The 91,607-nt window shown below is 68.1% G+C and carries 83 protein-coding genes and 1 pseudogene; 60 read left to right on the top strand and 24 right to left on the bottom strand.

Going from position 1 to position 91,607, the window contains the following annotated elements:
* The coding region (locus ABJK40_RS21230) for a biotin carboxylase N-terminal domain-containing protein (RefSeq protein ID WP_348478271.1) at positions 1-1,770 on the bottom strand (1,770 nt) is incomplete at its 3' end.
* 19 nt (positions 1,771-1,789) lie between these two features.
* Between ABJK40_RS21230 and ABJK40_RS21225 the strand changes: the two genes are divergently transcribed.
* The 3 genes from ABJK40_RS21225 to ABJK40_RS21215 are packed head-to-tail and all read left to right on the top strand — an operon-like array spanning position 1,790 to position 4,388.
* Positions 1,790-2,611 carry a biotin--[acetyl-CoA-carboxylase] ligase gene (locus ABJK40_RS21225; RefSeq protein ID WP_348478270.1) on the top strand — a complete coding sequence of 274 codons (822 nt, stop codon included), beginning with the start codon at positions 1,790-1,792 and terminating at the stop codon, positions 2,609-2,611.
* 30 nt (positions 2,612-2,641) lie between these two features.
* On the top strand, positions 2,642-3,682 hold the full coding sequence (locus ABJK40_RS21220; protein WP_348478269.1) for an LCP family protein: 1,041 nt from the start codon (positions 2,642-2,644) through the stop codon (positions 3,680-3,682).
* Positions 3,683-3,731: 49 nt separating this feature from the next.
* Positions 3,732-4,388: a hypothetical protein gene (locus tag ABJK40_RS21215; RefSeq protein WP_348478268.1), complete on the top strand. Its 657-nt coding sequence runs from the start codon at positions 3,732-3,734 to the stop codon at positions 4,386-4,388.
* Here the strand turns inward: ABJK40_RS21215 and rfbC are convergent.
* The 3 genes from rfbC to rfbA are packed head-to-tail and all read right to left on the bottom strand — an operon-like array spanning position 4,370 to position 6,877.
* On the bottom strand, positions 4,370-4,939 hold the full coding sequence (rfbC, locus tag ABJK40_RS21210) for a dTDP-4-dehydrorhamnose 3,5-epimerase (protein ID WP_348478267.1): 570 nt from the start codon (positions 4,937-4,939) through the stop codon (positions 4,370-4,372). The two genes, ABJK40_RS21215 and rfbC, sit on opposite strands and share 19 nt — an antisense overlap.
* A gap of 4 nt (positions 4,940-4,943) precedes the next feature.
* Complete coding sequence (rfbB, locus tag ABJK40_RS21205; RefSeq protein WP_348478266.1) at positions 4,944-6,005, bottom strand: dTDP-glucose 4,6-dehydratase; 1,062 nt, start codon at positions 6,003-6,005, stop codon at positions 4,944-4,946.
* Entirely contained in the window at positions 6,002-6,877 is an 876-nt protein-coding gene (gene rfbA, locus ABJK40_RS21200) for a glucose-1-phosphate thymidylyltransferase RfbA (protein WP_348478264.1), read from the bottom strand. Before rfbA ends, rfbB begins: the two co-directional genes overlap by 4 nt.
* A 289-nt stretch (positions 6,878-7,166) precedes the next feature.
* Here rfbA and rfbD point away from each other — a divergent pair, with 289 nt between their 5' ends.
* Entirely contained in the window at positions 7,167-8,030 is an 864-nt protein-coding gene (gene rfbD / locus ABJK40_RS21195) for a dTDP-4-dehydrorhamnose reductase (RefSeq protein WP_348478263.1), read from the top strand.
* Between the two features lie 4 nt (positions 8,031-8,034).
* On the opposite strand, the gene ABJK40_RS21190 is transcribed toward rfbD, so the two are convergent.
* Positions 8,035-8,691, bottom strand: a complete 657-nt coding sequence (locus tag ABJK40_RS21190; protein WP_348478262.1) for a GNAT family protein — start codon at positions 8,689-8,691, stop codon at positions 8,035-8,037.
* A gap of 105 nt (positions 8,692-8,796) precedes the next feature.
* Here ABJK40_RS21190 and ABJK40_RS21185 point away from each other — a divergent pair, with 105 nt between their 5' ends.
* The 7 genes from ABJK40_RS21185 (at position 8,797) to ABJK40_RS21155 (ending at position 16,007) form a co-directional block, all read left to right on the top strand.
* The gene (locus ABJK40_RS21185; RefSeq protein ID WP_348478260.1) at positions 8,797-9,360 is read left to right on the top strand and encodes a mismatch-specific DNA-glycosylase; all 564 of its coding nucleotides are present in this window, start codon (positions 8,797-8,799) and stop codon (positions 9,358-9,360) included.
* Between the two features lie 60 nt (positions 9,361-9,420).
* Positions 9,421-10,554 carry a glycosyltransferase family 1 protein gene (locus ABJK40_RS21180; protein WP_348478259.1) on the top strand — a complete coding sequence of 378 codons (1,134 nt, stop codon included), beginning with the start codon at positions 9,421-9,423 and terminating at the stop codon, positions 10,552-10,554.
* A complete protein-coding gene (locus ABJK40_RS21175; RefSeq protein WP_348478258.1) occupies positions 10,551-11,708 on the top strand; it encodes a glycosyltransferase family 1 protein in 1,158 nt (385 codons plus the stop codon). Before ABJK40_RS21180 ends, ABJK40_RS21175 begins: the two co-directional genes overlap by 4 nt.
* An 80-nt stretch (positions 11,709-11,788) precedes the next feature.
* Entirely contained in the window at positions 11,789-12,991 is a 1,203-nt protein-coding gene (locus ABJK40_RS21170) for a glycosyltransferase family 4 protein (RefSeq protein WP_348478256.1), read from the top strand.
* Between the two features lie 38 nt (positions 12,992-13,029).
* The gene (locus ABJK40_RS21165; protein ID WP_348478255.1) at positions 13,030-14,025 is read left to right on the top strand and encodes a hypothetical protein; all 996 of its coding nucleotides are present in this window, start codon (positions 13,030-13,032) and stop codon (positions 14,023-14,025) included.
* The gene (locus ABJK40_RS21160; protein WP_348478254.1) at positions 14,025-15,038 is read left to right on the top strand and encodes an NDP-sugar synthase; all 1,014 of its coding nucleotides are present in this window, start codon (positions 14,025-14,027) and stop codon (positions 15,036-15,038) included. Before ABJK40_RS21165 ends, ABJK40_RS21160 begins: the two co-directional genes overlap by 1 nt.
* Positions 15,039-15,098: 60 nt before the next feature.
* On the top strand, positions 15,099-16,007 hold the full coding sequence (locus tag ABJK40_RS21155) for an NAD-dependent epimerase/dehydratase family protein (RefSeq protein ID WP_348478253.1): 909 nt from the start codon (positions 15,099-15,101) through the stop codon (positions 16,005-16,007).
* A gap of 48 nt (positions 16,008-16,055) precedes the next feature.
* Here ABJK40_RS21155 and cofD read toward each other — a convergent pair whose 3' ends face one another.
* Together cofD and ABJK40_RS21145 are read right to left on the bottom strand one after the other, a co-directional pair.
* Positions 16,056-17,093 carry a 2-phospho-L-lactate transferase gene (gene cofD / locus ABJK40_RS21150; RefSeq protein WP_348478252.1) on the bottom strand — a complete coding sequence of 346 codons (1,038 nt, stop codon included), beginning with the start codon at positions 17,091-17,093 and terminating at the stop codon, positions 16,056-16,058.
* 1 nt (position 17,094) lies between these two features.
* Positions 17,095-18,216 (bottom strand): glycosyltransferase family 1 protein, encoded by a 1,122-nt coding sequence (locus ABJK40_RS21145; protein ID WP_348478251.1) that lies wholly within the window; start codon positions 18,214-18,216, stop codon positions 17,095-17,097.
* A gap of 97 nt (positions 18,217-18,313) precedes the next feature.
* Between ABJK40_RS21145 and ABJK40_RS21140 the strand changes: the two genes are divergently transcribed.
* Positions 18,314-19,297 (top strand): GDP-mannose 4,6-dehydratase, encoded by a 984-nt coding sequence (locus ABJK40_RS21140; protein ID WP_348478250.1) that lies wholly within the window; start codon positions 18,314-18,316, stop codon positions 19,295-19,297.
* A 27-nt stretch (positions 19,298-19,324) separates the two neighbouring features.
* Here ABJK40_RS21140 and ABJK40_RS21135 read toward each other — a convergent pair whose 3' ends face one another.
* Both ABJK40_RS21135 and ABJK40_RS21130 read right to left on the bottom strand, forming a co-directional pair.
* Positions 19,325-20,731 carry a hypothetical protein gene (locus ABJK40_RS21135; RefSeq protein ID WP_348478248.1) on the bottom strand — a complete coding sequence of 469 codons (1,407 nt, stop codon included), beginning with the start codon at positions 20,729-20,731 and terminating at the stop codon, positions 19,325-19,327.
* 22 nt (positions 20,732-20,753) lie between these two features.
* A complete protein-coding gene (locus ABJK40_RS21130) occupies positions 20,754-20,957 on the bottom strand; it encodes a hypothetical protein (RefSeq protein ID WP_348478246.1) in 204 nt (67 codons plus the stop codon).
* Positions 20,958-21,139: 182 nt separating this feature from the next.
* Between ABJK40_RS21130 and ABJK40_RS21125 the strand changes: the two genes are divergently transcribed.
* The 3 genes from ABJK40_RS21125 (at position 21,140) to ABJK40_RS21115 (ending at position 26,844) form a co-directional block, all read left to right on the top strand.
* The gene (locus ABJK40_RS21125; protein ID WP_348478245.1) at positions 21,140-24,664 is read left to right on the top strand and encodes a glycosyltransferase; all 3,525 of its coding nucleotides are present in this window, start codon (positions 21,140-21,142) and stop codon (positions 24,662-24,664) included.
* A complete protein-coding gene (locus ABJK40_RS21120) occupies positions 24,661-26,220 on the top strand; it encodes a DUF5719 family protein (RefSeq protein ID WP_348478244.1) in 1,560 nt (519 codons plus the stop codon). The genes ABJK40_RS21125 and ABJK40_RS21120 overlap by 4 nt, the downstream gene beginning before the upstream one ends.
* Before the next feature lie 171 nt (positions 26,221-26,391).
* A complete protein-coding gene (locus ABJK40_RS21115; protein WP_348478243.1) occupies positions 26,392-26,844 on the top strand; it encodes a thioredoxin domain-containing protein in 453 nt (150 codons plus the stop codon).
* A 148-nt stretch (positions 26,845-26,992) separates the two neighbouring features.
* Here ABJK40_RS21115 and ftsH read toward each other — a convergent pair whose 3' ends face one another.
* Positions 26,993-28,987: an ATP-dependent zinc metalloprotease FtsH gene (gene ftsH, locus ABJK40_RS21110; RefSeq protein WP_348478241.1), complete on the bottom strand. Its 1,995-nt coding sequence runs from the start codon at positions 28,985-28,987 to the stop codon at positions 26,993-26,995.
* Positions 28,988-29,246: 259 nt separating this feature from the next.
* On the opposite strand from ftsH, the gene ABJK40_RS21105 reads away from it, so the two are divergent.
* From ABJK40_RS21105 to ahcY, 7 genes are all read left to right on the top strand, one after another.
* Positions 29,247-29,711, top strand: coding sequence for a DUF3499 family protein (locus tag ABJK40_RS21105; RefSeq protein WP_348478240.1), 465 nt, complete (start codon positions 29,247-29,249; stop codon positions 29,709-29,711).
* Positions 29,712-29,771: 60 nt separating this feature from the next.
* Positions 29,772-30,491 (top strand): CPBP family intramembrane glutamic endopeptidase, encoded by a 720-nt coding sequence (locus tag ABJK40_RS21100; RefSeq protein WP_348478239.1) that lies wholly within the window; start codon positions 29,772-29,774, stop codon positions 30,489-30,491.
* Positions 30,492-30,583: 92 nt separating this feature from the next.
* Positions 30,584-33,568 (top strand): 6-pyruvoyl-tetrahydropterin synthase-related protein, encoded by a 2,985-nt coding sequence (locus tag ABJK40_RS21095; protein ID WP_348478238.1) that lies wholly within the window; start codon positions 30,584-30,586, stop codon positions 33,566-33,568.
* Between the two features lie 67 nt (positions 33,569-33,635).
* Positions 33,636-34,997, top strand: coding sequence for a phosphomannomutase/phosphoglucomutase (manB, locus tag ABJK40_RS21090; protein WP_348478237.1), 1,362 nt, complete (start codon positions 33,636-33,638; stop codon positions 34,995-34,997).
* An 82-nt stretch (positions 34,998-35,079) separates the two neighbouring features.
* A complete protein-coding gene (locus ABJK40_RS21085) occupies positions 35,080-35,322 on the top strand; it encodes a Trm112 family protein (RefSeq protein ID WP_348478236.1) in 243 nt (80 codons plus the stop codon).
* 131 nt (positions 35,323-35,453) lie between these two features.
* Positions 35,454-36,845: a hypothetical protein gene (locus ABJK40_RS21080; RefSeq protein WP_348478235.1), complete on the top strand. Its 1,392-nt coding sequence runs from the start codon at positions 35,454-35,456 to the stop codon at positions 36,843-36,845.
* A gap of 210 nt (positions 36,846-37,055) precedes the next feature.
* Positions 37,056-38,528, top strand: coding sequence for an adenosylhomocysteinase (gene ahcY, locus ABJK40_RS21075; RefSeq protein ID WP_348510392.1), 1,473 nt, complete (start codon positions 37,056-37,058; stop codon positions 38,526-38,528).
* Positions 38,529-38,808: 280 nt separating this feature from the next.
* On the opposite strand, the gene ABJK40_RS21070 is transcribed toward ahcY, so the two are convergent.
* The 3 genes from ABJK40_RS21070 to ABJK40_RS21060 all read right to left on the bottom strand — a co-directional run bounded on the left by ABJK40_RS21070 (position 38,809) and on the right by ABJK40_RS21060 (position 41,253).
* Positions 38,809-39,741 (bottom strand): hypothetical protein, encoded by a 933-nt coding sequence (locus ABJK40_RS21070; RefSeq protein ID WP_348481015.1) that lies wholly within the window; start codon positions 39,739-39,741, stop codon positions 38,809-38,811.
* Between the two features lie 156 nt (positions 39,742-39,897).
* Positions 39,898-40,530, bottom strand: coding sequence for a lysoplasmalogenase (locus ABJK40_RS21065; protein ID WP_348481016.1), 633 nt, complete (start codon positions 40,528-40,530; stop codon positions 39,898-39,900).
* Between the two features lie 57 nt (positions 40,531-40,587).
* Positions 40,588-41,253, bottom strand: coding sequence for a hypothetical protein (locus ABJK40_RS21060; protein ID WP_348481017.1), 666 nt, complete (start codon positions 41,251-41,253; stop codon positions 40,588-40,590).
* A 167-nt stretch (positions 41,254-41,420) separates the two neighbouring features.
* On the opposite strand from ABJK40_RS21060, the gene ABJK40_RS21055 reads away from it, so the two are divergent.
* The 11 genes and pseudogenes from ABJK40_RS21055 (at position 41,421) to ABJK40_RS21005 (ending at position 51,528) form a co-directional block, all read left to right on the top strand.
* Positions 41,421-42,059, top strand: coding sequence for a phosphoribosyltransferase family protein (locus ABJK40_RS21055; RefSeq protein ID WP_348481018.1), 639 nt, complete (start codon positions 41,421-41,423; stop codon positions 42,057-42,059).
* Between the two features lie 86 nt (positions 42,060-42,145).
* Positions 42,146-44,992 carry a preprotein translocase subunit SecA gene (secA, locus tag ABJK40_RS21050; protein WP_348481019.1) on the top strand — a complete coding sequence of 949 codons (2,847 nt, stop codon included), beginning with the start codon at positions 42,146-42,148 and terminating at the stop codon, positions 44,990-44,992.
* Between the two features lie 9 nt (positions 44,993-45,001).
* Entirely contained in the window at positions 45,002-46,108 is a 1,107-nt protein-coding gene (gene prfB, locus ABJK40_RS21045) for a peptide chain release factor 2 (RefSeq protein ID WP_348481020.1), read from the top strand.
* Positions 46,109-46,320: 212 nt separating this feature from the next.
* On the top strand, positions 46,321-46,998 hold the full coding sequence (ftsE, locus tag ABJK40_RS21040; RefSeq protein WP_348481021.1) for a cell division ATP-binding protein FtsE: 678 nt from the start codon (positions 46,321-46,323) through the stop codon (positions 46,996-46,998).
* Positions 46,999-47,041: 43 nt separating this feature from the next.
* On the top strand, positions 47,042-47,944 hold the full coding sequence (locus ABJK40_RS21035; protein WP_348481022.1) for an FtsX-like permease family protein: 903 nt from the start codon (positions 47,042-47,044) through the stop codon (positions 47,942-47,944).
* A 70-nt stretch (positions 47,945-48,014) separates the two neighbouring features.
* Complete coding sequence (locus tag ABJK40_RS21030) at positions 48,015-48,875, top strand: crotonase/enoyl-CoA hydratase family protein (RefSeq protein ID WP_348481023.1); 861 nt, start codon at positions 48,015-48,017, stop codon at positions 48,873-48,875.
* 142 nt (positions 48,876-49,017) lie between these two features.
* Positions 49,018-49,224: a hypothetical protein gene (locus ABJK40_RS21025; protein WP_348481024.1), complete on the top strand. Its 207-nt coding sequence runs from the start codon at positions 49,018-49,020 to the stop codon at positions 49,222-49,224.
* Positions 49,225-49,359: 135 nt separating this feature from the next.
* Positions 49,360-49,755 (top strand): globin, encoded by a 396-nt coding sequence (locus ABJK40_RS21020; protein ID WP_348481025.1) that lies wholly within the window; start codon positions 49,360-49,362, stop codon positions 49,753-49,755.
* 24 nt (positions 49,756-49,779) lie between these two features.
* Positions 49,780-50,193: pseudogene (locus tag ABJK40_RS21015) on the top strand (ABC transporter ATP-binding protein); the annotation flags it as partial.
* A gap of 118 nt (positions 50,194-50,311) precedes the next feature.
* The gene (locus ABJK40_RS21010; RefSeq protein ID WP_348481065.1) at positions 50,312-50,704 is read left to right on the top strand and encodes a hypothetical protein; all 393 of its coding nucleotides are present in this window, start codon (positions 50,312-50,314) and stop codon (positions 50,702-50,704) included.
* Entirely contained in the window at positions 50,701-51,528 is an 828-nt protein-coding gene (locus ABJK40_RS21005) for an ABC transporter permease (RefSeq protein WP_348481063.1), read from the top strand. Before ABJK40_RS21010 ends, ABJK40_RS21005 begins: the two co-directional genes overlap by 4 nt.
* Positions 51,529-51,599: 71 nt before the next feature.
* Here the strand turns inward: ABJK40_RS21005 and purU are convergent, their stop codons facing one another.
* The 3 genes from purU to ABJK40_RS20990 all read right to left on the bottom strand — a co-directional run bounded on the left by purU (position 51,600) and on the right by ABJK40_RS20990 (position 54,352).
* The gene (gene purU / locus ABJK40_RS21000; RefSeq protein WP_348481064.1) at positions 51,600-52,463 is read right to left on the bottom strand and encodes a formyltetrahydrofolate deformylase; all 864 of its coding nucleotides are present in this window, start codon (positions 52,461-52,463) and stop codon (positions 51,600-51,602) included.
* 77 nt (positions 52,464-52,540) lie between these two features.
* Entirely contained in the window at positions 52,541-53,332 is a 792-nt protein-coding gene (locus tag ABJK40_RS20995) for an RNA methyltransferase (RefSeq protein ID WP_348481026.1), read from the bottom strand.
* Positions 53,333-53,401: 69 nt separating this feature from the next.
* Positions 53,402-54,352, bottom strand: a complete 951-nt coding sequence (locus ABJK40_RS20990; RefSeq protein ID WP_348481027.1) for a 1,4-dihydroxy-2-naphthoyl-CoA synthase — start codon at positions 54,350-54,352, stop codon at positions 53,402-53,404.
* Positions 54,353-54,409: 57 nt separating this feature from the next.
* Here ABJK40_RS20990 and ABJK40_RS20985 point away from each other — a divergent pair, with 57 nt between their 5' ends.
* Genes ABJK40_RS20985 through ABJK40_RS20970 form a run of 4 tightly spaced genes read left to right on the top strand, consistent with a single transcriptional unit; the run spans position 54,410 to position 57,841 of the window.
* Positions 54,410-55,018 (top strand): hypothetical protein, encoded by a 609-nt coding sequence (locus tag ABJK40_RS20985; RefSeq protein WP_348481028.1) that lies wholly within the window; start codon positions 54,410-54,412, stop codon positions 55,016-55,018.
* Between the two features lie 59 nt (positions 55,019-55,077).
* Complete coding sequence (locus tag ABJK40_RS20980) at positions 55,078-55,875, top strand: alpha/beta hydrolase (protein WP_348481029.1); 798 nt, start codon at positions 55,078-55,080, stop codon at positions 55,873-55,875.
* A gap of 3 nt (positions 55,876-55,878) precedes the next feature.
* On the top strand, positions 55,879-56,631 hold the full coding sequence (gene cofE, locus ABJK40_RS20975; RefSeq protein ID WP_348481030.1) for a coenzyme F420-0:L-glutamate ligase: 753 nt from the start codon (positions 55,879-55,881) through the stop codon (positions 56,629-56,631).
* A gap of 16 nt (positions 56,632-56,647) precedes the next feature.
* Positions 56,648-57,841 (top strand): Fic family protein, encoded by a 1,194-nt coding sequence (locus tag ABJK40_RS20970; protein WP_348481031.1) that lies wholly within the window; start codon positions 56,648-56,650, stop codon positions 57,839-57,841.
* Positions 57,842-57,917: 76 nt separating this feature from the next.
* Here ABJK40_RS20970 and ABJK40_RS20965 read toward each other — a convergent pair whose 3' ends face one another.
* From ABJK40_RS20965 to ABJK40_RS20955, 3 genes are all read right to left on the bottom strand, one after another.
* A complete protein-coding gene (locus tag ABJK40_RS20965; protein WP_348481032.1) occupies positions 57,918-59,282 on the bottom strand; it encodes a M20/M25/M40 family metallo-hydrolase in 1,365 nt (454 codons plus the stop codon).
* A 59-nt stretch (positions 59,283-59,341) separates the two neighbouring features.
* Complete coding sequence (locus ABJK40_RS20960) at positions 59,342-59,926, bottom strand: hypothetical protein (RefSeq protein WP_348481033.1); 585 nt, start codon at positions 59,924-59,926, stop codon at positions 59,342-59,344.
* A 103-nt stretch (positions 59,927-60,029) separates the two neighbouring features.
* Positions 60,030-62,696 (bottom strand): GNAT family N-acetyltransferase, encoded by a 2,667-nt coding sequence (locus ABJK40_RS20955; RefSeq protein ID WP_348481034.1) that lies wholly within the window; start codon positions 62,694-62,696, stop codon positions 60,030-60,032.
* A gap of 44 nt (positions 62,697-62,740) precedes the next feature.
* On the opposite strand from ABJK40_RS20955, the gene ABJK40_RS20950 reads away from it, so the two are divergent.
* A complete protein-coding gene (locus ABJK40_RS20950) occupies positions 62,741-63,748 on the top strand; it encodes a histone deacetylase (protein WP_348481035.1) in 1,008 nt (335 codons plus the stop codon).
* Between the two features lie 76 nt (positions 63,749-63,824).
* Here ABJK40_RS20950 and ABJK40_RS20945 read toward each other — a convergent pair whose 3' ends face one another.
* The gene (locus ABJK40_RS20945; protein ID WP_348481036.1) at positions 63,825-65,234 is read right to left on the bottom strand and encodes a serine hydrolase; all 1,410 of its coding nucleotides are present in this window, start codon (positions 65,232-65,234) and stop codon (positions 63,825-63,827) included.
* A gap of 41 nt (positions 65,235-65,275) precedes the next feature.
* On the opposite strand from ABJK40_RS20945, the gene ABJK40_RS20940 reads away from it, so the two are divergent.
* From ABJK40_RS20940 to ABJK40_RS20930, 3 genes are all read left to right on the top strand, one after another.
* Positions 65,276-66,157 (top strand): alpha/beta fold hydrolase, encoded by an 882-nt coding sequence (locus tag ABJK40_RS20940; RefSeq protein ID WP_348481037.1) that lies wholly within the window; start codon positions 65,276-65,278, stop codon positions 66,155-66,157.
* A 207-nt stretch (positions 66,158-66,364) separates the two neighbouring features.
* Positions 66,365-67,210 (top strand): fasciclin domain-containing protein, encoded by an 846-nt coding sequence (locus tag ABJK40_RS20935; RefSeq protein ID WP_348510391.1) that lies wholly within the window; start codon positions 66,365-66,367, stop codon positions 67,208-67,210.
* 185 nt (positions 67,211-67,395) lie between these two features.
* Complete coding sequence (locus ABJK40_RS20930; RefSeq protein WP_348481039.1) at positions 67,396-69,144, top strand: molybdopterin-dependent oxidoreductase; 1,749 nt, start codon at positions 67,396-67,398, stop codon at positions 69,142-69,144.
* 31 nt (positions 69,145-69,175) lie between these two features.
* On the opposite strand, the gene ABJK40_RS20925 is transcribed toward ABJK40_RS20930, so the two are convergent.
* Positions 69,176-69,433 (bottom strand): hypothetical protein, encoded by a 258-nt coding sequence (locus tag ABJK40_RS20925; RefSeq protein WP_348481040.1) that lies wholly within the window; start codon positions 69,431-69,433, stop codon positions 69,176-69,178.
* Positions 69,434-69,448: 15 nt separating this feature from the next.
* Between ABJK40_RS20925 and ABJK40_RS20920 the strand changes: the two genes are divergently transcribed.
* The 9 genes from ABJK40_RS20920 (at position 69,449) to ABJK40_RS20880 (ending at position 79,292) form a co-directional block, all read left to right on the top strand.
* A complete protein-coding gene (locus ABJK40_RS20920; protein ID WP_348481041.1) occupies positions 69,449-69,781 on the top strand; it encodes a hypothetical protein in 333 nt (110 codons plus the stop codon).
* Between the two features lie 89 nt (positions 69,782-69,870).
* Positions 69,871-70,449, top strand: coding sequence for a sigma-70 family RNA polymerase sigma factor (locus tag ABJK40_RS20915; RefSeq protein WP_348481042.1), 579 nt, complete (start codon positions 69,871-69,873; stop codon positions 70,447-70,449).
* A complete protein-coding gene (locus ABJK40_RS20910; RefSeq protein WP_348481043.1) occupies positions 70,433-71,239 on the top strand; it encodes an anti-sigma factor in 807 nt (268 codons plus the stop codon). Before ABJK40_RS20915 ends, ABJK40_RS20910 begins: the two co-directional genes overlap by 17 nt.
* A gap of 77 nt (positions 71,240-71,316) precedes the next feature.
* A complete protein-coding gene (locus ABJK40_RS20905) occupies positions 71,317-72,402 on the top strand; it encodes a cupin (RefSeq protein ID WP_348481044.1) in 1,086 nt (361 codons plus the stop codon).
* Between the two features lie 106 nt (positions 72,403-72,508).
* Positions 72,509-74,275: an ABC transporter substrate-binding protein gene (locus tag ABJK40_RS20900; RefSeq protein ID WP_348481045.1), complete on the top strand. Its 1,767-nt coding sequence runs from the start codon at positions 72,509-72,511 to the stop codon at positions 74,273-74,275.
* Positions 74,276-74,325: 50 nt separating this feature from the next.
* Positions 74,326-75,279 (top strand): ABC transporter permease, encoded by a 954-nt coding sequence (locus ABJK40_RS20895; RefSeq protein WP_348481046.1) that lies wholly within the window; start codon positions 74,326-74,328, stop codon positions 75,277-75,279.
* Positions 75,266-77,224, top strand: coding sequence for a dipeptide/oligopeptide/nickel ABC transporter permease/ATP-binding protein (locus ABJK40_RS20890; RefSeq protein ID WP_348481047.1), 1,959 nt, complete (start codon positions 75,266-75,268; stop codon positions 77,222-77,224). The genes ABJK40_RS20895 and ABJK40_RS20890 overlap by 14 nt, the downstream gene beginning before the upstream one ends.
* Complete coding sequence (locus ABJK40_RS20885) at positions 77,224-78,201, top strand: ABC transporter ATP-binding protein (protein ID WP_348481048.1); 978 nt, start codon at positions 77,224-77,226, stop codon at positions 78,199-78,201. The genes ABJK40_RS20890 and ABJK40_RS20885 overlap by 1 nt, the downstream gene beginning before the upstream one ends.
* A gap of 125 nt (positions 78,202-78,326) precedes the next feature.
* A complete protein-coding gene (locus ABJK40_RS20880) occupies positions 78,327-79,292 on the top strand; it encodes a hypothetical protein (protein ID WP_348481049.1) in 966 nt (321 codons plus the stop codon).
* A gap of 15 nt (positions 79,293-79,307) precedes the next feature.
* Here the strand turns inward: ABJK40_RS20880 and ABJK40_RS20875 are convergent, their stop codons facing one another.
* Positions 79,308-80,603 (bottom strand): alkyl sulfatase dimerization domain-containing protein, encoded by a 1,296-nt coding sequence (locus ABJK40_RS20875; protein ID WP_348481050.1) that lies wholly within the window; start codon positions 80,601-80,603, stop codon positions 79,308-79,310.
* A gap of 87 nt (positions 80,604-80,690) precedes the next feature.
* Between ABJK40_RS20875 and ABJK40_RS20870 the strand changes: the two genes are divergently transcribed.
* The 9 genes from ABJK40_RS20870 (at position 80,691) to ABJK40_RS20830 (ending at position 89,266) form a co-directional block, all read left to right on the top strand.
* Complete coding sequence (locus ABJK40_RS20870) at positions 80,691-81,167, top strand: heavy metal-responsive transcriptional regulator (protein ID WP_348481051.1); 477 nt, start codon at positions 80,691-80,693, stop codon at positions 81,165-81,167.
* Between the two features lie 54 nt (positions 81,168-81,221).
* Complete coding sequence (locus ABJK40_RS20865; protein ID WP_348481052.1) at positions 81,222-83,696, top strand: heavy metal translocating P-type ATPase; 2,475 nt, start codon at positions 81,222-81,224, stop codon at positions 83,694-83,696.
* 49 nt (positions 83,697-83,745) lie between these two features.
* Positions 83,746-83,952, top strand: coding sequence for a heavy-metal-associated domain-containing protein (locus ABJK40_RS20860; protein ID WP_348481053.1), 207 nt, complete (start codon positions 83,746-83,748; stop codon positions 83,950-83,952).
* A 134-nt stretch (positions 83,953-84,086) separates the two neighbouring features.
* Positions 84,087-85,019, top strand: a complete 933-nt coding sequence (locus ABJK40_RS20855) for an alpha/beta hydrolase (RefSeq protein WP_348481054.1) — start codon at positions 84,087-84,089, stop codon at positions 85,017-85,019.
* A 140-nt stretch (positions 85,020-85,159) separates the two neighbouring features.
* Complete coding sequence (locus tag ABJK40_RS20850) at positions 85,160-86,116, top strand: ABC transporter ATP-binding protein (protein WP_348481055.1); 957 nt, start codon at positions 85,160-85,162, stop codon at positions 86,114-86,116.
* Positions 86,113-86,988, top strand: coding sequence for an ABC transporter permease subunit (locus ABJK40_RS20845; protein ID WP_348481056.1), 876 nt, complete (start codon positions 86,113-86,115; stop codon positions 86,986-86,988). Before ABJK40_RS20850 ends, ABJK40_RS20845 begins: the two co-directional genes overlap by 4 nt.
* Complete coding sequence (locus ABJK40_RS20840; protein WP_348481057.1) at positions 86,985-87,974, top strand: ABC transporter ATP-binding protein; 990 nt, start codon at positions 86,985-86,987, stop codon at positions 87,972-87,974. Before ABJK40_RS20845 ends, ABJK40_RS20840 begins: the two co-directional genes overlap by 4 nt.
* Positions 87,971-88,738, top strand: coding sequence for a hypothetical protein (locus tag ABJK40_RS20835; protein WP_348481058.1), 768 nt, complete (start codon positions 87,971-87,973; stop codon positions 88,736-88,738). Before ABJK40_RS20840 ends, ABJK40_RS20835 begins: the two co-directional genes overlap by 4 nt.
* 99 nt (positions 88,739-88,837) lie before the next feature.
* Positions 88,838-89,266 carry a hypothetical protein gene (locus tag ABJK40_RS20830; protein WP_348481059.1) on the top strand — a complete coding sequence of 143 codons (429 nt, stop codon included), beginning with the start codon at positions 88,838-88,840 and terminating at the stop codon, positions 89,264-89,266.
* 112 nt (positions 89,267-89,378) lie between these two features.
* On the opposite strand, the gene ABJK40_RS20825 is transcribed toward ABJK40_RS20830, so the two are convergent.
* Entirely contained in the window at positions 89,379-89,774 is a 396-nt protein-coding gene (locus tag ABJK40_RS20825) for a hypothetical protein (RefSeq protein WP_348481060.1), read from the bottom strand.
* A gap of 610 nt (positions 89,775-90,384) precedes the next feature.
* Positions 90,385-90,900 (bottom strand): hypothetical protein, encoded by a 516-nt coding sequence (locus ABJK40_RS20820; RefSeq protein ID WP_348481061.1) that lies wholly within the window; start codon positions 90,898-90,900, stop codon positions 90,385-90,387.
* A 218-nt stretch (positions 90,901-91,118) separates the two neighbouring features.
* Here ABJK40_RS20820 and ABJK40_RS20815 point away from each other — a divergent pair, with 218 nt between their 5' ends.
* Positions 91,119-91,490 (top strand): hypothetical protein, encoded by a 372-nt coding sequence (locus ABJK40_RS20815; RefSeq protein WP_348481062.1) that lies wholly within the window; start codon positions 91,119-91,121, stop codon positions 91,488-91,490.
* The last annotated feature ends 117 nt before the right edge of the window (positions 91,491-91,607 follow it).

The following is a 91,607-nucleotide window of genomic DNA, read 5'->3' as shown; positions in this document are numbered from 1 at the left end:
CTCGATGACGGCGAGGACGTCGCCACCGCCGACCGTGTCACCGGCGGCGACCCGGATCTCCTTGACCGTGCCCGAGGTCTCGGCGTTGATCTGGTTCTCCATCTTCATCGCCTCCAGTACGAGCAGCCCCGTCCCGGCTTCGACGGCCTGGCCGACCTCCACGAGGACCTTCACGATGGTGCCCTGCATCGGCGCCTCGATCGAGCCGGATGCGGCGCCGCCACCGCCGGCCGATGCCGCACGCTTCTCGCGCTTCTTCACCGGCGCTGCGCCTGCGGCGACGACGGGCTGATCCGGCACCCACATCGACACGTCGAAGCGTTTGCCGTTGACCTCGACGGTCGTGTTGCGACGGACCAGGTCGGGTGCGTCGTCGTCGGTCTGCTCGGGAGCGGTGGATTCGGCCTTGCCGGTGACGCCGGTGAGGTCGAGCGTCTCCTCGACCCACTTGGTCGAGTGGGTCATCGCCGCGAAGTCGGGGTGCTTCAGGATCGCCATGTCGGCGGGGATCGTGGTGGCGACTCCTTCGACGACCAGTTCGTCGAGGGCCCGGATCGTGCGCGCGATGGCGACCTCGCGGGTGCGTCCCCACACGACGAGCTTGCCGACCAGGTTGTCGTAGAACTGGCTGACCTCGTCGCCGGACATGTATCCGGTGTCGAAACGGACACCGAAGCCGTCCGGCGGGACCAACTTGGTGATCGGCCCGGGGGAGGGGAGGAACTTGCCACCGGCAGGATCCTCGGCGTTGATGCGGATCTCGATCGAATGGCCTCGGCGTGCCGCGTCGACCTCGGCCTGCGTCATCGGGAGTTCCTCGCCTGCGGCGACACGGATCTGCCATTCGACGAGGTCGATGTCGGTGATCATCTCGCTCACCGGGTGCTCCACCTGCAGACGTGTGTTCATCTCCAGGAAGAAGAACTCGCCGTCCTGGTAGATGAACTCGACCGTGCCGGCGCCGTAGTAGCCGACCGCCTGCGCGGCCTTGACCGCCGCTTCGCCCATCGCGGCTTCCAGTCCGTCGGGCAGATCGGGTGCGGGGGCCTCCTCGATCAGCTTCTGGTGGCGGCGCTGTGCGGAGCAGTCACGACTCGAGATCCACACACAGTTGCCCTGCTTGTCGCCCACGAGCTGGATCTCCACGTGGCGCGGCCAGGTGAGGTAGCGCTCGACGTACACCTCGTCACGCCCGAAGAAGCTCTTCGCCTCGCGCTGCGCCGACGCGTACGCGTCGTCGACCTCGGCGGCGGACTGCACGATCTTCATCCCGCGACCGCCGCCACCGAAGGCGGCCTTGATGACCGCCGGCCAACCGAACTCGTCGCCGAAGGACCGCACGTCGTCGGGTCCGGTGGCGAACTCGGTCATCCCGGGAACGATCGGGGCGCCGCCGCGCACCGCGGCTTGGCGGCTCGACACCTTGTCGGACATCTCGTCCATCGCCTCGGGCGGCGGTCCGATGAACTCGACACCGAGCGCAGCGACGGCGCGAGCGAAGTCGGGGTTCTCGCTGAAGAATCCGTATCCCGGGTGCACCGCGTCGGCCCCGCTGGTGCGGATCGCGTCGAGCAGCTTGTCCTGGTCGATGTAGCTCTCGGCGGCGGTGGTGCCACCGAGTGCGTAGGCCTCGTCGGCGAGTCGGACGTGGAGCGATTCGCGGTCGAGTTCGGAATAGACGGCGACCGTCTGGATTCCCATCTCGCGCGCGGCGCGGATGACTCGGACGGCGATTTCGCCTCGGTTGGCGATCAGGATCTTCTTCAGCACGGCTGCAAATGTAGAGGCCATGACCGACCGAGCAGGCATTCGCCGTCCGACCGCGCCCGAGCGTCACGGTTGGACGGTGAGAACGGTCGCCGAGACGGGGAGCACGAACGCCGATGTCCTGGCGGGCCTCGAACGCGGCGAGACCCTGGCGCGCACGGTCCTGCGAGCCGATCACCAGACCGCCGGACGCGGTCGTCTGGACCGTCGTTGGGACGCGCCGCCAGGGGCGAATCTGCTCGCCTCGCTGTGTTTTGCCTCGGAGGCCTCGACACCGGGCGGCGTATCGGCGGTGGTCCGACCCGTCGAGCTCACCCAGGCGGTCGGGCTCGCAGCGGTTCTCGCGGTCGACCGCCTCGCTCCCGGAGGTGAACGCTCCGAGGAATCGTCGCGAGCCGGGCTGAAGTGGCCCAACGACGTGCTGCTCGGCGACGCGAAGCTCGCCGGTGTGTTGGCGCAGCGGTCGTCGGGTGGCGAGATCGTCGTCGGGATCGGCATCAACATCGGGTGGGCCCCCGACGCCGCGGCCTGCCTCTCACGCGATCTCGGCGTCGACGTCGAGCCGGCGGAGTTCCTCGACGTGATGCTGACGGAACTCGATGCACACCTCCTCCGTTGCCGAGACGAGCGGCAGAGGCGGTACGTGGAACGCCTGCACACGCTCGGGCGGACGGTGCGGATCCAACTGCCGGCCGGCGACGACGTGGTCGGCGTCGCCGAGGGAATCGACGATTCGGGTCGACTCCTCGTGCGGGAGGCCACCGATACAGGCTCGCCGGGGCAGGTTCGTGCGATCGACGTGGGTGACATCGTGCACCTGCGAACTCCCACGATTGACCAGTGACCCACCCGAGCTGGGTCTAGCGTCGTCCTGATGTACGAAACGAATGCCGGTTCGCACGACTCGACGCGGGACCGTCCCCGTCGACGCACCTCTGCGCCGCTCGGCATCCTGTTCGCCGTCGTCGTCGCGGCGAGCGGCTCGGTGGGCGCGATCTCCGCATTCGAGCGGTCGACCGGTGACATCGCCCAGTTCGAGGACTTCGACGTCGAGGAACTGGCGCCCGTCGACGGGCCGGCGGTCAACTACCTGCTGATCGGTTCGGACAGCCGTGAGGGCGTGGACCCGAATGCCCCCGACGCTGCGGTCGTCGGCGACGTCTCGGGCCGCCGCAGCGACACGATCATGATCCTGCGCCAGGAGGAGGACGGCAACGGAGCGGCGATCCTGAGTCTCAACCGCGACCTCTGGGTCACGCACGCGGACACCGGCCGCCAGCAGCGCATCAACGCCGCCTACAACCGTGGTGCCGACGTGCTCGCCGCCACGATCACCGCCGAGTACGGCATCCCGATCAACCACGTCGTCGACATCAACTTCGTCGGTTTCGAGTCCCTGGTCGAGGCGATCGGCGGGGTCACGATCTGCTTCGAGTTCGAGACGCGTGACACGGGGAGCGGCCTGGCGCAACCACCGGGATGCAACCGACTCGACGGTGCCCAGGCGTTGGCGTACGCCCGAGGACGAAACTACGAGGAGCTGCGCGACGGTGACTGGCGCAAGGAGCCGACGGCCGACCTCGGTCGGGTGCTGCGCCAGCAGAACTTCCTGAGGATCGCCGTCGACGAAGCGCTCAACAAGTTGGCCGGGGACCCGTCGGTCGTGCGCGGCCTCCTCGACGCGGCGGGCCAGTCGTTGGTCCTCGACCCGAACCTCGACCCGATCTCCGCAGCTGGCACGTTGAAGAAGGCGTTCGCCACCGGGCTGAACACCTTCACGCTGCAGGCCGAGGGGGCGAACATCGACGGCAACTCGGTGCTGCTCGCACTCGACACGCCGGAGAACACCGCCGTGCTCGACTACTTCCGCGGATTCGGCGCCCTGCCCGTCCCGCCCACGACGATCCCGGGCTGAGCGCCGGATTCGGGGACGGGGCGACGTCGTGGCACCCACGATTCCGACGATGTTGCCCGACCGCCGCACCTGGCGAGTGGCCGCCGGAGTGGTGGCCGGAGTCGCGATCGCGGCGATCGCGCTGGCGATCGTGATCTACGTGTCGGCGTCCCGTGACATCGCCTTCGGGATCTTCACGGGCGAGTCGAGCCGAGCCGTCGTCGACGACTGGTATGCGGGTCTGCTCTCCGACCTCGGCTTGGCGATCTGGGCGTTCGGGGCGGTCGGATCGTTGCTCGCCGCACTGCTCCACCTGCGTCGAGGCCGACCGGGTGCTGGGTTCTTCGCTGCGATGGGCGTGATCACCGCGTGGCTCGCCGCCGACGACGCGTTCCTGTGGCACGAGGAACTGATTCCCGACACGGTGGGAGTCGACGAGAAGGTCGTGTTCGTCGTGTACGGCGTGGTCACGGTCGCTGCGATGGTCGCCGGACGCTCAACGATCGTCCGGAACCTGTGGTGGGTGCTGGGAACCGCCTGCGTGCTGCTCGCCGGTTCGATCGTGGCCGAGCGGGTCGGCTTCTCGTTGTGGACGACCGACGACGTGGTGAGCGTGTTCAAGTTCATGGGGATCGTCACGTGGACGGCCTTCCTCGTCGAGGCCGCCGTGCACCAGGGCATCGGATCCGCAACGGGCTCGTCCGTCGTTCAGAACATGTCGGGCTGATCGGCGAACCTCGGCGCCACGGCGTCCTTGTCCGACAGGGTCGGCGCGTCGGTTCCGTCCACGCCGTCGACGACGTTCGGCCAGGCGATCGCGAGGTCGGCGTCGTCCCAGCGGATCGACCGCTCGGTGTCGGCGGCGTACGGAGCGGTCACCTTGTACGTCACGTGCACGTCGGCCGTCAGCGTCGCGAACCCGTGGGCGAACCCTGCCGGAACCAGCAGCTGGTTGCCGGCGTCGGCGCTGAGCGTGCGCGTGACGTGTCGGCCGAAGGTCGGCGAGTCGCGACGGATGTCGACGGCCACGTCGAAGATCGAGCCGCGGAGTACGCGCACGAGCTTGTCCTGCGCGAAGGGCGGGAGTTGGTAGTGCAAACCGCGGATCGTGCCCGGCGTCGCCGAGAAGGACTCGTTGTCCTGGACGAAGTCGAGTGCGAGGCCGGCGTCGGCGAACAGGTCGCGGCGATAGGCCTCGGTGAACCATCCCCGGGCGTCACCGCGACGGACGGGGACGACTTCGACGACGTCGGGGATCTCGGTCGGGATGAACTCCATGTCGTCAGCCTCCGAGCCCGCGTCGGTCGTTGGCGCCGCCGGCACGCAGCGGCCCCCACCAGTCCTCGTTGTCGAGGTACCACTGCACCGTGGCGCGCAGACCCGTGTCGAACGTGTGGGTCGGTTCCCACCCGAGGTCGCGCTGGATCTTGCGCTGATCGATCGCGTACCGTCGATCGTGACCCGGCCGGTCCGCGACGAAGGTGATCAGGGAGCGTCGTGGCTCGCCGGACGCGAGCGGCGGCGCCAACTCGTCGACGAGGTCGCAGATCGATTGCACCACCGTGAGATTCGTCTGCTCCGACTTGCCGCCGATGTTGTACGTCTCGCCGGGCACACCGCGCTCGACGACCGTGACCAGCGCTGCGGCGTGGTCCTCCACGTGGAGCCAGTCGCGGATCTGCTGACCGTCGCCGTACACCGGCAACGGCTCACCGAACAGGGCCCGGATGATGACCAGCGGGATCAGCTTCTCGGGGAAGTGGAAAGGGCCGTAGTTGTTGGAGCAGTTCGTCACCAGCACGGGAAGTCCGTACGTCTCGCCCCAGGCGCGCACCAGGTGGTCCGACCCGGCCTTGCTGGCCGAGTAGGGCGATCGCGGGTCGTACGGTGTGGTCTCGGTGAAGCCCGGGTCGTCCGGGCCGAGCGACCCGAACACCTCGTCGGTGGAGATGTGGTGGAACCGCTGCACTCCGGCGACCCGGGAGGCTTCGAGCATCGTGTAGGTGCCGATGAGGTTGGTCTGGACGAACGCGCCGGGTCCGTCGATCGAGCGGTCCACGTGCGATTCGGCCGCGAGGTGCATCACGACGTCGGGTGCGTGTTCGACGAACACCGACGTGATCCGGTCCACGTCGCAGATGTCGGCCTGCTCGAACGTGTGACGCGGGCTGTCGGATGCGGCCTGCGTGCTGCCATGCGTTGCCGCGTACGTCATCTTGTCGACGTTGACGACCTCGTGGTCGGTGTGCCCGATCAGGTGCCGGACCACCGCCGACCCGATGAAGCCCTTGCCGCCGGTGACCAGGATCTTGAGCGGGTCGCCCGCGACGGGGTCGGCGGTCATCGCGATGCTCCATCGAGGCGTTCGAGCAGGTACTGCCCGTAGGTGTTCTTCTCCATCGCCACGCCGGCGGATCGCATCGCGTCGTCGTCGATCCAGCCGTGCTCCCAGGCGATCTCCTCGAGGCAGGCGATCTGGCGGTTCTGGCGATGTTGGATCACCCGGACGAACTCCGACGCCTCGACCATCGAGTCGAAGGTGCCCGTGTCGAGCCATGCGTAGCCACGGTCGAGTTGGGTGACCCGCAGTTCGCCGCGCTGCAGGTACCAGTCGATCACCGAGGTGATCTCCAGTTCGCCGCGAGGCGATGGGCGGACCTCGGCTGCGGCCTCGACGACGTGCTCGTCGAAGTAGTACAGCCCGGTCACGGCCCAGTGCGAGCGTGGGTTCTCGGGCTTCTCCTCGATCGACAGCGCCACGCCGTCGTCGTCGAGCTCCACGATGCCGTACCGCTCGGGATCCTTCACGTGGTAGCCGAAGACGGTGGCACCCACCGGTCGGGTCGCCGCCGATCGGACGGCGTCGGACAGCCCTGCGCCGTAGAACAGATTGTCGCCGAGCACCAGCGAGGCGCCGTGCCCGTCGAGGAAGTCGGCTCCGATCACGAACGCCTGGGCGAGGCCCTCGGGTCGGGGTTGGACGGCGTAGCCGAGCTGCAGACCCCACTGGCTGCCGTCGCCGAGCAGTCGTTCGAAGGCGGGCCGGTCCTCCGGCGTGGTGATGATCAGCACCTCACGCAGCCCGGCGAGCATGTGCACGGACAGGGGGTAGTAGATCATCGGCTTGTCGTAGACGGGGAGGAGTTGCTTCGAGGTCCCCAGGGTGACCGGGTGGAGACGCGAGCCGGTGCCGCCGGCGAGAACGATGCCCTTCATGGCCGGACAGGGTAGGTGGCCCGGTGGGTCGCGCGGTTCCGGTCGACGATCACGCCGCGCGTCGGAAGCGCTCGGTTCCCCGGACCCGTGTACCAGAATGTCAGCCTGGCCTGACGTGATGCGCTGCGGTGTCAGGCTGGCCTGACGTTCAGTCCGTTCGGCTCCCGGAGGACCAACTCTCGGGTGCGGCTCCCGGAGTCGTGCGTGGTCGATGGTGGGCGGACTGATGGGACGGCCCGACCGCCTCATGCGACGGAGTGGTGACGGTTGCGAGGTACTGTCGGCCGCCGTGTCCGACTCGTCGAGGATCCTGGTGACCGGTGCGCGAGGGCAACTCGGCCGCGACGTCGTGCTGGCTCTGGAGGGGGCGGGACGCTCCGTGGTGGGGCTCGATCGGGCGGGCCTCGACATCGGCGAAGTTACGGTTGTCCACGAGGTGATGTCCGAGCTGCGCCCGGCCGCAGTGGTCAACTGCGCTGCGTACACCGCCGTCGACGCGTGCGAGACGAACGTCGAACACGCACACCAGGTGAACGAACACGCCGTTCGCACACTCGCCGAGGCGTGTTCCACCGCCGGGGCCCACCTCGTCCACATCAGCACCGACTACGTGTTCGACGGCATGCTCGACCGCGCCTACCGGGAGGACGACGCCACGAATCCGCAGTCCGTCTACGGGCGATCCAAGCTCGCGGGGGAAGCGGCGGTCACCGACGTCCTCGGTGACGGCGGCACGATCGTGCGCACGTCCTGGGTGTGTGGCGAACACGGCAGCAACATGGTCAAGCTGGTGCGTCGCCTGGCGTCGACCGGGGCGCCGATGTCCTTCGTCGACGATCAGCGCGGCTGCCCCACGTTCACGGCCGACCTGGCACCGGCACTGGTTCGGCTCGCGGACGAACGGATCGGCGGCGTGTTCCACCTGACCAACGCAGGGGCCGTCAGCTGGTACGAGTTCGTCGGCGACATCCTCGATGCGTCGGGCCACGACCGTTCGATGGTCAGCCCGATCTCGACGGATGAACTCGACCCGCCCCGACCGGCGCCTCGTCCGGCGAACAGCGAACTCGCGAACGACCGTTGGGCCGCGACGGGTCACTCGCCGCTGCGCCACTACCGCGAGCCCCTCGTCGAACTCGCCGCTCGCCTCTGACGGATCAGCGCACGAGATCGAGCAGGCCGAGGAGATCGAGCGCCGGTTCGACTCCGTGCAGGGTGATGTCGTCCCGGCGCAGAGTCGCGAAGTGTGTGCTGTCCATCTCGTAGCCGACCAGGTCCGTCGCCACACCCTCGCGGACGGCTCTGCGGGTACCTTGGTATCGGTAGCCGAGCGAACGCGTCACGCCCTGCGACGGGCCGTTGTCGTGCCAGAACCCGGTGGTCGCGACCTCGGCTCCGAAGCCGTCGAATCCGAGTGTCAGCGTGGCCAGACGCATCTCCTTGCCGAGTCCGCGCCCCTGGAACGGACGCCCGAGCCACGACCCGGTGGTCACCTGACGCAACACGGGGAACTCGTCGGCCATGAGGTCCGATGCGCCGACCACCTCTCCGTCGACGATCACCGCCAGGGGCAGGCGGAACGAGTCGCGTCGGGCCTCGGCTCGACTTCGCCAGTGGAATCGGAGCGCCTCGGAGTGCAGTTGTGGCGCCTCGAGCCTGGTCCACGGAACGGAGAACGGCATGAAGTCGTCGTCGTGGATGCCGGCGGCGGCGACGTCGAGCATCTCGACGAGGAGGTCGTCGTCCGGGTAGCGCAGCGTGAGCAGCGGCGTGCGGACCTCGAGGTCGAACAGCGGCCAGTGCGACGATGCCATGCAACATCATCGCAGTCGTCCCGCCTCGTGATCGGCACGAGTTTCGTCGGCCGATACCGTCCGGTCGGAGATGCGAGCCGAACGACGATGGTGATCTGACGGACCATGGGCTTCACACGCTCGGAACTCGAGTCGTTCGTCGGCGCCACCGTCGACGATCTCATCGGGCCGGGCTGTCGTCTGCTTTTCGTCGGGATCAACCCCGGCCTCTGGACCGCCGCCACGAAGACCCACTTCGCCTATCCGGGCAATCGCTTCTACCCGGCGCTGTTGCAGGCCGGGATCATCGAGCGCGAGATCGACCGGGGTGTCGGGATGTCGGCGGAGGACCGAGCGCATCTGATCGATCGCGGCATCGGCATCACGAACGTCGCACATCGGGCGACCGCCAAGGCGTCCGAGTTGACGAAGCAGGAACTCGTCGACGGCGGTGAGGTCCTGCGAGCCTTCGTGCGATGCCATCGACCCGACGTCGTGGCCGTCGCCGGGATCACGGCGTACCGCACGGCCTTCGGTGAGCCGAAGGCGGTCATGGGTGAGCATCCCGACGGATTCGAGGGCTCACGACTGTGGATCGTGCCGAACCCGAGTGGGCTCAACGCACACGAGACCGTCGACTCGCTCGCGGTTGCCTATCGCGATGCCGCCCGCGCCGCCTCGATCGTCTGATCGTCTGATCGTCCGGACGGGTCACCCGCGAGCGGAGCACGTGGTGCGACACTGGGGCAGGTGGACACCGTCGACACGAAGGCAGCGCTCCGGGTCGCGTACACCGTCGAGCAGTCGTGGCACCGGGTCCCCGGGGGAACCGCGGTCGCCGCGCTGCGGGTCGCCCGTGAGTTCCTGTCGAACCCCGAGTTCGCCGACGAGGTCGACCTGCGACTCGTGGCGGGAAAGCACCCGGCTGCCCCGAGCGACCTCTACGTACCGCCTGCCCCGGTCGCGATGCTGCCGCTGGGGCGTCGGATGCTCTACGCCGGATGGACCCGCCTCAACTGGCCCAGGGTCGAATCGGTCACTGGCCACGTCGACGTCGTCCACGCCACCGGGCTGATCCCGGCGGGCACTGCGGCGCCACTCGTGGTCACCGTGCACGACCTCGCCTTCCTGCACACGCCCGAGAAGTTCTCGCGACGTGGAGCGATGCTGATGAAGCGCAGCATCGAGACCACCCGGCGACGTGCCCGACTCGTCATCTGTTCCAGCCGGTCCACGTTCGACGACTGCGTCGCACACGGCTTCGACCCGGGCCGGCTCCGACTCGTGCCGCTCGGAGTCGATGCCACACCGGCGACCGCCGACGAGATCGACACGGCGAGAGCGAACCACGGACTGCCCGACGAGTTCGTCCTGTTCGTCGGCACGTTGGAGCCCCGCAAGAACCTGAGCCGTCTGGTCGAAGCGATGTCGGCGGCGCGCTCGGACGGCCTCGATCTCCCGCTGATCGTGGTCGGTGCCGACGGGTGGGGCGACGTGCGGTCCGGCGTCGACGACCCCCGTGTCCGTTTCCTCGGGTCGGTGTCCGACACCGACCTCCGCGGGATCTTCGCAGCGGCGTCGGTCATGGCGTACCCCAGTGAGCACGAGGGATTCGGCCTCCCGGTGATCGAAGCGATGGCGCAGGGCACCGCCGTCGTCACCAGTCGCGGCACGTCCACCGAGGAGGTGGCGGGTGGTGCCGCCGTCCTCGTCGACCCCTTCGACGTCGGCGACATCGCCCGCGGTCTCGCCGAGGCCCTTCGGCGCCGCGACGAACTCGCCGGTCCGGGCAGGGCGCGGGCGAGCGAGCTCACCTGGGAGCAAGCGGCACGGACCACCCTCGCCGTCTACCGCGAGGCTGCGTACAGTGAGACGGATTCATGAGCAACCTCCCCGTCGCCAGCGTGTTCGACACGTCGAGCCTGTCCGCCACCGACGTCGCGGTCAACCTGCTGTGGTGCGTGCCTGGTGACGTCGGCGGATCCGAGCAGTACCTCGTCCGACAACTGGTCGGCCTCGCCGCGCAGCCGGCCGGTTTCGTCCCGACGATCTACTGCGTGCCGTCGTTCGTCGACGCCCACCCCGAACTTGCGCATCTCTACCCGATGGTCACGGCGAGCATCACCGGCCACGACCGCAAACGGCGGGTGCTGGCGGAACACACGTGGCTCGCTCGTCGGACCCGATCGGCCGACCTGGTGCACCACGGCGGCGGAACCGTCCCGAAGGTGGGTGGGGGGCCGATCGTGCTGACCATCCACGACCTGCAGTACGAGACGTATCCGGAGTACGTGAGCGCGGCGAAGCTGCGGTACCTGCGAGCCGTCATGCCACGGTCGGTGGCGCGCGCGTCGGTCATCGCGGTCCCGACCGAGTACGTCCGGTCCACCGTGGTCGACCGGTTCGACGTCGACCCGGAACGGGTCGTGGTGGTGTGTCACGGCGTCGAGCCCGACATCGGCAGCGGCGCCCGCACCGAGTTCGAGCTCCGGCGGGACTACGGGCTGGGCAGCGGTCGCGTGCTCGTCCTGCCGGCCATCACCCACCCGCACAAGGGCCACGAGTTCCTCCTCGACGTGATGGCCGAGCACTGGAAGGACCCCGAACTCCGGCTCGTGCTGCTCGGGGGACGTGGGCTCGCCGACGCGGCCGTCGGGCGCGCCATCGTGAAACGGAAGTTGGGGGACCGGGTGATCCGCCCCGGGCGGGTCAGCGACGACGACCGTGACGGCTTGATCCGCCTGGCTCACGCCCTCGTCTTCCCCAGCCAGTACGAGGGGTTCGGTGCCCCGGTGGTCGAGGCGATGGCGCTCGGCACGCCGGTCGTGTGCTCCGATCAGGCGGCGCTCGTGGAGGTCGTCGGTGACGCCGGCCTCGTGCTGCCGCTCGACGGCGAGGCCTGGGCGGACGCACTGGACCGGGTCGATGCCGACGGCGACGCCATGCGCCGAGCGGGTCAACGGCGGGCGGCCACGTTCACGGCCGTGAAGTCGGGGGAGGGACTCGCCCACGCCTACCGACTGGCGGCCGGGCACTGATGGGTCGCCGACGCCCCGACGTCGGGGTGGTCGTGATCTGTCCGCACTTCGCACCGGACAACGCGCCGACGGGCACCGTCATGACCCGCATCGTCGGCGAGCTCGTCGCGCTCGGCCATCGCGTCCACGTCGTGACGGCCCTGCCCTGGTACCGCACGCACTCGATCGAGGAGGGGTGGACGGGGTCGTGGATCCGCCGGGAGGACACCCCGTGGGGTTCGATCACGCGCGTCCATCCGTTCCCGGGCGACGACAAGTCGAACCTCGTGCGGCGAGCGGTCGGCTTCATCGGCTACTCGGTGCTCGCCGGCATCCAGGGTCTGCGTGCCGGAGGATGGTTCCGGCGCGCGGAAGCGGTGATCGCCATGTCGCCGCCGTTGACCCTCGGCCTGACCGGTCGGGTCGTGGCGACGATGCGCCGGGCGCCGCTCGTGTTCAACATCCAGGACGTGTTCCCCGATGCCGCGATCGAGACCGGCGCGATCACCAACCGCTACGTCATCGGCGCTGCCCGATGGCTCGAACGGGTGAGCTACCGGTCGGCCGACGCGGTGACGGTGCTGTCGAGCGACCTCGGCGACAACGTGCGGGCCAAACTCCCGGCGCGTCGGGCGGATCGTGTCCACGAGATCCCCAACTTCGTCGACACCGAGGCGATCGCCCCCCTGGACCGCCTCACGTCGTACCGCTCCGAGTTGGCATTGGGGGAAGGACCGGTGGTCCTCTACGGAGGCAACGTCGGTTTCTCGCAGTCGCTCGAGCTGGTCCTCGGTGCCGCCCGGGCGTTGCCCGACGTGCAGTTCCTCGTGAACGGCGACGGCGCCGCCCGGACCTCGCTCGAAGCCTCGGCGACCGACCTGCCCAACGTCACGTTCCGCGGCTACATCGCCCCCGACCTCCTCGGCGAGCTGCTGGCGACGGGCGACATCCACGTCGTCCCGCTCAAAGCCGGACTCGGTCGTGTGTCGGTGCCGTCGAAGACGTACTCGATCATGGCGGCCGGTCGGCCCGTCCTCGCCGCCATCGATCCCGACACGGCGGTCCCGAGGATCCTCCAGGAGTCGGGTGGTGGCGTCGCCGTGGTCCCCGACGACCTCGACGCCTTCGTCGCAGCGCTCGTCGAGATGTTGGCCGATCCCGACGGAACGGCGGCGATGGGGCGACGCGGACGGGCATGGGCGGTGGCCAACGCATCTCCCGCGGCCGTGGGTCGGGCCTACAGCGAACTGGTCGCCGACCTCGTGTCACCACGTGCGGTTCCGCGCGCACAGCAGCGGGGCTGAACTCTGAACCCGGCCGCTCACCGCTAGCCTCGCTGCCTGTGGCAACCTCCTCGTCATCCACCAAGAAGGCCGCGCGCCTCGCCCAGAAGGGCAAGGGTCAGAAGGTCCGGTTCCAGGGCGGAACCCTCTTCCCGGTCGTCGTGGCACTGGTCATCGTGCTCGGTTTCGGTCTCATCGCGTACGCCCGCCAGTCCCGTCCGGCCGCCGACGCCTCGGCGCCCACGATCAACGACCACTGGCACCACGTCTACGGTTTCTACATCTGCGGCGAGTGGGTGCAGCTGAACGGTGACGGCGAAGGCCGTGACGCCAGTGGCCGCCCGACGAACGTGGACTACGCCCGATCGGGGATCCACAGCCACGACGACGGGCTCATCCACTGGCACCCCTTCTCCTCGGCATCCGTGGGCCGCCGGGCCGATCTGGGTGTCTTCCTGCGGACGTTCGGAGTCGAGCTGTCGAACGACGTGCTTCAGTTCCCGGAGGATCAGCGAGCTCAACTCCCGGCCGGCTTCCAGGAGGACGGCCGCTTCGAGTCCGACGAGACCCAGTGCCCCGCCACCGACGGCGGTGACGCCGAGACCGGCCGCCTCCAGGTGGTCCGCTGGGACAACATCGACTCGACCGGCGACGGCACCACCTTCATCGCCGGTTTCGACGGGGTCGCGCTCGACCGGGACGCCATGGCCGTCGTCATCGCGTTCGTCCCCGACGGCACCGACATCGAGAAGCCGCCGTGGACGATCGACTTCGCCCAGAACGTCCTCAACGACGCGAACCAGCAGACCCCTGACGAACTGTTCCCCGGTGCCGACGTGAGCCCCGATGGTGACGTCACGGTCGGCTCGGCACCTCTCGAACAGGACGACGTCGGCCCGGAGGTCGACGACGTCGCGAGCACCGATCCCGACGTCGCGAGCACCGATCCCGAGGTCGCGAGCACCGATCCCGACGTCGTCAGTGACACCCTCGTCCAAGGCGAGCCGGCCGACAGCGAACCCTCAGCGACCGAGCCGCCCACCAGCGACGGCTGATGCACGCCGTCGTCCTCGTCGGAGGCTTCGGGACGCGGCTGCGCCCGCTCACCAACGACGTACCCAAGCCGATGCTGCCGATCGGTCACGTGCCCATGATCGAGCGTCTCGTGAACCGCCTCGCACGAGGCGGGGTCACCGACGTCGTGCTCGCGCTGGGCTTCAAGCCCGAACCGTTCATGGCGGCGTTCCCCGACGGCCGATGTGGCGACGTGCAACTCACCTATGCGGTCGAACCCGAACCGCTCGACACCGGTGGTGCCATCCGCTTCGCTGCCGACGTCGCCGGGATCGACTCGACCTTCGTCGTCGCGAACGGCGACGTCCTCACCGATCTCGACGTCGCCGAGCTGATCGACGCGCACCGCACGTCGAACGCCGTGGCCACGCTGCACCTGATCGGCGTGGACGACCCGTCCGCTTTCGGCGTGGTCGAGCTGGACGACCCGGAGTGCACCGGGCGGGGTCCGATCCGCCAGTTCGTCGAGAAACCGGCACGCGGCACCGAGCCGAGCAACCTGATCAACGCAGGGACCTACGTCTTCGAACCGTCGGTGCTCGACCTCATCCCGTCCGGCGAGCGGTGGTCGATCGAACGCGACACGTTCCCGGAACTGGTCGCCGCGGGCTCCATCCACGGCGTCGCCACGACCGACTACTGGATCGATGCCGGCGTGCCGGACCTCTACCGTGCCGCCAATCTCGATCTGCTCGGCCACGGCCGCGTCCACGACTCCTGTGAGGCGATCGCCGCCGGTGCCACGGTCGATCCCGGTGCCACGGTGATGAACTGCATCGTCGGCGACGGCGCGGTCATCGAGGGCGGAACGACCACCGTCGTCGATTCGGTGATCCTCCCGGGCGCCTTCGTCGGGCGTGGAGCCCAGGTCGAGTCCTCGATCGTGATGGGTCGGATCGAGGCGGACGCCACCGTGATCGAGGCGATCATCGGTGCCGACGGGGTCGTCGAAGCCGGTGACCACGTCGCGTTCGACACCGTCCCCCCGGTCTGAACGCCGACGACGGTCCGTGCCGTCACCGACTCGACGGGCTCACTCCCGTAGCCTGACCCGGTGCGGATCGCGGTCATCGGGGGAGCGGGGTTCATCGGTTCCCACCTCGTCGACCGACTGTTGGCCGAGGGCCACGAGGTCGATGTCGTCGACGACCTGTCGAGCGGGACGCTCGCCAACCTGGCCGAGGCCCGCCAGGCCGGAGGGTCGGTTGCCGCCGGGTCGCTCAAGATCCACCACATCGACGCGTTGTCCTCGTCCGCAGCCTCGCTCTTCGGGATGCGTCGACCGGAACTCGTGTACCAACTCGCTCTCTTCCCGCGTCACGACTCGTCGGCGCGAGCCCAGGGACGGGGTTTCGAGTCGGCGCTGGCGGTGATGGAGGCGGCTCGCGAACACTCGGTCACGAAGGTCATCGCGACGGTGCCGGCCTCGTCGCTCTACGGGCATCCGGCGACCTCGGCGCTTCCGGCCAAGGAGGGCGAACTGACGCCCCGCGGTGTGCGGGGCGTGGTCGCACGCGCCGTGATCGACCTGATGTCGACCTATCGCGAACGGAACATGATCGAGTTCACGGCGTTGGCGCTCGCCTCGGTCTACGGGCCGCGGCAAGCCGCCCGGGGCGGGGTGGTGGCGGCGTTCGCCGCCGCTCACCGTGAGGGCACTCCGCCTCGCTTCGACGGTGACGGCCGCCAGACCCGCGACTTCCTCTACATCGACGACGCCGTCGACGCGCTGGTGCGAGCGGGCGAACGTGGCAGCGGCCTCGTGATCAACATCGGCACGGGAACCCAGACGACGGTGCGCGAGCTCTGGTCGGCGATCAGCGGTGGAGCTGGCCCCGAGCCGCACGTCGCACTGGCGCGCTCCGACGAACTCCTGCGCTTCGCCGTGTCGCCGGTACGAGCGAGGATCCACCTCGGCTGGTCCCCCTGGACCGACCTCCGCGACGGCCTCGCCCACCTCTGAGCGGTCGATCTGTCATCCGGTGTCAGACACCGTTTGACAGGCGGTCTGTCATTCGATGTCCGACACCGTTCGACCGGCGGCGAGGGTGATGCGGGCGAGGTCGGCAGCGAGGGAGGGGGTGGACATGATCGACGGGGCGACGACGCAGCGCATCCCGGCTCGTTCGACCTCGTCGGCCAGGTGTTCGTCGACGGTGTCGACCACCAGCACCGACGCGATGTCGGCGTACAGCCGAGCGACCCCCACGACGCTCGCCTCGAAGCCCAGTTCGACCAGCATCCGGTCCGCCGGACCCTTGAGCGCGGCACCGCCGACGATGGGCGAGACCGCCACGGTGTCGGTGCGCCGTGAGGCGAGGAGTTCGTCGACTCCGGGCAGCGAACGCATCGGCCCGATGGACACGATGGGGTTCGACGGTGCGATGACGATCGTGCGGGCGTCGGTGAACGCACGGCGTGCGGTGTCGGAGAGCCGGGCGTCACCGTCGAAACGCACGGCCTGGACCGCGACGGAGTGCCGCAGTCGCACGAAGTAGTCCTGGAACGACACGTCGGTGGGAGCCTCGCCGTCGACCGCGGCGAGCGTGACGACCGTCGAGCAGCGATCGTCGGTCATCGGCACGATGTTCAGTCGCAGACCCCATGCCCTGGCGATCTCGGCGGTGATCTCGGTGAGTGATGCGCCCTCGCGCCGTCGGGCTGTCCGGTAGAAGTGCGTGGCGAGGTCCTGGTCGCCGAGGTTGAACCACCGGGGTGCGGCCGCCGACCCCTCCGGTCGCACGGTGGCGTACCGCTCGAGCGACTCCATCGCACGCCACGACTCGTCGACGAGCCCCCATCCGCGCTCGGGGTCGATCGCCCCGGCGAGGGTGTAGGTCACCGTGTCGAGATCGGGCGAGATGTCCAGACCGTGCAGCACGGTGTCGTCACCGGTGTTCACCACGGCGGTGATCCGTTCGTGGTCGACGACGTCCATGAGGCCCCGCAGGAAGCGGGCGGCACCGACACCCCCCGACACGACGGCGACGGATCCGGCGGCGGATCCGGAATCGGATTGGGGATCGAAGGAGGGGGTCGCGTCGTTCACGTCAGGCCTCCTCGGCGAGTCGGTGGTAGAGCGTGCGCAGGTCGCGTGCGGTGGAGTCCCACGAGAATCTCTCGACGTTGCGCCTGCCGAGCCGGATCAGTCGGTCGCGCTGGGACTCGCTGGTGAGCACCCAGTACAGGTTGGCGGCCAGCGCATCGACGTCGGACGGCAGGCTGAGCAGCACTGCCGAACCGCCGATCTCGGGGATCGATCCGGCGGAACTCGCCACGACCGGCGTGCCTGCGAGTTGGGCTTCGAGGATCGGGAAGCCGAAGCCTTCGTCGAGCGACGGGTACGCCAGAGCGGTCGCATGGTGCAGGAGCCAATGCTTGGCGGCGTCGTCGACCGTGGTCATGCGGTGCACCCGGTGTCGGATCGCGGGATCCAGACGGGCGAGTGCTCGGGCAACGGCTCCCGCATCGTCGCCGTCGCGTCCGGCGAGCACGAGCCTGACCGATTCGTGCTCGGTGCCGAGCCGTGCGAACGCGTCGATCAGGCGCGGAAGGTTCTTGCGTCGTTCGGCAGTGCCGATGGACAGCACGAACGGTGTGGTCTCCAGAACGGATTCGACCGATGGCGGCCGGTCGGTGACGGTCGTCGCCGGCGTCAGCGGTGGGCCGAGACGGATCGTGACCGGCTCGACCGCCAGGATCTCGCGCACCCGATCCGACGTGGCCGTCGAACTGGTCACGACGGTCGCGCCCTGCTCGACCGCACGCCGCAGCACCCTGCCCGCCCGATCGACATCGGGGTGCGCCTCGTCGGGGTGATCGAGGAACCAGCAGTCGTACACGCTGACCACCTGTGGTGCCGTCGACGGTGGGACGACGTAGTTCGTCCCGTGGACGACATCGGGCTGCCCGAGGAATCGGTCCATCCTCCACCTCGTCGTCCTGCCCCACAGCCGGTGCGCGAGAGCAGCAGGAATCGGGAGGCGCCGTTCACCCGGAGAGGTCCTGGCGCGCAGCGACGTGACGTAGGGGACGAGATCGATGCCGGGACCGGTGTCCGCGTCGGAGTCGGATCGGGGGGCACGCAGCGCGCTGATCGTCCAGTCGACGGCGTTGCCGATCCCGCTGCGCGGGCCGTGCAGCGGGCCCGAATCGATCGCAACGGTGAGCACCCGTGCAGCGTACCGAGCCCGCCGCGTCCGCTCGCCGGTGCCACGACCCGCGGGTGTCCATCCCGGTCGACCGGCTTCCCTCATAGACTCGCCCGCCATGCCACGTGCCTTCATCACCGGGATCACCGGCCAAGACGGATTCCATCTCGCCGAGTTCCTGCACGACAAGGGCTACGACGTCTACGGGATGGTCAAGGGTCAGAACAATCCGCGCGCGGCCAAGCTGCAGGAGGAGCTGCCGTTCCTCGAACTCGTGCCCGGCGACCTCGCCGATCTGCCGTCACTCGTGGCCGCACTCCAGATCGCGCAGCCCGACGAGGTCTACAACCTCGGCGCGATCAGCTTCGTCGCCCTGTCGTTCTCCCAGGCCGAGCTCACCGCGAACATCACCGGTCTCGGGGTGCTGCGGATGCTCGAAGCGATCCGGATGGTCGGCGGAACCCAGAACAACCCGATCCGCTTCTACCAGGCGTCGTCGTCGGAGATGTTCGGCAAGGTGCGCGAGACCCCGCAGACCGAGCTCACACCGTTCCACCCGCGCAGCCCGTACGGGTGCGCCAAGGTGTTCGGTCACGACATCGTCGTGAACTACCGCGAGTCCTACGACCTGTTCGCCTGCTCCGGCATCCTGTTCAACCACGAGGGACCGCGACGCGGTCTCGAGTTCGTCACCCGCAAGGTCACCAACGCCGCAGCACGCATCAAGCTCGGCCTCCAGCACGAACTGGTCATGGGCACGCTCGATGCGAAGCGCGACTGGGGCTACGCAGGCGACTACGTCAAGGGCATGTGGATGATGCTGCAACAGGACCAGCCCGACGACTTCGTGCTGGCCACGGGTGAGACGCAGTCGGTGCAGGATCTGGTGGAGTTGTCGTTCGCGGCCGTCGGGATCGACGACTGGCAGCAGTACGTCCGCCAGGACCCGAAGTTCTACCGGCCCGCCGAGGTCGATCTGCTCATCGGCGACCCGGCGAAGGCGAAGGCGCAGCTCGGTTGGGAACCCGAGGTCGACTTCTCGACGTTGATCCACATGATGGTCGAGAACGACCTCGCCATCGAAGCCGCCAAGGGTCGCTGATCGACCGATCCGTCGCCGCCCGATCGATCAGTTGCTCAGGGTCGCTGCTTCGACGAGTGAGTCGGGATCGGGGTCGGCCCCCGAGTCGAGCTTCCACTTGAGGGCGATCCCGAACGAACACATCGCCACGAGTGACGACGCCAGGAGCCCGTACTCGACGCGCCGGAACAGCTCGTCGTGCGAGAGCCAGGTGACGATCACGAACGTGGCGACGCCGAGTCCCCAACCGAGCGCCACCAGTGCATGCCCGCGGAGCGCGATCACGGCCTGGCCCAGGGCCAGGGCCATCATGTAGATGCCGCTCGCGAGTGCCAGGGCTGCCAGCGTGCGCCCGCCCAACTCCGCCTGGTAGACGAGATCGATCGCGAACGGTCCGAGGAGGAAGGCGCCGCCGGTCCCGACTGCCCCGACCCCGACGACCACGAGCGCGAGGCGCTTCATGCCCGAGCGGAACTCGACGAGTTCACCACGTGCCGCCAGTCCACTCAGACCCGGCAGGAGCGCAGCCTGCACCGCCTGGAACAGGAACAGCGGAACCCGTGCGAGCAGCACGCCGTAGGAGAACGTCGTGACGAATCCGTCCTCGTTGTCGCTCGCGAGCAGGGTCACGGTGATCGGACCCGCGTTGAGGAGCGTGGCCGCGAACACCGAACCGAGCAGGAGCCAGCCGAGATTCGGGGTGACTTCGCTCCACGTCGCCTCGCTGCCGACGTCGTCGGGTTCGGCCGCGCTCGAAGTAGCCGCATCGAGGGGGGTGTATCCGGCGGGAGTGTCGGTGCCGACCACGCGACGGTCGCGCATGATCGGGCGGAGCGCGCCACGACGCCAGACCCACGCGACGGCGAACAGGGGCGACAGGGCGACGGCGAACCCGTAGGCGCCCGCGGCCTTGATCCCGACGAGGGCGAGGGCGAGGCAGAGCAGGATGCGAACGACCCCGTCCGAGCCCATGATGACGGCGTAGTCCTTGAATCGCCCGCTCCCGGAACAGATACCGCGAGCGAGGTGGGCGGGCGCGTAGGCGACGAAGGTCCCGACCAGTGCTGCGACCATCCACCAGTCGCCGTCGAAGTAGTCACTTGCGATGAGCGGGGAGGCGGCGAGGATGGCGATCACCACGACCGCCGTGAGTCCGGCCCCGAGGCGTGCGACCTTCTGGATGACCGGCCCGGTGCCGTCGCCGGTGGCTCGACGGTGGGCGAGTGCACGCCCGAGTTCCTGCTCGAGCGGGAGGAAGAAGCCGGGTGCCAGTGCGAAGGTGGCGAACCAGAGCGACACGATCGGGGCGAACTCGTCCTCGCCGCCGACGGCGAGCGTGCCGATCCGGAGGAAGGCGTAGGTGGCGACACCGGCGATGAGCAGCGCGATCCCGACCGGAACGGTCCCGTCGGGGACGGGCATGCGGCGGACGGGCGCGGAAGTGGTGGTCGTCACGTCGTGGTGCCTGTCGTCCAGCTCAGCGCTGGAGCGATTTTTCGATCTCTCGGCGACGCACCTGGACCCGTTGGTACGCCAGGATTCCGAGTCCGACGGCGGTGTACACGGCTTCCTTGCTGATCTCCACCGCCGCTGATGTCACTGCGTCGCTCACGCCGCGGGCCTGGCGGACGGCGGGCTCGAGGGCGGAGCCGGTGAGATCCACCGACGGGAACGCATCCATCGACACAATCTACCAAGACGCGTCCCCGCCTGCCCGCGGCCTGCCGACCGCGCATGGGTCGACGTCGCGCCGTGGTGGGCGCCGATCGCGCGGGCACCGTCCACGACGAGGGCCGGTGACGCCTGCCACGGCCGTGGCAGTGACCCGTTCGGCGGAGATCGCAGCGCTAGCCTCGCCAGGTCGTGGAACCGGAGACTCAGAACGCACCGCCCGTCGTGGCCGTCGTCGTCGTCCACGAACCGGGTGACTGGTTCGAGGAGACGCTCGACGCGCTCGCGGACCAGGACTACCCCAATCTGCGGTTCCTGTTCCTCCTCACCGGGCCCTCACGGTCCACCCCGTCGGGGGTTCTCGGTGGCTCGGGTGCGGGCGCTGCAAGCGACGGCGTCGATGCCGTCGAGACGGTCATCGAGCGGCGCCTCCCGAACGCCTTCGTCCGTGATCTGGGAGCGAACGTCGGTTTCGGTGGAGCTGCCAACGAGGTCCTGCGTCTCGTGGAAGGACAGAACGGCTTCTTCCTTTTCTGTCACGACGACATCGCGCCCGACCGCGATGCCGTGCGACTCCTCGTCGAGGAGTTGTACCGCTCGAACGCCGGGGTGGTCGGACCCAAACTCGTCCAGTGGGACGACCCCGGCGTGCTCGAGAGCGTCGGGCTGAGTCTCGACCGCTTCGGCGAGGTCGACCAGGCGATCGAACCGGGGGAGGTCGACCAGGAGCAGCACGACGGAGTCCGCGACGTGTTCGTCATCCCGTCGGCGATGATGCTCGTGCGAGCCGACCTCTTCCGCGAGCTCGACGGGTTCGACGCCGCGATCGAGCTGCACGGCGAGGACATCGAGTTCTGCTGGCGGGTGCACCACAGTGGCGCACGGGTCGTCGTCGCACCCAGCGCTCGCGCCAGGCACCGATCCGACCTGGTCGCCCGTCGACCCGATCTGAACCACACCCGGATCGCCGCTCGCCACCGTCTGCGCACGGTCGCGACGATGACCGGACTCGCACGTCTGCCCGGCCGAGTCCTGGAACTCGTCGTGCTCACGGTGGCGAGCCTCGTGGTCGGGCTGTTCACGGGTCGCTTCCGCCAGGGCGTCGCAGCGCTCCGCTCGCTGCTCGGGCTGATCCCCAGGCTCCCGTCGATCGTGGCTCGTCGCCGGGCGGTCTCGTCCATCCGGCAGGTGCCCGAACGCGAGGTGCTCGGTCTCCAGCAACGCGGCAGCGCACAGCTCAACTCGTTCCTGCGTTCTCGCGAGACCACCACCTACGTGGGCAGCACCACCAGCGTGCGGCGGTGGCGAGAGAGCACCACGGCGCCCGTGATCGCATGGATCGTCGTGCTGTCGCTGCTCCTGCTCGGCAGCCGGAGCGCTCTGGCCGGCGGTGTGCCGCCGGTCGGGGAGTTCCTGCGGTTCCCCGACAGTCCGCGCGATCTGCTCGCCGCGTACACGTCGGGGTGGAACCCGCACGGGCTGGGAGCGACCGAGGCGAATCCGACCGGCCTCGCCATCCTCTCCGTGTTGTCGTTCACCACGCTCTTCCGGATGGGATTGCTCCAGACCGTGTTCCTGATCGGGATCGTGGTGGTCGGCCTGATCGGCCTGTGGAAGCTGGCGACCGTGTTCCCCTCCACGCGGGCGCGCATCGCGGCACTGGTGGTGTACGCAGCGTCTCCGCTGGTCGGCGCGGCCTACGCGATCGGTTCCCTCGACGTGTTGGTGGCGTTCGCGGCCGTGCCGTGGATCCTGCACACGCTCCGGCGTGCCGTGGGTGTCGAGATGGCCGATCCGCAGGCGGCGCGCTCGGACATGGCCGACGGTCTGGTCGAACTGTCCTGGCCCGAGCGACTGCGTCGCACGATGCAGTTCGCCATCGTCGTCGCGCTGGGAGCGGCCTTCGTGCCGGTCGTCGTCGCGCTCGCCGTCGTGCTCGGCGTGCTGCTGGCGGTCGGGACGCTGCTCGCTCTCGCACCGTGGAGGACGGCGCTGCACTACGTGCTGGTCACGGGTGCCGGGGTCCTGGTGGCGCTGCTGTTGAACATCCCGTGGGTGTCCACGTGGTCATGGGATCGCATCGTCGGCCCGAGTCCGATCGGTGATCCCGGCCGGGGCCTCCGCGAACTCGCTTCGTTCGAGATCGGTCCGATCGACTTCGCCTCGCTCACCCTCGCCCTGTACCTCCCGGTCGTCGGTGCGATCCTGCTCGCACGGGCGTGGCGTCTCACCTGGGCGGTGCGGTCCGGCGTGATCGTCGTCGGCTTCGGTTTCCTCGCCGTCCTCGGCGACCGCGGCGCACTTCCCTTCTCCGCGCCACAGGCCGGCGTACTGCTGGTCCCGGTGGCTGCGGGGCTGGCCATCTCGGCAGCGGCGGCGCTGGCCGCCTTCGACCTCGACGTGCGCGGTGGTTCCTTCGGGTGGCGTCAGCCGCTCGGCATCGCGTCGAGCATCGCCATCGCGGTCGGCGTGTTCCCCGGCGTCGTGGGAATCACGTCGGGCGACTGGAACGCCCCGTCGACGCCGCTGTCACGCCTGATCGATGCCCAACTCCCCGACGTGCCCGCCGACGGCGACGGGGACTACCACGTGTTGCTCGTCGGCGACGCCCGACTCCTTCCGGTGCCGTCCACCGAGTACCGCGACGGCATCTCGTTCGCGGTGATCGACGACGACGGTCTGGAACTGCCCGCCCGATGGAGCGCTCCCGCAGCGGGAGAGGCCGCCGTCGTCGACGCGCTCGACCAGATCGCATCCGGCTCGACCCAACGTGCGGGTCGACTGCTCGCACCGTTGGGAATCCGGTACGTGATCGTTCCCGAGTTCGACGACGTCGTGTCCACCACCGACGAGCCGTTGGCACTGCCGACGGGCCTCGTCGACGCGATCGACGAGCAACTGGACATCGTGTCGAGCCAGAGCATCCCGACCGTCGAATACTTCGAGAACACGTCGTGGCTCCCCACGTACTCGCTGCTCAGCGGCGCCACCGCCGAGGCGAGCCTCAGTGCCGGCAACGAGGCGCTCGTGCGTGCCGACCTGTCGTCAGCGGTCGCCGCCTTCTCGGGGACCGACGCCCGGTCGTCCTCCTCTGCAGCGATTCCGGCGGGAACGGTGCACGTCGCCGTGCCGTTCGACCCGAACTGGCGCCTCGAAGTGGACGGCACGCAGATCACGCCGCGCCGTGCGTTCGGGGTGACCACGGCGTTCGACGTCGAACAGGCGGGAACGGCCACGCTGTCGTACTCGACGCCGGGTTCGCGGACCGGTGCTCTGGTCGTGCAGTTCCTGCTGTGGACGCTGGTGCTCTTCGGGGCGACCAGGGTGAGCATCCCCCTCGCTCGCCGACGTGGTCCGCTCGTCACCGACGAGACACTGATCATGCTGGGTGAGGAGGGTCCCGACACGGTGCGGGTGTCGCCCACGTTCGACCCGGGGCTCGACATGACCGGGCAGGTCGCACGACTCGCCGCCGTCGATCCCGACGGCCCACCGGAGTTCGCGGAGCCGGAGTCGGACCGGCACGGTCCCACCGTCGACGGCGGGCCCGATCGGGATCCGATCGACGAACTCCCGTGGGTCGACGAACTGATCGACGAGGTGGCCGACCCGATCGCGGTCGATCCGATCGCTGTCGACCGGTACCCGGTCGACGCGGACCGGGTCGACGCTGACTCCGACGGGGAGTCGGCCGACCCCGAGGAGGAGTCGTCATGAGTCGTCGAGCCATCCCGGCACTGGTGCTGGTGCTCGTCGGGCTGATCGGTCTCGTCATCGTCGGCAGGAACACACCCGAGCCCGAGACCCCGTTCTTCGCGTCGACGGGTGGCACGTGGATGCCTGCGGTCGGTACTTCGGGCGCGCTCACGGGAAGCTGGTTCTGCCCGGGCGTTCCCACGAGCGGTGATGGTGCGGGCGGCGAGATCGTCGTCTCGAACCGCGACGCACAGCAGATCGTCGGCAGGTACCTGGTGCTCACCGAGGAAGGTGTGGTGGCCGACGAGAGCTTCTCGGTCGGCTCGTGGGCCCAGCGCACGATCGACGTCACGTCGCTGACCTCGGCCCCATTCGCGAGCGTGGTGGTCGAGATCGAGGGCGGCGGTGGACTGGTCGAGCAGCGGGCGATCCACCCGCTCGGCAACTCCGTCGCCGCCTGCTCGAACGACACATCGGCCAACTGGTACGTCGCCGACGGCTACACGCTGGAGGAGAGCATCGAGACGCTGATCCTCACGAACCCGTTCGACGAACCGGTCGTGGCCAGCCTCCGGTTCTCGACCGAGGAGCGCGAAGCCCAACCGGGGCAGTTCGGCGGGTTCACGGTGCCACCGCGTTCGGTCCGCACGATCCGGATCGCGGATCTCGGCGCACGCGACGAGCCGATCATCTCCGTGGCGGTCGAGGCCACGGCGGGTCGACTCGTCGTCGCCCGCGCCCAGGAGTACCGCGGTGGCGGACGCTTCGGTTTCGACGTCTCGTTGGCGGCGCCCGAACTGCGTGACCAGTGGTGGTTCGCCGACGGCGAGCGGACCGACGGGGTGACCGAGACGTACTCGATCTACAACCCGACCGACGAGGAGGTGGAGGTGACGGTGTTCTTCGGCGGCCTCCCCCTCGCGTCCTCGGCGGTGAACGAACTCGACAACCCCATCGTGGTCCCTCCTCTGCGCGCCGTGATCTTCGACCCCGCAGCCGATCGGGGCGGCGGCGACGTCGTCGAACCAGAGGCCTCCGTGCCCGGTGACGGCACGAGCGACGTCGGCGACGACGGGGAAGACGACGGGATCGTCGATCTGCAGCCGGCGTCGACGGAGTTGCCCGAGGGGCGACATGCAACGGTGTTCTCCACGTTGGCGCAACCGTCGATCGTGGTCGAGCGGGTCCTGACCCGCCCGGCGGACGGATCGATCTCCACGTCGGTGGTGCTCGGTGCGCCGCCACGCCCCGACGGGTTCGTGCCGAACACCTGGCACATGGGCATCGGACCCACCGAACCGACCGAGGACGCCCTCGTCGTCTACAACATCGACCAGATCGAGGCCACGGTGACCGTGTCCGTGATCGGGCCCGACGGCCCCTCCGCCGTCCCGTCGTTGACCGACGTCCCGCTGGCGAGCGGGTCGATCATCACGATCGACCTGACCGACCCCGACGTTCTCGGACGCGAGCTCGTCGTGGTGTCGACCAGTCGCGTGTTCGTGGAACGATCACTCCCACGGGGCAACGACCTGCCCGGGCGATCCGGCTCCTGGCTCCTGCCTCAGTCCGTCTGACGACCGATCCTCCACCGTTCGGGGCGACCCCGGGGCCCGACGACCGTTCCACCGGGTGACGACACGACGCGTCCGACCGCGGTCCCTGCCTGCTCGGTTCTGCTCGGCCCGGCCCGTTCCCTGCGCGGTCCTGCCCGGTCCGGTCCGGGGCCCGGTCGTTATCCTGTCGAGGTGGCCCGTGTGCTGATCGCTCTCGTCATCGTCGTCGTCGCGGCCGGAGTCGCGTACGTCGTCCAGCGCCGTCGTGTCCCCGACGCACCCACCCAGCGTCGGTACCACGTGCCCGAGCAGCTCGACCGCTCGGACTTCGCCCGTCCTGATGCGCCGTGGCTGGTCGCCGTGTTCACGTCGCAGACGTGCGACATGTGCGCGCAGGTGGCGGGCAAGGCCGCCGTACTGGAGAGCGACGACGTCGCCGTGCAGACCCTCGAGTTCACGCAGCGGCGTGACCTGCACGAGCGCTACCGGATCGACGCGGTGCCGACGCTGTTGATCGTCGACGCGATCGGCGTCACCCGCCACAGCTTCCTCGGTCCGATGACCGCCACCGATCTCTGGGCCGCGGTCGCCGAAGCCCGCGAGCCCGGGAGCACCCCCGACTCCTGCGCGGACCACGCTCACTGACGCCCGTTCGCAGGTCCGGGGGAACGACGCAGGGTCCGGGGCGTGCTCCACCGTCGGGCCCGTCGAGCTGCGAACGGGCACGAAAACGGCCGTGGGCCCGGCCGCTCGGAAGCGACCGGGCCCACCGGAGTCGACGTCGGGAGTGCGACTACTTGAGGATGATGTCCTCGAGGGTGTCGGCCTGTTCGCCGGACTCGATCATGCCCTGCTGGATCAGACGGGCGACGGTGGGTCCGTCGATCGTCTCGTGCTCGAGGAGCGCTTCGGCGATCAGCTCCAGACCCCGACGATGTCGCGTGAGGACGTCCTTCGCACGACGCTCCTGGAAGGTGAGGAGACTCGAGATCTCCTCGTCGAGCAGCTTCGCCGTGTCCTCGGAGTACTCGCGACCCGACGACATGAGGTCGTCGCCGAGGAACGTCGCCTGCTGACCGCTCCACGCCTGAGGACCGACCCGGTCGGACATGCCCCACTCGCGGACCATGCGACGTGCGATGCCGGTGGCCTGCTCGAGGTCGTTGGCGGCACCCGAGTTGAGGTGACCGAACACGACGATCTCGGCCACACGGCCGCCCATCGCCTTGCAGATCGTGTCCTCGAAGTACTCGCGTGAGTAGGTGTGTCGCTCCTGGGGGAGTGACCAGGTGACGCCGAGCGCCATGCCGCGGGGCAGGATCGTGACCTTGTGGAGCGGGTCGCCGTTGGGGAGCACCGTGGCGAGCAACGCATGGCCGCCCTCGTGGTACGCGGTGGCCCGCTTCTCCTCGGCGCTCATGATCACCGACTCACGTGATGCTCCGAGCACCACGCGGTCACGGGCGTTCTCGAAGTCGATGCGTTCGATCTGCTTGGAGCCGCGTCGCACGGCGACGAGCGCCGCCTCGTTGACGAGGTTGGCGAGGTCGGCACCGGACATGCCGACGGTGGCCTGAGCCATCGTGTCCATGTCGACGTCGGGGCCCATCTGCTTGTCGCGGCTGTGCACCATCAGGATCGCCCTGCGCTCGGTGGCCTCGGGGAGCGGGACCACGATCTGGCGGTCGAAGCGGCCCGGACGCAGCAGGGCCGGGTCGAGGATGTCGGGTCGGTTGGTCGCCGCCATGATGACGATGCCCTCCGAGGTCTCGAACCCGTCCATCTCGGCGAGCATCTGGTTGAGCGTCTGCTCACGCTCGTCGTGACCACCGCCGAGACCGGCTCCACGCTTGCGGCCGATCGAGTCGATCTCGTCGATGAAGATGATCGCACGGCCCATGCGGCGGGCCTGCTGGAACAGGTCGCGAACACGCGAGGCGCCGACGCCGACGAACATCTCCATGAAGTCCGAACCGGTGACCGAGAGGAAGCCGACGCCGGCCTCACCCGCCACCGCACGGGCGAACAGGGTCTTGCCGGTGCCGGGCGGGCCGACGAGCAGCATGCCCTTGGGCACGCGAGCGCCGATCTCCTTGAACCGGTCGGGGTAGCGCAGGAAGTCGACCACCTCGCTGATCTCCTGCTTGACCCCCTCGTACCCGGCGATGTCGTCGAACGTGGTCGACGGCTTGTCGGTCGTGTAGGCCTTGGCCTTGCTCTTGCCGATCGACATGACTCCGCCCATCTGGCCCGACGCACGTCGCTGCATCCACACCAGGAAGCCGATGATCAGGAAGATCGGGAGCATGAAGCCGAGCAGGTTGAGCAGGAAGTTGCTGCTCGGTGCCTTGTACTTCACGTCGACGCCGTTGTCACGCAGGAAGGTCTGATCGCCTTCGAACAACCCCGCCTCGCCACCACCCGTGGTGTTGAAGGACTCGCCGTTGGTCAGCTCACCGGTGATCTTGCCGGAACCCTTCTCGACGAGGACCTCGCCCTCGACGTTGCCCGCCTCGACCTGGGCGATGAACTCCGAGTACGAGAGATCGGCGCCGTCGTTGCTCGGCCACAGGCTGGGAAGCAGCAGCGCGCCGAGAGCGACGAGTCCGATGATGTACCAGCCCCACTTCGGGAAGCCGGGCTTCGTCTCACCGTCGCCACCGTTGTCGGGGCCGCCCTGAGGCGTGAACTTGTTCTTGGGTGCCGGACGTTCGAGCTTGCCGGGTCGCTTCGGGCCCCGGCCCGCTCCCGGAGGGGGAGGTGGTGGGGGAGGAGGCAGATTGCTCATCGACACATGATACGACGCAACACCGGGCCCGCCCGGTCGTACCGGTCCGATCGGATGTGCGAATCGCCACGTCCGCGCCGGGAACAAGGCGCCGACCACGACGGTTGACCTCCTTCGCGCCCGACGTCCCGGCGACGCCCGCCGGCCCACGGATCACGCCGCGCGATCACACCGGACGACGTCCTCCCCGCGCTGCCGCGGTCTCGGGCGGCGGCGGGTATCCACCAGGTCGCGCGGACGTTCGTTTACCGTGACGCACATGGGAGTTGGGTCCGACCACACGAACCATCCGATCAGTGGCGAATCGAGTCTGTTCGACCGCATCGCACGCCAGATCGCCGACACCGCCACGACGTTTCCCGCCGATGTGACGGCCGAACTGATGCGTCCGGCGACCGAGCACTCCCATGCCGACCACTCCGGCCCCGGAGGAATCCTGCTGGATCGCCGGGGCTCCTGGCCCGCACCCGACAGCTCCACGCAGATCGAGCGGCCGCGGATCGCGAGTCGCCAGTGTTCGCGGACCGGGTGTTCCGATCCCGCAGGCGTCACGCTCACCTACGACTACCGCCGCTCGCAGGTGTGGATCGACCGCCTCGCACCCGAGCGCAATCCGCACGACTACGACATGTGCGACCGGCACGCGGAACGTCTGTCCGTGCCACGCGGGTGGCATCTCGACGACCGTCGCAGCGCCCACCGCAGCCCCCTCGTCGCCGTCTGACCACGACGGATCCGTCGGCAGAGCTGCGGGCGTGTCACGGCCAGCGGTAGCGTCGCCGGCGTGACGACCGAGCGGGTGTCCGCCACTGCGAGCGACGCGGACTGCCCGATTCCGGCTCGGGCCGGCCTGATCGGCTTCGTCGGGACCTGGCTCTGCGCGTCCGTCGCCTCCTCCCTGCCCCTCGTCGCATTCGTCGACCCCGACGACACGGTCCCGATCCCGGTGCTCGCGGCCTCACTGCTCGCGGGGTGGATCACGTTTCTCGTCGGTGTCACGCTGACGTCCCGCACGAACGGGTCGGGCGATGTCGCCTCGGATCTCGGCATCACCGCACGCCCGATCGATCTCGTCGGGATCCCCATCGGGATCGTCGCGCAGGTCGCGGTGGTGCCGCTCGTGTACGTGCCGTTGCGTGCGGCGTGGCCGGCGACCTTCGACGACGAGGCGCTGACCGACACGGCCAAGGACCTCGTGGACCGGGCCGACGGCATCCTGCTGCCGCTGCTCTTCGTGCTGGTGGCGTTCGGCGCTCCGATCGTCGAGGAGATCGTGTACCGCGGACTCCTGCAACGGCCGCTGCTGCGCCGGTACCCCACACCGGCCGTCATCGTCGGTGTCGCCGCCGTGTTCGCACTGATCCACTTCCGGCCGGTCGAGTACCCCGGGCTCTTCGTCGCCGGACTCGTGTTCGGAGTCTGCGCGTGGCGCACCGGCCGCGTCGGCCTGGCGGTCGCGGCACACGTCGGGTTCAACCTCGCCGGTCTCGCACTCGCCCTCTGACGTCGACGTCACCCACCGATGAACTCTGACGAAGTGACGGGGTTCTCGCCTGCCGATTTGTCAGAATGGTCGATCTGTGATGGGCGCCGACGATGAGTGACGATGTTCGAGACGCCGAGGGGCGCAGTGACGTGCTGACCGACGACCATCGCGCCGAGCGCGACGTCCCCGGCGCGGCCGAGGCGAAGAACCGGGTCGACGGCGACGACGACCTCACTCCCGGACGTCTCGACGGCGCCGACGACCGAGTGGTGCCGTCGGGAGCGGACCCCATGGCCCATGGCGACGACGCCGGTCGCGGCCGCTCGCCGGCCGAACGCATCGGCGCCCGCATCGTGCAACGACCGAGGGCGTGGTGGAACGCACCGTGGTCGACGGAGCGCACGATCAAGTTGATCGTCACCGCGTCGTCACTGATCATCACCACGTGGATCATCACGCGCGTCGTGCACTTCACGCCACTGCCCTTCGCAGGCGACAGCGACCTGATCCTCGACCAGACCACGCCGACCGGCGGGGACATGGGGGCTCACGTGTGGGCCCCCGCGTTCCTGCGTGACCACTTCCTCGCCAACGGCCAACTCTCCGGGTGGAGCATGGACTGGTACGGCGGTCTCCCGCTCTACCGCTTCTACATGGTGATCCCGGCGCTCGCGATCGTCGCGCTCGACTCGATCCCCTTCGTCTCGTACGGCGTCGCCTTCAAGCTCGTCGCCATGTCGGGTCTGGTCACCTTCCCCGCTGCGTGCTGGGCGTTCGGTCGGCTCGCGGCCTTCCGCCACCCGATCCCGGAACTCTTCGCCTTCGGCGGGTTGTGCTTCCTGCTCGACGAGAGCTTCGAGATCTACGGGGGCAACGTCAAGTCCACCATGGCGGGCGAGTACTCGTTCTCCATCGCCCTGACGCTCGCCGTCCTCGGCCTCGGCCTCCTCGCTCACGGGTTGCGAACCGGCAAGCACCGCGTGTCGGCAGCCGTCGTGTTGTCCCTCGCAGCCGTGTCGCACGGGATCGTCCTGATCTTCGTCGGTGTCGCAGCAATCGTCCTGTGCCTGGTCTGGATCGACCGGACCCGAATGGTCTTCGCCGTCACGACCGGCCTCACCACGGTGCTGCTGTCGGCGTGGTGGGTCGGCCCGTTCCTCTTCGGCCACGAGTTCATGACCGACATGAAGTACGGCTTCCGGCCGAGCGGTGCGAACGACTCGTTCTGGGACATGTTCTTCCCACTCACGACGGCGCTCGACTTCCTCGTCACCGGACTCGCACTGGTCGGCTTCGTCGCCTTCGTGGCGAGGCGGCAACTCACCGGCGTGGCCGTGGGTTTGATCTGCCTGCTCTTCTCGGTCGGTGTGTTCATCACACGTGACAGCCTCCCCGTGATCGGGCTCCTCTGGAACCCGCGTCTGTTGCCGTTCGTGTACCTCACGCGCTACCTCCTGATGGTCGTCGGGGGCTACGAGCTGGTCCGTTGGTTGATCGGCATGGGTCGCGAGAGGCTGGCGTCGCGTGAACGGACCCTCGGTGAGAGCACCGGCGCGTACGCCGCTGTCGGCGTGTCGATCCTGTTGGTCTTCGGCTGGATGTACGAGGTGCTGCCCTTCGACGGCAGGGTCGTCGAGACCGAGGGGGAAGCACCCGTCTACGCATGGGGGCCGCTGCGCAAGAGCGCGACCTCGGGTCGAGCGGTGGCCGACGGGTGGACCCGCTACAACTGGCAGGGCTACGAGGGACGCCCGTCGTACCCCGCCTACTACGACCTCGTCCAGACGATGGACGGCCTCGGTGAGGACCGAGGGTGCGGTCGCGCCCTGTGGGAGAACAACAGTGCGAACAGCGAGTACGGCACGACGATGTCGCTGATGCTCCTGCCTCACTGGACCGACGGGTGCATCGGATCGATGGAAGGGCTGTTCTTCGAGGCCACTGCGTCCACGAACTACCACTTCCTCACCGCGGCTGCGGTGTCGGAGAGTGCGTCGAATCCGGTCCGTCAGTTGCGCTACGTCAACAACGACGACGAGGTGGGCGTGCGCCACATGCAGGATCTCGGCGTGCGATACCTGATGGTGCGCACCGACGCCGCCAAGGCCGACGCCGCGATCAACGACGAGCTCGAGTTCGTCGCGGTGTCCGGGACGTGGGAGGTCTACGAGGTCCAGAACTCGAACATCGTCGAGGCTCTCGACGTGGCTCCCGTCGTGGTCGACCCGTCACCCGACGACGACTGGTACAAGCCCGGCGACGACCGCGAGCGCAACCTCGAACTCGGCACGAGTTGGTTCCAGAACCGCGAGACCTGGCCGGCGATGCCCGTCGACGAGGGGCCCGAGGAATGGCAACGGGTCACTGCCACGCTCGTCCAGGACCAGAGGATCGAACCGTTCGACGACCAACTCCGCAAGGTCGACTACGTGGCCCCCGAAGGCGGGCTCGTTCCGACCCGACTGCCCGACGTGTCGGTCACCGACGTCGACATCCGCCAGCAGTCGCTGAGCTTCAGCGTCGACCAGATCGGGGTGCCGGTCCTGGTCAAGGTCAGTTACTTCCCGAACTGGACGGTGTCGGGTGCCGAGGGTCCCTACCGTGCCGGGCCGAACCAGATGATCGTCGTTCCGACCCAGACCGACGTCGAGATGACCTACGACGCCCGTGTCGGTCTCGACTGGTTCTTCTACCTGATGACGGCGCTGGGCATCGGACTGTGTTTCCTGTGGCGACGCCGCGGTGACGTCGTGCACGCCGACACGGTGCCCTCGTTCGCCCATGCCGGCGCAGTCGGCGCAGTCGGGACAGTCGACGCAACCCTCCCGCCGTCGGGGCACGACGAGCCATGGAGCCCACCGGACCCGGGGGCCCACGGACCGAACGACGTCGCCGATCCGGTCGGTGACGATCCCGAGGTCGACTCGGCGGACGTCGGAACCGACGATCCGGTCCTCTCCGGCGATCGCGCCGCACCGATCACCGACGACCACGACCGGGTCGTCGACCCGATCGATCCGACGCCGATCCAGCTCTCGTCGATCGACGACGGGTTCGCGTCGTTCGGTGACGACGGGACCGATACGGTCAGGTGAATCGCACCGGGCTGTCGCTTCGTCGTCACCGTGCCAACATCATCGACCGATAACGTCACGCCCCGTCATGTCAGTCCTCAACCAGATCGTCAAGGCCTACGACATCCGCGGAACCGTGCACGACGAGGTCAACGCCACTGTCGTCCACGCCCTCGGGGTGGGTTTCGCCAACTTCGTCACTGCATCCGGTGCGGATCGAGTCGTGATCGCACGTGACATGCGCCCGTCGGGCCCGTCGCTCGTCGAGGCCTTCACCCGCGGGCTGAACCAGCACGGTGTCGACGTCGTCGACATCGGATTGGCATCCACCGACCTGATGTACTTCGCGTCGGGCACGTTGGGGATCCCGGGCGCCATGTTCACCGCGTCGCACAACCCGGCCGGGTACAACGGCATCAAGCTGTGCCTCGACGGTGCCCGACCGGTCGGTGCCGACTCGGGCCTGGCCGAGGTGCAGTCCGTCGCGCAGTCGGTCCTCGACGGGGACGAACCGGCACGCAGCCAACGGCAGGGTGAGCGCACCGAGGACTCCATGCTCGACGCATTCGTCGAGCACGTGCTCACGTTCGTCGACCTCTCGGAGATCGGCCCGATGAGGGTCGTCGCCGACACGGCGAACGGCATGGGCGGCCTCGTGGTGCCGGCCGTGCTCGAACGACTCGACGGCGTCGACTTCGAGATCATGTACCCCGAGTTGGACGGCACGTTCCCGAATCATCCCGCCGACCCGCTCCAGCCGGCCAACCAGCGTGACCTGCGCGCGCGCGTCGTCGCCGGAGGCTTCGACCTCGGACTCGCATTCGACGGTGACGCCGACCGCGTCTTCGTCGTCGACGAGACGGGCAACGGGCTCAGCGGTTCGACCACCACGGCGATCCTGGCTGCGGCGACGCTGCGCCAGCACCCCGGTGCGACCGTGCTGCACAACCTGATCTGTTCGCGCTCGGTTCCCGAGGTGGTCGTCGAGCACGGCGGGGTCCCCGTGCGGACGCGCGTGGGCCACTCCTACATCAAGCAGGTCATGGCCGAGACCGGAGCCCTGTTCGGCGGCGAGCACTCCGCGCACTACTACTTCGCCCGGAACTTCAACGCCGACAGCGGGCTGATCGCCTCGCTGATGGTGATGGCCGAGGTCGGCCGCTCGGGTACGCCACTGTCGGAACTGCGCGCACCCTTCGAGCGGTACTGCTCGAGCGGCGAGATCAACACCCAGGTCCACGACGCGCTCGCCGTGATCGACCAGGTCAGCGGCGAGTTCGCCGATCGTCCGCAGGACGACCTCGACGGGCTCACCGTCGACTGCGGCGACTGGTGGTTCAACCTTCGTCCGTCGAACACCGAGCCGCTGCTCCGCCTCAATCTCGAAGCGCCGACGCGCGATGCGTGCGATGATCACGTCGCCGAGCTGCTCGCGCTGATCACGAGCTGACGGCGATCCACCACCACGCCACCACCAGCCTCTCCACCACCAGCCTTTCCACCACCCGCCTTTCCACCACCAGGACGTCACCATGCCGCTCTCGCCCGACCTGCTCGCCATCCTCGCCTGCCCCGAGGACAAGGGCCCGCTCTACAACCTCGAGGACGAAGGCGTCCTCTACAACCCGCGCCTGTTCCGCACGTACGCCGTGCAGGACGGCATCCCGGTGATGCTGATCGACGAGGCGACGACCGTCGACGCCGAGGAACACGAGCGCCTCATGGGTCTCGTCGAAGCCGGTGCGATCGCGCCCACCTTCGACGCGGGCACTTGACGATATCGACAATCAAGTTTACGGTCGGACGGGCCGATGGAGGAACACAGGCACGTCGCACGATGCGGCGACGTGCAGAATTGTCTCGCGCGCCCGCCCGAAATATGACGAACGAGTTACGATTGGACACGATGATCTCCACAACAGTCTTTCGACGGGGCGCTGCGCTCCTCCTCGGTCTGACCGCGGTCGGTGTGGTTCCCACCGTCTCGAACGTGTCCGCTGCGCCTGCGACGTGCGCCGCCGAGAGCCTCTGCGCCGGTGGGGAGTACTTCCCCGTCACACCGACCCGCATCTTCGACCAGCGTGGCGTCGACGCCAACGGTGAGGTCGTCGTACCGGTGGTCGGGGTCAACGGCATCGACGGTGCGCCGAGTGGTGTTCCCGCCGACGGCGTGCTCGCCGTCGCCGTGAACGTCACCATCGCCGGCGCCGCCGGCAACGGTTTCGCCTCGGTCAGCCCGTCGGACTACGTCGGCGGTGGCGATCCCACCTCGTTGATCAACTTCCAGTACGCCGGTCACACCGTCCCGAACTTCGGGATCATCGGCGTCGGTGCGCAGGGCGAGATCAAGATCGACCTGTCGACGGAGAGCGCAGGCTCGAGCCGCGTGATCGTCGACGTGTTCGGCTTCGTCGCCACGTCCGGGTTCGAGGGAACCGACGATGCTCCGCTGGTCGACGGCGCCCGCATGGTCACCGTGACGCCGCAGCGTCTCTACGACTCGCGTGAGATCGGCGCGACCCTCGGTGCGAAGCAGTCCGTCGAGATCCCGGTGCGTGGGCGGGCGGGCGTTCCGACCGACCCCGACGTCACCGCCGTGGTGGTCAACCTGACCGGCATCAACAACCCGTCCGGCAACACCGGCACGTATCTCACCCTCACCCCCGAGCAGGTGTCGTCGAGTCTCGCCGAGGCGCCCAGTTCCAACGGCAACTACCCGTCGGGCGTCACCAAGGCCAACCTCGCGATCGTGCCGATCAACGACGCCGGGAGCATCTGGCTCTACAACCGTGGCGGTCGGATCAACGTGGCGCTCGACGTCGTCGCCTACCTGGAGACGGGTGCGGACGAGACCAGCCGCACCGGCCGCATCGTCCCGCTCGAAGCCCCGTTCCGCTCGTTCGACACCCGTGAACCCGAGTTCGGAAGCGCCAAGCTCGGCTTCTCGTCCTGGGAGGACTGGAGCTTCGACGACTTCGCCGGATCGGTCCAGCTCAACGGTGCCGCCATCGGCGAGCAGGCCGGACTGTTCGGCAACCTCACTGCCGTGGCACTCGAGCGGCTCTACGCCACCGTCCCGGTGAGGAGCTTCCTCACGATGAACCCGGCCACGCCCGGTGAGTTCCCTGCCGGCGCCCCCGGCAACTCGAACCTGAACTTCACCGAAGGTGGCGCCGTGGCGAACTCCTCGGTCGTCACGTACGGCGACAAGGACGGCGACGACAACATGGTCTCGACCTTCAACGCCGACGGTCGGACCCACTACTTCCTCGACGTCTACGCAGTCATCCTGAAGTAGAGGCCACCCCGTACACGCTCCAGGGTGGGTGCGCCCACCGTCGCTGCCAGGCCCTGGCGGTGTCACGAGTCTCTCGAGAAGGTCCGGCTCATCCGAGCCGGACCTTTTCGTTTTTCGCGCGTATCCTGGCGCCTTCACTTGGCTGTCGTGAATCGGGTCTGTTGGCCCCGGCCTCGTTCGACCACAAAACGAACCACCGGAGGTTTCACCATGTCTGACATCACTTTCGCCGACCGCAAGGACTGGCGCGTCGCCGATCTGTCGATGGCCCCGTTCGGTCGCAAGGAGATGCTCCTCGCCGAACACGAGATGCCGGGCCTGATGGCCCTGCGCAAGGAGTACGGAGAGTCCAAGCCGCTCGCCGGCGCGCGCATCTCCGGGTCGCTGCACATGACGATCCAGACCGCCGTGCTGATCGAGACGCTGACCGCCCTCGGCGCCGAAGTGCGCTGGGCCAGCTGCAACATCTTCTCGACCCAGGACCACGCCGCAGCTGCGGTCGTCGTCGGGCCCCACGGCACCGTCGAGAACCCCGACGGCGTCCCGGTCTACGCCTGGAAGGGCGAGACGCTCGAGGAGTACTGGTTCTGCACCGACCAGATGATGACCTGGCCCGACGCCGCCGACGGCACCAAGTACGACGGACCGAACATGATCCTCGACGACGGCGGCGACGCCACGATGCTGCTGCACAAGGGCGTCGAGTTCGAGAAGGCCGGCGAGGTCCCGGACCCCACCGAGGCATCGAGCGCCGAGTTCGCGATCGTGCTCGGCCTGCTCAACCGCACCCTCAAGTCCGACCCGGGCAAGTGGACCCGCATGGCCGCCAACATCAAGGGTGTCACCGAGGAGACCACCACCGGTGTCCACCGTCTGTACAAGATGATGGAGAACGGCGAGCTGATCTTCCCGGCCATCAACGTCAACGACTCGGTCACCAAGTCGAAGTTCGACAACCTCTACGGCTGTCGCCACAGCCTCGTCGACTCGATCTCGCGGGCGACCGACGTGATGATCGGCGGCAAGACCGCTCTCGTCCTCGGCTACGGCGACGTGGGCAAGGGCTGCGTGCAGTCGCTGCAGGGCCAGGGCGCCCGCGTCATCGTCACCGAGATCGACCCGATCAATGCGCTGCAGGCCGCCATGGAGGGCCTGCAGGTCCTGCCGCTCGAGGACTGCATCGGTGACGTCGACATCTTCGTCACGGCGTCGGGCAACTTCAAACTGATCTCGGTCGACTCGATGAAGCAGATGAAGCACAACGCGATCGTGTGCAACATCGGCCACTTCGACAACGAGATCGACATGGACGGGCTCTCGCGTTCGGGTGCGACTCGTGACGAGCTCAAGCCGGGCACCGACGTGTGGAAGTTCGACGACGGCAAGCAGATCATCATCCTCGCCGAGGGTCGCCTCGTGAACCTCGGTTGCGCCACGGGCCACCCGAGCTTCGTGATGTCCTGCTCGTTCACCAACCAGGTGCTCGCCCAGATCGAGCTGTACCAGAACACGGCCAGCTACCCGCTCGACGTGTACGTGCTGCCCAAGGCGCTCGACGAGAAGGTCGCCCGTCTGCACCTCGATGCCCTCGGTGTGAAGCTCACGCAACTCACCGACGAGCAGGCCGAGTACCTCGACATCGACCCCTCGGGCCCGTTCAAGCCCGAGAACTACCGCTACTGAGCGGATATCGACCCGGCAAGTGTGAGCCGTGGACTGCGATGTCGCGGTCGTGGGCTCACACTCGCCGACGGGGTGCGGCGTCCTGCTGCAGCAGGTGTGAGCTGTGGACCGCGATGTCGCGGTGGTGGGCTCACACTCGCCGACGGGGTTCGGCGTCCTGCTGCGCTGCTGCTGCAGCAGGTGTGAGCTGTGGACCGCGATGTCGCGGTGGTGGGCTCACGGGTCCCGGATCAGGTGTGGAGGAGTGGCGTCGGGCTCGAGCCCGGGACAGGGACGCGTGTCACCGTGCGCCAGAGCGGGCGGCGACGACATCGGCGATGAGCGAGACCACGTCGGCGGGATGCTTCATCGCGTGCCACCCCACGTAGAGCATCTCCCATCCGCACGCAGCCGCGCGCAGGTCTCGGTCGGCGTCGCGGGCCTCGGCGAGCGGGCCGAAGTGATGTCGTCTGCTGTGGGCCTCGATCGCCAGCTTGACATGGGGGATCGCGAAGTCGACACGTGCGACGAACTCGCCGACCGGCGTGCAGATCTCGTACTGAGGGACGAGCGCCGGAAGCCGGGGATCGTCGAGACACCGTGCGAGCAGTTCCTCGAACCAACTTCCAGGGACGCGACCTTCGAACGGGATGGCATCGAGGAGGCGGAGCAGTCGACTCGTGCCCGGTTGCCCCGGTCTGTCGAGTCGTTCTGCCGTGCGTCGGAGCCAGTGCAGTGAGCATCCCGACCGTCGCGCCGACGTGAGTGCCTGAGCCAGCTGGTCGACGTTCACGACCGAGCCGAGGTCGGCGAGCGTTCGGGCGAGGGTCGTGACGGCGATGCCGCCGATCTCGGTGAGATCGACCGGTTCGAGCGGGGTGAGGTGGTGCGAGACGACGCCCGTGTCGAACTGCCACCGGTGCAGGCGGTCGGTCGTGACCTCGACGACCTCGCAGTCCGACCATCCGTCGAGGCCGTGGAGGCGGGCCGCAGATCGATGCGATGCACACGCATGACCGTTGATCGCGACCGTCGCGGCGCGGAGCCGATGCTCGAACGTAGGTACCGAACCGGCGATGCAGATGACGCCGGGATACGGCTCGGTGAGCCAACCCTGGCGGATCGCCGTCGCGATGCGCTCGTTGCTGAGATGTGCGGCGGCCTGGGATCTGGTGATGACGCTGTGCGAATCGGCTGCGAGCTCCGTCACAGCGGCAATCGCGCTGTCGGGCATGGTGGCGACTGTACGCAGGGGGTGCTTCAGAGTTCTTTCGAAGGCACCGCCCGGTCGGTTCGACGCCCGCTCGGTGTGAGCTCCCCACTGCGAAGTCGCGGTCCAGGGCTCACATCGGGCCGGTCGGTGGGCCCGGGCTCGTCCGCGGGAACTCGGTCAGGAGCCCGGCGCGCCCGCGAGCACACCGGTGACGATCGCCGCTTGACCCACGTGGTAGAGGACGTGGATCCAGACGCGACGGTCGGGCCGGGGTGACACGAAACGATCCGACCCGAGCAGTCCGTCGGACAGTGCGAAGGCGAGTGCACCAGCGGCGATCACCCAGCGACCGGTGCCGGAACCGGCGACGATCACCACGCAGGTCACGGCGACGTAGGCGAGCACGGGAACGCGCAACGACGATCCGCGGATCGATCGTTCGATCGGCCGGCCGAACCACGCGAGGAGCAGGACGAGACCTGCAGCGCCCGCTGCCAGCAGGGGGCCCGGATCCCACGTCAGCCCGAAGGCCACGACGTAGGCCAGGTGGCCGACGAGGAACGAGCCCAACCCGACGATGAAGCGGTCGACCTGGGGGAGCAACGCCAGGTCGCCGACGAGACCGAACACCAACGCGGCCACGATCCAGGGCCGGACGCTCGCGGGCTCCAGATCGGCGGTGGCGGCGAGCCCGATCAGTGCCACCATCACCGCAGGCTTCGCGACGCCCTCGACACGTGACCGGCCGGTGCGAACGGCCATCCAGTCGGTGCCGGCAGCGAATGCGGCGAGCAGTGCCCAGGCGATCACGTCGGCCGACCGTACCGGGCGGACGGAGCAGCCCGTGACGCGGGTGCTGATCGACGATCAGCGGGTGGCGCCGTGGATCTGCGGGGTCGGAGTGGCACCCGCCATCGTGAGGAGGGGCAGGAAGATCTGCACCAGGGGGCCGATCCCGAACATGAAGGCCAGCGTGCCGACCCCGATCGCGCCACCCAACAGGACGCCGACCAGCAGGACCGTCAGTTCGACGAAGGTGCGTCCGGCACGAATCGAGATCGACCGACCGGCGATCGACTGTCTCGCCAGACCGGTCATCAGTCCGTCACGTGGACCGGGCCCGAGCCCCGCACCGATGTAGAAGCCCGATCCGACGGCCACCACGACGATGCCGCCGGCCATCATCGGCACGCGAGCCGCGAGGAGTTCGTGGTCGCCGATGATCGGCGACGCGATGTCGAACACGACGCCGATCACGACGGCGTTGAGGATAGTACCGAGGCCCGGACTCTCGTGCAACGGAATCCACAGGAGCAACAGCAGCACGCCCGTGATGACGATGATCCAGCCCGTGGAGACGCCGGTGAGTTCACCGACGCCGGTGTGGAACACGTCCCACGGGGCGGCACCCAGTTCGGAGCGGACCAGCAGCGTGATGCCGACGCCGAAGAGGACGAGGCCGAACATGCAGCGACCGATCCGTTCGCCGGGGCGATCCCTCGGAATGAACGCAGGTCGGGATGCATCGGCCACGAGCGAAGGGTAGAAGGGTGCTACCCGGTGTGCCGGATTGGTTTCCGGCGAAGCTGGTGGTGGCGATGACACCCCGGCGACACGACACCCGCGAGGCGTCGGCGCGTTCGAGCCGCCCGGACGGCGGTTCCGGAAACTCTGGAGTACCCCCTGACTTGAATGGTCTCATGATCTTCGAGACGCGCTGCGCCGGATGTGACAAGCCGGGATCCGCCATCTGCACCACGTGCCGATTCGCCCTGGTCGGACCACCGCCCCGCGATCAGGCGCACGGCGTCATCGCGGCCGTGCCCTTCACCGGTCGGGCGCGCAGCATCGTGCTCGGGATGAAGTACCGCAACCGCCGGGCGGTGGGCCGCCACCTGGCCGGTCTGATCGTCAACCGCCTGGTCGCACAGCACGCCCACCACGGCATCGACGTGGTCACGTGGGCGCCCACCAGCGCCCGGCGCCGGCGCGAGCGCGGCTTCGACCAGGGTGAATTGCTGGCCCGATCGGTGGCGCGCCAACTCGGGGTTCCGTGCCGCAGGCTGCTGGAGCGCGATGCCTCGCCGTCCCAGACCGGGCGCAGCCGAGCCGAGCGCCTCGACGACGCACCCCGGTTCGACGCACGCCCCGGCATCGACGGCGCACAGGTCCTCGTGGTGGACGACGTGGTCACGACCGGATCGACATTGCGGTCGGCTGCGGCCGCCCTCGAGGAACGTGGGGCGGTCACGCGGCTCGCCACCGTGGCGTCCACCCCCGATTCGCGCTCGGCCACCGTCCTGGCGTTCCGTCGACGGGGGGCGTCGCACGCCGCGTGACGCTCGTCGCGGCCCACGAATGCGACCGGTCGCACTCGTGCGTGCCCCGGTCCCGCTTCGGTCGCGCCGATAGCATGATCGGTCGCATGGGAATTCTCGATCGCATCCTCCGCGCCGGTGAAGGCAAGAAATTGAAGGCGCTCCACGGCATCGTCCCCGAGATCAACGCACTCGAAGGCGACTACAAGGCGCTCTCCGACGAGGGTCTTCGAGCCAAGACCGCCGAGTTCCGTCAGCGTCTCGACAACGGCGAGGATCTCGACGACCTCCTCGTCGAGGCGTTCGCCGTGATGCGCGAGGCCGCCGACCGCACGCTGGGTCAACGCCACTTCGACGTCCAGATGATGGGTGGCGCAGCGCTGCACTTCGGTTGGGTCGCCGAGATGAAGACCGGCGAGGGGAAGACCCTCACCTCCACCGCACCGGTGTACCTCAACGCGCTCGAACGCAAGGGTGTCCACCTGGTCACGGTGAACGACTACCTCGCGCAGTACCAGTCCGAATTGATGGGTCGTATCTACCGGTTCATGGGAATGGACGTCGGTCTCGTCCTCCCCGGCAAGGGCGACACGCCGGCGCAGAAGCGGGCGGCCTACGCCGCCGACGTCACCTACGGCACGAACAACGAACTCGGCTTCGACTACCTGCGCGACAACATGGCGCCGAGCAAGGAAGCCAAGGTCCAACAGCGGGGCCACAACTTCTGCATCGTCGACGAGGTCGACTCGATCCTCATCGACGAGGCACGCACGCCGTTGATCATCTCGGGCCGTGTCGCCGACGCCGCCAAGCTCTACTACCGCTTCGCGTCGATCGTCCGCTCCCTCAAGCGTGACGAGGACTACGAGTTCGAGGAGGACAAGCGCGTCTGCGTCCCGACGGAGCAGGGCATCGAGAAGGTCGAGGCCGCTCTCGGGGTCGAGAACCTCTACGACAACGTGCAGGCCAACCTGGTGCACCAGTTCAGCGTCGCGCTCAAGGCCAAGGAGATCTACAAGCGCGACAAGGACTACATCGTCCAGGGCGGCGAGGTGAAGATCGTCGACGAGTTCACCGGTCGCGTGCTCGAGGGTCGCCGCTGGTCCGAAGGCATCCACCAGGCGGTCGAGGCCAAGGAGGGCGTGAAGATCAAGGAGGAGAACCAGACTCTCGCCACGATCACGCTGCAGAACTACTACCGGCTCTACGAGAAGTTGGCGGGCATGACCGGCACCGCCGCCACCGAGGCCGCGGAACTGATGAACACCTACGGCCTCGGCGTGGTGCCGATTCCCACCAACCGGCCGTTGGTTCGCCTCGACGACGCCGACCTGATCTTCAAGACCGAGAGCGCCAAGTTCGAGTCGATCATCGACGACATCGAGGAGCGTCACGAGAAGGGCCAGCCGATCCTGATCGGCACGGCGAGCGTGGGCAAGTCGGAACTGCTCGGGCGACTGCTCGAACAGCGCGGGATCAAGCGCGAGGTCCTCAACGCCAAGCAGCACACCCGCGAGGCCGAGATCGTCACACAGGCGGGTCGACTCGGTGCGGTCACGGTCGCCACGAACATGGCGGGTCGCGGCGTCGACATCCTGCTCGGTGGCAACCCGGAGGGCCTGGCCCGCAAGGACGTGCTGCGCACCGGATACGAGGACGAGCACCTGACCGAGGAGTTCGCGCTCGCGATGCCCCTCGACCAGATGCCCGAGGAGTACCGGACCAAGCGCACGGAGGCGCAGGCGCTGTACAGGGAACGTCTCGAGCACCACCGCGGTCTCTGCCAGGCCGAGGGCGACAAGGTCCGTGAGCTGGGCGGGCTGTACGTGGTCGGCTCCGAGCGCCACGACAGTCGTCGCATCGACAACCAGTTGCGCGGTCGCTCGGGCCGCCAGGGCGACCCGGGCGAGTCCCGGTTCTTCCTCAGCCTCGAGGACGACCTGATGCGCCTGTTCGCCACGGGCGCGCTGAACTACGTCATGGGTCGGGCGCTGCCCGACGACGAGGCGATCGAGGCGAAGATGGTCACCAAGGCCATCGAGCGTGCGCAGACCACCGTCGAGACGAAGAACGCCGAGATCCGCAAGAACGTCCTCAAGTACGACGAGGTGATGAACGAGCAGCGCAAGATCATCTACAAGCGCCGCGACCAGATCCTCGACGGCGAAGACCTGCGGGCCGCCGCCATGGAGTACCTCGCCGACGCCGTCGATGCGCTGATCGCCACGCACTGCGCCTCGGCGGCCGACGACGAGTGGGACCTCGGCGGGCTCGCGAAGGAACTCACGCTGTACTGGCCCGGCTCCAGCACCGAGGAACAGCTCAGGGACTGCGCCGACACCGACGAGATCTACGACATGATCATGGCCAACGCCACCGCCCACTACGAGGCGCGCGAGACCGAACTCGGCGAGGAAGTGCTGCGCCAGGTGGAGCGCCAGGTGATGCTCCGCATCATCGACCAGCGCTGGCGCGAGCACCTCGAGGAGATGGACTACCTGCAGGGCGGCATCAACCTGCGCGCGATGGGCCAGATCGATCCGCTGACCGAATGGCAGCGGGAGGGCTTCGAGATGTTCGGAACGATGATGACCGGGATCGCCCAGGACTTCGTCAAGTACGTCATGCACGTGCAGGTCGTCCAGAACCAGGCCGGGACGCCGACCTCCAGTGACGGACGCACCGCCATCGCCGACCCCGCCGACGCGAACCAGGACGGCGTCGTCGATGCCGCCGAGTCGGGCGTCAGCAACCTGCAGACCAGTTCGTCGGACGACGTCGATCTCAGCATCTCGGAGACCGGAGGTGGAGCCGGCGCGAGTCCGCAGCCGGCTGCCGCGTCGACGAAGCAGCAGACCGTCGTGAAGGACGCGTTCGCGAAGACTCCGCGCAACGCACCGTGCCCGTGCGGCAGTGGCAAGAAGTTCAAGAACTGCCACGGCGAGACCTCCTGAACACATCACATGCGTGACTTCTCCTCCGACATCGCCGACGTCCAGCGCCGCATCGGCGAGGCCGCGTCGTACCTGGCCATCGCCGAGAACCGCGAACGCTTCGCGGTCCTGGAAGCCGAGATCGCCGACCCGGCGCTGTGGGACGACCAGGACAACGCCCGCAGGCTGAACACCGAGTACGCCAACCTCAAGGACGATCTCGACACGTTCGATGCACTGTCCCAGCAGGTCGGCGACATCGAGGTGCTCCACGAACTCGCACGTGACGACGACGACGCGAGCCAGGAGCCCGAGATCGAGTCCGAGATCGCAGCGGTGGCGGACCAACTCGGCAAGCTCGAACTGCGCAGCCTGTTCACCGGTGAGCACGACGACGCCGACTGCATCGTGCAGATCAACGCGAAGGACGGCGGCGTCGACGCCCAGGACTTCTCCGAGATGCTCCTGCGGATGTACGAGAAGTGGTGCGAGCGGCGGGGCTTCGAGATCACGCTCAACGGCGTGAGCGAAGGGGCCGAGGCGGGGATCATGTCGGCCGAGGTCACCATCTCCGGCCGGTACGCCTACGGTCTGATGACCGCCGAGCGGGGCACGCACCGCCTCGTGCGGATCAGCCCGTTCGACAACCAGGGTCGTCGCCAGACATCGTTCGCTGCAGTGCAGGTGTGGCCGCTGCTCGAGGACGTCGACCTCGAGATCGACGAGTCCGACATCGAGATGCAGGTCTTCCGTGCGTCCGGAGCCGGTGGTCAGCACATCAACAAGACGTCGTCGGCGGTGCGCTACATCCACCATCCGACCGGGCTGGTCGCGAGTTCGCAGGAGGAGCGCAGCCAGCTCCAGAACCGTGAGCGTGCGATGGGTCGCCTGAAGAGCATGATCGCCGCCAAGGTCGAAGAGGAACGCCAGGCCGAACTCGACGCGATCGCAGGCAAGCAGGCCCAGGTCGGTTGGGGCAGCCAGATCCGCAGCTACGTGATGCAGCCGTACCAGATGGTCAAGGACCTGCGTACCGAACTGGAGACCGCCAACGTGCAGGGAGTGCTCGACGGCGACATCGACTTCCTCATCGAGGGCTATCTCCAGATGCGTCGTGCCGGCACCGACGACGACTGACCCGCAAACGGGGTGACCGGTGTCAGACGTCGTTCACCCCGCCACGACGACCGCCGACCGTTGACTGCGGTGAACGACGTCTGACACCGTTCACCCCGTCGACGACGGCTGACACCGTGTGGTCTGGTGGCAGGCGTCATGTCGGGGTGCCGCGCCTCGCAGGTGGGGGAGCGGTACCGTGTTCCAGCCCATCCAGGCGGGAACCACATCTCATGATCAGACTCGAAAACGTCACCAAGAGCTATTCCACCGAAGTGGTGGCCGTCAAGGACGCCAGCTTCGACGTCGCCAAGGGCGAGTTCGTCTTCCTCGTCGGTCCGTCGGGCTCGGGCAAGTCCACGCTGCTGCGGATGCTCAACCGCCAGGACCGACCCGAACGCGGTGCCGTGTGGGTCGCAGGACGCAACATCGTCGACCTCCCCGGTGGGCGCATCCCGATGCTGCGCCGCAACATCGGCAACATCTTCCAGGACTACAAGCTGCTCCTGGAGAAAAACGTGTTCGAGAACGTCGCCTTCGCCCAAGAGGTGATCGGTCGCCCCAAGCACGTCATCAAGCAGCAGGTCCCCGCCGTGCTCGACCTCGTCGGCCTCGCCGGCAAGGAGGAGCGCATGCCGAACCAATTGTCGGGCGGTGAACAACAGCGCGTGTCCATCGCACGGGCCTTCGTCAACCGGCCGCTGATCCTGCTCGCCGACGAGCCCACCGGCAACCTCGACCCGGCCACCGGCGAGGGCATCATGCGCCTGCTCGACCGCATCAACAAGACCGGCACCACGATCGTCATGGCCACCCACGACCAGCGCATCGTGAACACGATGCGCAAGCGCGTCATCCAGCTCGACCGCGGCATCATCGTCCGTGACCAGGCGCGCGGCGTCTACGAGTGATCGCGATGCCGAACCGATCTGCGACAGAAAGCTCTGATTCCTGATGCTCTCCCGCGTCCGCTACATCTTCCGTGAGACGTTCGACAGCTTCCGGCGCAACGCCACGCTGACGGTCGCCTCGATCATCACCGCGGCGATCTCGCTGCTCGGCGTCGGCCTCACGCTCCTCAGTCAGGAAGGCTTCGACAACCTGCTCTCCAAGTGGGAGGGCGGCGTGGAGATGATCATCTTCATGCGTCCCGACGTCACTGCGGACCAGCGCGCGTTGATCGAGGCGAACCTCGACGGCAACAACCAGTTCATCGAGTCGTGGACGTACTGCGACGTGGACTGCTCGCTCGCCGAACGCGATCGTGTCCTCGCCGCCGAGCCGGGCACGCGCGACCTGATCACCGCGGACAACATCCCCACCCAGTACAAGGCCGTCCCGACCGAGGCGACCGACGTGGCCCTGCTGCGCCAGGTCACCGACGCCTTCGCCGAGGGACCCGGGGTGTTCGAGGTGGTCTTCGCCGAGGACCAGATCTCACTCATCGAGCAGCTGCAGTCGTTCTTCGGGTTCCGGCTCTTCCTGCTGTCGGGCTTCTTGTTGCTCGCTGCGATCCTGCTGATCTGGAACACGATTCGGACCGCGATCTTCGCGCGACGGCGCGAGATCGAGGTGATGAAGCTGGTCGGCGCGACCGACTGGTTCATCCGCGTCCCGTTCATGCTCGAAGGCCTGTTGCATGGAGTGATCGGCGGCGCATTGGCATCGGTGGGTCTCTTCGCGTGGAACTCGCAGTGGACCGACGGCGTGCAGGGCTTCCCGCCGAACAGTGGATTCGCCGCGCTCGTGATCACGAACGGCTACGACAAGTTCGTGATGCTGATCATGCTCGCGATCGGCGCCATCGCGGGAGCCATCGGCTCGGGCATCGCCGCCTCCAAGTTCCTCGACGTCTGAGTCGTCGCTCCGCCTCGTCGGTGGGGGCCCGGTGCCGGGCGGGAACGGACGATCTCCTACGGTCTCTCGCATGGAGTACACGCAGATCCTGTTCGATGTCACCGACCACGTGGCGACGATCACGCTGAACCGGCCCGATCGGCTCAACGCTTTCACGGGAACGATGATGAACGAGATCATCGACGCCTTCGATCACACCGATGCGGACGACGACGTCCGTGCCGTGATCGTCACCGGCGCCGGGCGTGGCTTCTGTGCCGGCGCCGACCTCGGTGGCGGAGGGGAGACGTTCGCGAAGGGTGGCAGCGACGTGCAGACCGACATCGGCGTCCCTCGCGACGGGGGAGGTCTGGTCAGCCTGCGGATCTACGACTCGAAGAAGCCCGTGATCGGTGCGATCAACGGAGCGGCCGTGGGTGTCGGTGTCACGATGACGCTGCCGATGGACATCCGCCTCGCCAGCGAACACGCCAGGTTCGGATTCGTGTTCGCTCGCCGCGGCATCGTTCCCGAAGCGTGCTCGTCGTGGTTCCTGCCACGACTGGTCGGCATCAGCCAGGCCGCCGAGTGGTGCTACTCGGGTCGAGTCTTCCCGGCCGACGAAGCACACGCGGGTGGCCTGGTGCGCAGCGTGCACGCCGCCGACGACCTGCTGCCGGCGGCACGCGCGATCGCTGCGGACATCGCCGAGAACTCGGCTCCGGTGTCGGTCGCTCTGACCCGTCAGATGCTGTGGCGGATGCTCGGAGCGAGTCATCCGATGGAAGCCCATCGCGCCGATTCACGCGGGATCGCACTGCGCGGTCCGAGCGCCGATGCCCGCGAGGGAGTCGAGAGCTTCCTGGAGAAGCGGTCGGCCTCGTACACCAACAGCGTGAGCGAGGAACTGCCCGACGTGTTCCCGGACTGGGTCGCACCGCAGTTCGAGTGAGCATTCCAGGTCGCTCTCGGGTGTGACCGTGTTCACCGTTTGGCGAGGATCTGCGGGGAAGATCCTCAAGGAACCAGACGTTGCATCCGAAGAACATTGCGAGGCGAACAATCACCTCGAACACGATCGAAGAGAGCGAAGAATGACCACCCTCCTGATGGAACAACTCGAAGCGGGCGACGTGATCGAGGTCCGCACCAAGGCCGCCCACGACGACGTGATGACCGTGCTGGTGCTCCTCGCGACGGACGATTTCGTGATTCTCGACCCGTGCGACGACTCGACGCCCTTCGTCCTCCAGGCCGACGAACTGATCGAGTACCGCAAGTTCGACGCATCGGCGATCTGATCGCCCGCCGGCGCCGTCCGTGCGCCGGATCAATCCCCCAGAATCTGTCGTCTCCCCTGCGGCAGTAACGTTGACGCCGTGTCCGACACGGTGTCTTCGTTGTTTTCCAGGGTGGCCGACGAGTCCGGTGACTCGATGGCATTCTTCGAACGACTCGTCGACGCCTTCTACGACGGGGTCGCCACCGACGACGTGCTGCTCCCGCTGTACCCGGAGCAGCCCGACCTGACGGGTGCCCGTCACCGTCTCACGGTGTTCCTCGTCCAGTACTGGGGTGGGCCCTCGACCTACATGGAGGAGCGTGGTCATCCCAAGCTGCGGATGCGGCACTTTCCGTTCCACGTCGGCCCGCTCGAACGCGACCGGTGGCTCGAGCACATGGCGGCGGCCGTCCGGATCGCCTGCGCCGAGCCGTGGGTCCCCGACGGCGTCGCGGACGAACTGATGGCGTACTTCGTGCCGTCCGCCGAACACCTGCGCAACGACACCGGACTGCCGATCTCGTCGTCCGATCCGCGCAAGTCGCAGTAGCGGGCAGGGATAGCGTCGGAGGCGATGGCTGCGCTCGAGGTCCGGGACCTGCACAAGCACTACGGAGACATCCACGCGGTCGACGGTGTGAGCTTCCGGGTCGAGCCCGGTGAGGTGTACGCCCTGCTCGGGCACAACGGGGCCGGCAAGTCCACCGCCGTCGAGATCCTCGAGGGCCACCGGACCGCGACGTCGGGTGAGGTGTCGGTCCTCGGATTCGACCCGTCCCGGGCCGACCGCGAGTTCCGCGATCGCATCGGCGTGGTGTTGCAGTCGTCGGGTGTGGAGAACGAGTTCACGGTGCGTGAAGCGATCGACCTCTACGGGAGCGTGTACCGCACTCCGCGGTCGCTCGACGAGGTGATCGGTCTCGTGGGGCTGGACGACAAGGTCGACGAGCGCATCGGATCGCTGTCCGGTGGTCAACGGAGGCGTGTCGACCTCGCGCTGGGCATCATCGGCACACCCGATGTCCTGTTCCTCGACGAGCCGACGACGGGATTCGACCCGTCGGCGCGTCGCCTCTCGTGGGACCTGATCGAACAACTCGGAGACGGTGGGACCCACCGTGCTGCTCACGACGCACTACCTCGACGAGGCCGAGCATCTGGCCGACCGGGTCGGCGTCCTGGCGAACGGCAGGATGATCGCCGAAGGAACGCCGTCGGAGCTGATCGACGGGATCAGCGGCACCGTCGTCAGCTTCCAACTGCCGCCGACGGTGGCCGCCGGCGGCGCCGCCGCGACGTTCGGGTCGATCCTCGGCCACGAGGTGAGACTGTCGGGTCGTTTCGTCGAGGCCACGGTCGACAGGTCGACGCAGATCGTCCACCGACTGACGGGCTGGGCGGTCGACAACGACATCGAACTGGAAGGCCTGTCGGTGAAGCGGGCGAGCCTCGAAGAGGTCTTCCTGCAGCTCACCGAACGGGACACGGAGGCGACGTGAACGACTTCCCGTCGACGGTCGCGTTGATCGTCCGCCAGACCCGCTACCAGATCCTCTACTTCTTCCGGGTCCCGGTGGCGCTGTTCTTCACGCTGATCCTGCCGATCGTGATGCTCGTCCTGTTCAACGCGCTGTTCGGCGACCAGTCGATCGAGGCAGGCGACGGCGAGTGGCCGATCCGCCAGTTCTACACCGGCGGTCTCGCCGCGTACACGGCGGTGTCGGCGACCTACAGCAACCTGGGCAACATGGTCCCGATCCGGCGCGACGAAGGAATCCTCAAGCGCTGGCGCAGCACGCCGCTGCCCACGTGGGCGTACCTCTCCGGCCTGATCCTCTCCTCGATCGTCATCGCCGTCGCGAGCGTGATCCTGATGCTGGTGATGGGCGTGGTGCTGTACGACCTGTCGATCGAGTGGGTGAAGATGCCGGCGGCCGCGGTCACGCTGCTCGTGGGTGTCGCGTCGTTCGCAGCACTCGGAATGGCGTTGGTGTCGGTGATCAAGACCGCCTCGTCGTCGGCGGCGATGGTCAACGCCACGATCCTTCCGCTGGCCTTCATCTCCGACGTGTTCATCGCGACCGACGACGGCGGATTCCTGCACACGGTGGCGAGCATCTTCCCGCTCAAGCCCTTCGTCAATGCGTTCCAGGACTGCTTCAACCCGTTCGTCGACGGATCCGGGTTCTCACCGGGACGCCTCGCATTCGTCGCGGCGTGGGGAGCCGTGGGGCTCCTGATCGCGATCAAGCGATTCACGTGGGAGCCGTCGGGCGCCCCCTCGCGGCGCAGCCGTCGTGCCGCCCGCTCCGCCACCGGCTGAGCTGTGCGGGCCGCGACCGAGCCGCCGCTCCGACGTCCTCGCCGGTGCGGGCGTGTGCCGGGCCGCCCGGCTCAGTTGTAGACGATGGTCTTGTTGCCGTGGGTCGCGACCCGGTGCTCGAGGTGCGCGCGGACCGCCCGGGCGAGCACGTTGGTCTCGACGTCGCGCCCGGCGGCGGTCAACTGGGCGACGGTCTCACGGTGGGTGACGTGTTGGGTGTCCTGGGAGATGATCGGCCCCTCGTCGAGTTCGGCGGTGGCGTAGTGGGCCGTGGCACCGATCAGTTTGACGCCGCGCTCGTGCGCCTGGCGGTACGGGTTGGCGCCGACGAACGCCGGCAGGAACGAGTGGTGGATGTTGATGATCCTCATCGGGAAGCGGCCGATGAAGTCGTCGCTCAGGATCTGCATGTACCGGGCCATCACGACCAGATCGACGCCGTGCTCCTCGAGCGTCGCCAGCACCTGTGCCTCCTGATCCGGCTTGGTCTCCTTGGTGACCGGGAGGTGGACGAAGGGGACGCCCATGTGCTCGGCGATGTTGCGGTGGTCGTCGTGGTTGGAGATCACGACCCGCAGGTCCATCGGGAGCTCACCGCTGCGCCAGCGGGTGAGCAGGTCGTAGAGACAGTGCGGCTGCTTGGAGCACATGATCGCCGTGGGCGTGGGCGTGGAGAGGTCGCGGAGGTCGACGGTCATGTCGAAGCGCGTCGCGACCGGTGCGAACGCGTCGAGGAACGATTCGGGCGAGGTGCCCGGGCGGACGAGGTCGAACACGAGACGCTGGAAGAACACCGATCCGTCGTCACCGACGTCAGCCTTGACGTACTGCTCGGCGTGGATGATGTTCGCGCCGTGCGCCGCGATCGCTGCGGCAGTGGCGGCGACCACCCCCTGCTGGTCCGGGCACGACAACAAGAGAACCGACGACATCAGACGTGTCTATCTCGAATGTCGTCGAGCGCCAGACGGTCGACGGGGTGGTCGAGGAAACGGCATCACGGCTCCGCGTGTCAGCGGAGCGCCCAGCAGGCGATGGCCGATGCAGCCGCAGCATTGAGCGAGTCGACGCCACCGTGCATCGGGATCTTCACCGGCGTGGCGAGCGCGAGCAGCTCGTCGGAGAGACCGGCGCGCTCGGAACCGATCAGCACGGCAGCACGTTCGCCCGGCGTCACCTCGTCGAGTGGTCGAGATCCCGGTGACGGCGTCATCGCGTACAGCTCGACGCCGTCGAGCGCACGCAGATCGCGGGCCAGGGACACGGTTCTCGCGTGCGGAAGAGCGAAGGCCGTGCCCATCGCGACGCGCAGCGACCGGCGGGCGAGCGGGTCGGCACTGGTGTGGTCCAGGATCAGACCGTCCCAACCGAGACCCGCTGCGTTGCGGATGATCGCACCCACGTTGGCGGGGTTGTCGACGGCTTCGAGGACGACGAGTCGACGGCATCGCGCGGCGAGGTCGGCAACGGTGGGCCGGGCCGGACGGTGGAAGAGCGCGATGATCGACTGCGGCATCCCGAGACCCGAGACCACCTGACGCACGTGCTCGCCCCCGGCGTAGACCGGGCACGTCAAGGCGTCGGCCACCGGTGGGATCCGGGCGATGTCGACGAGGGCGGCGACCGGTCGGCACCCGGCTCCCAGCGCCCGTTGCACCACGAGATCGCCTTCGGCGAGGAACAGTCCGGCCCCTGCATCGTCACGCTTGTCCGCCCGGCTGGCGAGGCCCCGCTCGTTCAGCCTGAACTGGGTGAAGCGTTCGTCGTCGGGGTCCTCGACGACGATCACCACGGGTTCGGACACGAGGGGAGTCTGCCAGCGAACCCCGGGACCGACCGATCTCGGGCGTACGACCGCGCGACGGTCACGCGATCAGAAGTGGTAGGGGTACGGGGACCAGTCGGGTTCGCGCTTCTCCAGGAAGCTGTCGCGACCCTCGGCGGCTTCGTCGGTGCCGTACGCGAGACGAGTGGCTTCACCCGCGAAGATCTGTTGACCGACGAGTCCGTCGTCGATCAGGTTGAACGAGTACTTCAGCATGCGTTGCGCCGTGGGGCTCTTGCGACAGATCGTGCGACCCCACTCCAACGCGACCGCCTCGAGCTGGTCGTGGGGGACCGACTTGTTGACGGCACCCATGGCGACCATGTCGTCGGCCGAGTACTCGTCACCCAGGAAGAAGATCTCCCGAGCGAACTTCTGACCGACCTGGCGGGCGAGGTAGGCCGAGCCGAAGCCACCGTCGAAACTCGCCACATCGGCGTCGGTCTGCTTGAAACGTGCGTGTTCGGTGCTGGCCAGCGTCAGGTCGGCCACGACGTGCAGCGAGTGCCCGCCGCCCGCAGCCCAGCCCGGCACGACACAGATGACCACCTTGGGCATGAACCGGATCAGCCTCTGCACCTCGAGGATGTGGAGGCGCCCCGCCCGACCCGGCTCGATCGAGTCGGCCGTGGTCCCCAACGCTCCGTCGGCGCCCTCCGGGCGGGTGTACTTGTAGCCGTCCTTGCCGCGGATGCGTTGATCGCCCCCCGAACAGAACGCCCATCCGCCGTCCCTCGGCGACGGCCCGTTGCCCGTGAGCAGGACACAGCCGACGTCGGTCGACATGCGCGCATGGTCGAGCGCCTGGAAGAGTTCGTCGACGGTGTGGGGCCGGAAGGCGTTGCGGATCTCGGGACGGTCGAACGCGATCCGCACGACCGCACCGTCTGCGCCGTCACCGATCGCCCGGTGGTAGGTGATGTCGGTGAAGTCGAAGCCGGGGACGGCCGCCCACGCCTGGGGGTCGAAGATCTCGGACACGAAGCGCTCGTCACTCATCCGGGCAGTCTGCCCGAGCGGGCGGGCTCCACGCAGATCGGGTGGTAGACCGTGGCGATGGCAGGACGGATGATCGTGGGTGCGTCGATCGTGGCCGTGCTGCTGGCCGCAGGATGTGGCAGCGACGACGATTCGACCGTCACCTCGGACTCGACGCCCGTGACCCTGGGCCGACTCGACGACCTGGTGGTCACGGTGCCGCCCGACGACTTCAGCGGTGACCCGATCCGACTGGAAGACACCGACGACGACGGCGAGGTGGAGATCGTGCAGGCAGAGATCGGCGGTGTCGACGCGAGCGGCGCGTCGACGGCCGATGCCAGCTCCGACTCGCCCGCCGACGGGACGTCCGCCGACGACCGCGCCGGATCGGAATCCGACGATGCCGGGTCGGACGACGAGGGCGCGAACCCCTTCGGTGGCGACGATCCCGAGGACGGACGGATGCCCGACGTGGTCTGCATGGGCCTCCAGGACGCACAGAACGAGATCCAGGATCGCGGCGTGTTCTTCTCCAGGAGCGTCGACGCCACCGGCGACGGTCGGCGCCAGCTCTTCGACCGCAACTGGATCGTCGTCGCACAGGACCCCGAGCCCGGTGAACCGATCGGCGAGAACGAGGCCGTGCTGTCGGTGGTGAAGACCGACGAGGACAACGACTGCTGACACCGGTGCGAGGCGCCGGGCACCTTCGACCGGTTGCGTAGCGGACTAGTTTCGGCGCCATGCCCACAGCGACCGTCAACGGCCAGCAGATCCACTACACCGACACCGGTGGAGACGGCCCGCCGGTGATCCTGTCGCACGGCTTCATGATGAGCGGAGAGATGTTCGTCCACCAGGTCGAGGCCCTGCGAGACGCCCACCGGGTGATCACGTGGGACGAGCGGGGGTTCGGCCTGACCCAGTTCGACGGCGAGCCCTTCACCTACTGGGACTCCGCTGCGGACTGCCTGGGACTGCTCGACCACCTCGGCATCGAGCGCGCCGTGCTCGGTGGAATGAGTCAGGGCGGATTCCTCTCGTTGCGCGCCGCGCTCACGGCACCCGACCGCGTCCGAGCGTTGATCCTGTTGGACACGCAGTCCGGTGGCGAGCATCCGGAGGTCATGGAGGGATACCAGCAGATGATGGACACGTGGGTCGCGGCCGGCCCCGTCGACGAACTCACCGAGATCATCGCGAACATCATCATCGCCGAGCCCGAAGCGAACGCCGAGTGGATCGCGAAGTGGAAGGAACTCGACGAGCGCGCCGGGCGGGAGGGGATGCGGGCCGCCAGTGCGTGCCTGCTCGGACGTGAGGACATCACCGATCGCCTCGGTGAGATCACGTGTCCGGCCATCGTGATCCACGGCACCGAGGACACGGCGATCACCATGGAACAGGCCGAGGCCCTCGCCGCCGGCCTGCCGGGCGCCGGCGACGTGGTGAAGGTCGGTGGCGCTCACGCCGCCAACCTCACCAACCCCGGCCCGGTCAACGCGGCGATCGTCGACTTCCTCTCCGGCTTGGACACCTGAGCGATGGCGCGACTGAGCGTGTTCGGCATCGACGGTCTCCCCGAGATCACCCCGGGCATGGATCTCGCCGAGATGATCCACGACGCAGCCGGTGACCAGGGCGATGCGTTGCAGGACGGTGACATCGTGCTCGTGACGTCGAAGATCGTGTCGAAGGCCGAGGACTGCATCGTCGAACTCGACGACGTCGAGCCGTCCGATTTCGCCACTCGCTGGTCGCTGAAGTGGGACAAGGATCCCCGTGTCACCGAAGTGGTGCTGCGCGAGTCGAAGCGCGTGATCCGTCAGATCGGTCCGGTGCTCATCACCGAGACGCACCACGGCTTCTGCTGCGCGAACTCCGGGGTGGACCAGTCGTCGAGTGGGGCCCACGGTCGGATCCTCACGCTGCCCGTCGACCCCGATGCGACGTGTCGCGCCCAGCGTGAACGATTCGCGGAGTTGGGCGTCGACGTGGCCGTGATCATGACCGACACGTTCGGGAGACCGTGGCGGGAGGGCCAGACCGACATCGCGATCGGAATCGCCGGGATGCACCCACTGTTCAGCTACATCGGTCAGCACGATCCCCACGGGCACGAGTTCCGGGTGCAGGAGATCTGCACCGCCGACGAACTCGCCGGAGCGAGTGAACTCGTCAAGGGGAACACGAGCCGAGTGCCCGTGGCCGTGGTGCGCGGATTCGAGTGGGAGGCGGACGACGACGCGTCGATGGCGCCGGTCCTGCGCGACTCCGAGAGGGACCTCTTCCGTTGAGCGGAGGTGGTGGGTGATGGCCCGCGACACGGCATGGCCGGCGGTCACCTTCGAGCGTCTCAGCTGGCTGATCGAACAGGGCGGCGACGAACGCCGGTCGGCCGGCAAGCACCGGTACGACTCGGCGATCGTTCCCGAGATCGGCGACGCCTCGATGCTGTTGCCGTCCGAGGTCGCGTTGATCTCCGAGGACGTCCGCACGGCGATCGCGGCATTCGACCTGCGCGTCGGCGATGCCCTCGCTCCGCTCGAGTCGCTGCTCGTGCGGATCGAGTCGTCGGCGTCGTCGCGTATCGAGAACGTCGCTGCACCGGTGCCCGACCTGTTGATCGGCGAGGTCGACAGCGACCAGGGCCGTTCGGTCGCTGACGTGATCGGCAACGTGGGTGCCACCAGCGTGGCGATCGACCTCTCCCACGACATCACCCCCGACACCATCCTGGGCATCCACCGTGCTCTGCTGCGTGACACGCACCCGGTGTTGGCCGGTCGGTGGCGCAACGAGACGGTGTGGATCGGCAGCTATTCGGCCGGGCCGCCCGACGCCGAATTCGTGCCGCCGGCGGTCCCGCGCATCCTCGACTCGATCGAAGACCTGTGCAACTTCATCGACCGTACGGACATGCCCGTGTTCATCCAGGCGATGGTGATGCATGCGCAGTTCGAGACGATCCACCCGTTTCCCGACGGCAACGGCCGCGTCGGACGTGCGCTGATCCACGCACTGCTGCGACGGGACGGTCTGACGAAGTCGGCCACGCTGCCGATCTCGGCGGGCATCGTGTCCCAGAAGCACCGCTACATCGAGGCACTCACCGAGTACCGCCATGGCGACTTCGTCCCGATCATCGAACTCGGAGCCGACGCCACGTTCGCGGCTCTGCGCAACGCCAGCCACCTGTTCGACGACGTGGTGAAGATCAAGGAGTTGTGGGACGAGCGGATCGAGGACCTACGCGCCGACGCGGTGGCGCATCGTGTCGTGGCTGCGCTGTTGGCGCACCCGGTCGTGGACAGCTCGATGCTGGAGCCGTTGGTCGATGCGACCAGGTCGACGATCACGTCGGCCCTCACGGACCTGGCGCGCCGCGGTGTGCTGTCGGCGATCGAGCGCGCGGGCCGCGGGCCGCAGCGGTTCGTCGCGCACGACGTGGTGCGGGCGCTGGACGCGTTCACGAGCCGTTCCATCAACCCGTTCGGCCGTCACTGACACGCCGAGGAGCCCGCGTGGCGACGTCCGAGTCGACGCATCGATCGTGGGCGGCGGCACCGTTCGCGGCCGAGGGTCAACCGAGCAGGTCGGTGGCGATGCCGTGGAAGTACCGGGCCGACAGGCCGAGCGACTCGATGTCGATGCGTTCGTCGTTGCCGTGGAAGCGAGACCCGAACGTGGCGAAGTCCATCGATCGCGAGAAGAGGCCGGTTCCGTAGGCGGTGGTGCCGCGCTCGCGGTAGAAGCGGGCGTCGGTTCCACCCACGACGAGTCCCGGGACGAGCTTGGCGCCGGGGTAGGCGACCTGCGTGTGGGTCCTGACCGACTCCCACAGCGGGTTGCTCGGCCCGAACGGCGACGCCGTGGGATTCGAGTTCTGCAACTCGCTGACCTCGACATGATCGAACAGGTCGCCGAGCGCGGCGCGGAGGTGGCCGATCACGTCGTCCTTCGTCGTGCCCGGCACCGTGCGGATGTCCACCTCCACGTCGATCGTGTCGGGGATCATGTTCGTCTTCTGCCCACCGTGCGCGACGTTGGGCGAGAACGTGGTGTGCGTGCACGCGTGGCAGGTGCGCGCCTGGGGGATCGGCATCGAGTCGAGCGTCGACCAGATGGACGCCGGGTCCATCAGACCGTCGCGTTGCTCGTCGGTCAGGCGCATCGACGCCACCTGCGCACCCCACACCTCGTCGAGGTGCGGCGCGGGTCGGTACTCGCTCAGCCTGCGCACCACCTCGGCGGCCTTGATCAGTGCGTTGTCGGCGCCGAACGGCATCGACCCGTGCCCGGGGGTGCCCTTCACCCGCAGACGTCGCCACGCCAGACCCTTCTCGGCCACGTTCACGGTGACCTGGCGATCGCCGTCAGGGCCCTCGTGGGACCAACCGCCGAGTTCGGTCAGCACGTAGTCGGCCTTCATCGCATCCCAGTGGTGCTCGGCCATCCACTCCGCTCCCCACACGCCGCCTGCCTCCTCGTCGGCGACGCCGAAGTAGATCAGGTCGCCCTTCGGGGTGAACCCGGAGTCGGCGAGCGCCCGGAACGCCACCGCCATCGACGACGTCAGGTTGAGCATGTCGATCGCCCCGCGACCCCACACCTCGTCGAGTCCGTCGGCGTTGCGGATCACCTGGCCGCCGAAGGGGTCGTTGCTCCAGCCGGCCTCGTTGACCGGCACCACGTCCGTGTGGCCCATCAGGCACAGCGACGGAGCATCGGGGTCCGAGCCGGCGATCCGGGCGATCATCGACGAGCGTCCGTCGCGTGGGGTGAACGTCTCGATGTCGACCCCGATGCCCTCGAGGTACGAGACGAGCGTGTCGCAGTTGCGGGTCTCTCCGCCGGTGTCGCCCGTGCCGTCGTTGACGCACTCGTTGCGGATCAACGCCTGCAGCAACTCGGTGGTCGGCCCCTCGAACTCTTCGGCGGTGGTCATGGAGGCACCATAACGAACCCGCCCGAGGCGGTGACGTCGTCGTCCGCGTGCGGCTCGGATCAGCCGAGCGGGTCGGGTCGACCGATTCCCGTGGTGACGGCGTGCCACACCTGGTCGACCTGAGCCGCGCCGAGGGGGCCGGGCGGGAGCGCGACCAGCCACTCGACGAGGCGCTGACCCTCGACCGCCACGAGGCCGGGTGCCACGTCGATGCCGGCCGGGAGTTCGGGTTGCGGCACGCCCCAGTGCACGCGCACGAGCGTCCGACAGTCGGACCCGACGCGAGACGCCACGTCGGCGACAGCTCCCCGTGCGATCGCGGCGTCGGCGACGAGCCGGGCTGCGGGGAGGGACGAGGGTTCGGTCGGGCGATCCGTGGTCACCGACTCGATCGCCAGGACGCCATTGGGGCCGATCACCACGTGGTCGACGGCGCCGAACTGCTTCGGGCCGATCTCGTAGACGACCCGCCACGGCGGCGACGCGAGTCCGCGTAGCCGAGCGGCGGTGAGTCGTGCGCCGGGAATCGGGCGGCTCTCGGAGTCGACCGTCATGTCCTTCATCGTGCGGCGGTACCAGACGAAGAACCCGACGAGCGCTGCGACCGACAGCACGAACGGAATCAGGACGCCGGGTTCGAACACGCCACCATTCCACCATCTCGGCGCCGACGGTTGACGGATCGGCACGCCGGCCGGAGGGGGAGCGGGAGAAGGTCGGGGGGCCGACGTCGAACCGCGCCGGTGATCAGTCGAGGGTCCGCAGCGGGCCGTCTCCGTCAGGCCGGTCGCGCAGCGTGATCGCCGCGTCCGTCACGAGTGCGCCGTCGGCCGACACGACCACCGGGTTCAGGTCGAGTTCGTCGATGTCGCGCTGCTCGGCGCCGAGCTGTGCCGCCTGCACGATGACGTCGACGAGAGGGGAGGAGTCGAACCCGGCGAGTTTCAGTGCTTCGCCCACCTTGGTCTCGGTCAACATCGCCAGCGCGCTCGCGGGCGAGAGCGGAGCGATCCTGCTCGACCGGTCGTCGATCAGGTCGGCGTCGATGCCGCCGTACCCGACGTTCACGATCACGCCGAGGCGGTCGTCGTGTTGGCACTGGACCCGCACGTCGATGCCCGGAGCGATCATCTGCTGCACCACGACGACGTCGGCGTCGTCGCCGAGTGAGGCCCTCATCGTGGCGACGGCGTCGGTGACGTCGTCGGCGTCGGCGAGATCGAGGGCGATCCCCGCCTCGGCGGATCGACCGCGGCCGCGGCGGCGAGCCTTGACCGCCACCGGGTAGCCGAGTCGATCGGCGGTGTCGGCCGCTGCATCGTGGGACGACGAGGCCGTCGGCGGCATCGCGATGCCGTAGGAGTCGAGCAGCGCGACCGCCGCGTCGACCCCGACCGACACCGCCGGCGTCGATGCGGGGGCTTCGCTCGACTCGGTGCGATCAGCCCCGCCGTCGACGCGTTCGGCCAGGAGCGTCGAGATCAGTTCCGCTGCACGTCGTGGGTCCACCGGGCGGCTCTCGATCGGGCCCGAAACGGCCTCGTTCGCCAACCACCGTCCGTAGAGGAACGATCCGGACAGCGCTTCGGCGGCCTGTTCGGGAAACGCGAATCCGGGGACCGTCGAGCCGGGAGCCACCGGTCCATCGGTCGAGCCGATCAGCACGGCGACGACGGGCTTGGAGGCGCCGGCGGCTGCGGTGTCGACGGTTGCCCCCATCGCGTCGGCATGCGACGGCAGGGGCGGAGCGAAGATCACCATCACTCCGTCGATGTCGGGTCGTTCGAGGGTCGCCGTGATGGCCCGGTGGTAGTCGTCCCCGTCGGCGCGCCAGTCGAGGCCGGTGTCGGCGAGACTCGCACTCAGTCCGGCGCGGTTCAACGCCGCCACAGCGAACGTGCCGGGGCTGGTCGAGTTGGTGACCACGGCGATGTGCGGACCGTGCAGGACGGGTTGAGCGTCGAGCAGTCGACACGTGTCGAGCAACGCCTGCACGGTCGGGACCTCGATCAGCCCGGCCTGCTTGTAGAGAGCGGCTCCGAGTTGGCCGTCGGCGGCGGCGCCGGTTCGCACGGCGACGATCGGCTTGGTGCGCGACACGCGTCGGGCGATCCGTGCGAACTTGCGGGCGTTGCCGAACGTCTCGGTGTAGAGCCCGATCACGTTCGTGTTCTGGTCGTCCTCCCAGAACTGCAGCAGGTCGTTGGCCGAGACGTCGGACTTGTCGCCGAGCGACACGAACCAGCTCACCCCGAGTTCGAGATCGGCTGCTCGCCGCAACAGCGACGCTGCCAGCGTTCCCGACTGCATCGAGATGGCGACGCCTCCGGGTGGGAGGGTCACCTCGACCAGCGCCGCTTGAAGGCGCCCCTCCTCGTGCAGGCCGGCCACGCCCATGCTCGACGGGCCGATCAGTCGCAGACCGCTGCGACGAGAGCGGGCGACGAGTGCCGGGAGGTCGATGACGGTCGATTCGTGATCGCCGGCGGAGTCGACGGTGGTGACCACCACGGCACCGCGCATCCGTTTGGCGATGCACGCGTCGATCGTCGACTCGAGCGACCGCGTGGGCACGGCGATGATCGCGAGCGACACGTCGTCCGGCAGGTCGGCCACGGACCCGTAGCAGCGGCGCCCGTCGAGATCTTCGAGTCGCGGGTTGACCGGATGGACCGGCACCGTCACGCTGGATCGGACGTGGCGCCACAGCAGGCTGCCGACCGATCCTTCGGTGTCGGAGGCGCCGACGACCGCGACCGCACGCGGGAGCAGGATGCGCGCCACCGCCCGCGAGTCGGCCCGCTGCTCACGTCGCTCGACGGTGTCGATGAACTCGTCGGTCGTGGCGAGCTCCCAGTCGAGGTCGACCACGCCCGACTCGAAGCGGCGTTGCAACGGCCATCCGGCCTTCGCGAACACGGCGAGCATCCCGCGGTTGTCGCTCAGCACCTCGGCGGTGAAGCGCTCGATGCCGTTGGTGCGTGCGATCGCTGCCAGGTGCTCCAGCATCAGTGTGGCGATGCCGCGACCGTGGTGTTCGTCGTCGACCATGAACGCGGCCTCGGCCTCGTCTCGTCCCGCCCACCGCTCGTAGCTGCTCCACGCGACGAACTCGTCGCGCACCTCGACGGCCAGAGCGACCCGGTCGACCATGTCGACCCTGGTGAAGTGGTCGAGTTCCTTGGAGGTGAGCGACGGTTTGGGCGAGAAGAATCGTCGGTACAGGCTGTCGGGAGCCTGGCGCTCGTGGAATGCGAGCAGGGCAGGCTGATCGGCGGGGACGAGGGGACGGATGAAGGCGGTCTCCCCGTCGCCGAGGACGACCGTGGTCGCCCATCGGCTGCGTTGTTCGACGGGGGGCGAGATGTTCCGGGGTCCGGTGTCGCTGGGTGAACTGTCGCTCGCCTCGGTCACCGCACCAGCATGGCAGGCACGGAGTCGGACCGTACGATGAGGACGTGGAACGACCGATTGCAGTGTTCGCCGCGGCCGACCTCGACGAACACGCGACTCCGAGCGGTCACCCCGAACGCCAGGGTCGACTCGACGCATCGCTCGCCGGGGTTCCGGCTGCCGCACTCGACGACGCGGTCCGCTACGTCCGACCTCGCGAGGCATCGGTCGACGAACTCACGCGCGTTCACGACGTCGCGCTCGTCGAGAAGATCCGGGCGTTCTGCGAGGACGGTGGGGGAAGCATTGACGGCGACACGTTCGTCGTCCCCGGGTCGTGGGGCACCGCACGTCGCGCAGCCGGGGCCGTGCTCGATGCGGTCGACGCGCTCGAGTCCGGCGACGCCGACGTCGCGTTCGCTGCGAGTCGGCCGCCCGGCCACCACGCCGAGGCGGCTACCTCGATGGGCTTCTGCCTGTTCAACAACGTCGCCGTCGCTGCGGCCGCGCTGGTCGATCGCGGCGAGCGTGTCGCCATCGTCGACTGGGACGTCCATCACGGCAACGGCACGCAGGACATCTTCTACGACGACCCGAACGTGCTCTACGTCTCGACGCACCAGTCGCCGCTCTATCCGGGGACCGGTCGCCTCACCGAGACCGGCGGTGAGGCTGCACCGTTCACCAACCTCAACCTGCCGTTCCCGCCCGGAACGCGCGGCGACGTGTTCCGGCGTGCCTTCGACGAGGTGATCACGCCGGTGGTCGAACGATTCGCTCCCACGTGGATGCTCATCTCGGCCGGTTTCGACGCTCATCGCAACGACCCGCTCGCATCGCTGCAACTCAGTTCCGCCGATTACGCCGACCTCGCCGTGAGGTTGCAGCGACTCGTCCCCGAGCGTCGGACCGTCGTCGCCCTCGAGGGTGGGTACGACTTCGAGGCGCTCACGATGTCGACGGGCGCCACGTTGAGCGCCCTGATCGGCGAGAACTACCGACCCGAGGAGGCGACGTCGGGCGAGATCGGCGAACCCGTCATCACGGCCGCCCGTCAACTCTGGGATCTCTGAACGCTCGCAGGTCCGGCAGCGAGCGCCGGCGGCGACTCACGCGGATCGACCGAATGCGTCGAAACCCGGGTCTGCGTCACGGGGTGCGACCGGGTCGAGCGCTGCCGATCCCGAGGTCGGTCGCGATGGCGGGCACGATGATGTCGCACACGTCGCCACCCGTGCTCACCGTGTTCCCGGCGATGGTCGCCGACACCACCGTGTCGCCCCCGTCGAGCACCCAGATGCACGACTTGGCGCCGTCGACCGTGCCCGTGTGGCCCCATCCGTACTGGTCGGTGAACACGCCGGGAGGCTGCAGGACCCAGAGGTCGGTGGGCGTCAGGCGGCCGAACGCGAGCGCGGTGTCATCGGTCGACACGACCACCGTCCCGGCGCCGCCGAGTCGGGAGAGCCGCTCGACGCCCTCCGAATGCGGCACGTCGCCGAGCTGGAGTCCACCGGACGTGAGGTGCACCCCGCCTGCGCCGACCGGGTCGAAGACGAGCTGTTGCAGAGCCTGGTCCAGGGGCAGGCCGGTGCGCTGCTCGACGAGCAGACCCAGCAGGCAGTAGTTGCCGTTCGAGTACACCCAGGTGCCGCGGTGACCCTGCGGCGGCGGGGTCAGCAACGACGGCACGTGGTCGCGGCACCCACCCTCGCCCGTGAACCACGAGGACCGGGCCGTGGGGAGACCGCTGGTGTGATCGAGCAGTTCGCGCACGGTCACGTCGTTCCACGCCGGATTCGGCGAGAGACCGATGTCGCCCCACGGAACGGGACCGTATGCGTCGATCCGGCCCTGCTCGTGGAGGCGCGCGACGGCGAGCGCCACGACGAGTTTGCTGACGCTCGCCACCACCATCGGGGAGTCCCCGGTGGCGGGCTGTCCGTCGATGGTCTGCCCCGACGCCCGGCTGAACACGATCTGGCCCCCACGTGTGATCGTCATCGACGCGCCGGGGGCGCGCGCGAGGCGATCGAACGCAGCGTTCGATGCGTGCAGGAACGGGTCCGACAGCACACGGTCCGGGGGAGGGGGGAGTGGGAGCGTGATCGTCGCGGCGACGGTCGTCGTCGGGACGGTGGTGACCGTGGCGGCGATGGTGGTCGTCGACGCGACCGGTGGGACGGTCGTGGTCGACGTGATGGTCGTCGAGGTGGTCGTCGAGGCGGTCGGCCGACCGGTGGTCGAGGGAGCCGTCGAGGCGGCCACCGTCGTCGTGACGGATGTCGCGTCCGGGTCGGGTTCGGCGGCGGTGTCGCCGGGTCGTCGGGACGAGGGTTCCTCGGACGGAGCGGAGACGTCGGAACCCGGCGCCGATGCGGAGACGTCGGGAGCCGGTGCCGGCCGGGTGTCGGTCGATGGGTCACGGGCGGCGACGGGGACGGCCACGTCGTCCGTCGCGGTCCCGCAGGCGGTGACCGACAGCACTGCGGTGACGAGGCACGTGCCCACGCTGAGCCCGGGCGCATCCGGACACCGCATCGTCAGCCGCCACCCCACGGCCGGATCGTACTCGTGGCTCATGGGGTACGGTCCGCGCCGTGACGAGAGGAATCGGTCCGCGGATGGTGGCGACGGCCGTCGCCGTCGCGATCGTCGCCGTCGCATGCGGCGGATCCGACACGACGGAACGGACAGAACCTGGAGGAGCGATGAGAATCGAATACGGCGACCACCCCGATGCCTTCGGCGACCTGTGGTTGCCCGACCCGTCCGACGCCGGCTCGCCGGCGCCGGTCGTGGTGTTGATCCACGGTGGTTTCTGGCGGGACGGCTTCTTCCTCGACCTGATGGATCCTCTGATCCCGTCGCTGCTGGAGCGGGGCGTCGCCGTGTGGAACATCGAGTACCGCCGCGTCGGTGCGGGTGGCGGACATCCCGAGACCTTCGAGGACGTCGCGTCCGCCGTCGACCACCTGGCGCGAATGTCCGACGACGTCGCCGGGAGTCTCGACCTCGCACGGATCGCGGTGGTGGGGCACTCCGCCGGCGGCCACCTGGCGGCGTGGGCGGCGGGTCGGTCGTCGCTGGCTGCCGGCGCGGTCGGCGCCGACCCTGTCGTCCGGCCCGTCCTCGCCGTGTCGCAGGCGGGGGTGCTCGACCTCGTCGGATGTGCGGAGCAGGGCGTGGGCGGTGCAGCCTGCGTCGACCTCGTCGGGGTCCGTCCCAGCGCCGACCCCGAGCGCTACGACACCACGTCGCCGACGGAGATGGTGCCGTTCGATGCCATGGTGGTGGCGGTCCACGGAGAACTCGACCGCATCGTGCCGCCGAGTCAGTCGGTCACGTTCGTCGAGCGGGCGACCGCAGCCGGGATGGATGCGACCTACCTCCCGATCCCCGACGCCGACCACTTCTCGAACCTGGACCCGCGACACCCGGCGTGGATCGCCGTGCTCGGATCACTCGCCGAGAACCTCTGAGAGTGTCGAAGAGTGGGCGGACAGTGCTGAAATTGGGACTGATGTGACGAGGAGAAGCGCGTTGTGTGCGATTTGTGTGACAGACGTCTCCCGTCAAGTTCTCGGTCATGACGGTTTAGGCGGGGTGGGGCGGGGAAAGATGACGACGTTGCGGAATATCGCAGCAGCGTGACACAACCCCCACATCGAAAGCGAGAACACCTTCTCATGAAGAACCGCAAGAACATCTCGAAGATCGCCGTCCTCGGCGCAACCATCGCTCTGACCGCGGCCGCCTGCGGCTCCGACGACGCCGAGACGCCCGTCGAAGACGACACCGTCACGACCGACGCCATGGAAGACCCGGCCACCACCGACGCCATGGAGGACCCGGCCACGACCGACGCCATGGAAGACCCGGCCACCACCGACGCCATGGAAGACCCCGCTACCACCGACGCCATGGAAGAAGACGGCGCGATGGAAGACCCGGCCACGACCGACGCCATGGAAGAAGACGGCGCGATGGAAGACCCGGCCACGACCGACGCCATGGAAGAAGACGGCGCGATGGAAGAGGGCGCTGCTCTCGAGCCGTCGGGCGACCTGTGCGCAGCCGTTCCGGCTGACGGCGAGGGTTCCTTCGCCGGCATGACCGACGACCCGGCCGCCACGGCTGCGTCGAACAACCCGGCTCTGTCCACGCTCGTCGCAGCGGTGACCGAAGCCGGCCTGGTCGACACCCTCAACTCGGACGGCCCGTTCACGATCTTCGCCCCGGCGAACCCCGCGTTCGAAGCCTTCTCGCAGGAGGAGCTCGACGCTCTTCTCGCCGACACCGAGACGCTGACCTCCGTCCTGACGCTCCACGTCGTGGCCGGCGAGCAGCTCTCGAGCGCCGACCTCGCCGAGCTGGACTCGGTCACCACGGTCAACGGTGCGGACATCACCATCGAGGCCGCTGAGGACGGCAGCATCTCGGTGAACGGTCAGGCGACCGTCGGTTGTGCCGACGTCCAGACGGCCAACGCCACGGTGCACATCATCGACGCCGTGTTGATGCCCAGCGCCTGAGCACACAGACAACGAACACCCTCGACGACTGATCACCGCCCGCCGGTGAACTGATCCGAACGAACGAGCGTCGCACCTTCGGGTGCGGCGCTCGTTCGCGTCGTCCGACGCCTCTGAGCTGGGAAAACATCGTCACGCGACCGTCATGGGTGATCTGATCGAGCAGCGGGTACGAACTACGGACCATGGACACCACCACGAACGAACCCAGCGTCGGCGACAGCAGCCGACCCGCTGGGCAGCGCGATTCCACGGCGCGCGTTGCAGCGCGCCGAGTCGCTGCCGAGATCACCGACATCCGCAACCTGGTCGGAATCGTGGTCGGGCTCGTCGCCGCCGCGTTCGCGCTGGGCGTGGCCGAGATGCTCGCCGGCATCGTGTCGACGTGGAAGTCGCCGATCATCGACGTGGGGGACCGCTTCATCGAGCTGGTTCCCCCCTTCGTGAAGGACATCGCGATCGAACTGTTCGGCACCAACGACAAGGTGGCGCTGGTCGTCGGCATCGGCGTCCTGCTGGCGATCTACGGCGCTGTGATCGGCGCCCTCTCGTTCCGCCGTGACGTACGCATCGGCCTCGTCGGTTTTGCCCTGTTCGGTCTGATCGGCTTCGTCGCCGTCGTGACGAAGGCGACCGACCCGGGCATCCTGGCCACCACGCCGATCGTCGGCGGAACCCTGCTGGGAGCCACGGTGTTCTACCTCGCTCACCGGTTCATCACCGCTGACGCCGGTGCGCACGGTGATCACGACACGAGCGAGGCGGACGAGATCTCCGCCGGCGACCCGTCGAACGGCGACAGCGACGCCGATTCCGCCTCGAACGCCGACACCGAGGTCGCCGGTTCGACACGCCGTCAGGTCCTCGTGCGCAGCGGCGGCGTCGTTGCGGTGCTGGCACTCGCCGGTGGCGGAACGGCCGCGTTCGGCCGCAGGCTCCGGAGCCGCTTCAGTGCGGCCGACTCCCGTCGTGACCTCCGGTTGCCGGTGGCGGCCGAACCGCTCGCCGAGGCCCCGGACGCCGTCACGGTCGACGTCGACAACATGTCGGACTTCTACACACCGAACGAGACCTTCTACCGCATCGACACCGCACTCACGGTGCCTCAGCTGCGCACCGAGGACTACAACCTCACCGTGTCCGGGATGGTGGACAACACGATCAACCTCTCGTTCGACGACCTCGTCCAGCGCAACGTCCAGGAGTACGACATCACCCTCACCTGCGTGTCGAACACGGTCGGCGGCAACCTGATCGGCAACGCTCGTTGGCTCGGGGTGCGACTCGACGAGCTGCTCGAGGAAGCCGGAGTCTCACCGGATGCGACCCAGGTCGTCGGTCGCTCGATCGACGGGTACACGTGCGGGTTCCCGATCGAGGCGGCGACCGACGGACGCAACGCTCTGGTCGCGTTCGGGATGAACGGTGAACCGCTGCCGCTCGAACACGGTTTCCCCGTCCGTCTGATCGTGCCGGGTCTCTACGGCTACATCTCGGCGACCAAGTGGCTGACCGAGATCGAACTGACCACGTTCGAGGACTTCGAGTCGTACTGGGTGCCTCGCGGATACGCGGATCGTGCGCCGATCAAGATCCAGAGCCGGATCGACACCGTCGACGGACTCGGCACCCTCGAGCGCGACGCCGACGGCGTCGCGGCGATCGGTGGCGTGGCATGGGCGCAGACGCGTGGGATCAGCGCCGTCGAGGTGAAGATCGACGACGGCGAGTGGGAGCCTGCGGAGCTGGGCGAAGCGCTCAACGACGACACGTGGCGCCAGTGGGCGTACCGCTGGACTCCCGCCTCGGAAGGACGTTCGTCGATCACGACGCGTGCGATCGACGGCAACGGTGAGGTGCAGACCGACGAGCGCGTCGAGCCGCTGCCCAACGGCGCCTCGGGGCACCACCAGATCGTCGTGTTCATCGCCTGACCACACTCGTCGTCTGTCGACCACGATGTGATCACAATTTCCCGAATGGTGTGATCCACGGTGGTTCGGCGTGCGAACGACAGTCGTGACTCGCCGACTCAGCCCCCGACATCGCAGGACCCGCCTGGGTGTCGACGTGGGCCGTGCCGGCGGGTTCTACGAGCAGTGCGACCACCGTGATCCGAGTGATCGCCGCCGGGACGGCGCTCCGGGTGAGCACGGCGTCGGAGTCCTTCCCGGCTCGCTGGTGGCACGGGGTCTCGTCGGTCGACCCGGCGTCGTCGCTCATGCGACTCTGCGGTCGATGGCCGGATCCGATCGCGTGAGCGACTTCGACGCACGGATCGTGTCGGTCGCCGACCTGCTCGGCGAGATCCGTCTCGACGCCACGGCCGACCTCATCCTGTGGCACGGCCCCGACGGACGTCAGACCGCGACTCCGATCGCCAGGCTCCTCGCCGGCGCCGGCGCCCACCTGGTCCTCGGCGGTGACGAGAACGTGCGGCCGCAGTGGTCGCAACCGTTGGTCCTCCGTGCCGAGGGGCTGCCCGGTGACAGGGAGATCGAGGTCGTGGCCCTGGCAGCGACGACCTTCGCCGAGTTCGTCGGCGTGAGCTCCGATCGAAGCGCGTCATGAGCCTCGCCTTCCAGGCACACCCACTTCCGTGGTGGGACATGTCAAGATGGCTTCCGTTCCGGGTTTCCGCCCGCCAGAATGTCGTCTTCGTGTCCGAACCCGTCCCAGCACTCGACCTCGCACTGAATCGGGCGTTCGCACGTGTCCAGCGTGGCGACCAGCAGGCGTTCGCCGTCGTGTACGACGAACTGGCGCCGAAGATCTTCGGTGTGGTCAAACGGGTACTACGTGACCCGGCCATGTCCGAGGAGGTCACCCAGGAGGTCTTCGTCGAGATCTGGCAGCAAGCAGGACGTTTCGACTCGAGCCGAGCCAGCCTCGCGACCTGGGCACTGACCATGGCGCGACGCCGCGCCGTCGACAGGGTGCGCAAGGAGCAGTCACAGCGCAATCGTGTCGAAGCGCTCGCCGGCCAACGCGGTGAGGCGTCGATCGAGCCGGGCCAGACCGTCATCGACGAGATGGAAGCCGGAGCGGTGCGAGACGTGCTGCTCCAGTTGCCGCAAGACCAACGAGACGTTCTGGTCCTGTCGTTCCTCGAAGGAATGGCGCACGGCGACATCGCCGACCGACTGGACCTGCCGCTCGGAACCGTGAAGGGACGGGTCCGCGGAGGACTCAAGAAGCTTCGAGCCGGATTGGAGGCCCGCGATGAACGATCGAACTGACGAACGAATCGACGAGTTGATCGCGCTCGCCGCTCTCGGCGAACTGACCGAGTCCGACGAGATCGAACTCGATGCGTTGCTCTCCGAGGACGTCGACCTCGTCGGCGAGGTCGACGACGCCGTGCACACCGCAGCGCTCCTGCAGCAAGCGGTCGCCGAGGCACCGCCCGCACACCTCCGGGCATCGGTGCTCGATGCCATCGCCACGACGCCGCAGATCACCGGCGACGGTGGGGCCGGACTCCTCTCCGACGGCATCGGCTCCGCCGACGAGCCCGAGGTCGCCGAACCCGTGCTGGCCGAACCATCGGTGGGTGCGGCGGTCGTCGACCTGAACGCTCGGCGTCGCAATCGATGGGTTCCAGCGCTGAGCGCCGCTGCAGCGATGATCATGTTGGCCGGGATCGGCATCGTGGTGGTCGGTGGCGACTCCGGTTCCGACGGCGATCGCCTCGCCCAGGTCGAGAACGTCGTCGGTTCCGACGATGCGGTCGCGAGGGAGCTGGAAGGCACGCTCGCCGGCAACGTCACGGTCGTGTACTCACCCGGCGAGGAGGCGATCGTGATCGACGCCAGCGGCCTGCCCGTCCTCGGCGACGACCGTGCCTTCGTGCTCTGGTTCGTCGACGACGATGGGGCGACCCCCGTGCAGATCTTCCAGCCCGACGCCTCTGGCGACGTGCTGGTGCGCGTGGACGACGTCGACCCGACCGACTTCGTGCTCGGCATCACCGAGGAAGACGCCGACGGAGCCGAGACGCCGACGCTCCCGATCCTCGCCTCCGCCTGAATCATCCAAACGGTGTCAATCATCCAAACGGTGTCAGACACCGTTTGGATGATCGACAGCGCAGGCAGACTGCGGTGGTGTTGAGGACCGTGATCGAGTGCATCGACCTCGACGCCGAGATGGAGTTCTTCGTCGAATCCGTCGGTTGTCGCATCCACGTCGTCAGTCCGGCCGACGATCCTCGCCGGGTGGTCCTGCACCACGGTGAACGTGATGCTCTCGAACTGATCCGGTCCGACGTCGATCGACCTACTCGCCTCGTGGCGGAGGGGGAGTTCGAGTCGGACCGGAACCTCACGAGCCCCGGTGGCACCACGGTCACGGTGCGGCCCCGAGGAGGTTCGGTGGCGCAGGTCGTCGGTGCGGACATGAAGGTGCCCGACGGCGTCGCATCGCTGTCGATCGTCGAGGCGTCGGACGGTTCGTTCGGCGTGGGGCGTGCGGGGATGGAATATTGCGACCTGCTGCCCGACCGATGGGGCGGACGCTTCATCGCCAGCCACATCCGGATCGTCGACGGCGGCGACGTGGCCGACTGGGTCCACTTCCATCGCATCCGCTTCCAGATGATCTACGTCGCCGCAGGGTGGGTCGACGTGGTCTACGAGGGCCAGGGTGAGCCCTTCCGGATGGAGGCGGGTGACTGTGTGCTGCAGCCACCCGAGATCCGCCACCGGGTCCTGCGCAGTTCCCCCGGCTTCGAGGTGATCGAGATCGGATGCCCCGCCGAACACGACACCGTCGCCGATCACGAACTCGACCTCCCGACGGAGGCGATCGAACCCCTCCGCGACTTCTCCGGTCAGCGCTTCGTGCGGCACGTGGCGAGCGCGGCGACCACGACCGCGTGGGTGGAGCCCTCCATGGCGGCACGGGACACCGGCATCGATGCGGCCACCGGCGGACTCGCGGGAGCGGTGGTCGTCGGCCCCTCGTCGTCCGCTGTCGACACGCCCTCGGTGCTGACCCACCACGGCGAGTTCGTGCTCGTCGTCGGCCTGAGCGGCGACGCAACGCTCGACGTCGACGGACGAGTGTGCGAGCTGTCGCCGCTGGGGGCCATGGCGCTTCCGGCCGGGACACGCTGGACGTGGACGTCTCGCAGCCACGACCACTCGGCGCTCGTCGTGTCGCTGCCGGCCGACGCGATCGCCGTGGTCTGACACCGACGGGGGATCTCACGGCCCGGATGCGGCGCGAGGTGTGACATGTGGCTACGTTGGCCGCACGGCGCGAGGGGCGCGACCGTCTCGGATGAATCGGGGGAACATGCGGAACCAACGAAGGACTCCACTGCTGGCGGTCGCGATGAGCGCAGCGCTGCTCGTCGCAGCGTGCAGTTCGGGCAGCGACGGCACGCCGGCGGACAGTGAGCCGGAGGCGACGGTCGCCGCCGGATCCGACGACACGGCACCCGATGACTCCGCACCCGATGCGAGCGCACCCTCCGAGGACGCTGAGCCGGCCGACACCGATGCGTCGAGTGACCCGGCACCGCTCGAGAACCAGGATCAGATCACGAGCGAGGGTGAGGGCGGCGACGTCGACCCGGCAACTCTCCAGCCCGTTGCGGGCGGCGAGATCGACTGGGCCATCGACAGTGACGGCACCGGTTTCGACACGACCGGGGCGATCGCGCCGGGGTCGATCCGAGTGATCACGGCGCTCAACGACTCGCTGGTGACCCTCGATCCGAACGGCGGCTGGCAGCCGCTGCTCGCGGAGAGCCTGGTGCCCTCCGACGACTTCATGACGTGGACCATCACCATGCGCCCGGGTCTCACGTTCCACGACGGCGAACCCGTCGACGCCGAGGCGGTCCGCGCCAACATGCAGACCTTCAAGGACAGCCCCACGGTCGGTTTCGCGTTCGGGCCGGTCGAGACCATCACCGCGGTGAGCGATCTCGCCGTCGAAGTCACGATGTCGAGCCCATGGGCGACGTTCCCGTTCTCGCTCTACGGACAGGGCGGTTGGATGGTGTCGCCGTCGACGATCGGAACCAACGAGACCTTCGTCGGCACGGGTCCCTTCATGCTCGAGAGCTGGACGCCGAACGACAGCGCACGCGTGGTGCGCAACCCGAACTACTGGCGGGCCGACGAAGGCCTCCCGTACCTCGACGCGATCAACTTCAAGTTCCTGGTCGAACAGACGGTCCGGCGTCAAGCGTTCGACGCAGGTGACGTCGACGGCTACCAGAGTCCCGGCGACACCGACATCATCGACTTCCTGGACGACGACGAGGCCGACGTGTGGATCGGCACCGGTGGTGCGAACGAGTACCTCTGGTTGCTGAACACCACCGCGCCACCCTTCGACGACGTCCGGGTCCGCCGGGCGATGGCTCATGCGATCGACAGGGATTTCATCATCGAGACCTTCCGGTCCGGTCTGACCACGCCGGCCGACGGCCCGTTGGACGAGTCGTCGATCTTCTACACGCCGAGCGGCTATCCCGAGTTCGATCCTGCGGCCGCCCAGGCGCTGGTCGACGAATACGAAGCCGAGGTCGGACCGATCTTGTTCGAGTTGACCGTCCAGCCCGACCCCTCCGTCGTCGAGGTCGCCGACGTGATGTTGTCCTTCCTCGCCGACGTGGGCATCGAGGGGTCGACGAAGGAGATCGGTCCGGGCCAATCCGTGCCGCTGGCGATCGCCGACGACTTCCAGGCGTTCTCGTGGGCCCAGTTCGGTCCTCCCGATCCCGATGGCCTCTACGTGTTCTTCCACTCCAGCGGAGGGGTCCTGAACTGGACGAACCTGGTCAGCGCCGACATCGACGCCGGCCTCGACGCCGGCCGTGTCACCGATGATCCCGAAGCACGCAAAGCGGGCTATGCGCAGTTCCTCACCGCGCTCGGCACGGAGGTGCCCATGCTGTGGATCGACCACCTGAACGGCGTCGAAGCGGTGGTGACGATCCCGGCGATCCGCGGGATCGGCGTTCCCGGCGTCACGCCGGAAGGGTCGCCGACGCTCCCCATGACCGATGGATCGTTCTTCAGCTGGTCGCAGGTGTGGCTCGAGCAGTGATCCGACGTTGCGCCGAACCCGCTCTGTGACGTTGCCGTCGAACCTGTGACATGTTGATCCTTCGACGCGTCGTGCGTCTCGTGTTCGTCTTCTTCGTCGTGACGTTCGTGACCTTCGTCCTGCTCGACCTCACACCGGGTGATCCCGCCGAGACGTTCGCCGGCTTGAACGCGACACCCGAGGTCGTGGAGCAGATCCGGGTCGACCTCGGACTCGACGGTTCGTTGTTCGAGCGGTACGTGCACTGGCTGGGCAATGCGGTGAGGCTCGACTTCGGCGACTCCGTCGTCACGAGGGGTTTCAGCAGCTTCGATCTGATCCGCGACACGTTGCCCAAGACCCTGGAACTGATGATCCTCGCCGAACTGATCGCGATCGGCATCGCCGTTCCGCTCGCGATCGCCTCGGCCCGCCGACCGGGCGGGATCATCGACAACCTGTCGTCGTCGTCGGCGTTCGGCCTGCTCGCCCTGCCGTCGTTCGTGCTCGGCATCTACATGTCGTACGTGTTCGGCGTGAAGCTCGGATGGTTTCCCACCATCGTCGACAATCTGCCGGGCCTCAACGACGATCCGATCGAGAACCTCCGTCAGATGTTGCTGCCGTCGGTGACGCTCGCACTGAACCTGGTGGCCGTGTACCTGCGCCTGTTGCGCAGCGACCTGATCGAGACGCTGCAGGAGGACTACGTGATGCTCGCGCAGGCCCGGGGTCTCAGCGAGAGGCGGGTGATGTGGCGTCACGTGCTGCGTCCGTCGTCCTTGAACTTCACCACGGCGGTGGGGTTGAACGTCGCCGGCCTCGTCGGAGGCGCGTTCATCATCGAGATCCTCTTCGCGATCAACGGGATGGGAAGCCTGGTGATCCGTTCGGTGATCCTCGAGGACTTCAACGTCGTCGCGGCCGTGGTGGCGATCCTCACGATCGCCTACGTGTCGCTGAACTTCATCGTGGACCTGCTGTACGCCTGGCTCGACCCGAGGATTCGCCATGGCGCTCGTTGAACCCGGTCCGACCGGAGTCAAGACCGCGTCCGAAGCGGTGGCGTCCGTCGACCACCCCGCGCCGGACCGCTCGACGCGCCGGCTCGGTGTGCTGTTCTGGATCGCCGCAGCGTGGATCGTCGTGCTCGTGTTCTGTGCGGTGTTCCGCGATCTGCTGCCGCTCCGCGATCCCGAAGCGCTCGGCATCCGGACCCGGGAGGTGCGCAAGTTCGAGGACCCGAGCTGGAACGCCTGGTTCGGAGGCGACGGGCAGGGTCGCGACCAGTTCGCCCGCGTGGTGCAGGGTGCCCGGCCGGCGCTGATCATCGGGCTCACGGTGACGTTGATCGGTGGGTTCCTCGGCAGCGCCATCGGCGTCACCTCGGGCTACCTGCGCGGCAAGGTCGACACCACCACGACCGTGGTGATCGACATCTTCCTCGCCTTCCCCGGTCTCGTCCTGCTGATCGCCGTGCGAGCGTCGTTCGGGAACTCGATGCTGGTGTTCATCGTGTTGTTCTCCATCACGAGCATCCCCGGCTATGCGCGCATCGTCCGTGGAGCGTCGTTCGCCCTGTCCGAACGTGACTTCGTCGACGCAGCCGAGGCCATGGGTGCCACGAAGCGGCGCGTGTTGTGGAAGGAGCTCGCTCCGAACGTGGCGGTCCCGGTGTTGTCGTTCGCGTTCATCGGCTTCGCGCTGGTCATCGTGGCCGAAGGTGGCCTGGCGTTCATCGGCCTCTCGCTGGACGAGGTGACGTGGGGCAAGCTGATCGCCGAGGGGACCGGAGACATCAAGGATCACGCCCACGTGTCGCTGATCCCGGCAACGGTGATGTTCGTCACGATCCTCGCGTTCAACCTCGCGGGCGACTCGATCCGCCGGCTGTACTCGCCCCGTGAGGTGGCCACCCAGCGGCGCCTCCGGGTGGAGGGCGTCCCGGACGCCAACCCCGACGGCTCGGTCCTGCACATCTCCGACCTGTACACGACGCTGCACACGCCGGCCGGCGACGTGCACGCCGTCGACGGCGTGTCGCTGTCGGTGCGGGCCGGCCAGGCGCTCGGCGTGGTGGGGGAGTCGGGGTCGGGCAAGACGATGATCCTGCGCTCGATCGTCGGAGCGTTCGCACTGTCCGACGTGACCCGGGCGGGGACGGTCGAGGTGGCAGGCGTCGACATGTTGCGCGCTCCGCGCGATGAGGTGCTGCGGACGCTCGGCACCGAGATCGGCATGGTCTCCCAGAACCCGCTCACTGCGCTCAACCCGGTGCGACGGATCGAGTCCCAGATCATCGAGCCGATGCTGGTGCATCGGGGTACGTCGAAGGCGCAGGCACGAGAGCGTGCGCTGGAACTGCTGCGACTCGTCGGCATCCCAGCGCCCGAGCGTCGTCTGCGCGAGTACCCGCACCAGCTGTCGGGCGGGATGCGACAGCGGGTCACCATCGCCATCGCACTGGCGAACGAGCCCAAACTCCTGCTCGCCGACGAGCCCACCACGGCGCTCGACGTGACCGTGCAGGACCAGATCCTGCGGTTGCTGTCGGGGCTGCAACAGGAACGGGAGATGGCGATGGTGCTGGTCACCCACGACCTCGCTGTGGTGAAGGGCTTCACCGACTCGGTGGCGATCGTCTACGGGGGTCAGGTCGTGGAGTACGGGCCGACGACGGAGATCTTCGCCAACCCGCGCCACCGCTACACCGTCGCCCTGATGCAGTCGATGCCCGACCTGGACCTGCCCAGCCACTCGGAACTGACCACGATCGACGGCAGCCCGCCGTCGCTGGTGCGTCCGACGCCGGGGTGCCGCTTCGCCGCCCGCTGCCCCGCCGCACAGGACGTCTGCCACTCGCTCACCCCGGCGGCGATCGAGAGCGACGACCACTGGTTCCGGTGCCACTTCCCGGCCGAGATCGCACCGGTGTCGGTCGGTGCTCCCACACGTTCGGAGGTCGACTGATGGCGGGGACGGGGAGCGGGCACCTGCGCGAGGGGTCGCTGTTGCAGGTCGACGAACTCGTCGTCGAGTTCCCGGCTCGCCGCAAGCAGGTCGTGCACGCCGTGTCGGGCGTGAGCTTCGACCTCGTGAAGGGCGAGACGCTCGGCATCGTCGGTGAATCGGGTTGCGGCAAGACCACGACCGGCCGCGCCGTGATGCGGTTGGAGCCGGTGGCGAGCGGAACGGTCCGGTTGAACGGCGTCGACCTCACGGCGCTCGACGGTGAGGGTCTGCGCCAGGCACGACGTGCCATGCAGATGATCTTCCAGGACCCCGTGTCGTCGCTGAACCCCAGCCGTCGGGTGCGCGACATCGTGCGTGAAGGTGTCGACATCTGGGGGTCTGAGCGCCCGAACGTCGACGACTGGGTCGCCGAGGTCCTCGACTCCGTCGGACTCGGCGACGAGGGCGTGCTCGATCGGCGTCCCCACGAATTCTCGGGCGGGCAGTGTCAGCGGATCAACATCGCCCGGGCGTTGGTCATGGAGCCCGACGTGCTGATCCTCGACGAACCGGTGTCGGCGCTCGACGTGTCGGTCCAGGCCCAGATCCTCAACCTGCTCGAAGGCCTGAAGACGAAGTTCGGCTTGACCATGATGTTCATCAGCCACGACCTGGCGGTCGTCAAGAACATCAGCGACCGGGTGATGGTGATGTACCTCGGCAAGGTGTGCGAGATCGCGAACACCGACGACCTCTACGCCGATCCGACCCACCCGTACAGCCGGGCGCTGCTCGCATCGATTCCCGGCCACACACTCGACCTCCCGCCTGCCAACGAGTTGATCAGCGGTGAGCTGCCGTCACCCCTCGACCCGCCAACGGGATGCCGATTCCGCACCCGCTGTCCTCGTGCGACCGAGGTGTGCGGTACCGACGAACCCGTCCTGGTCGAAGTGCAGGCCGACCACTGGGTCGCCTGCCACCATCCCGAGTAGGGCACCGTCGCGAGGAGGTCCCGTCCCGAGTCGGCACGGTCCCGAGCGAGGCACCGACCCGAGTCGGGAGACGTCCTGTCCGATGTCGGAGTCGGGCACGACGGCGATTGGGGCACACTGGTCGGGTGACGGGGGCCGACGACTACTTCACGGTGAGTGCGCGGGTGAAGCGGCACGGTCTGATCTCGGCGGAGTGCGAGCAGCTCACCGGCGGTCGACCCGATGCCGACGGCGTCGCCCCGGCATCATCGGTCGACCTCGTCCCCCGGGCGGCGTTCGTGCAACTCGGCGTCCGGACGTTGGCCACGGCCGCCACATTCGACGACCTGGTGCAGGCGGTCGCGGGCATGCGGTTCGAGGCCGACCGGTTCCGGATCGACGTGCACGATCCGTCGGGGCGTGGGCAACGGAGCTCGACCGACGTGGCGACGGCAGTGGCCGACGTCATCGAGTTCGGTCCCGATCTGCGTGATCCGCTCCACCGCTTCCTGGTCGTGCCTCGCGATCACGGATGGCTGTTCGGTGAGGTCGTCACCCGGACCGAGGCGGGCCACGCGCGCCACGACGCCAAGCCGTGGACCACGTCGTCCTCGCTCGACGGTCGATTCGCCCGCGGGCTGGTCAACCTGGTGCCCGAGGCTCGATCCCTGCTCGATCCGTGCAGCGGTGCGGGCTCGATCGTGCTCGAAGCGGCGTCGATGGGTCTCGACGTGCGCGCGGTCGACTGGAAGCCGGCCATGGTCGGCATGACGAGGCAGAACCTCGCACACTTCGGCTACACGGCCGACGTCGCCCGCGCCGACTCGCGCTGCCACCCCTTCGCTCCCGTCGACGCGATCGTCACCGATCTCCCGTACGGGCACGCCATCGACGCCGACGAACCGACCATCCGGGCGATCCTCGCGAACTGCGCTCGCTCGTCCCCGCTCGGCGTGTTCGTCGCACCGGCCGACTTCTCCCTGTGGCTCGAAGCGGCGGGATACACCGACATCGAGGTCCACACCGTGCTCAAACGTCGCGGCTTCACCCGATGGATCCACCGAGCCCGCTCGACCCGGCACGCGGGGCGAATGGTGTCAGACACCGAATGAACGTCGCGAATGGTGTCAGACACCGTTCGCGACCTCTCGGGAATCGAGGTCGGCAATGGCCTTCGACTCGCGCATCGCACCGGCGAAGATCCCTTTGGCCATGAGCGACGTCTCGATCTGGCGTCGATGGGCGTAGACCTCGGCGCGGATGGCGTGGACCGAGGCGTCGTCGGGCGCGGCCCAGGCAGCGAGATCGACGAGATGGCACGCGAGGCGCGTGTCGTCGGCGAGGACCTCGGTCGCCCGGGCGGCCAGCCGATCGGCGCCGCCCGCCAACTCCGCGAGTTCGTGGGCCAGGGTGGCGTCGGGGGAGGGCTTGAGGCGACTCGGAGCACCGTCCCACCACCCGCCGTACTGGCGCCAGATGTTCCGGATCACGAACTCGGGCTCGTCGTAGAGCGGGCGCAGATACGGCATGGCGAGCAGTTCCGGTGCGACGCCGACGGTGTGGATGATCGTGTCGAGGACCTCGCCGGCGTTCATCATCTCGACCACGTCGGCGACGAGGCCTTCGAGAGCCCCGGCGATCGTGGTGAGCATCTCCTCGATCCGCTCGGCGCCTCCGACCGGCAGTCCGTGGGCCGGCAGCAGGATCTCGGGTCGTCGAGACGCCATGTCGCGCAGTGCCGCGGCCCACTCGAGCGGATATCGCTGCACCTTCTGAGGGTTGCCGGCGTTCGGGAAGTTCCAGATCACGAAGTCACCCGCGAACATCCACTTCTCCTCCGGCATCCACCCCCAGAGGTGATCGTCGGTCTCGCCACGGGCGTGGTGCAACTCGATCGTACGGTCGCCGACGACGAGGGTGTCGTGAGTTGCGACGATGTGGTTCGGAGCCATCGTGCCCTTCGGGATGAAGTCCGGTTCGTCGGCATCGCCCATCGTGAAGTCGCCGCGCACCCCGCCGAACTGTCGGGCATTGATCAGTACGTTCCACGCGTTCGTGTCGCGGTACCGGGCGAAGCGCCGGGCGACGTTCTCGTGGCCGACGACGACCATGTCGTCGAACGCAGCGTCGAACGCGACCGATCCTCCGACGTGGTCGGCGTGACCGTGTGTGTAGACGAGGTGTGACACGGGGGACGCGGTCCACCCGGTGATCGCCTCGACCACCGCCGCGCCCGTCGCCTCGTGCGAGGCGTCGAATGCGACCAGACCGTCGCCGGTGTCGACCAACACGCTGTGGGAGAACGACTCGACGACGGCCAAGCCGTCGGCCACCTCGGTGAGTTCCTGGGTGATCCGGTTGAAGGGCCGGTCGTTGTCGCCCGATTCGATGATGTCGGCGGAGAGCTGCAGCAGGTCGTCCATGACTCGACGGTACGCGATGGGGGACGACGGCCGGAGATTCCAGTGGAGGTCAATGTCGTCCGCGTCGACACCGATACGTTGGAATCCATGCAGATCGGGGAACTCGCCAGGACCGCCGGGGTCACCACCAAGACCATCCGCTACTACGAGTCCATCGGCGTGCTCGACGAACCCGAGCGCACCGGATCGGGGTACCGCAGCTACGGGCCGGGAGCGATCGAGCGTCTGGAGTTCGTCCGCCAGGCGCAGTCGTCGGGACTCGCGCTCGCCGAGATCCGATCGATCCTCGAGATCAAGGACGACGGCGGCCAGGCATGCCAGCACACCACTGCGCTCCTGGGTCGCCACCTCGCCGAACTCGACGCCCGGATCGTCGAACTCGAAGCGGCGCGCGACGAGCTCCGGGCCATGTACGAGCGAGCCGGGTCGCTGGACCCGGCCGAGTGCACCGGTGCGAACGGGTGCCAGATCATCACCGAACCGCTCGTCTCTGCATCGGGGGAGACCCGACGTCGCTCGGAGCGGGTCTCGAACCCACGGCATTCGAGCCGCGTGGAGGCTTGAACGTGACGGAAGTCGCTTGACCTTGCCCTCGACTGGAAGGCGTACGGTGATGCCATGACCGATCAGATGATCGACCGTGACACCGCCATCGACGTGCGCACCCTGGACCTCGATGTCGAGGGCATGACCTGCGGTTCGTGCGCGGCCCGCGTCCAGAAGACACTCGCGAAGCAGGCCGGCGTCGCAGACGCCGAGGTCAACTACGCCACGGGTCGTGCCCATCTGTCGGTCGACGGCAGCGTCGACGTCGGCGCGCTCCGAGCTGCGGTCGAACGGGCCGGGTACGTCCTCGCAGCACCCGTCGAGCGGGTCGCCCGACCGGGCGAGTTCGAGATCGGCGGCATGACCTGTGGATCCTGCGCTGCTCGCGTCCAGAAGGTGCTGACCCGTCAACCCGGCGTGGCCGACGCCGAGGTCAACTACGCCACCGGGCGGGCCAGGGTCACCCCTGCCGACGGAGCGACGATCGACCCGATCGCTCTGGCCGATGCCGTCGCCCGGGCGGGGTACGAGTTGACCGACATCGCACCGCAGTCCGCGCCGTCGGGCCCGAGTGCCGCCGACCGAGCCGAACTGGCCGACCTCGACGAGGCGAAGCACCGCTCACTGTGGCTGCGCCGTGCGGTGATCTCGGCGCCGGTGGCGGCGTTCATGTTGTCGACCATGCTGTACCACGAGACGGCGATGATGACCGACTGGCTGCGCTGGCTCCAGTTCGCTCTGGCCATTCCGGTCCAGTTCTACGTGGGCTGGCCGATCCTCCTCGGCGCCGCCCGGCGCGCCCGCCACCTCACGGCGAACATGGACACGCTCATCGCGATGGGCACCCTGTCGGCCTTCGTCTTCTCGACCTACCAACTCCTCACCGGGGGCATGGAGCTGTACTTCGAGGCAGCGGTGGTGATCATGTTCTTCATCACGCTCGGTCGCTACCTCGAGGCACGGGCCAAGGGTCGCGCCGGCAAGGCATTGCGTGCGCTCGTCGAACTCGGGGCCAAGGAGGCGCGGCTCCTGCGTGACGGTCCGGACGGTGACGTCGTGGAAGAGCTGGTCCCGGTCGAATCGGTGCGGGTCGGCGACGTGTTCAAGATCCGGCCGGGGGAGAAGATCCCGATCGACGGCGAGGTGATCGACGGATCGAGTGCCGTCGACGAGTCGATGCTCACCGGTGAGTCGCTGCCCGTCGACAAGCGTTCCGGCGACAAGGTCGCCGGGGCAACCGTGAACACGTCGGGCGTGCTCGTCGTTCGTGCGACGGCGATCGGTGCCGAGACCGTGCTGGCCCAGATCGTCAAGCTGGTCGAGGACGCACAGACCGGCAAGTCCGCCGCGCAGCGTCTGGCCGACCGGATCTCGGCCGTGTTCGTGCCGGTCGTCATGGCGATCTCCCTGCTCACGTTCCTCGGATGGGCGAGTGTCGGTGGCAGCGTGCAAGACGGCGTGTACGCGGCGGTGGCCGTGCTGATCATCGCCTGCCCGTGTGCGCTCGGGCTCGCCACCCCGATGGCGATCATGGTGGGAACCGGTCGCGGCGCCCAACTGGGCATTCTGATCAAGTCGGTCGAGGTCCTCGAACGCACCCGCCGGATCACCACGGTCGTGTTCGACAAGACCGGCACGTTGACCGAGGGCGCGATGTCGGTGACCGACGTCGTCACCATCGGGTCGACCAGCGACGCCGAGTTGCTCGGCAAGGCCGGAGCGGTCGAGGCCGACAGCGAGCACCCGATCGGGCAGGCGATCGCACGCGCCGCTCGCGAATCGAACGGTTCGCTCGACGAGGTCACCGCCTTCGACACGATCGTCGGTCACGGCATCCGTGCCGACGTCGACGGCACGACGGTGTGGGTCGGTCGTCGAGAACTCGCCTCGCAGGCGTCCCTGCGTCTCCCCGAGTCGCTCGACGATCGGGCGGCGGAACTCGAGAACCAGGGACGGACCGCGGTGTTCGCCGGTTGGGACGGCGAGGTGCGCGGAGTGATCGCCGTGGCCGACACCGTCAAGGCGTCGGCGGTGAGCACCGTGAGCCGACTGCACGACCTCGGGCTGACCGTCGCGATGATCACCGGCGACAACGCTCGCACCGCTCAGTCGATCGCCGATGCCGTCGGGATCGACCGGGTGATCGCCGAGGTGCTGCCCCAGGACAAGCAGGACGAGGTCGCACGCCTCCAAGACGCAGGTGAGGTCGTGGCCATGGTGGGTGACGGCGTCAACGATGCCCCGGCACTCGTCCAGGCGGACCTCGGCATCGCCATCGGAACCGGGACCGACGTGGCGATCGAATCGAGCGACCTGACGCTGATGCGCGGCGACGTCGCTGGCGTCGTCACCGCCATCGCTCTGTCCAGGCGGACGTATCGGACCATCGTCCAGAACCTTTTCTGGGCGTTCGGGTACAACACGATCGCCATCCCACTCGCCGTGTCCGGTCTGCTCAGCCCGCTGATCGCCGGCGCCGCGATGGCGTTCTCGTCGATCAGCGTCGTCGCCAACAGCATCCGCCTCCGCGGATTCAGCGGCACCTGAGCGCCGACGCACGACCTCGTATCTCGCAACCATCACACAGGAGAGCGACATGAACCAGTCAGAGACCACCACGTACTCGGTCCCCGAGATCTCGTGCGGACACTGCAAGTCCACCATCGAGGCCGCAGTCGGGGATGTCGACGACGTGCGCGCCGTCGACGTCGACATCGATGCGAAGACCGTCACCGTCGAGGGAGGGCAGGGCGATGCGATCGTCGCCGCGATCGAGGACGCAGGGTACGACATCGCCCGCTGACGTGTGCCGGGGCTGTGTGAAAGACCGTTCGGCGTCCTACCGTGGACGAACATGCGGGCGCTCACGAAACGCATCTCGGCTGACCATCCGGTCCGTCGTCGTTGCTGTGTGAGGTACGAGCATCTCGACGCGCGATGTTGTTGCTGACAGTCGTCGTCGCCGCCGTGGCGATCGCAGCGTGGCAGGTCGTCCACCGGTCCTCCCTCCTCGTGCGACGGTGGAGCGCGTCGTCGTTCCCGCGCCGCGGTGCGGGCTCGCTGAGCATGCGCGACAGCGGAACCACGGGGCACCCGAACGAGGAGGTGGTCGTCCTGCTGCACGGACTCGGTGCGACGGGTGACTACTTCGGAGCGTTCTACGACGGTCTGAGTCGGCAACGACGAGTGTTGATCTTCGACCTCCTCGGGTTCGGCCGATCGCTCGACGAGGATCGCCAGGACTTCGAGGTCGACGATCACGTCGCGGCACTCGACGAGGCACTGGTGACCCTCGGGCTGGGTGAGTCCACGGTCATCCTGGCTGCGCACTCGATGTCGGCGGCGATCGCGCTCACCTGGGCCGATCGGCATCGGGACCGGGTGGGCCACGTGTACCTCTGGGGCGCGCCGGTGTATCGCGATGAGTCGGCGGCTCACGCGGTCCGCCAGGAGTACGGCCTGATGAGTCGTCTGTTCGTCCTCGACACGAAGTGGGCCGAACGGGCGTGCCGGCTGAACTGCATCAACCGCGACGTGAGCGGCGGGGTGATGGCGGCACTCTCGCCTCGGTGGCCCACCAAGGTCAGCAGCGACGTGTCGCGGCACACGTGGCCGGCGTACCAGTCGTCGCTGCGTTCGCTCGTCCTCCACTTCGACTGGACGGCGGTACTGCCGGCGCGGGTGCCGTTGACGTTCTTCCACGGGGCGGACGACCCGATCGGCGACCAGGCGTGCATCGCCGAACTTGCCGGCGACGCCGAGTTGGTCGAGGTCGCGTCCGCGGATCACCACATCGCGCTGCAGCATCCCGAGTTGCTGTTCGATGCGCTCGGAGCGACACCGGGCGAGCCGACGGCGACGTCGCCCTGAACGCCCATCGGATCCGACCCGATCGGTCGCCGGATCCGACCCGATCGGTCACCGGCGTCTCGTCTGCGACGACCAGGGCTGCGACGGAATCGTCCGAACGGCCGATGGGAACGGGGCCACGAAGGTGCGACACTCACGGAGTGCAGCCGATCATCGAGACCCGGGGGCTGGTGATGCAGTTCCCGAGCACCCTCGCTCTCGATGCGCTCGACCTCCGGGTCCCTCCCGGCGTCACGGGGCTGGTCGGAGCCAACGGTGCCGGGAAGACGACACTGATCTCCCTCACGCTCGGTCTGTTGCGGCCGAGTTCGGGGTCGATCACCGTGCTCGGGCTCGATCCGACGACCGACGGCCCCCGCCTCCGCGCCCAGATCGGGTACGGACCCGAGCGCAACGTCCTTCCCGACGACATGCGCGCCTACGACTTCGTCCGCCATCTCGCCGAGGTGAAGGGCCTCCCTCGGGACGAGGCGCGCACCCGTGCGAGTGATTCGCTCTACCTGGTCGGACTCGGCGAGGAGCGGTTCCGTCCACTCGGAACCATGTCGACCGGGCAGCGTCAGCGGGTGAAGCTCGCACAGGCCATCGCCGCTGCGCCGCAGTTCATCGTGCTCGACGAGCCGACCGACGGTCTCGATCCCGTGCAGCGTGACGAGATGTTGAACATCATCGTCCAGGTCAACCGCGACTTCGGGATCGACGTGATGCTCTCGTCGCACGTGCTGGAGGAGGTCGAACGGGTCTGTGACCACGTCGTCGCCCTCGACCAGGGCCGGATGGTCGCGCAGGGCTCGATGGAGGAGTTGGCCGGGACATCGGGTGGCGTCGACGTCGAACTGGTCGACACGAGCGACGTGCCGGGTGCCGTCGACGAGGTCGTTCGTCGGCTCCGTGACGGCGGCGCGCACGTCGATCAGGTCGGAGCGATCCTGTCGGTCACCGGTTCCTCCGACGACGAACTCTTCGACCTCGTCGCTGCGTGCGTCGCTGCCTCGGGAGCACGGTTGCGGCGCCTGGGCCGCCGGCGACGGTCACTCGACGACATCTTCACCGACGACCGCCCCGCCGCACCTGCACCGTCGGGATCCGGGTCGTGAGCGAGTCGTCCGAGCGCGGCGACGCGCAGATCTCCACGCGCGGGTTCCAGCGGTATGACGGTGAGCGTTCGGGCGTGGCCGGCGCCGTGCGCAGCGTGACGTGGCAGAGCGTGCGTGCCACGCTCGGTCTCGGCCGAGGTGCGAAGAACAAGATCTTTCCGATCATCTCGGTGGCGATCGCGTACGTCCCGGCGATCGTGTTCATCGGGCTGGCCGTGCTGATCCCGTCCGGGATCGTCGATGGTCCCACGTACCCGGAGTACTACGGGTTCGTCACCTCGGCGATCGTCCTGTTCGCTGCACTCGTGGCACCCGAGGTGTTGGTGTCGGACCGCCGCAACGGGATGCTGGCGTTGTACCTGTCGACGCCGTTGCACCGCGGCACCTATCTCGTGTCGAAGATGCTCGCAGTCGCTGCCACGCTCGGCCTCGTCACACTCGGCCCGCCCGTCCTCGTCCTGCTCGGATACACGTTCGACGGATCAGGACCGGACGGATTCGGGAACTGGATGATCGTGCTCCTGCGCATCGTGCTGTCCGGCGTCGCCGTGTCCGCAGCGCTCACCTCGATCTCCATGGCGGCGTCCTGCCTCACCGATCGGCGAGCGTTCGCAGCGATCGGCGTGGTGCTGCTGGTGCTGGCGTCGCCGATCCTCGCGTCGGCCCTGGTCGAGGGAGCCGAGATGTCGGAGAACTGGCGGTTGATCGACGTGTTCTCCATGCCGTTCGAACTCGTCTTCCGGATCTTCGGTGACCCCGGCAACTTCCCGGCCGTCTCCACGCAGGCCGTTGTCGCGGTCAACGTCGCATGGACAGTCGGCGGACTCGCCGTGGTCGCGTGGCGCTACTCACGGCTGGTGATCGCACGGTGAACGCGCTCCCACTGCCCAGCGCACCTGTCGTGCCCGATTCGTCGACCGCGTCCACCCCGCACGAACCGGTCACGGGGATGATCGCCGTGAACGGGGCCTCCAAGTTCTTCGGGTCGGTGGTCGCGGTGAGCGATGCGACGTTCGCGATCGACCGGGGTGTCACGGCTCTCCTCGGCCCGAACGGTGCCGGGAAGTCGACGTTGTTCCGCATGATGTGCGGCCTCACACCGACCTCGCGCGGCACGGTGCGTGTCCTCGGCGAGGACCCGCGACACGATCGAGGCGTCCGCGGTCGCATCGCGCTGGTTCCCCAGCAGGACGCGCTGTTCGACCACCTCGACGCGATGGCGATGGTTGCGGTCTCGGCGCGTGGTCACGGCATGGCCGACCCGGTGGGCGTCGCACGCCGAGCCCTCGAATCGGTCGACCTCGCCGACGTCGGTCCGAAACCCGTGGGGGAGTTCTCGAAGGGGATGCGCCAGCGGGTGAAGGTCGCCTGTGCACTCGTCAACGATCCCGACGTCCTGATCCTCGACGAGCCGCTCACCGGTCTCGACCCGGTCCAGCGCCGACGCATGATCGCGCTCTTCCACCGGTTGGGCGACGACGGTCGCTGTGTCCTGGTGTCGAGCCACGTCCTCGACGAGGTGGCCCGGCTGGGCTCGCGGGTGCTGGTGATCGCCCAGGGTCGACTCGTCGCGAGCGGCGACTACCGGGATCTCCGCGCCCTCATGGACGACCGGCCGTTGCGCATCCGGATCGCATCGTCCGAGCCGCGTCGCCTCGCCACGGCCCTCGTCGGTCGGGGTCTGATCAGCGCAGTGACGCTCCACGACGACCATGTCGTGGTCGACACGCTCGACGCAGACGCGGTCGGTCGTCAGCTCGCCCCACTGGCGATCGAACTCGGTCTGCGCCTCACCGAGATCAGCCCGTTGGATGACGACCTCGAGTCGGTGTTCCGCTACCTCGTGGAGGGACGATGACCCGCGACGTCACGCCACGTCAGGAGTCGGATCGACTGCCGCGGGGGGTCCGCCCGTTGGCCGCGGTCTCGTTGACGTATCGCGTCGTGCTGCGTCAGCTCACGAGCCGCGCCCGCATCGTCGCACTCACTGCGCTGGCGCTCGTCTCGACGGTGGCCGGGTTCGCCCTCGGCAACGCCGATGCGGATCTCGAGGCGGCCGTGCGGCTGATCTCCGGTCTGGGTTTCGCTGTCGTGATCCCGGTCGTGTCGCTCGTGTTCGGTGGCGCGGCGATCGGCGACCTGCGTGAGGACAAGACGCTCGTCTACCTCTGGCTCCGACCGATGGACCGTTGGCCGATCGTCGTCGGAGCCTTCCTCGCGGCGCTCACGCTCACCGCGCCGATCACCCTCGTTCCCGTCGTGTCCGCGGCCGTGCTCACAGGCGCAGGTGGTGGACTCGTGCCGGCCACGATCGTGGCGGGACTCGTCGGCGTGATCGCCTACTGCGCGATCTTCACGATGCTCGGCGTGTGGCTCAAGCGGTTCATCGTGTGGGGTCTCGCCTACATCCTCATCTGGGAGGGCTTCATCGCTCTCGGCGGCGCGGGCGTGGCGCGCTTCGCGATCCGCAAGTACACCCGATCGATCATCGTGGACCGCACGGGGATCGACCTCGACCTCGCCGACTTCGGATTCGCGACCGGAGTCGTCGTTCCCCTCGTCGTCGCTCTGGTCGCGCTCGCTCTGGCGACGTGGCGACTCGGTGCTCAGGACATCGACTGAGGTCGAGAGGCGAACGCACAGTGGCCGTGACGGTCGACGACGTCGATGCGCACCACGCACCACGTCGAGCAGCCCCGACAGGTCTGTGACACTGGTGTCGTGCGTTACGTGACACGGATCGAGCGGTTCCGGCTCGGCGAGTATCCGATGGTGTGCGTCCGATCCGGGCAGCCGGCGACGAAGCTGGTGCCGGTCCAAGCGAAACGCACCACGGTCTGGCCGTGGATGTTGCTTCCCTTCAGCGTGATCTGGTTCGCCATGGTGAAGTGGGTCGCGGATTCCGATCATCCGTGGGGGCGGTTGCCGTTTGCCGAAGGGCACGTGGAGGGGATCACGGCAACCTACGAGAAATCGATCGGTGTGATCATCGAAGGTGTGCACCCGGAGTTCGTCGAAGCAACACGTCGTTCTCAGCGCGACAGCACCGTCGAGACCGCCGACGGACCCGACCCCGCTGCGCCGGCCGACCCGCTCCTCGGACCGAATCGGGCGCCGGAGTCCGGCCACAGCTGCACAGCGGATCGTTGACGTCCAGGGTCGACCGAGCGGTGTCGTGGGTGCTCGCTGTGTCCAGCGGAGGTCTCGCAGATCGCTTCCACGGTACACTCCGCCGACGTTCCAGCGACCCGACCGAGAGGTCTCAGGCGCTGATGCGGGCGGTGCAGGTCTCACCTGTCGCCGGGTTGGTCGCCTTGGCCACGAAGGCGTCCTGGCCCGACCGGTTCGCCGTGCGGCCCCTGACCGTGAACGACCCGCTCGGAGCGACGGTCTTGCGGGCGCCCGTGACGACGGCGGCGGCGTTGTCGGTGATGCGCACGTTCCACGTCTGACCGTTGCGGTTCGAGTCCACTTCGAACTCGTACTCGAACGTCGAGCCTCGGGGCTGGACCTTGAACTTGTAGTCGGTGCTGCCGGAGCAGTCGCCCTTCTTCACGATGTCGCCGGCCTTCGCCGAGACGGGACCGACGCCGATGGCGCCGACGGCGACGATGGCGACTGCGGAGGCGGTGACGCTGCGAACGATTCTGGTCTTCATGGTGTGTGTCTCCTTCAGGAGTGGTCGTGTCGTGGATCCGGAGCGGAATCGCTCCGACATCGACCAGCGTGAACGTCCGGCGGAGCACGTTGCCAGTGGACCATGGTCCTAGTACCGGCGCTCTGGATCGACCCAGCAATCCCGGCTCGGGAACGCTTCGACACGTCGGGCTCGGCGTCGACATGCGTTGGCCCCGAACGGTTCGGTGCCCGCCGTCGGCGACGCGATTGCTCGCAGTCTGGATCTCGGTGCGAGCGAGCGCCCGACCACAGGTGTGATGGTGTAGCTGGGGGATCCGCGCTCCAGTTCTACCGCATCGAAAGGCACCTGCTCGACGGTGGTCTGCGGTCGGTTTCACGCCTTCGCCGGGGCGCTTGTCGACACGCTGTGCGGGCACTTGTCTACGTGATCTGATCGTCTCGCTTCGATCGCTGATGGTGGCGCCGGAGTTGCCATGTTGAGTACGCAACAGCCACCACCGACGCCCGAGCGATCCATATGAGCAACCCCGAGTTGTCGACGCCGATGCCGGCCAACGGTCGTACGAGCCCCCACAGGGTGCGGCGACGTGGGACGTCCGCTCCGGACAGCACAACCGTCACCGCGATCGTCACGATCCCGAGCAAAGCACCGCAAGCCACACCTGCGGCCCATCTGAGTCGCGCCCCCTGGCAGACGCAAACAGCGAACGCCCGAGCACCCGGATCGGAGCAACAATCATCAAGCCCATCAAGTAGGCAACTCCCGCTGCGATGAAGCCGAGCAAGAGCGTGAGCGCAGCGACGAGTGCGAACCACGACGGATCAGCATCCTCTCCTCCACCGTACGAGAGCGGGTAGATGGCCGCGCCGTACGCGCACTGCACCGCCAGTGACGCCGACATCAGGCCGAGGTCGACCCGCATTCGGTGACTCATCCGACGATCCTCCGGGGAGCCGGCGTCGGCGGTGAAATCGGCCAGCGGAATGAGAAGGCCCATCAAGAACCCACCCGCTGCCATCGTCACGGCGTAGACGCTGAACGCGTCGCTCTCGCCAACGCGGGCGATGCGGGTCAAGATGACGCAACCCCCCACAGTCTCGACCGCCAACACAGCGATGCGGAGTCGAGACCGATTGTTGTCCATGGTGTCCTCCGTGCCGAGTCGTCGTCGCGACACGGTACTGAGCGGCTCGGCCGGCGTTGAGGGTCGCTCGGAGATGGAGTGCCCGCCAACGGCACATCGGGGATACCCCGCACCGGCACGGCGAGCCTCGTGGGGATTGGCGTCGGTCTGCTCAGCGCATTGTTCAGGGCGGTTGCAGAGCACCGGGCCGCAATTCTGAGCAGCTACTCTCCGCACGCATGCACGAGCCCACAGCCGCCCGTTCCTTCGACACAAAGGGGTGGCTGTGGCAGAGAGTTCGGAGGTTCGTATGGGGGATTGGCATCGTTGCTGCACTGCTGTTGTTCAGCGCAATCGCCATCCAGTTCGACGGAAATGACGAGCCCGAGCGCGTCACCACGCCACTGGTCACCATCCGACCGGTCGACGCTCCAACGCGCAGCGACGTCGCTGACGCGCTCTACGGCACTGCCACATGCATCGACGATCCGTCGTGCGCCATCGTGACCGGTGTGACCGCTGGCGCAGGCGGCACTCTGGTGATCGAGACGTCGATGTACCCCGACGGAGACGCTGTTATCCCAGCGGGGACTGTCAGATCCGCGGTGTAACTGGTCTGGCCTGAAACGCTGAGCGACTCGCTCGGCTGGAAGGACAGACAACCATGACAGACCATGATGTGGCGGTGGCGACACCGTCGGATGAGACGAGCGAGGAGCGGCCCGATC

The organism is Ilumatobacter sp. (genome assembly GCF_039969435.1).
Lineage (GTDB): Bacteria > Actinomycetota > Acidimicrobiia > Acidimicrobiales > Ilumatobacteraceae > Ilumatobacter_A.
Note: the sequence above shows the minus strand (reverse complement) of the source record. Positions and strands in the feature narration are given on the sequence as shown.

Bases quoted from the DNA above. Each gene is read 5' to 3' on its own strand.
- ftsE (WP_348481021.1), top strand. From the start codon at position 46,321: ATGATCAGACTCGAAAACGTCACCAAGAGCTATTCCACCGAAGTGGTG.
- ABJK40_RS20820 (WP_348481061.1), bottom strand. From the start codon at position 90,900: ATGGACAACAATCGGTCTCGACTCCGCATCGCTGTGTTGGCGGTCGAG.
- ABJK40_RS21130 (WP_348478246.1), bottom strand. From the start codon at position 20,957: ATGGATGCGTTCCCGTCGGTGGATCTCACCGGCTCCGCCCTCGAGCCC.
- ABJK40_RS20870 (WP_348481051.1), top strand. From the start codon at position 80,691: ATGCAGATCGGGGAACTCGCCAGGACCGCCGGGGTCACCACCAAGACC.
- ABJK40_RS20855 (WP_348481054.1), top strand. From the start codon at position 84,087: ATGTTGTTGCTGACAGTCGTCGTCGCCGCCGTGGCGATCGCAGCGTGG.
- ABJK40_RS21035 (WP_348481022.1), top strand. From the start codon at position 47,042: ATGCTCTCCCGCGTCCGCTACATCTTCCGTGAGACGTTCGACAGCTTC.
- ABJK40_RS21220 (WP_348478269.1), top strand. From the start codon at position 2,642: ATGTACGAAACGAATGCCGGTTCGCACGACTCGACGCGGGACCGTCCC.
- ABJK40_RS20965 (WP_348481032.1), bottom strand. From the start codon at position 59,282: ATGACCACCGCCGAAGAGTTCGAGGGGCCGACCACCGAGTTGCTGCAG.
- ABJK40_RS20985 (WP_348481028.1), top strand. From the start codon at position 54,410: ATGGCAGGACGGATGATCGTGGGTGCGTCGATCGTGGCCGTGCTGCTG.
- ABJK40_RS21160 (WP_348478254.1), top strand. From the start codon at position 14,025: ATGCACGCCGTCGTCCTCGTCGGAGGCTTCGGGACGCGGCTGCGCCCG.
- ABJK40_RS21020 (WP_348481025.1), top strand. From the start codon at position 49,360: ATGGCATTCTTCGAACGACTCGTCGACGCCTTCTACGACGGGGTCGCC.
- rfbA (WP_348478264.1), bottom strand. From the start codon at position 6,877: ATGAAGGGCATCGTTCTCGCCGGCGGCACCGGCTCGCGTCTCCACCCG.
- secA (WP_348481019.1), top strand. From the start codon at position 42,146: ATGGGAATTCTCGATCGCATCCTCCGCGCCGGTGAAGGCAAGAAATTG.
- ABJK40_RS21030 (WP_348481023.1), top strand. From the start codon at position 48,015: ATGGAGTACACGCAGATCCTGTTCGATGTCACCGACCACGTGGCGACG.
- ABJK40_RS21185 (WP_348478260.1), top strand. From the start codon at position 8,797: ATGGGCTTCACACGCTCGGAACTCGAGTCGTTCGTCGGCGCCACCGTC.
- ahcY (WP_348510392.1), top strand. From the start codon at position 37,056: ATGTCTGACATCACTTTCGCCGACCGCAAGGACTGGCGCGTCGCCGAT.
- ABJK40_RS21080 (WP_348478235.1), top strand. From the start codon at position 35,454: ATGATCTCCACAACAGTCTTTCGACGGGGCGCTGCGCTCCTCCTCGGT.
- ABJK40_RS21055 (WP_348481018.1), top strand. From the start codon at position 41,421: ATGATCTTCGAGACGCGCTGCGCCGGATGTGACAAGCCGGGATCCGCC.
- ABJK40_RS20925 (WP_348481040.1), bottom strand. From the start codon at position 69,433: ATGAGCGACGACGCCGGGTCGACCGACGAGACCCCGTGCCACCAGCGA.
- ABJK40_RS20910 (WP_348481043.1), top strand. From the start codon at position 70,433: ATGAACGATCGAACTGACGAACGAATCGACGAGTTGATCGCGCTCGCC.
- ABJK40_RS21140 (WP_348478250.1), top strand. From the start codon at position 18,314: ATGCCACGTGCCTTCATCACCGGGATCACCGGCCAAGACGGATTCCAT.
- ABJK40_RS20825 (WP_348481060.1), bottom strand. From the start codon at position 89,774: ATGAAGACCAGAATCGTTCGCAGCGTCACCGCCTCCGCAGTCGCCATC.
- rfbC (WP_348478267.1), bottom strand. From the start codon at position 4,939: ATGGAGTTCATCCCGACCGAGATCCCCGACGTCGTCGAAGTCGTCCCC.
- ABJK40_RS20980 (WP_348481029.1), top strand. From the start codon at position 55,078: ATGCCCACAGCGACCGTCAACGGCCAGCAGATCCACTACACCGACACC.
- ABJK40_RS20970 (WP_348481031.1), top strand. From the start codon at position 56,648: ATGGCCCGCGACACGGCATGGCCGGCGGTCACCTTCGAGCGTCTCAGC.
- manB (WP_348478237.1), top strand. From the start codon at position 33,636: ATGTCAGTCCTCAACCAGATCGTCAAGGCCTACGACATCCGCGGAACC.
- ABJK40_RS21095 (WP_348478238.1), top strand. From the start codon at position 30,584: ATGAGTGACGATGTTCGAGACGCCGAGGGGCGCAGTGACGTGCTGACC.
- ABJK40_RS20865 (WP_348481052.1), top strand. From the start codon at position 81,222: ATGACCGATCAGATGATCGACCGTGACACCGCCATCGACGTGCGCACC.
- ABJK40_RS20860 (WP_348481053.1), top strand. From the start codon at position 83,746: ATGAACCAGTCAGAGACCACCACGTACTCGGTCCCCGAGATCTCGTGC.
- ABJK40_RS20990 (WP_348481027.1), bottom strand. From the start codon at position 54,352: ATGAGTGACGAGCGCTTCGTGTCCGAGATCTTCGACCCCCAGGCGTGG.
- ABJK40_RS20935 (WP_348510391.1), top strand. From the start codon at position 66,365: ATGAAGAACCGCAAGAACATCTCGAAGATCGCCGTCCTCGGCGCAACC.
- ABJK40_RS20835 (WP_348481058.1), top strand. From the start codon at position 87,971: ATGACCCGCGACGTCACGCCACGTCAGGAGTCGGATCGACTGCCGCGG.
- ABJK40_RS20920 (WP_348481041.1), top strand. From the start codon at position 69,449: ATGGCCGGATCCGATCGCGTGAGCGACTTCGACGCACGGATCGTGTCG.
- ftsH (WP_348478241.1), bottom strand. From the start codon at position 28,987: ATGAGCAATCTGCCTCCTCCCCCACCACCTCCCCCTCCGGGAGCGGGC.
- ABJK40_RS20815 (WP_348481062.1), top strand. From the start codon at position 91,119: ATGCACGAGCCCACAGCCGCCCGTTCCTTCGACACAAAGGGGTGGCTG.
- prfB (WP_348481020.1), top strand. From the start codon at position 45,002: ATGCGTGACTTCTCCTCCGACATCGCCGACGTCCAGCGCCGCATCGGC.
- ABJK40_RS20890 (WP_348481047.1), top strand. From the start codon at position 75,266: ATGGCGCTCGTTGAACCCGGTCCGACCGGAGTCAAGACCGCGTCCGAA.
- ABJK40_RS21190 (WP_348478262.1), bottom strand. From the start codon at position 8,691: ATGGCATCGTCGCACTGGCCGCTGTTCGACCTCGAGGTCCGCACGCCG.
- ABJK40_RS21085 (WP_348478236.1), top strand. From the start codon at position 35,080: ATGCCGCTCTCGCCCGACCTGCTCGCCATCCTCGCCTGCCCCGAGGAC.
- ABJK40_RS21105 (WP_348478240.1), top strand. From the start codon at position 29,247: ATGGGAGTTGGGTCCGACCACACGAACCATCCGATCAGTGGCGAATCG.
- ABJK40_RS21025 (WP_348481024.1), top strand. From the start codon at position 49,018: ATGACCACCCTCCTGATGGAACAACTCGAAGCGGGCGACGTGATCGAG.
- ABJK40_RS20875 (WP_348481050.1), bottom strand. From the start codon at position 80,603: ATGGACGACCTGCTGCAGCTCTCCGCCGACATCATCGAATCGGGCGAC.
- ABJK40_RS21175 (WP_348478258.1), top strand. From the start codon at position 10,551: ATGAGCAACCTCCCCGTCGCCAGCGTGTTCGACACGTCGAGCCTGTCC.
- ABJK40_RS20895 (WP_348481046.1), top strand. From the start codon at position 74,326: ATGTTGATCCTTCGACGCGTCGTGCGTCTCGTGTTCGTCTTCTTCGTC.
- ABJK40_RS20900 (WP_348481045.1), top strand. From the start codon at position 72,509: ATGCGGAACCAACGAAGGACTCCACTGCTGGCGGTCGCGATGAGCGCA.
- rfbB (WP_348478266.1), bottom strand. From the start codon at position 6,005: ATGACCGCCGACCCCGTCGCGGGCGACCCGCTCAAGATCCTGGTCACC.
- cofE (WP_348481030.1), top strand. From the start codon at position 55,879: ATGGCGCGACTGAGCGTGTTCGGCATCGACGGTCTCCCCGAGATCACC.
- ABJK40_RS21120 (WP_348478244.1), top strand. From the start codon at position 24,661: ATGAGTCGTCGAGCCATCCCGGCACTGGTGCTGGTGCTCGTCGGGCTG.
- ABJK40_RS20885 (WP_348481048.1), top strand. From the start codon at position 77,224: ATGGCGGGGACGGGGAGCGGGCACCTGCGCGAGGGGTCGCTGTTGCAG.
- ABJK40_RS21215 (WP_348478268.1), top strand. From the start codon at position 3,732: ATGTTGCCCGACCGCCGCACCTGGCGAGTGGCCGCCGGAGTGGTGGCC.
- ABJK40_RS21225 (WP_348478270.1), top strand. From the start codon at position 1,790: ATGACCGACCGAGCAGGCATTCGCCGTCCGACCGCGCCCGAGCGTCAC.
- ABJK40_RS20930 (WP_348481039.1), top strand. From the start codon at position 67,396: ATGGACACCACCACGAACGAACCCAGCGTCGGCGACAGCAGCCGACCC.
- ABJK40_RS21170 (WP_348478256.1), top strand. From the start codon at position 11,789: ATGACCCGCATCGTCGGCGAGCTCGTCGCGCTCGGCCATCGCGTCCAC.
- ABJK40_RS21070 (WP_348481015.1), bottom strand. From the start codon at position 39,741: ATGCCCGACAGCGCGATTGCCGCTGTGACGGAGCTCGCAGCCGATTCG.